This window comes from Aromatoleum toluvorans, from assembly GCF_012910905.1.
Lineage (GTDB): Bacteria > Pseudomonadota > Gammaproteobacteria > Burkholderiales > Rhodocyclaceae > Aromatoleum > Aromatoleum toluvorans.
This window is the reverse complement of sequence record NZ_WTVN01000008.1, coordinates 1-109,657: the sequence shown is the minus strand read 5'-3', so window position 1 is coordinate 109,657 and position 109,657 is coordinate 1. Positions and strand designations below refer to the sequence as shown.

The following is a 109,657-nucleotide window of genomic DNA, read 5'->3' as shown; positions in this document are numbered from 1 at the left end:
GCGAGCGTCTGCTTGGAGAGCTTTTCGCCTGCCGCGTTGACGACGACCGGCAGGTGCGCGTAGCCGGGTGTCGGCAGGTGCAGAAGCTGCTGGAGGTGGATCTGGCGGCCGGTCGAGCCGAGGAGGTCGGCGCCGCGCACGATGTCGGTCACGCCGGCGTCCGCGTCGTCGATGACGACCGCGAGCTGGTAGGCGAACTGCCCGTCGCCGCGCAGCATGACGTAGTCGCCGACGTCGCGCGCGAGATCCTCCTCCTGCCGGCCCTGCACGCGGTCGTCGAACACGACGATGCCTTCGGCGCGCACCCGCCACGCGTGCGGCGCCCGACCAGGCGGCAGGCCGTTGCGGCAGGTGCCCGGGTAGATGCGCGAGCCGTCGCGCGCGAGCGCCGAATCGGCCATCTCGCGGCGCGTGCAGGCGCAGGGAAAGACCTGCCCGGCGAGTTTCAGCTGCTCGAATGCGGCGCGGTAGGCGTCGAGGCGGCGGCTCTGCCAGACGATGTCGCCGTCCCACTCGAAGCCGAAGCGTGCCAGCGTCGCGATGATGCCGTCGGCGGCGCCGGGGACGCTGCGCGGCGCGTCGACATCCTCGATGCGCAGCAGCCACAGGCCCCGGCGAGCGCGCGCTTCGAGGTAGCTGCCGACCGCGGCGACGAGCGAGCCGAAGTGCAGCGGCCCGGTCGGGGACGGGGCGAAGCGGCCGATGTACGGGGGAAGTGGCGGGAGCATGAGGGGCGACGGCGGGGCTACGCGTGGCGGCGGAAGTCGGCGAAGCGGGCGGGGTGAAGTCCCGCGTCCCCGAGGTCGTCGGCGAAGGCGGCCGACGCCAGGTAGGCGAGCTCCGTCTCGCGGGGCGTCGTCAGGACGTCGCAGGCGCGCAGTTCGTCGTCCACGCGCCCCGGATGCACGTGCACGAGCGGCCGGGGGCCGCTGCCGGCGAGGAAGGATCGCATCAGCGTACGGAACGGAACGCGCCCGGAAAAATCGTGCAGGCCGGCGAACCCGTCGTTGGCGGGCAGGCCGTGGCGGCGCAGCAGGTGCCGCAGCCCCAGCCCGAGCGAGGAGATCAGCAGCGCCTTCGGCAGCGCCGTGCCACGGCGCACGCAGCGCGCCGGCGGCTCGCAGCAGTCGCGCACCCACACCGGCGTCGACGGGTAGCGCAGCAGCAGCTCCGCGACCAGCTCCTCGCGGATGCCCGGCAGCACGTGCGCGTGCTGATGGCCGTCGATGTAGTCGGGCGGGCCGTTCCACGCGTCCTCGAAGGCATCGAGCTGGGCCCGCAGCTCATCGCGGATCGCCTGGCGCGGCAAGGCACGTGCCAGCGCGCGCGGTAGCAGTCGGCCCATCGGCGGCAGGCGTCCGGCATGCGTGAGGCCGGGGGCGGCGGTCAGCGGCAGGTGGTCCGTGAGCGTCAGGTGCAGGCCCACGTCCGCAGGGTGGCGAGCGGCGGTCTGGCGCAGCAGGCCGGCGCGGCGTTTCCAGTCGGGCAGGGCGGTCATGCAGCTCGTTGCCGACAGGCGGCCGGCGCCGATGAGTTCGGCGATCGCCTCGCTGACGCCCGGTGCGATGCCGTAGTCGTCGGCGCAGACGATGATCGGGCGGGTCGGCCGGCGTTCGGGAGGGGGCTGATCGGTCATGGCCCCCCTTATAGCGGCTCCGCCGTCAACGCGCCAGAGCCTGTTTGCGTTTATCCTGCGAGGCTTACCCGCTTCGCCCACATCATTCGCCGGAATAACGTGTCTCCTTCCAACACCAGCGCTGCCTTGCGTGCCGCCCCGTCTTCCGTTTCCCCGCCGCTGCTGTCGGTCGTGATTCCGCTGTACAACGAAAGCGGCTCGCTCGGGGCACTGCACAGGCGCCTGAAGGCGGCCATCGCGGAGCTGCCGGTGGCGGGGCACGAGTTCGTCTTCGTCGATGACGGCAGCCGCGACACCACCTTCGACGAGGTCGCGGCATTGGCGGTCATCGACCCGGCCATCCGCGCGATCCGCTTCGCACGCAACTTCGGCAAGGAGGCCGCGATGGCCGCTGGGCTGCGCGCCGCGCGCGGCGACATCGTCGTGCTGATGGACGGCGATCTGCAGCATCCGCCCGAGCTGATCCCCGAGATGCTCGCACGCTGGCAGCAGGGGGCGAAGATGGTCACCGCGGTGCGCCGCTCGCGCGAGACCGATCCCTGGCTGCGGCGCCAGCTTTCGCGCGGCTTCTACGGTCTCTTCAAGCGCGTCTCGGAAGTCGCGCTGGAAGAGGGCGGCGGCGACTTCCGCCTCTTCGACCGCGCGGTCGTCGACGCCATCAACAGCCTGCCCGAGCGCACCCGCTTCATGAAGGGCATCACCAGCTGGGTCGGCTTCCGCCAGGAAACGATCGACTTCGAACCCGCCGAGCGTGCCGCCGGCGCTTCCGCGTGGTCGCTGCTGCGCCTGCTGCGCTATGCGATCGACGGCCTGTCGGCCTTCAGCACGCTGCCGCTGCGCGTGTGGTCGATGATCGGCATCGTCATCTCGGGCCTGTCCGTGCTGTACGGCGGCTTTCTTGTCGTGCGCACCGCAGTTTTGGGCATCGACGTCCCGGGCTACGCGTCGATCATCGTCTCCGTGCTGTTCCTGTCGGGCATCCAGCTGATCAGCCTGGGGGTGCTCGGCGAATACGTCGGACGCATCTTCACCGAGGTCAAGCAGCGCCCGCTGTACCTGGTGTCGGAGCGCATCGGATTCGACGAGGCCGCGAAGTGAACGCTCCCGCCCTCACGCCGGACGCGCCGGCCGCATCCGCCGGCCTGCTGTCGCCGCAGCTCGCCTTCCGCCTCGCGCTGCTGGTGTTCGCCGCCCTCGGCGCCTATGTGCTGTTCGCGTTCGACCAGCACGGCATCAGCAACGACGAGGAGGTGCAGCATGTCTACGGCCGCCTCCTGCTCGACTTCTATGCCTCGGGCTTTGCCGACCGCAGCGCCTTCGCGTACAAGAACCTCTACCTGTACGGCGGCCTCTTCGACCTGATCGCGGCCTCGCTCGAGCGCATCGTGCCGATGAACGTGTGGGACCTGCGTCACCTGCTGTCGGCCGGCTTCGGCCTGCTGGGCCTCGCCGGCACCTGGATGCTGGCGCGCCTGCTCAGGGGCGAGGCCGCGGGGCTGGTCGCGCTCGCGCTGCTGGCGCTCACCGGGGCGTGGTCCGGCGCGATGTTCACGCATACCAAGGACGTGCCCTTCGCGGCGACGATGGTGTGGGCGCTGTATTTCACCACGCGCTTCACGATGCGCCTGCCGGCGGTGAAGGCGGGCGATCTCGTCGGACTCGGCGTCGCGATCGGCTGCGCGTTCGGGTTGCGCGTCGGCGCCGTGTTCGCGGTGTTCTACCTCGGCGTCGCGGTTCTCGCCGCGTCGTGGCTGCATGGGCAGGACCTGCGCGCCCGGACCGCCGTGCTGCGCCGCGCCGTGCTCGCGCTGCTGCCCGCGGCGGCGCTTGCGTTCGCGCTCCTGGGCCTGTTCTGGCCGTGGGCGGTGCAGTCGGGCGGCAACCTCGTGAAGGCGATGACGACCTTCTCGCATTTCTCCTTCGAGCTGTACACGATCCTCGACGGCGTCGTGATGAAGAACGGCGACGTGCCCGGCCGCTACCTCTCGAGCTACCTGCTCGTGCGCCTGCCCGAGCTGTTCCTGCTCGGTATCGCGCTCGCGGTGTTGAGCGGATTACGCCAGCTGCCGGACCTGTTCGCGTCGCCCGCGGCGCGCCTGCAGGCACTGCGCTGGCTGCCGGTGACGCTCGCGGCCGGTTTCCCGCTCGCCTATACGCTCGTCGCCGCGCCGCCGCTGTACAACGGCATCCGGCACTTCACCTTCCTGCTGCCGCCGCTGGCGGTGCTCGGCGGAGCAGGGCTCGTCGCGACCGCCATGCGCCTCGCGCCGCGGCCGGCCCTGCGCCTGGTTGCGGCAGGAGCGTGCGTGCTGCTGGCCGTCGCCCATCTCGTCACGCTCGTGCGCCTGCATCCCTACGAATACGTCGCGTACAACGGCTTCACCGGCGGCCTGCGCGGCACCCAGGAGCGCTGGGAGCAGGACTACTGGGGCGACGCGCTGCGCGAGGCGGCCGGGCTCCTGAACGCCCGGGTCGCGGCCGAAGGCGTCGCGCCGCGCACCTGGACCGTCGCCGTGTGCGCGGAGGCGGTGCAAGGTACGGCCTGGCTTGCGCCGGGGCTGGAGGTCACGCGCGACTGGCGTGCGGCCGACTTCTTCCTGTCGCCCACGCACATGGACTGCGACACGGCGATGAAGGGCAGGATCATCGGCGAAGTCTCGCGCGAAGGCGTTCCCCTCGCCGTGGTCCGCGACCGTCGCATGCTCACCGGCGCCGATCGCGAACCGCGCCCGCCGCAATGAACGACACGGATCGTCTCCGGCGCCACGTCGGCCGCTTCCTGCGCTTCGCGGCAGTCGGCGCGGTCGGCACCGTCGCCCACTACGCGCTGCTCCTCGCGCTGGTCGAAGGCGTCGGCGTCGACCCGGTCGCCGGTTCGGTCGCCGGTTTCCTGCTCGGTGCGCTCGTGAATTACACGATGAACCGCGCGCTGGTGTTCCGCTCCGACCGCGCGCACGTCGAGGCGCTGCCGCGCTTTCTCGCGGTCGCCGGCATGGGGCTGTGCTGGAACGCGCTGCTGATGTATCTCTTCGTCGATCTCGTCGGCGTGCATTACCTCGTCGCACAGATCGTCACGACGGGCATCCTGCTCGGCTGGCATTACCTCGGCAACGCGCTGTGGACCTTTCGCAAGCACCCCACAGGCACGCGCACCGGGCAGTAAAATCGCCGTCTCGCAATAACCCGTCGCCCGCGCCTCGTGCGCGCTTGCTCACGCCCCAGATACCGTGCCGCACCTCGAACCCCGGATCGTCTATGTCGACGACTACATCATCGTCGCCGAAAAGCCCGCCGGCCTGCTCTCCGTGCCCGGGCGCGGCGAACACAAGCAGGACTGCCTGATCGCCCGCGTCCAGGCGACCTGGCCGGACGCCCGCATCGTGCATCGGCTGGATTTCGATACCTCGGGGCTGATCGTCCTCGCCCGCGGTGCGGAGATGCATCGCCGCCTGAGCATGGCCTTCGAGAAGCGCCAGGTCGACAAGCGCTACTTCGCGCTCGTGCATGGCCACGTGCTGTCGCAGGACGGCGAGGTCGACCTGCCGCTGATCGTCGACTGGCCGAACCGCCCGCGCCAGATGGTGGATCCGGTGAACGGCCGGCGTGCGTTGACGAACTACCGCGTCATCGAGCGCAGCGGGATGGGCGCGGATGCAGTCTCGCGCGTCGAGCTCGAGCCAGTCACGGGCCGCTCGCATCAGCTGCGCGTGCACATGATGACGATCGGCCACGCGATCCTCGGCGACACGCTGTACGCGCCGCCCGAAAGCGCCGAACGGCACCCCCGGTTGCACCTGCACGCGGCAATGCTTGCGTTCGATCATCCCGAGACGAAGCAGCCGATGAAGTTCGTCAGTCCGGTGCCGTTCTGAGGCTGCCGGAAATGGAAAGGCCCGGCGAACCGGGCCTTTCGGGGTGCGGCGGGAGGGCGCTCAGACGTTGAACAGGAAGTTCAGCACGTCGCCGTCCTTTACGACGTATTCCTTGCCTTCCGCGCGCATCTTGCCGGCTTCCTTTGCGCCCGCTTCACCCTTGTAGGCGATGAAATCGGCGTAGGCGATGGTCTGCGCGCGGATGAAGCCGCGCTCGAAGTCGGTGTGGATCACGCCGGCGGCCTGCGGGGCGGTGTCGCCGACGTGGATCGTCCACGCGCGCACTTCCTTCACGCCCGCGGTGAAGTAGGTCTGCAGGCCCAGCAGCGTGTAGCCGGCGCGGATCAGGCGGTCGAGGCCGGGTTCCTCGAGGCCCATCGACTCGAGGAAGTCCTTCTTGTCGGCGTCGTCGAGGTCGGCGATCTCGGCCTCGATCGCGGCGCACAGCGCGACGACCTCGGCGCCCTCGGCCTTCGCGTGGGTGCGCACGGCGTCGAGGTGCGGGTTGTTGTCGAAGCCGTCCTCGGCGACGTTCGCGGCGTACAGCACGGGCTTCGCGGTGATCAAGCAGAAGGGCTTGAGGCTCGCCCATTCTTCCTTGCTGAGGTCGAGCGCCCGTACCGGCTTCGCCTCGTTGAGCTGGGCGAGGCACTTCTCGAGTACTGCGACGAGGATCTTGGCGTCCTTGTCGCCCGCGGCGGCGGGGCGCTTGTAGCGGTTCACGGCCTTCTCGACGGTGGCCATGTCGGCGAGCGCGAGTTCGGTGTCGATCACTTCGATGTCGCGGATCGGGTCGACGGTGCCGGAGACGTGCACGACGTTGTCGTCGGCGAAGCAGCGGACGACGTGCACGATCGCGTCGGTCTCGCGGATGTTGGCGAGGAACTGGTTGCCCAGGCCTTCACCCTTGGACGCGCCGGCGACGAGGCCGGCAATGTCGACGAACTCGACGATCGCGGGCTGCACCTTCTGCGGCTTGACGATCTCGGACAGCGCCGTGAGGCGCGGATCCGGCACCTCGACGATGCCGACGTTGGGCTCGATCGTGCAGAAGGGGTAGTTGGCTGCTTCGATGCCGGCCTTCGTGAGGGCGTTGAAGAGGGTCGACTTGCCGACGTTGGGCAGGCCGACGATTCCGCATTTGAGGCTCATGAGCGCGATTCGTCCTTGGGTTTCGCCGGCTTCGGCGCGGCCGGGCGGGCATTGAGTCGGGTGCTGGCGGTGTTCCACTCGCCGCGGGCGATCATCGGCCAGGTCGCGAGGGCGCGTTCCATGGCTTCGTCGATCAGGACCTGCTCCTCGCGGCGCGCGGGCTTCAGCACGAAGTTCACGACCTCGTTGCGGTCGCCCGGATGGCCGATGCCGATGCGCAGGCGCCAGTAGTCGTTGGTGCCGAGATGGGCCGAGGTGTCCTTGAGGCCGTTGTGGCCGCCGAGGCCGCCGCCGAATTTCAGGCGCAGCTGGCCGGGGGGGATGTCGAGCTCGTCATGCACGACGAGGATCTCGGCCGGGGTGATGCGGTAGAAACGCGCGAGCGCACCGATGGCCTGGCCCGAGCGGTTCATGAAGGTCTGCGGCATCAAGAGCCAGACGCCGGCGTCGCGCGCATTGGCGACCAGACCGTGGAAACGCGATTCGTAGTTGAAACGTACGCCGAGTGCGTCGGCGAGGCGCTCACAAAACCAAAACCCGGCGTTGTGCCGGGTCTCGGTGTATTCGCCGCCGGGATTGCCGAGGCCGACGATGAGACGCGGTGCGGCGGCGCTCATCGTGTCGGTCCCTGCGTCATCCCGGCGGTGCGGCCCGAGGCGTCAGCCTCAGGCGGCTTCGCCTTCGGTGCCTTCTTCAGCGGCGGCACCCTTGACGGTGACGGCGGTCGCGACGACCGGGTCGCCTTCGCCGTGCACAACCAGCTCGACGCCGGCCGGCAGCGCGAGCTGCGACACGTGGATCGATTCGCCGGCCTGCAGGTTGGCGAGATCGACTGCGACGAACTCCGGCAGGTTGCCCGGCAGGCACTGCACGTCGACTTCGGTGATGGTGTGCGAGATCATGCAGCCGCCGAGCTTGACGGCCGGGCTCGCGTCGCCGTTCACGAAGTGCAGCGGCACCTTGAGGTGGATCTTCTGGCTCGCATCGACGCGCTGGAAGTCCAGGTGCAGGACTTGCTGGCGGAACGGGTGCCATTGGGTGTCACGCAGCAGGACAGCCTGCTTCGCGCCTTCGACGTCGACCGACAGGATCGAGGCGTGGAAGGCTTCCTTGCGCAGCAGGTGGTACAGCTCGTTGTGATCCATCGAGATGGTCTGGACGTCGCCCGAACCGTAGATGATGCCCGGGATCCGGCCGGCGCGACGCAGGCGGCGGCTCGCACCCGTGCCCTGTTCCACGCGCTTGGTGGCCTTGAATTCGATTTGCATTGTGATACTCCTGGTTGAAACGATCCGTCCGCGACCAGACGGATGGGTTGAATCCCCGGCAGCACCGGGGACGAAATTCATTCCATGAACAGCGAGCTGACCGATTCCTCGTTGCTGATGCGCAGCATCGTGTCGGCGAGCAGCGAGGCGACCGAGACCTGGCGGATGCGCGGGCAGGCCTTGGCGTCGTCGCGCAGCGGGATGGTGTCGGTGACGACCAGCTCGTCGAGGTCCGAGTCGGAGATGCGCGACACGGCGGCGCCCGACAGCACAGCGTGGGTGCAGTACGCGAGCACGCGGCGGGCGCCGTGCTCCTTGAGCGCGGTGGCGGCCTTGCACAGCGTGCCGGCGGTGTCGACGATGTCGTCCATGATCACGCAGGTGCGGTCCTTGACCTCGCCGATGATGTTCATCACTTCGGAGACGTTGGCCTTCGGGCGGCGCTTGTCGATGATCGCGAGGTCGCATTCCATGCGCTTCGCGAAGGCGCGGGCGCGCACGACGCCGCCGACGTCGGGCGACACGACCAGCAGGTCGTCGTACTTCTGCTTGTCGAGGTCGGCGAGGAGCACCGGCGCCGCGTAGACGTTGTCGACCGCGATGTCGAAGAAGCCCTGGATCTGGTCGGCGTGCAGGTCCATCGTCAGCAGGCGCTGGACACCGACGGCCTGCAGCATGTTGGCGACGACCTTTGCGGTGATCGGCACGCGCGCCGAACGCGGGCGGCGGTCCTGCCGGGCATAGCCGAAGTAGGGGATGGCGGCGGTGATGCGGCCGGCCGACGCGCGCTTGAGGGCGTCGACGAGGACCACCAGTTCCATCAGGTTTTCGTTCGTCGGCGAGCAGGTCGGCTGCAGGATGAAGACATCCTTGCCGCGCACGTTCTCGAGCAGTTCGACGTTGACCTCGCCATCGGAGAAGCGGCCCACCGTGGCCGAGCCGATGGAAATGCCCAGTCTGCGCACGACATCCGCCGCGAGTTTGGGGTTGGCGTTGCCGGTGAAGACCATCAGGCTGCCGTAGGCCATGTCCGAATCTCCGATGCCGCTAGAATGGCAGGGTAAAAACGACTCGGGCAGGCGCGAGGCCTGCCCGGGTATGTTGGCTGGGGAGGAAGGATTCGAACCCTCGAATGCCGGAATCAAAATCCGGTGCCTTGACCAACTTGGCGACTCCCCAATGAAACCTCTTTCGCCCGCTCAATCGAGCCAGTCGTAGAGCGGATGTCTCGCCAGACTTTTCGCCTTCCATGCCCGCATCGGCGCTGGGCATTTTTCGACGATGTCACTTGCTTCCATCTCGCTGCCAACCTCGGCAAACACGCAGGCGCCTGATCCGGTCATCCGCGCGGGCGCAGACTGCGCCAGCCACTCGATTGCAGCACCGACCGCGGGATACAGATTGCATGCAACTGCCTGCAAATCGTTACGGGTGGTGCTTGCTGCGAAGTCCGTAATTCTGATTGGTTCCGTATCGCGCGTCAACTCCTGCGCGCGGAAAATTTCTGCGGTGGGCACTGTCACGGGCGGGGCGACGACCACATACCAGGCCGGTGGCAAGGGCAGGGCCTGCAGTTCCTCGCCGACGCCCTCGGCAAAGGCGTCGCGCCCGAAGATGAAGAAGGGGACGTCGGCGCCGAGCTGCAGGCCGAGTTGCGCGAGCGCGGCACGGCCCAGGCCGGTGCCCCACAGGCGGTTCAGCGCGATCAGCGTCGTGGCGGCGTCCGAGCTGCCGCCGCCCAGGCCGCCGCCCATCGGCAGCTGCTTGTCGATCGAGATGTCGGCACCGAGGCGGCTGCCGCTCGCCTGTTGCAGGAGCCGGGCCGCACGGACGACGAGATCCTGCGCCTCGGGCACGCCTGCGACCGGGGTCGTGCGGCGCACGGCGCCGTCCTCGCGCAGCGCGAACGTGAGGCTGTCGCCCCAGTCGAGCATGCGGAAGGCGGTCTGCAGCAGGTGGTAGCCGTCGGCGCGGCGGCCGACGACGTGCAGGAAGAGGTTGAGCTTGGCCGGTGCGGGGCAGCGTTCGAGGCGGGTCAGCGGCGGGGTGTCCATTGGTCGATGACGAGCCGGATGCGGGCCTGGCCCCACTCGGCGTCGATGCGGCGCGGCGGGGCGTCGGCTGCGGGGCCGGCGTACTCCATGTAGTCGATGATCCAGCCGGCGTCGGAAATGCGCGCCGGGCGGCCGGCCGCGTCGAGGCTCAGCACGCGTGCGCCGGGGCGCGGGGTGGCCTGCACCCAGTGTTGCAGGCCGTCGATCGGGGCGGGCACGCCGAGGAGGCGGGGCAGGATCGTGTCGGCGTCGTCCGCCCGTTCCGTGCGCCCGTCCGCGGTGAGCAGCATCGCCCCGTGCGGCGTGCGCACGAGCTGGCCGACGATCTGGCCGAGCGGGCTGTAGACGGTCCATTCGTCGGCGGTGGGCGAGTGCGACCAGGTCAGGGCGCCGTTCGCGGCGCGCTCGCCGTCGCTCGCGGAAAGCCGGCCTTCGAGCTCGAAGGCGCTGGCAGTGGGGCGGGGCGCGGCCGTCAGGTTGCGCGCCGCCTGGCTCGCGCAGCCGGCGAGGAGCAGCGTCGCGAGTGCCGCCGTCGCAGCCTGCCGGGCTGCGCGGGAGAGGGGGCGCCTCATTGGCCGCGCAGGCGCTTGACGACCGACTTCAGCGCATCGTTGTCGGGGTTGTTCTTCAGCGCCTCGTCCCAGACGCGCGATGCGTCGGCCGGGCGCTTGAGGTTCCACAGGACTTCGCCGAGGTGGGCGGCGATCTCGGGATCCTGCCGCAGCCCGTAGGCCTTTTCGAGGTGGGCGAGGGCGCCGGTGGGGTCGTTGCGGCGAAAGCGCACCCAGCCCATGCTGTCGAGGATGAAGGGGTCGTCGGGCGTCAGTTCGAGCGCGCGCACGATCAGCGCCTCGGCTTCCTCGAGGCGCACGCCACGGTCGGCGAAGGAGTAGCCCAGCGCATTGTAGGCGTGCGCGAACTCGGGGCGCAGCGCGATCAGCTTGCGCAGCCGCCCTTCCATGACTTCGAGCTTGCCGAGGCTTTCGGCGAGCATCGACGATTCGTACAGCAGGTCGGTGTCGTCCTCGTTGCTGCGCAGGGCGCCGTCGACCAGCTCGAACGCTTCGGCCTCCTTGCCCGCGGTGCGCAGGATCTGGGCCTCGCCCAGCAGCAGGCGCTTGCGGTCGGCCTCGTCGGCGGTCTTGACGTTGTGCAGGTGTTCGCGCGCTTCCGCCACCTTGCCGTCACGCGCGAGGATCGACGCGATGCGCAGCTGCGCGTCGAGATGCTGCGGTCCCGGTTCGACGGCGCGGTACCAGCGCAGGGCCGTGGCGCTGTCCTTGCGCCGCTCGGCGACCTGGCCGAGGTTGATGCGGATGCTGTCGTCGTCGGGATGGCCGGCGTTCAGCGCGCGTTCGAGCTGCGTCGCGGCGGTGTCGTAGTCTTCGAGCTGGGCCGACAGCAGGCCCACTGCGTACATCAGCTCGCGGTCGTCCGGAGCGCCATCGAGGAGCTGGCGGAACTCCTGGCGCGCGGCCTCGAACTGCTTGGTCGACACCAGCGCACGAGCGTGTGCGAGGCGGGCATTCCGGCTGTCGGGGTGGCGTTGCAGGTAGTCCGTGACGATCCGCATCGCTTCCTGCATGGCGCCGGACTGCGAGAGCAGTTGCGCCTTGAACAGGATGGCGGGTTCCCAGTCCGGGCGCATGCGCAGCGCGGTGTCGATCGCGGCGACGGACTCCATCGCGTCGCCGGCGGAAATGGCGGCCTGGGCGCGTGCGAAGTAGGCTTCCGGGTGGCTCGTGTAGGGCTCTGTCAGGCGCATGACGATGCCCTTGACGGCTTCCTTGTCCTGCACGCGGGAAAACGCGCGGTTCAGCCCCATCAGGTGGTTGTCGATGTTTTCCGGCGACTGCGCGAGCAGGCGCGCGAGCTGGGCCTGCACCTGCTCGAGTTGTCCGTCGCCGCCGGCGAGGAGCCCGGCGAGGATGCGGCGCGCTTCCTCGGACGACGGATCGGCTTCGGACCAGATCCGCGCCGCGTCGATCGCGGCCGGCATGTTGCGGGCGTACAGCGCAATTTCCATCGCCCGGCGCGCGATGCGCGGGTCGCGCGTGCGCTGCGCGAGGTCGGCGTAAGCCTGCACGGCGACGCCGATTTCACCGCGGGCGCCGGCGATTTCGGCCAGCAGGAAGGTGTACAGGGTGCGTGCCGTGAGTTCCTGCGCCGGCAGCGTCACTGCTGCCGGCTCCTCCGGGGAGGGCGCAGCAGGTGATGTGGCCGGGAAGGCGAGTGCGACGGCCAGTCCCAGACCGGAGGTGAGCGAGGAGAGGAGGCGATTCATTGGCTTGGCCCAGAGGGAATTGCACGAACTTCAAACCGGCCCTGCGGTCGTGTCTGACGTATGCTGTTGCCGCGGTGCGTCGGTAGTCGTCTTTTAGAAGGCCCGGATGCGGATGCGTTCGCCGGATGTTATGCAGTTTCCTCGTCCGCGGGCAAGGGCGTCGGTTGCGCACCCCGGTATCCGGCCCTGCCCCCATTGCTTTCGAGTGTCGTGAATGCCTGAATTGCCTGAAGTGGAAACGACCTGCCGCGGCATCCGCCCGGCGATCGACGGCCGGATCATGACCGGCGTGCGCGTGCGCAACGGGCGCCTGCGCGTGCCGGTGCCCGCCGACCTCGGCGAGCGCGTGACGGGGGCGCCGCTGCAGGCCGTGAGACGGCGGGCGAAATACCTGCTGCTCGATTTTCCCGCCGGCAGCGTGATCGTGCACCTGGGCATGTCGGGCAGCCTGCGCGTGGTCGCCGCCGACCAGCCGCCGGGGGCGCACGACCACGTCGACCTGCTGTTCGGCGACTGTGCGCTGCGCCTGCGTGATCCGCGGCGCTTCGGGCTCATCGTGTGGCAGCCGGGGGACGCGCTCGCCCACCCCCTGCTCGCGCGCCTCGGCATCGAGCCGCTCGGCGACGAATTCACCGGTCCGTGGCTGCATCGCGCGTTCAAGGGCGTGCGGGCGCCGATCAAGCAGGCGCTGATGGACGGGCATCGTCTCGTCGGCGTCGGCAACATCTATGCGTCCGAGAGCCTGTTCCGCGCGCGCATCCACCCGCTCGCGCCGGCCGGCAGCGTCGGCCCGCGGCGCCTCGCGCGCCTGGTCGAGGCCGTGCGCGAAACGCTGCTGGCGGCGATCGCCGCGGGCGGCAGCACCCTGCGCGACTTCGTCGGCGGCGACGGCAGGAAGGGCTATTTCCAGCAGGAATACTTCGTCTACGGTCGCGAAGGGCTGCCATGCCGCGTGTGCGGCACCGCGGTGCAGCGCGTGGTGTGCGGCCAGCGTTCGACCTTCTTCTGCCCGCGCTGCCAGCGCATGTAATCGGGGTACGGCAGCGGCGATGCGCGCCCGCCGGCCGGCGTTCGTCGGCGCCGGTATGCCGTCGGTCGAGCAGGCGTTTTCACGCATTGGATGGCGCCGGATTCGGCGCTATGCTGACGCGATGTAAAAACCTGTGCGCGACGGCTCCCCCGGGCCCGCGCGAGCGAGACCTTCATGACCCTCGTGGATCAATTTTCCGCCTACAGCCGGTGGCGTGCCGATGCCGCTTCCGCCGTGGGACGCCTGCGGCAGTGGCTGTCGCGCAACGAGCTCGGCGATGTGCAGGGCGACCTGCGGCTGCAGTACGTGCTGGATCGCTTGCGCGATGACAAGCTCACGGTCGCTTTCGTCGCGGAGTTTTCGCGCGGCAAGTCGGAGCTGATCAACGCGATCTTCTTCTCGGGGCACGGCGACCGCGTGCTGCCGTCGAGCGCGGGGCGCACGACGATGTGTCCGACCGAGCTGCAATGGACGGCCGGCGCGCGCGCCGAGATCCGCATGCTGCCGATCCGTACGCGTGCGACGCACGCGAGCGTGAGCGAGCTCAAGCAGTTCCCGGAGGAGTGGATGGTGCTGCGGCTCGACGCGGAGTCGCTCACGGACCTGCAGCAGGCCTTCGCGCGCGTCGGCGAGACCGAGCGGGTCACGACCGAGATGGCGTCGCGCCTCGGGTTCGACATCGACGAGAACGGCGAGAAGGGGCTCAAGCCGGGCGCCGATGGCCTGGTGGAGATCCCGAGCTGGCGCCACGCGGTGATCCAGTTTCCGCATCCGCTGCTCGAGCAGGGGCTGGTCGTGCTCGACACGCCGGGCCTCAACGCGATCGGCGCGGAGCCGGAGCTGACGCTGTCGCTGCTGCCCAACGCCCACGCGGTGCTCTTCGTGCTGGCGGCCGACACCGGCGTCACGCAGAGCGACATGGCGGTGTGGCGCGAATACGTGCAGGGCGGGCAGAGCCGGCGCAAGGGCCGTCTCGTCGTGCTCAACAAGATCGACGGGCTGTGGGACGGGCTGCGCGACGCGCCGCAGATCGACGCGGAGATCGCGCGCCAGGTGCGGTCGGTCGCGGAAACGCTGGAGGTTCCCGAGGCGACGGTGTTCCCGGTGTCGGCGCAGAAGGGGCTGGTGGGCCGCATTTCCGGGGATGCGGCGCTTGTCGAGCGCAGCCGCCTCGGCGAGCTGGAGCGCGCGCTGGCCCAGGACCTGCTGCCCACCAAGCAGGAGATCGTGCGCGACAGCACGCTCACCGAGGTCGACGATCTGGCCCGGCAGACGGCCACGCTGCTGGGGGCGCGGCTGTCGGGGCTGCGCGAGCAGCTGCAGGAGCTGACGGACCTGCGCGGCAAGAACCAGAGCGTCATCGAGTACATGATGCGCAAGATCCGCAGCGAGAAGGCCGAGTTCGAGCAGGGGCTGCAGAAGTATTACGCGGTGCGCAGCGTGTTCTCGACGCTGACGAACAATCTGCTCGCGCACCTCGGCATGGATACGCTGCGCAACGAGACGCGGCGCACGCGCGAAGCGATGATGGAGTCGACCTTCACGAAGGGCCTGCGTCAGGCGATGGAGAGCTTCTTCGCCTCGCTGCGCGGCAATCTGGCGCGCTCGTCCGACGAGATCGCCGAGATCACGCGCATGCTCGACAGCATGTACAAGCGCTTCAGTGTCGAGCACGGGCTGAAGCTCGCCGCGCCCGAGTCCTTTTCGACATTGCGCTACGAGCGCGAGCTCGACCGCCTGGAGTCCGCCTTCAACCGCCAGATCAATTCCGCGCTGGCGCTGGTGACGACCGAGAAGCACGCGCTCACGCAGAAGTTCTTCGAGACCGTGGCGGTCGAGGCGCGGCGGACCTTCGAGGTCGCCAACCGTGACGTCGAGCAGTGGCTGCGCGCGGTGATGTCGCCGCTGGAGACGCAGGTGCGCGAGTATCAGCTGCAGCTGAAGCGCCGCCTGGAAAGCGTCAAGCGCATCCACCAGGCGACCGACACGCTGGAGGAACGCGTCGCGGAGCTGGAGCAGGCCGAGGCGGCGATGCTCCGTCAGCTGGCCGAATTGAAGGACATCACCGAAGGCATCCGTTCGGTGCTGGGGGGGGCGGCCGAAGCGGCAGGCGCACCCGCCGCCGTGCCCGAGGGGTGCGCCGCCTGAGCGGCTGCGCGGCGCACCGCTTGCCGGCGTGAACGAAAAAAGCGGACCCTTGCGGTCCGCTTTTTCGTGAACCCTCCGGCGCCGGCCGGGGGGGTCAGGCCTTCGCGGCGGTCAGGCGCTTGAACTTCTCCATCAGCTGATCCTTGGTCTCGACGACGTCCGGGTTCAGCGGGATACAGTCGACCGGGCACACCTGTTGGCACTGCGGTTCGTCGAAGTGGCCGACGCACTCGGTGCACTTGTTCGGGTCGATCTGGTAGATCTCGTCACCCTGGGAGATCGCGCCATTGGGACATTCCGGCTCGCACACATCGCAATTGATGCATTCGTCCGTAATCATCAGTGCCATCTTTCAATTCCTCGTTTTCACTTCACAGAAACTTTCTGCAGCAGCCGCTGGTAGACCGCGGGCTGCACGAACTTGCTCACATCGCCACCGAGACGGGCGATTTCGCGCACCATCGTGGCCGAGATGAACATATACTCCTCCGCCGGCGTCAGGAACACTGTTTCGACGTCGGGAAAGAGCTTCCGGTTCATTCCGGCCATCTGGAATTCGTACTCGAAGTCCGACACGGCCCGCAGGCCGCGCAGGATCAGGCGCGCGTTCTGGGCGCGCAGGAAATCCATCAGCAGGCCGTCGAAGCCGACGACGTCCACGTTGCCGAACGGCGCGACCACTTCACGCGCGATCTCGACGCGCTCGGCCAGCGTGAAGATCGGGCCCTTGCCGCGGCTCTCGGCGACGGCGACGACCACCCTGTTGAACAGCAGCGACGCACGCCGCACGAGATCCTCGTGCCCGCGCGTGAACGGGTCGAAGGTCCCCGGATAGATCGCCACCCCTTCCTTCATTCCTGCCTCCCATGCAGAAGATGAAAATGCACCTGGCCGGCGCGGCCTGCCTTGACCGTGCTCAATCCTGCCAGTTCTGCCACTGCTGTTTCAGATTCGGCGTAAATCCAGCCGTCCGGCTTCAGTACCCGGCCGAGCCAGGGCTCCAGCCGCTCGACCCAGCCCTTGTTGTAGGGCGGGTCGAGGAACACCACGTCGAACCTGTCGGAGGTGGTTCGCGCGAATTCTAGCGCATCGCCGCGGACGAGCTCTACCTGCGATGCCGGCAGGCTCTCCGCGGCCCGGCGCAGCGCGGCGAAGGCGCGGGCGTCCGACTCGACGATCACGACGCGCTCCGCGCCGCGCGAGGCCGCTTCGAAGCCGATGATGCCGGAGCCGCCGAAGAGGTCGAGGCAGCTCAGGCCGTCGAGATCCTGCCCGAGCCAGTTGAAGAGCGTCTCGCGCACGCGGTCGGGCGTCGGGCGCAGGCCGGGGACGTTGGCGACTTCGATCAGGCGCGAGCGCCACGCGCCGCCGACGATGCGGACCCGGCTCAATTCCCGCGGCCCGCCTTCTTCGCGCCGCCACCGTTGACCGCCGTGTCGCCGTCGCCGCCGGCGACCACGGTGACGAGGTTGGCGGGCTTCACGCGGCGTGCAAAGGCGTCACGCACGGATTCGACCGTGACCGCGGCGACCTTCTTCGGGTAGGTCTCGAGCCAGTCGAGCGGCAGCTGGTAGAACGCGATCATGCCGACGTAGTCGAGGATCTTGCGGTTGGAGTCGAGGCGCAGGCCGAATCCGTTGACGAGGTTGTCGCGCGCGGCCTTCAGTTCGGTGGGGGTCGGCCCCCTGGCGATGAAGTCCTCCAGCACGTCGGTGCTCACCTTCAACGCGTCGTCGGCCTGGCTGCCGCGCGTCTGCAGGCCGATCTCGAACGGGCCGGCGACGCGCAGCGGAAGGAAGTAGCTCGACACGCTGTAGGCGAAGCCGCGCTTCTCGCGCACTTCCTTCATCAGGCGCGACACGAAGCCGCCGCCGCCGAGCACGTAGTTGCCGACGAGCAGCGGGAAGTAGTCCGGGTCGTCGCGGCTCATGCCGGGCATGCCGATGAGGATGTGGGCCTGCGCCGACGGGTGGGCGATGTGCTCGGTGCCGCGCGCGGGCAGTTGCGGCGCGGGAATCGGCGCCGGCGGGGCGCCCGCCGGCAGGCCCTCGGTGAGCTGGCGCGCGATCGCGTCGGCCTCGTCGCGGCTCACGTCGCCGACGATGGTCACGGCCGCGCTGCCGGCCGTGTAGTGCGTGCGGTGGAAGGCCTGCAGCTGTTCGCGCGTGATCGACTGCAGCGACTCGACGGTGGTCGAGCGGCCGTAGGGGTGGCTGCCGTAGATCATCGCCATGAAGCGCCGCGACGCGAGGGTGTCGGGCTGGGTGAGGGATTCCTTCAGGCCGGCGATGGCGCGGGCGCGCTCGCGTTCGAGCACGTCGGCGGGGAAGGTCGGCTTCGCGAGCAGGCGGGCGGCCAGCGCGATCGCGGCGTCGCGCTCGGTCGCGCTCGACAGGGTGCGCACCGACAGCGTCGCCATGTCGGTATCCGCGCCGCCGCCGATGCGTGCGCCGGTATCGGCGATGCGTTCGGCGATCTGCTGTTCGTCGAGGCCTTCGGTGCCGGCGTCGAGCAGGCCGCGCGTGAGGCCGGCGATGCCGCTGCCGCCTTCGGGCTCGTAGGCGCTGCCGGCGGGGAAGGAGATCTGGATGTCGACCAGCGGCAGGGCGTGGCTCTCGACGAAATACACGCGCGCGCCGGTCGCGGCGTCCCAGTGCTTGATGTCGGGGCCGACCGCTGCGGCCGGGAGGCTCGCGAGCGGAATCATCACGGCGGCGAGGGCGAGCAGGGCCCGGAAGGGGCGGCAGTCGGGGCGGAGGCGGCGCAACGCGGTCATGGGCTTCGTCTGCATGTCAGTGCCTCGCTCCCGGGGTAGCTGCGCGCGGCTTCGCGTCGGCGGGCAGCGGCAGCGGATCGAGGCGGGCGCGGGTGAGGGTGTTGTCGGTGAAGTACTTGCGGGCGACGGCCTGCACGTCCTCGGCGGTGACCTTGCGGATGCCTTCGAGGAGCTTGTCGTCGTCGCGCCAGGACAGGCCGGTGGATTCGAGGAAGCCGATCTCCATCGCCTGCCCCATCAGCGAGTCGCGCTTGTACACCTGACCGGCGACGGTCTGCGTCTTGACCCGGCGCAGTTCGTCCTCGGCGACGCCTTCCTTCTGGATGCGTTCGATCTCGGCGCGCAGTGCGGCCTCGACGTCGGCGACCGTCTTGCCGGCGGCCGGGGCGCCGTCGAGGATGAAGAGCTGCGGACCGCGGCCGGTGCCGTCGTAGCCGGCGCCGGCCGACACGGCGACCTTGGTCTCGCGCACGAGGCGGCGCGGCAGGCGGGCGCCGTCGTAGCCGTCGAGGATCGCCGCGAGCACCTTCAGGGCGTGCACGTCGCGGTCGTTGTCGGGGTCGTGCAGCGTCGGCGCGCGCCACGCGAGCGCGATGTAGGGCAGCTCCGCCGGCGCCTTGACGACGGTTTCGCGCGGCCCGAGCTGTTCGGGTTCCGGGGTGATGCGCCGCGGCGGCAGCGCGTGCGACTTGATCGGGCCGTAGTACTTGCGCGCCATCTCGAACACGGCCTTGTGATCGACGTCGCCGACGACGACCAGGCGCGCGTTGCCCGGCGTGTACCAGGTCCGGTGCCACTTGCGCGCGTCTTCCGAGGTCATCGTGTCGAGGTCGGTCATCCAGCCGATGACCGGGCGGCCGTAGGGGTTGGCCTGGAAGGCGGTCGCCATGAGCTGCTCGCTGACCAGCGAGCGCGGCTGGTCGTCGGTGCGCAGGCGGCGCTCTTCCTTCACGACCGCGAGTTCCGGCTTGAAGTTGGCGTCGGTGATCTTCAGGTTACTCATGCGGTCGGCTTCGAGCTGCATCACGTCGGCGAGGCGCGCGGACGGGATCTGCTGGAAGTAGGCCGTGTAGTCCTGCGACGTGAAGGCGTTGTCGCGGCCGCCGATCGCGGCGACGCGCTTGTTGAATTCGCCCGGGCCGACCTTGTCGGTGCCCTTGAACATCATGTGCTCGAGCAGGTGGGCGATGCCGGACACGCCCGCGGGCTCGTCCATCGAGCCGACGCCGTACCACACCATGTGGACGACGGACGGGGCGCGGCGGTCTTCCTTGACGATGATCTTCATGCCGTTCGCAAGCGTGGTCTCGAACGGATTGGCATGCAGCGGGCCGGCCGCGACGGTGAGTGCGGCGGCGAGTAGTGCGGCGCGTGGAAAGGTCTGGCGAAACATGGACATGTCCTGCATCTGGTAGAATTCTCGGCTCACGTCGCCCGCGATCCGGGCATCCGAATCGACGCGAAGCCGCATCTTAGCGTTATTGGCAGTTCGGCGTCCGCCGAAGTTAGAACCTCACCAGAGACCCGAGTGAGCATGTTTGGTTTCCTGAAGAAGTCCCCCAAGCCCGAGCCGGCGGCGCAGCCGCAGGCCGAGGCCGTGCCGTCCGCGACGCCGGACGTGCCCGCAGCAACCCCCGCGCCGACCCCCGCACCCGCCGCCGAGCCGGCGGTGAAGCGCTCCTGGACCGAGCGCCTGAAGGCGGGCCTGTCGCGCACGCGGCAGCAGATCGGCGGCGGGCTGGCGAGCCTGTTCGGCCGGCGCAAGATCGACGAGGACCTGCTCGAGGAGTTGGAGGCGACGCTGCTGATGGCCGATTGCGGCGTCGAGGCGACGCAGCACCTGCTGGACGCGCTGCGCAAGCGCTGGAAGCGTGACAAGCTCGAGACCGCCGACCAGCTGCAGAGCGCGCTCGCGGAAGAGTTGCTGGCGGTGCTGCAGCCGCTCGAGCAGCCGCTCGACGTGTCCGGGCATGCGCCCTACATCATCATGATCGCGGGCGTGAATGGCTCCGGCAAGACGACCTCGATCGGCAAGCTGGCGAAGTATTTCCAGTCGCAGGGCAAGAGCGTGCTGCTGGCGGCCGGCGACACCTTCCGTGCGGCGGCGCGCGAGCAGCTGATGACCTGGGGCGAGCGCAACAACGTCACGGTGATCGCGCAGGAAGGCGGCGACGCCGCGGCGGTGATCTTCGATGCGATCAATGCGGCCAAGGCGCGCGGCATCGACGTCGTGCTCGCGGACACCGCGGGGCGCCTGCCGACGCAGCTGCACCTGATGGAAGAGATTGCCAAGGTGCGCCGCGTGATCGCGAAGGCCGAGCCGTCCGGGCCGCACGAGGTGCTGCTGGTGCTGGACGCGAACATCGGCCAGAACGCGCTCACGCAGGTGAAGGCTTTCGATGCGTCGATCGGCGTCACGGGGCTGGTCGTCACGAAGCTCGACGGCACCGCGAAGGGCGGCGTCGTCGCGGCGATCGCGCGCCAGTATCCGCGTCCGCTGCGCTTCATCGGCGTCGGCGAGGGCATCGACGACCTGCAGCCCTTCAACGCGCGCGAGTTCGTCGAGGCGCTGTTCGAACCCGTCGCAGGAGCCGGCGGCGCGGCATGATCGTCTTCAACGAGGTCGTCAAGCGTTACCCCGGCGGCTACACGGCGCTGGCGGGCGTCAGCTTCGAGATCCGCCACGGCGAGCTGGCGGTGCTGTCGGGCCACTCGGGGGCGGGCAAGAGCACGCTGCTGAAGCTGATCGCCGCGATCGAGCGGCCGACGTCGGGCAGCGTGAGCATCAACGGGCAGGACGTCCCGGCGCTGCGCCCGCGTGCGATTCCCTACCTGCGGCGCAACCTCGGCCTCGTGCTGCAGGAGCACCGCCTGCTGTACGACCGCAGCGTGTACGACAACGTGATGCTGCCGCTGGTGATCGCCGGGCATCCGGCGCGCGATGCGGTGAAGCGCGTCGCGGCGGCGCTCGAGCGCGTCGGGCTGGCGGGGCGCGAGCGCGAGATGCCGGCGGGCCTGTCGGGCGGCGAGCAGCAGCGCGTCGCGATCGCACGCGCGATCGTGAATCGCCCGACCATCCTGATCGCCGACGAGCCGACCGCGCACCTCGACACCGCCTACGCGAACGAGATCGCGAACCTCTTCAAGTCCTTCAACGCCGCGGGAGTCACCGTGCTGGTGTCGACGCACGACGAGCGCCTGTTCGCGCAGCACAGCCCGCGCCGCCTGGTGCTGAGCAAGGGGCTGCTGCAGGGGGTGGGCGCATGAGCGCTTCGCCGGGCCGCCCCAAGGAGCGCTCAGTCCCGCTTGGCGGGACCGCGCTTAGCGCGAGGGTGCACAGATGAGTAACTGGTTCTATCTGCACGGCCGCGCCTTCGCGCAGGCGCTGCGCCGTCTCGCCTCGCAGCCGCTCGGCACGCTGCTGTCCGCGCTGGTCGTGGGCATCGCGCTGTCGCTGCCGGCCGCGGGCTACCTGCTCATCGACAACGTTGCCTCGCTCGCGCGCGGCGTGTCGGGGACGCCGGAGATCAGCGTGTTCATGATGCAGGACGCGTCCGCCGAGGACATCGCCGCGGCCGAAAGGCGCTTGCGGGGGGATGTGCAGCTCGCGGGCTACCGCCACGTCACCAAGGACGAGGCCTTGCACCAGCTCGAAAAGAGCGGGTTGGGCGACGTGCTCGGCGGCCTCGCGGCCAATCCGCTGCCGGATGCCTTCATCGTCACGCCGCGCGGCGAGGATCCCGCGCTGTACGACAGCCTGCATGCGCGTTTCGCCGCCTGGCCGGGCGTCGCCCACGTGCAGCTCGACTCCGCGTGGGTGAAGCGCCTGCATGCGCTGCTGGGGCTGGGCCGTTCGGCGGTGCTGCTGCTCGCGGGCCTGCTGGGTTTCGCGCTGGTGATCGTCACCTTCAACACGATCCGCCTGCAGATCCTCACACAGCGCCACGAGATCGACGTGAGCCGGCTGCTGGGCGCGACCGATCCCTTCATCCGCCGTCCGTTCTACTGGTTCGGCAGCCTGCAGGGGCTGCTCGGCGGTTGCGTGGCGCTCGCGACCGTGTGGGCGACCGTGCAGGCGCTGGGCCGTCCGGTCGCGAGTCTCGCGGAAACCTACGGCGCGGTGTTCGCGCTGAGCGGCCCGGGCTTGCCCGAGAGCGCGGCGATCCTCGGCTTCGCGGCCTTCCTCGGCTGGCTCGGCAGCGCGATCTCGGTGCGCCGGCACCTGGCTGAACGTCTGCGCTGAACTGCTGGCGGGTGTCCGGGGGCCGCGTGCCGGGGCCTGCCTCCCGGCGGGCAGGCGCTCGCGGCCTTCGGCTTCCCGCGCCGCGACGGCCCCTCAGGGCTGCGGTCCCCGCTATAATCCCCGGCCCCAATGTTGGGGGTAAATCTTTCATCGGACTCGCCCATGAATGCGCCGGAACTGCGTTCGCCCATCGTCGGCAATCGCGTCGAACTGAACATCTTCACGACGCTGACCTGCAACCTGAAGTGCTCGTACTGCTCGATCGCGGTCGGCGATGTCGTCGGCTCGCAGGGCAAGGCCGAGTATTCGCTCGATACGCTGGATGCCTTCGTCGCGACGCACCTCGCCGACAAGGAGATCTACGTGACCTTCTACGGCGGCGAGCCGACGCTCAACATCCCCTTCATCGTCGGGCTGATGGAGCGCCACCCGACCTGGCGCTTCCAGTTGCAGACCAACGGCACGCTGCTGCACCGCCTGCCCGACGCGGTGCTGGCGAAGCTGTCGAACGTGCTGGTGTCGGTCGACGGCGCCGAGCACACGACCGACCACTACCGCGGGCGCGGCGTGTATCGCAAGGTCACGTCCAACATCGAGAAGATCCGCTCCAGGCTCGGCGGCAAGCTGACGGCGCGCGTAACCTGGGGGCACGAGGACATCAGCTTCGAGGAGCTCGACAGCCTGCTGCCGACCTTCGACTACGTGTACTGGCAGTTCGCGCAGGCGCACGGTTTCTATCGTCCCGAACACATGCGCCGCAAGAAGGAGGCGCTGGTGCAGCTGATCGACAAGTTCTTCGCCGTCGACGGCCTGTATCCGTTCATCCCGCTGATGGGCACGGTGCGCAACAAGGTGCTGCCGTCGCGGGCGCGCGAAACCTGCAGCGGGCAGACGCAGTGCCGCTCGTCCACGCACATCCTCAACATCCTGCCGGACGGGCGCATCTTCCCGTGCCCCGACCTCACCCATCTGCCCGAGCTGCAGAGCGGCGACCTGAACGCCAACTGGCTCAAGCCGAGCCCGCTGCAGCCCGCTCCGGAAATGCCCTGCGAGGGCTGCGAGGCCTTGTCGTTCTGCCGCCGCAACTGCATGAAGAACCTGTACGTCGGCTACGTGCTGGACGATGCGCCCTACCGCGAGCGGGTGGTCGAGCCGATCTGCGAGCTGGTGAAGTTCATGGGGGCGGAGATCGACCGGCGCGACCCGCACGCGTGGTACGCGCGGGCGTCCTTGCCGGTGCGGCGCGAGATTTCGGACTGCGAGATCTACGAGTACGTCGAGGTGATGCCCTGAGGCCTAGACCGGCGGCCTGTCGAGCACTTCGCGCACGATCTGCGCGAGATCCTCGATCGCGTAGGGCTTGCTGATCATGCGGAACTCGCCGGGGATCGCCTCGTGTTCCTGAAGCGCGTTGCCGGTGTAGCCGGATGTGTACAGCAGCTTCAGGTCCGGTCGCAGCTGCCGCGCGCGGCGGGCGATCTCGGGGCCGTTCATGCCGCCGGGCAGGACGACGTCGGTGAATAGCAGGTCGATGCCGGGATCCTGGGCAAGGAGCGCGAGCGCCGTCCTGCCTTCGGCGGCCTGCAGGATGCGGTAGCCCAGCGCGTCGAGCACGCGGCACACGAGTTCGCGCACGTTGTCCTCGTCCTCGACGACGAGGATGGTTTCGCTGCCGGTCGCCTCGGGGCGCGGCGAGCGCGGGGCGTCGCAAGGGCGTGCGCCCGCCGGGCGGGCGATGACCGGCAGGAAGAGCTTGATCGTGGTGCCGGTCCCCGGTTCGCTGTAGATCTTCACGTGGCCGCCCGACTGGTTCACGAAGCCATGCACCATCGCCAGGCCGAGGCCGCTGCCCTTGCCGGTTTCCTTGGTCGTGAAGAAGGGGTCGAAGGCGCGCCGGACCACGTCCGCCGTCATCCCGCAGCCGGTATCCGACACGGCGAGCATGACGTAGGCGCCGGGTTTGACGTCGCCCTCCAGAGTGGCGTAGTGCTCGTCCAGGCTCACGGCGTCGGTCTCGATGGTCAGGGTGCCGCCCGCGGGCATCGCGTCGCGCGCGTTGACCGCGAGGTTGAGCAGCGCCGCTTCGAGCTGGGGCACGTCCGCGAGGGCCGGCGGCAGATCCGTGATGGCATGGACCTTGATGTTGATGTGTGCGCCGAGGCTGCGCTGCAGCAGGCTGACCATGCCCGCGATCAGGTCGTTGAGATTCAGCGGGACCGGGGCGAGGCGCTGCTTGCGCGAGAAGGCGAGGAGTCGGCGATTGAGCTCGGCGCCCCGCCAGGCAGCGTCCAGCGCGCCCTTGACGAGCTCGGTCGCCCCGGCGTCGTCCCGCAGGCGGCGCGCCAGCAGCTGCAGGTTGCCCATCACGACCGTCAGCAGGTTGTTGAAGTCGTGGGCGATGCCGCCGGTGAGCTGTCCGACCGCTTCCATTTTCTGCGCCTGGTGCAAGGCCCGCTCGGCGGCGGCACGGTCCTGCATTTCCGACTTGAGGGCGCGATTGGCCTCTTCCAGTTCCGCGGTGCGTTCCTGCACGCGCAGTTCCAACTCGTCGTGGGCCTTGCGCAGGGCGTCCTGTGCCGCCCGGCGGTCGGTGATGTCGCGGATCGCGGCCGAAACCAGCACGCTGTCCCCCGCGCCCAGGGGGCTCAGGCTGATCTCGACCGGCACCTGCGAGCCGTCCTTCCTCTGGCCGGCGAGATCCAGGGCGGAACCCATCGGCCGCAGGGCGGGCGTGCCGATGTAGCGGTCGCGCTTGCCGACATGGCCGTTCCGGAGCTGCTGCGGGACCAGCAGCTCGATCGGCTGGCCGATGAGCTCCTCGCGCGCGTAGCCGAACAGCCGCTCCGTCTGCGCGTTCACGAGGATGATGCGGCCGCCATGATCGACGACGACGATCGCATCGGGGGCCGCTTCGATGAGCTGGCGCGCGTGCTCCTCCATCGCCCGGCTGCGGGCGAGTTCTTCCTCGAGGCGGGCAATTTCCGCTGCGTGCGACGTGCCGGATCCTTCCATCGGGCGCCCCTCTGCGGCTGTACGGGACTGCGGGCGCTTCGCGCCGGCACCCCTGCACCGTCGTCGATATTCGGGGGTTACCTGCTGTTGATCGAGTGTCGCGCCGATCGGTTCCCCGGTCCGCGTGCCGCGCTGACGGGCGTGCTCGCCGAGGCCGCCGCGTCGCGAGAGGAGCGTCGTGCGCGGGCGTGCGACTGGTCAGGGCCGCCCGCGTGTCCTATCAATGAATCTCGGCCTGCCCGTGTGCGGGTGGTGGCTGTGGCAAGGGAGGGGGCGGATTCACGAGGTGGGCGGCCGGCCGGCCCCTGCCACGGGAGCGTGGATCGAGCTGGGGGCATCGATCATGTTCGACAAGGAGCGATTCATCCATGACTGTACGCAAGCCGTGGCCGCAGGGCCCGCGGCGGTGCGCGAACTGGTGGCCGAGGCAGTGTCGGACGGCGCGGCGGTCATGCGCGCACTCGGCGAACCGGTGCACGCGGGCATCAATGCGCTGCACCGTTCGCCGGATCTCACGATCATCAACTTCGTGTGGGCGCCGTGCATGAGCCTGATGCCGCACGACCACCACATGTTCTCGGTGGTCGGGATCTATGCGGGGCGGGAGGACAACATCTTCTGGCGCCGGAAGGAGGGCGGCATCGAGGCGGTCGGCGCGACCTCGCTGGGGGCGGGGGATGTCACCGCGCTCGAGCGTGACGCGATTCATTCGGTGCTCAACCCGATCGGCAGGATGACCTGCGCGATCCACGTGTATGGCGGCGACTTCTTCGCCCCGCCGCAGCAGCGCAGCCTGTGGGACCACGAAACGCTGGCCGAAGCGCCCTGGGAGGTGGGGAAGGTGAAGGCGCTCTTCGAGCAGGCGGAGGCCCGTTTCAACGCCTGGCAGCCGTGACGCGAAGGCGGACCCGGGCGGGCCGCGGCGTGCGAGAATCGCGCCCCCGTCCGCACGAGTCGCCGCCATGAGCCAGGTCCAGCACACCGTCACCCATCTTGTCGTCCACAAGCTCCACCGCTCGGGCGAAAGCCCGGCGAGCGCGGAACTGCGCGAGGCCGCCTGTCGCGTCGATGACGCCGCCGTACGCATGGTCGAGCGCCTGTGCAGCCACTACGCCGACCGCAGCAGCAAGGGCTACGGGCGCTTCGAGGAGGACGAGGCGGAGTTCCCGCTGCCGCGCCTCGTGCGCGAGCACGTCGTCGACAAGAGCCTCGACTTCGCCGCGCTGTCGCACCGGATGATGGACGTGCTGCGTCTGTGCGCGGACGCGGAGGGCGCCGAGGTCTCGGGTCATGCCGTGATCGCACGCATCGTCGAGGGCGCGACCGATTGCCTGTGGATCGCGGTGGTCGGCGAGGCGGTCGGCAGCGCCGTCACCGGCGCGCTCGACATCGTCGATTGTATGCACCTCGATTTTGCCGCGCTGCCCGCGGCCGGGCGCATCGACCTCACCGGCTGGCAGCGCGGCGACGAACGCTACATCAGCTTCCTCAAGGGGCGCGGCGACGTCGCGCCGTGGTTCAAGCGCTTCCTCGGTTGCAGCGACGTCGTGATCGCGCTGAAGGAAACGAAGAAGCTCGTGCAGCGCCTGTCGGACTTCGCCGAGACGCAGCGCCTGGAGCCGCCCGCGCGCGATGCGATGCTCGAACGCGCGCACGGCTACCTCGACGAACTGGGCGAGGCGGGCGCGCCGCTCGCGCTCGACGAGATCGCGCGCAAGGTGTGGCCCGAGCAGCCGGAACGCCTCGATGCGGCCCTCACGGCGGGCGAGGCGCCGCTCGCCGGCGGCTTCGTCCCGGACCGCCGCGCGATCCGCCCGCTGGTCCGCTTCCGCGCCGCCGGCGAGCAGTGGAAGCTCGAGTTCGACCGCGCGAGCCTGCATTCGGGCGCCGTGCACTACGACCGCGCGAGCGACACGCTGGTGCTGTCGGGCCTGCCGGACTACCTGAAGCGCATGCTGCAGGAGGAATGAGCCGCGGGTCCGGCGTTCAGCTCGCGTCGTCCGAGCCGTGCGTCTCCGCGAAGCGGCGCTCGAGTTCGAGCCGCAGCGCCTTGCGCGCCTCGGCGGCGGCGAAGCGCTGCTTTTCCTTCGGGCTGAAGGGGCGCAGCGTCGGTACCGCGACCGGCTTGCCGTCGTCGTCGACGGCGACCATCGTGAAGAAGCAGCTGTTCGCGTGCCGCACTTCCTGCGTGCGGATGTTTTCCGCCAGCACCTTGATGCCGATTTCCATCGACGACTTGCCGGTGTAATTCACGCTGGCGAGAAAGGTCACCAGCTCGCCGACCATGATCGGCTGGCGGAACATCACCTGATCGACCGACAGCGTGACGACATAGCGGGCAGCATAGCGGCTCGCGCAGGCGTACGCGACCTGATCGAGCAGCCTGAGCACGGCGCCGCCGTGCACCTTGCCGGAGAAGTTCGCCATGTCCGGCGTCATCAGCACCGTCATCGTGAGTTGGTGTGCGGGAAGATCCATCGGAGCTCTCGTTGCGGGGATTGGTGAAGGTGCCCTGTCGGCAGGGTCTGTTGCCCGGTTCCGGGCTGTGGGAATTCTGATGGCTTCTGCCGCACGGGGCAAATCATGGCCCCTGCCCGCCGCCGCGTGCGGGGGCAAGGTCCGCAGCGAATCAGGCGCGCAGCGCCCGGATCACCAGAACTTCCACCACCATTTCTTCTTCTTCATCGTCGTCTTCACTTCCTCGGACCATTCCGAATAGCCCTGCAGATTGGTGTTGCGCGCGAAATGGTTGCCGAAGCGCTTGTCGCTTTCGTTGATGTGCTTCGTGAGCCAGACCTGCAGGAAGTGCAGCAGCTCGAAGCTGATCGAGGCCTGGCCGTTGTCGAGCTTGTCCTGAAGGGCCTGCACCTGCGAGATCAGGTCCTCGTGCTGCTGCTTGTGCAGTTCGAAGCCGGGGTAGTGGGAGACGCGCATCAGGCTCTCTTCGAGCAGGAAGTGCGTGCGCGTGTATTCGGCCAGCTGGTCGAGGATCTCGCGACAGACCTGGCTGCCCTTGTGGTCGCGGATCGCGGCATGGAGCTGGTTGAGCAGGTCGACCAGGGTGCGGTGCTGCTCGTCGATTTCCTGAATGCCGACGTTGAAGCTGTCGGACCATTCGAACAGGACTACGCTCATGGATGTTCTCCCGAGGGCTTTGGAATTGTCTTGCGGCACCGGCGATTCGCCGCGACGTGCCATGCAGGTAGCGGATTTCGGTCGCGGCGATTATGCGCTGCGGAAGAGGGGCTTGTCATTCCGCATGCCCACGACATCGGTGCGCGGCGCCTGCCGCCCGGGGCCCGGCACGCGAAAGTCCGTTGGGCGCGACGCGACGCCCCTTCTCCGGCTATGCTTCGGTCTGAACGTCCCGACGCATGGTCCACCTTCCCCGCATGACTTTCCGCATCGCCATCAACGGTTACGGCCGCATCGGCCGCTGTTTCCTCCGCGCCCTGCACGAATCGCCGCTGCGCCAGTCGCTTTCGATCGTCGCCATCAACGAGCCGGCAGACCTCGAGAGCATGGCCTACCTCACCCGCTTCGACTCGACCCACGGCGGCTTTCCGGGCACGGTCGGCATTCGCGACGGCTGCCTGCATGTCGATGACCAGAACATCGCGGTGACCCATGCGGCGACGCCGGACGGCGTGGATTGGCGGGCCTTCGGACCGGACCTGCTCGTCGAGGCCTCGGGGCGCTACCGTTTCCGCCATGAGCTCGAAGCCTTCCTCGCCGCCGGCTGTCCGCGCCTGCTGCTGTCGCATCCCGGCCACAGTGCCGCGGACGTCGATCGCACCGTCGTGTTCGGCATGAACCACGAGGCGCTCGACGGCAGCGAACGCATCGTGTCGGCCGCCTCCTGCACGACCAACGCCGTCGTGCCCATCCTCGCGCTCCTCGAGCAGGCTTTCGGCATCGAGCACGCGCTGACGACGACGCTGCATTCGGTGATGAACGACCAGCCGGTGATCGACGGCTACCACGCGACCGACCTGCGCATGACCCGCTCGGCGATGCAGTCGATGATCCCGGTGCAGACGGGGCTGGCGAAAGGCGTCGTCCGCCTGCTGCCGGAGCTGGAAGGGAGGATCGCGGCGAAGGCGATCCGCGTGCCGGTGCCCAACGTGTCGGCGATCGACCTGACGGTGACGCTCCGGCGCAATGCCACGGTCGAAACGATCAACCGCCTGCTGCGGCGTGTCGCCGAGGAAGACCGCCACGGCGTGCTCGCGTACTCGGACGGTCCGCATGCGTCGGTGGATTTCAACCACAACGGCTTCTCGGCGATCGTCGACGGCAGCCAGACGCGTGCGAGCGGCGAACGCCTCGTGAACCTGCTGCTGTGGTTCGACAACGAATGGGCCTTCTCGCGCCGCATGCTGGATGTCGCGGCGTTCTGGGCGAAGCGGCTGGGGCGCTGAGCGCCATCGCACGGAGCGCCCGAATGTCGCCCCCGGCGCAAACCGTGTCCCCGGTTCCGCCCGCAGCAGACGGTGTCTGGTGGCGCGGGGTCTCCATGGCGACGCTGCGCGCCGACCTGCTCGCGGGGCTGCTCGGTGCGCTGCTGGTGCTGCCGCAGGGGGTGGCCTTCGCCCGCCTCGCGGGGATGCCGCCGGTGTACGGGATCTACTCCGCGATCGTGCCGTGTGTCGTCGCGGCGCTCTTCGGTTCGAGCCGCCACGTCGTGTCCGGGCCGACGAACGCGAACTCGCTCGCACTGTTCGCGATGCTGTCGCCGCTCGCCCTGCCGGGGAGCCCCGACTACATCCGCCTCGTCCTCACCGCGACCCTGATGGTCGGTGTGATCCAGTTTCTCGTCGCGCGCTTCCGTCTCGGCGCGCTGGCGAACTTCATCGCCCCCTCGGTGCTGATCGGCTTCATGTCGGGCGCGGCCTGCCTGATCGCCTACCACGCGGCGCTCGACCTGTGGCATCTGGTCCTGCGCGACGGCGGGACGCCGTGGGGGGCTCATTGGGGTGAACTCGCGGTCGCGCTGACCACCGTCACGACCACCGCCGTCGTCGCGCGCCTGCGGCCGCGCTGGCCGGCGATGCTGGCGGGGCTTGCCGCGGGCTACGCGCTGGCCGCGGTGTGGCAGCGGCACTCCGGCGAATCCTTCGTGCACCTGCAGGCGATCGCCTCGGTGCTGCCACCGTTCAGCCTGCCCGACTTCTCGCCGGCGACGCTCGCGCAGCTCTCGGGCATCGCGCTGTCGCTCACGATCGTCGCGCTCGGGCAATCGGTGTCGATTGCCAAGGCGGTGGCGGAGCGCTCGGGCCAGACCATCGACGTGAACCGCGAATTCCTCGGGCAGGGCCTCTCCAACATCGCCGGCAGCTTCTTCTCGTCCTACCTTTCCTGCGGCTCGCTCAATCGTTCGATGCCGAACTACGAGGCCGGCGCGCGCACGCCGCTTGCGGCGGTGTTTTCGAGCGTCCTGCTGCTGCTGGTGCTGGTGGGCGCGAGCGCCGATCTTCTCGCCGGCATCCCGATGGCGGCGATCGCCGCGCTGCTGCTGTACGTCGCCTGGACGCTGATCAACATCCCGAAGATCCGCGAGACCGTGCGCTTCAGCCGCCAGGAGGCGGTGTGCCTGGGCGCGACCTGGATGGCCACGCTGCTCATCCCGATCGAGTTCGCGGTGCTGATCGGCGTCGGCCTGTCGCTGGTGTTCTACCTGTACCAGACCTCGCGCCCGGTGATGCGCGTGCTCGTGCCGCACGGCCCGGCACGCCACTTCACCCCCATCGAGGACATCGCCGATCCGGTCGGCGAGTGCCCGCAGTTGAAGCTCGTGCGCATGGAAGGCGACGTGTATTTCGGCGCCGCGCAGTACGTCGGCGACATGCTGACGCACTACCGCGAGCGCTTCCCCGGCCAGAAGCACCTGCTGGTGATGGCCAAGAGCATGAACTTCGTCGACCTCGCCGGCGCGCGGCTGTGGTCGCAGGAATTCCGCCTGCGGCAGGAAGCGGGCGGGTCGCTGCAGTTCCACCGGCCGCGGGCGCGGGTCGTGAATGCCTGGCGGCGCAGCGGCCTCTACGAGCAGCTGGACCGCAAGCACATCTTCGACAGCAAGTCGGATGCGCTCGCGGCCGTCGTGCCGACCCTGGACCCGGCCATGTGCGCCCGCTGCACTAGGCGCATCTTCCTCGAATGCGCCGCGATGCCCGCGCCGCCGTCCGGAAAGGCGTGAGGCCGAGCACGCTCCCGGACCGGCCTCACTGCCGGTGGAGATCGTGGGTGACGAAGCGCTCGTGGTGCGGCGGCAGTTCCAGCCATTCCTTGTGGGCAAGGCTCGCACGGATGTCGTCGAGGCCGCTCGCCCAGTGGTCGCGCATCGTCTGCGGGCCGAACTCGTAATCCTTCGCGAGCCCGTCCCATTCCTTTTCCTGGTAGATCAGGTGGATCACGCTCACCTGCCGCCCGCAGGCCCACTGGTCTGCGCGGGTGCACCAGTGGTCGGACAGCCGGGTGTCCTGCGGGACGTACTTCAGCAGCTCGCGCACGATGTTGCGCAGCTCCTGCTCGCGCGCCATCAGGTCGGTGATCGCACGCGTGCGGCTCGAATACTGGATGTCCTTCTGGCGCTCCTGCGCGTCCCAGATATTCGTCGGCACCATCCCGAGTGCGCTCCACAGATCGACCTGGAAGGCCAGCGTGTCGTGGCGCGGCTCGTCGGCGAGCACGTGCCCCAGCGGCGTGTTCGACACCAGCCCGCCGTCCCAGTAGTACTCGCCGTCGATCTCGACCGGCGGAAAACCCGGGGGCAGGGCGCCCGACGCCATGAAATGCTCGAGCCGCAAGCGCCCCTTCCAGGGGCCGACGGTGTTGTCGAAATACTCGAAGTTGCCGGTGCGGACATTCACGGCGCCGACCGACACGCGCGGGCTGCCGGCATTGATGCGCTCGAGGTCAACGAGCTGCGCCAGCGTCGTGCGCAGCGGCGAGATGTCGTAGTAGCTCGCTTCCGCCGGCGGCAGGCTCACGGACAGCCAGGGCGGCGGCAGCCGCGGCTTGAAGAAACCCTCCTGCCCTTCGACCACGCCGCGCCACGCCGTGACGGCGTTGAACATGCGCCGCGCCTCGTCGCCGAGCTGTCCGACCCAGGACTGCATGACCGCGGCAAGCGGCTGGGCGATGGCCGGCCGACACACGGTCTCCCAGAAGGTGCGCAGGTTGGCGACCCGCTGCGCGGGCGGACTGCCGGCGATCAGCGCGGTGTTGATCGCGCCGATCGAGATCCCGGCCAGCCAGTCCGGTTCGATCCCGCCATCATTCAGCCCCTGATACACCCCCGCCTGATAGGCGCCCAACGCGCCGCCGCCCTGGAGGACCAGGGCGATCGTCCGGAAAGGCGGCCTGGGGCGTCTCATGCGTTCGGTGTCGCGGGTGCGGAGGCGCGGCCCGGCTCAGTGCATGACCCAGCCGTGCGTCAGCAGGAAGGATTGCCCGGTGAAGGCTGCGCTCGGGAACGCGGACAGGAACAGCACGGTGCTCGCGACATCGTCGAGCGTCGTGAACTCGCCATCCACGGTCTCTCCGAGCATCACCTTGCGGACGACCTCCTCCTCGCTGATGCCCAGATCGCGCGCCTGTTCCGGGATCTGCTTGTCGACCAGCGGCGTGCGCACGAAGCTCGGGCACACCACGTACGAGCGCACGCCATGCTCGGCGCCTTCCTTCGCCACGACACGCGCGAGGCCCAGCAGGCCGTGCTTTGCCGTCACGTAGGCGCATTTCAGCGGCGAGGCCGTGTGCGAATGCACCGAGCCGGTGTAGATCACCACGCCGCCGCGCTTGCCGCGATACATGTGCCGAAGCGCCGCACGGGTCGTCAGGAAGGCGCCGTCGAGATGGATGGCAAGGATCTTCCGCCAGTCCGCGAGCTTGAACTCGACGATCGGATCGACGATCTGGATGCCCGCATTCGACACCAGCACATCCACGCTGCCGTGCTTCGCCGCGATGCCGTCGATGGCCTCATCGACCGCCGCCTCGTCGGCGACATCCATCGCCACCCCGACCGCCCGGCCGCCCGCCGCGACGATCGCCTGTGCGACCTGTTCGGCCCCCGCAAGATTGATATCCGCCACCGCAACCATCGCGCCGGCCTGCGCCAGCTTCTCCGCGATCGCCCTGCCGATGCCGCTTCCCGCCCCGGTGACCACGGCCACCTTCCCGTCCATTTCCCGAGCCATGCTCCACGCTCCTTCGCATGCGGCGCAACGGTCCCTACGGAAAAAGTCTGGGTGACCCGATCGGCGAAATCAAGATTCACGGGCACGGGGCGCAGACCCGGGGCATTCCGTTGCCTGCGGTCGAGCGACCGGGCCGGACGGTTGACAGCGACCCCGTCCGGCGACATAGTTGCGTTTGTTAACAGTTAATTAAGATAACTATAGCGCCGGATGCAAGGAATTTTCAGGTCCTACCTGTCGGTCTATCGGCCCCTGATCCAGGCGCTGAACCAGCTGCTCCATCCCTACGAGCTGTCCTATTCGCTGTGGCAGGTGATGCTCTATCTGCACGAGCATGCCCAAGCCTCGTTGGTCGAGATTTCCCATTACTACGGGATCGAGAAGCCCGGCGTGACCCGCCGCGTGCAGCGCCTGGAGGAGCTGGGGTACCTCACCTGCCTTCCGGGCCACAACCGGCGCGAGAAGTCGCTGGCCCTGACGGCGCAGGGAGAGCGCGTCTATGCGGAGTGCCGCGAGCAGATCACGGCGCTGGAAGGGCGCGTCACCGCCGGAATCGCGCCGGATCCGCTGGAACAGAGCGTCACCGTCTTCCGTCAGCTACTCGACAACCTCAAATAACTTTTTCCCCATGCAATCCGCACCTCTCTGGACCCGGAATTTCCTGATCGTCTCGGGCGTCAACTTTTTCCTGTGCCTGGTCTTCTACATGCTGATCGTGGTGGTCGGCGCCTATGCCATCGAGGCATACCAGTCATCGCTGAGCGAAGCCGGACTCGTCGCCGGCATTTTCGTCATCGGCACCCTGCTGGGGCGACTGATCATCGGCCAGCTCATCGATAGCCTCGGCCGGAAAAGGACCATGATCGTCGGCATGGTTGTGTTTGCGCTGACCACGTGCCTGTATTTCCTCAGCCACTCCGTCGAGACGCTGATTGTGGTGCGTTTCCTGCACGGACTGGCGCTGGGCGTGGGCAGCACCGCGGCCGGTACGGCCGTGGCGCACATCATCCCGCCGGATCGCAAGGCCGAAGGCATCGGCCACTACAGCCTCAGCACGACCCTGGCCTCGGCCATCGGCCCCTTCCTCGGGCTGTGGCTGCTGCAGCACGCCGACTTCACCTGGATCTTCGCGTCCTGCCTGGTGATCGCGGTCCTCGGCCTGCTCGCCGCCACCGGGCTGGAGGTGCCCGAGATCGATCCGTCGCACAAGGAAATCCGCGGCCTGGAATTCTCGTTCGGCCGGCTGCTCGAGGCCAAGGCGATTCCGGTCGCAGCGGTCACCTTCCTCGGCGGATTGTGCTACGCGAGCGTGCTGGCCTTCATCAATGTCTATGCCGCCGAACTCGATCTCGTCACCGCCGCGAGTTTCTTCTTCATCGTGTATTCGGTGGTGGTGTTGTGTTCGCGCCCGGTGACCGGTCGGCTGATGGACCGCAAGGGGTCCAGCGTGGTGGTCTATCCATGCTGCGTGCTCCTCGCGGCCGGCCTGATCCTGCTGGCCAATGCGCACACCGGGACGGCGCTGCTGGCGGCGGCGGCACTGATCGGCCTGGGATTCGGCAACCTGCAGTCGGCGCTCTATGCGGTAGCCGTCAAGGTGGTGGCCCCCCATCGCATGGGCCTCGCGACCTCGACTTTCTTCATCTTCATGGATGGCAGCCTGGGCTTCGGCCCTTACCTGCTCGGCCTGACGATCTCGCGCATGGGCTACCGCAACCTGTACTGGAGCATGGCCGCACTCGCCGTCCTGTGCATCGGGGCGTTCTACCTGCTGCACGGCCGACACGCGGCGCGGCTGCGCGCTGCGCCGGCGGGAAACTGAGTCTTTGGTGCGAGGGGGAGCGGGCTGTGATCGGCCGTGCGCCCGGGCCAGCTCGGTAGGCCCTCGAACGTGAAAAAGCCGCTGAACCTTGCGATTCAGCGGCTTTCGGAAACTTGGTGGTGATGGGCAGAATCGAACTGCCGACCTACGGGTTATGAATCCGTCGCTCTAACCGTCTGAGCTACATCACCGCGCGAGCCTGCTAATATAGCGGTTTGCGAAACCGCGCGTCAACACGCTTCAATGAAGAAACTGTATATCCGCACCTTCGGGTGCCAGATGAACGAGTACGACTCCGACAAGATGGCGGATGTGCTCGGGGCGACCGAGGAACTGGTCAAGACCGACAAGCCCGAAGAGGCGGACGTGATCCTCTTCAACACCTGCTCGGTGCGCGAGAAGGCGCAGGAGCGGGTGTTCCACGACCTCGGGCGGGTGAAGCATCTGAAACAGGCGAATCCGAACCTCATCATCGGCGTGGGCGGCTGTGTCGCGAGCCAGGAAGGGGCGGCGATCGTCGCGCGCGCGCCCTATGTCGACGTCGTGTTCGGGCCGCAGACCCTGCACCGCCTGCCGCAACTGATCGCCGAGCGGCGCTACAGCGGTCGTTCGCAGGTCGACATTTCCTTTCCGGAGATCGAGAAGTTCGACAACCTGCCGCCGGCGCGGGTCGAGGGGGCGAGCGCCTTCGTCTCGATCATGGAAGGCTGCTCGAAGTACTGCACCTACTGCGTCGTGCCCTATACGCGCGGCGAGGAGGTGTCGCGTCCGCTCGATGACGTGCTGACCGAGATCGCGGGACTCGCCGACCAGGGGGTCAAGGAGGTGACGCTGCTCGGCCAGAATGTCAACGCATGGCGCGGGCCGATCACGCGGCAGGGCGGCGAGTTGGGCGATTTCGCCTTCCTGCTCGAATGCGTCGCCGAGATTCCCGGCATCGAGCGCATGCGCTACACGACTTCGCACCCGCGTGAGATGACGCCGCGGATGTTCGACGTCTACGCGAACATCCCGAAGCTCGTCAGTCACCTGCACCTGCCGGTGCAGTCGGGATCGGACCGCATTCTCGCGGCGATGAAGCGTGGCTATTCGGTGCTCGAGTTCAAGTCGGTCGTGCGCAAGCTGCGCGCGGCGCGGCCGGATCTGTCGCTGTCGTCGGACTTCATCGTCGGCTTCCCGGGCGAGACCGAGGAGGATTTCGAGAAGACGATGAAGCTGATCGAGGAGGTCGGTTTCGATGCGTCCTTCAGCTTCGTCTTCAGCCCGCGCCCCGGGACGCCGGCCGCGGACCTGGAAGACCCGGTGCCGCAGGAGACCAAGCTGCGCTGGCTCGCGCGCCTGCAGAAGCGCATCGACGAGCAGGCGCAGGCGATCAGCCAGGCGATGGTCGGGCGCGTCGAGCGCGTGCTCGTCGAAGGCCGTTCGCGCAAGGACGAGAACGAGCTGGCGGCGCGCACCGCGAACAACCGCGTGGTGAATTTCCTCGGCAATCCGCGCCTGATCGGGCAGTTTGTCGACCTGACCATCACCGCCGCGTTGCCGCACAGCCTGCGCGGCGAAATCGTGACCAGAGAGGTCTGAATGGGGCGACCCACGGAAGTGGTACTGGAGCCGCTGGACAACCAGCGGCTCGCGAACCTGTGCGGCGCGCTCGACGAGAACCTGCGCCAGATCGAGACCGCCTATGACGTGACCATCGCGCGTCGCGGCGAGCGCTTCCTGCTGCAGGGGCAGGCGGCCGAGGTGGCGCTTGCGGCCAAGGCGCTGCGCGAGTTCTACGAGCAGGCGCACGAGCACCTCACCGTCGATGACATCCAGCTCGGCCTGATCGAGGTTGCCAACCGCCGCAAGTCCGACCACGCGGCGCCGGCGCTGATGACGCGCAAGACCGAGCTGCACGGCCGCACGCCGCGCCAGGTCGAATACCTGAAGAACATCCAGGCGCACGACATCACCTTCGGCATCGGCCCGGCGGGTACCGGCAAGACCTACCTCGCGGTTGCCAGCGCGGTCGATGCCTTCGAGCGCCAGCTCGTCGAGCGCATCATCCTGACGCGCCCGGCGGTCGAGGCGGGCGAGCGCCTGGGCTTCCTGCCCGGCGACCTCGCGCAGAAGGTCGACCCCTACCTGCGCCCGCTCTACGACGCGCTCTACGACCTGATGGGCTTCGACCGCGTCGCCAAGCTCTTCGAGCGCGGCAGCATCGAGATCGCGCCGCTCGCCTTCATGCGCGGGCGCACGCTCAACCACGCCTTCATCATCCTCGACGAGGCGCAGAACACGACGCCCGAGCAGATGAAGATGTTCCTCACCCGCATCGGTATCGGCGCGAAGGCGGTCGTCACCGGCGACCTCACGCAGATCGACCTGCCGCGCGGGCATCGCAGCGGACTGCTGGAAGCGCGCGAAGTCCTCGCGTCGGTGCGCGGCATCGCCTTCACCGAGTTCCAGAAGGAGGACGTGGTGCGCCATCCGCTCGTCGCGCGCATCGTCGAGGCCTACGACAACCAGGCGACGCGCGCCGCGACCCAGGCCGCGCTCGCGGCGAAGAAGGAGCAGGGGTGATGATCGACTCCCCGCCGCAACTCGCGCTCACGATCCAGAAGGCGATCGGCAAGGCCAATCGCGAGAGCGCGCCATCCTCGACCGACATCCGCCGCTGGGCGCAGGCCGCGCTGCAGGCGGGCGATGCCGAAGTCACGGTGCGCCTGGTCGGGGCGACCGAGGGGCGCGAGCTCAACCGTGACTTTCGCGGCAAGGACTACGCGACCAACGTGCTGACCTTCGTCTATGACGAGGGCGAGGACCTGCGCGGTGGCACCGACGCGCCGCTCACCGGCGACCTCGTGCTGTGCGTCCCGGTCGTCGTGCGCGAGGCGGCCGAGCAGGGCAAGCCGCTGGCCGCGCATTTCGCGCATCTCATCGTGCACGGCATGCTGCACCTGCAGGGTTACGACCACGAGGACAGCGACGAAGCCGAGGAAATGGAGGCGCTGGAAACGCGGATTCTCGCCGAACTGGGCTATCCTGATCCCTACGCCGAACGATCCGCCTGACCCGCCCGACCGATTCTTCCGACATATGGACCCTGCCTCACCCCGACCTAGTCTGTTCGAACGCCTCTCCGCGCTGCTCTCGCGCGAACCCGAGGACCGCGAAGAACTGCTGACCCTGCTGCACGCGGCCTGCGAACGCGATCTGCTCGATGCCGATGCGCTGGCGATCATCGAGGGCGCGCTGGAAATGTCCGAAATGCAGGTCGGCGACGTGATGATCCCGCGCGCGCAGATGGACATCATCCGCCTCGATGCTCCCCTCGATGAGATCGCCGCGCACGTCGTCGACACCGGCCATTCGCGTTTCCCGGTCGGTAACAGCAAGGACGACATCGTCGGCATCTTCCTCGCGAAGGACCTGCTGCGCTACTACGCGGGGCGCGATTTCGACATCAACGCGCTGCTGCGCCCGGCGGTGTTCGTGCCGGAGTCGAAGCGCCTCAACGTCCTGCTGCGCGAGTTCCGCGTCAGCCGCAACCACATGGCGATCGTCGTCGACGAATACGGCAGCGTTGCCGGCCTCGTCACGATCGAGGACGTGCTCGAGCAGATCGTCGGCGACATCGAGGACGAGTTCGACCAGCTCGAGCCCAGCGACAACATCCAGCTCGACGCCGACGGCCGCTACCGTGTCCGTGCGATCACCGAAATCGGCGAGTTCAACGCGGCCTTCGGCGCCGATTTCAGCGATGCCGAGGTCGATACCGTGGGGGGGCTGCTGATCCGCCAACTCGGCCGCCTGCCGCGGCGCGGCGAAGTCGTGATGCTGGGGAATCTGAGGGTGACGGCGCTGCGCGTCGATGGCCGGCGAGTGCACACCCTGCTGGTGCAGCCGGCAATCGGAACGGCCGCGGCGTGACCGTCCTCGTGCAGGAGTCGGGTGCCGTACGGGCGTACGGGCGGATGCGCGGCCTCATCGCGGCGATGCTGGCCGGTGGTGCATCGGTGTTCGCCTTTGCCCCCTTCGAGGTTTTCCCGCTGACGGTCGCGAGCCTGGCGATACTGGCATTCCTCGCCGCGCGGGAGTCGCGCGCGCGCAGTGGATTCGCGCTCGGTTTTGCCTGGGGGCTGGGTGCCTTCCTCGCTGGCGTGTCCTGGCTCTACGTCGCCTTGAACCGCTACGGCGGCATGCCGATGCCGCTCGCCGCGCTCGCGATCCTGCTCTTCTGCGCCTACCTCGCGCTGTTTCCCGCCGCCGTCGGTGCGCTCTTCGCCCGGTTCGGCCGCGGGGGCGTGTGGCTGCGTGCGCTCTTCTTCGCCGGACTGTGGGTCGGCACGGAACTGCTGCGCGGCTGGCTGTTCACCGGTTTCCCGTGGCTCGCGCTCGGTTACTCGCAGACGCCGCCCAGCCCGCTCGCCGGCTATCTCCCCGTGCTGGGCGTGTATGGCGTCGGCGGGCTGGTCGCCCTGATCGCGGCGCGCGTCGCGCTCACGCCCTGGCGCAACCTGCGCGCGGCCGCGGCGACGCTGGTGGCGGTCGCGGCCCTGTCCGCCCTCGGCTACGGTCTCGGGCGCGTTGCGTGGACCTCGCCGACCGGCAAGCCGGTGGACGTCGCGCTGATCCAGACCAACATCGAGCAGGGCCTCAAGTGGCGCCCCGAGCTGCTCTCGAACTGGCTGGAAAGCAACGCACGCCTCGCGCGCGAGCATCCCGCGGACCTCGTCGTGCTGCCCGAGACGACGCTGCCGCTCCTCGCCGACCGCCTGCCCGATGGCTACCTCGAAGAGCTCGCCGCGCCGGTCGCGGCGCACGGGGGCGACCTCGTGTTCGGCGTGTTCCTGCGCGATGCGCGCGGCGCGATCTACAACGCCGCGCTGAGCCTGGGGGCTTCGCCGTCGCAGGCATACGCGAAACAGCACCTCGTGCCCTTCGGCGAATACTCGCCGCCGCTTTTCGGCTGGTTCTACGAGTTCGCCCGCATCCCGATGTCGGACCAGACGCGCGGTGCGCCCGACCAGTCGCCGCTGCGCCTCGGCGGGCAGCGCGTCGCGGTCAATATCTGCTACGAGGATCTCTTCGGCCGCGAGCTGATCCACAGCCTGCCCGAGGCGACGCTGATGCTGAACCTGTCGAACCTCGCGTGGTACGGCGACTCCCTCGCCCAGCCGCAGCACCTGCAGATCGCGCGCGTGCGGGCGCTGGAAACGGGTCGGCCGATGCTGCGCTCGACCAACACCGGCATGACGGCACTCGTCCAGCCCGACGGCCGCGTGGCCGGCGTGCTGCCCGAGTTCCAGGAGGGAGTGCTGAAAATTGCGGTGCAGGGCCATGAAGGGCTCACGCCCTATGCACGCTGGGGCGATGCGGCCGCCGCGCTGCTGGCGCTGGTCGCCGTCCTTGCGGGGGCCGTTCGCCGGGCGGGGCGTCCGTAGGGCGGGATGAAATCCCGCCCTGCGTCATTCGGTCGCTTCCCCGTGGCATTTCGCCGCGCGCCTGCAAATTTCCGGCGGGTAATTTCGCCCCTCGGGCGAATGCCAGTAAAATCCACCCTTTGCGTTCGCCGCGCGACGCACTTGTCGTCGCCCCTAGTTGTCGAGAGACCATGTCCCTGCAAAAACCCACCTTCCAGCAAGTCATCCTGACGCTCCAGCAATTCTGGGGCGATCGTGGCTGCGTGCTGCTGCAGCCCTACGACCTCGAAGTCGGCGCCGGCACCTCGCACACCGCGACCTTCCTGCGCGCGATCGGCCCCGAGCCGTGGAACGCCGCCTACGTCCAGCCCTCGCGCCGCCCCAAGGACGGCCGCTACGGCGAGAACCCCAACCGCCTGCAGCACTACTACCAGTTCCAGGTCGTGCTGAAGCCCTCGCCGCTCAACTTCCAGGAGCTCTACCTCGACTCGCTGCGCGCGCTCGGCATCGACACCAACGCCCATGACGTGCGTTTCGTCGAGGACGACTGGGAAAACCCCACGCTCGGCGCCTGGGGCCTCGGCTGGGAAGTGTGGCTCGACGGCATGGAAGTCACGCAGTTCACCTACTTCCAGCAGGTCGGCGGCCTCGACTGCAAGCCCGTGCTCGGCGAAATCACCTACGGCCTCGAGCGCCTCGCGATGTATCTGCAAGGCGTCGAGAACGTCTATGACCTCGTCTGGGCGGTCTATCCGGACGGCCGCAAAGTCACCTACGGCGACGTCTATCACCAGAACGAAGTCGAACAATCGACGTACAACTTCGAGCACGCGAACGTCGACTTCTTCTTCTCGCTCTTCGGCAACTACGAATCCGAAGCCAAGCGCCTGATCGAACTCGGCCTCGCGCTGCCGGCCTACGAGATGGTGCTGAAGGCCGGGCACAGCTTCAACATGCTCGACGCGCGCGGTGCGATCTCCGTCACCGAGCGCGCCGCCTACATCGGCCGCATCCGCAACCTGTCGCGCGCCGTCGCGCAGGCCTACTACGACTCCCGCGAGAGCCTGGGCTTCCCGATGCTCAACACCGCTGCAAACAAGACGGAGGCCGCATGATGAACGCCTCCCTGCTCGTTGAACTGCTGACCGAAGAACTCCCGCCCAAGGCCCTGCCGCGCCTGGGCGAAACCTTCGCCGCGAAGATCTTCGACGGCCTCAAGGCCCGTGACCTCGTTGCCGAGGACCAGGGCTTCCGCTGGTTCGCCGCCCCGCGCCGCATCGCGATCACCGTCCCGCACGTGCGTGCTGCCGCGCCCGCGCGCGAAGTCACCGAGAAGATCATGCCGGTGCAGGTCGCCCTCGACGCCGAAGGCCGTCCGACCCCCGCGCTGCTGAAGAAGCTCGAAGCCAAGGGCATCGCGGCCGATGCCGTCGCAAGCTTCGAACGCCGCATGGACGGCAAGGCCGAAGCGCTGTTCTACACGCGTAACGAAGCCGGCGCCGCGCTCGATGCCGTGCTCGCCGGGATCGTCCAGGACGCCGTCAAGGCGCTGCCGATCCCCAAACTGATGCGCTGGGGCGCGGGCGACGCGCAGTTCGTGCGCCCCGTGCATAAGCTCTCGATGCTGCACGGCGAACGCGTCGTCCCGGGCCGCGTGCTCGACCTCGACTCCGACCGCGTCACGCGCGGCCACCGCTTCATGAGCCGCGGCGACATCGCGCTCGCGACCGCCGAAGCCTACGAGCCGACGCTGCTCGCCGAAGGCAAGGTGATCCCCGACTTCGCCGAGCGCCGCGCCGACATCGAACGCCAGCTCGTCGCGACCGCCGCCGAGCAGGGCGCGAGCCTCGGTGAATACGCCGACCTGCTGGATGAGGTCGCCGCGCTCGTCGAGCATCCGACCGTCTACGTCGGCGAATTCGAAGCCGAATTCCTCGCCGTGCCGCAGGAATGCCTGATCCTGACGATGCGCGCGAACCAGAAGTACTTCCCGCTCTTCGACGGCGCCGGCAAGCTGCTGAACCGCTTCCTGATCGTGTCGAACATGCGCATCGCCGACGCGTCGAACATCATCACCGGCAATCAGCGCGTCGTGCGCCCGCGCCTGTCGGACGCGCGCTTCTTCTTCGAGCAGGACCGCAAGCACACGCTCGAAAGCCGCCTGCCGCGCCTCGGCCCGGTCGTCTACCACAACAAGCTCGGCAGCCAGCTCGAGCGCGTCGAGCGCCTCGAGCGTCTCGCCAGCCGCATCGCGACCCGCTTGCACGGCGATGCGACCGCCGCTGCCCGCGCCGCGCGCCTCGCGAAGGCCGATCTCGTCACCGACATGGTCGGCGAGTTCCCCGAGCTGCAGGGCATCATGGGCCGCTACTATGCGCTCAACGACAAGGAAGGCGAAGTCGTCGCCGACGCGATCCAGTCGCACTACCAGCCGCGCTTCGCCGGCGATGCGCTGCCCGCGGGCAACGTCGCCTGCGCCGTCGCGCTCGCCGACAAGCTCGACGCGCTCGTGGGCTTCTTCGGCATCGGCCAGCTTCCGACCGGCGACAAGGACCCCTTCGGCCTGCGCCGCGCCGCCCTCGGCGTGCTGCGCATCCTGATCGAGACGCCGCTGCCGCTCGACCTCGCCGAGCTCGTCGATGATGCCGCCGCGGGCTTCAAGCCGGGCCTCCTCACTGCACAGGGCTTCGAAGCGCAACTCCTCGACTTCATGTTCGAGCGCCTGAAGAACCTGCTGCGCGACGCGGGCCACACGGTCGACGTCATCGACGCGGTGCTCGCGCTGCGCCCGACGCGCATGGACCTCGTCCCCGCCAAGCTCGACGCCGTGCGCACCTTCCGCGCGCTGCCGGAAGCCGAAGCGCTCGCCGCCGCCAACAAGCGCATCGTCAACATCCTCAAGAAGGTCGAAGGCGAACTCCCCGAGCCCGACGTCGCGCTGCTGCAGGAAGACGCCGAGAAGGCGCTCTTCCACCGCGTCGTCGAAGTCGCGCCGCTGGTGCGCTCGCACATGGCGAACGAGGACTACACCGACGCGCTATGCGTGCTCGCCGGCCTGCGCGCGGAAGTCGATACCTTCTTCGACGACGTGATGGTGATGGCCGAAGAGCCGCTGACACGCCAGAACCGCCTCGCGCTGCTGCGCCAGCTCGCCGGCCTGATGAACCAGGTCGCCGACCTGTCGCGTCTGTCCGCCGCCTGACGAGAGCCGTGCCATGCCGAACAAGCTGATCATCCTGGACCGTGACGGCGTCATCAATTACGACTCCGACCAGTTCATCAAGTCGCCCGACGAGTGGAAGCCCCTGCCCGGTTCGCTCGAAGCGATCGCGCGCCTCAACCAGTGGGGCTGGCGCGTCGTCGTCGCGTCGAACCAGTCGGGCGTCGGGCGCGGCCTCTTCGGCATGGACACCCTCAACGCGATCAACGAGAAGATGGTGAAAAGCCTCGCCCAGGTCGGCGGCCGGCTCGACGCGATCTTCTTCTGCCCGCATTCGGCCGATTCGACCTGCGACTGCCGCAAGCCCAAACCGGGCCTGTTCCTGCAGATCGCGGAGCGCTTCAACGTGAGCCTCGATCGCGTGCCGGCGGTCGGCGACAGCCTGCGCGACCTGCAGGCCGGCGCCGCGGTCGGCTGCAAGCCCTACCTGGTCCTCACCGGCAAGGGCATGAAGACGCGCGACGATCCCGCGCTGCCCGAAGGCACGCTCATCTACCCCGATCTCGCGGCCGTCGTCGCCGATCTCACCGCCTGAAGGATATCGTGGTCGTCCTGCGCTCCCTGCTGTTTGCCGTCATCCTTGCGATCTTCACACCGCCGTTCGCACTGGGCGGCATCCTCGCCTACCCCCTGTCGCCGCGCACGCGTCATCGCATCGTCACGGCGTGGGCGCCGCTGATGATGTGGTTCATCCCGCGCATCCTGGGCATCCGCTACAAGGTCATCGGGCGCGAGAACATCCCCTCCGTGCCGTCCGTGATCCTCTCCAAGCACCAGTCCGCGTGGGAGACGATGGCGCTGCAGGTGATCTTCCCGCCGCTGTGTTTCGTCCTCAAGCGCGAACTCCTCAAGGTGCCCTTCTTCGGCTGGGGCCTCGCGGCGATTCCTGGCATCGCGATCGACCGCGCCGCCGGCAAGGATGCGCTCGCCCAGGTCGTCGAGCAGGGCAGCGCCCGCCTGTCGGAAGGGTACTGGGTCGCCGTGTTTCCGGAAGGCACCCGCACCGCGCCCGGCGCGAAACGCCGCTACAAGGCGGGCGGGGCGGCGCTCGCGCAGCAGGCAGGTGCGCCGGTCGTACCCGTGGCGCATAATGCCGGGGAATTCTGGGGGCGCAATGCGTTCCTCAAGTACCCGGGCGAGATCACCGTCAGCATCGGTCCGGTGATCGACTCGACCGGGCTGGATGCCGCAGAGGTGAATCGCCGCTCCGCAGCATGGATCGAAGGCGAGATGCACCGCCTGTTCCCGCACCACTACCGGCGCGGAGACAATGCGGCGGGCCCGGTTTCAGGCGGGGTCGAAGAAGCGGACTGAGTCCCGCGCTTGCGGGGTGTGCCAGCCAGGCGTTGGCGGACTGGGCAGGGAGCGAACAGTGGGAGGGGCGGACAGGATGCAGGTGATGGATCGCCGCGGCAAGCCTTCGCCGGACGCTGCCGTACCGCAGAAGCGCGGCGCCACCGGACACTTCCGCCTGATGCGCTACTTCACGCTGGCCAGTCTTGCCGCGTTCGTGATCGTGGGTGTCGTGCTGTATTTCCTACAACGCGCCGAGGTCGTCTTCTTTTCGCAGGTCCAGCACGAGCAGGGCGACTTCTTCGCCCGGGCGCAGACCGACCTCGCCGCAAGGCAGGATCAGGCGGCCCGTGCGAGCCTGATTTCCCTGCACGAGGCCGGCCACGTCACGCTGACGCGCGTGGTCAGCAACGTACTGTGGGAGTCCCACATCGCGCCTTTCGTCGCACGGGCGCAAGCCATTTCCGCCGCACCCTGCCGCAGCCTGCCAGCGGCCGACCCGGGTGCGACGGGCCCCGATCCGCGCCGCGCCTGTTTTGCGGAACTCGGCCGCACGATCATGGGATTGCCCGGCTTCGCCGAGCTCGACGCCGAGGCCTACGCGACCATGCGGTCGAGCAGCGTCTTCAAGATCAAGGTCTTCGATCTGCGCGGCGTCACGATCTATTCGTCGGAGCACGCCCAGATCGGCGAGGACAAGGCCGACAACAGGGGCTGGAAGAGCGCCGTGGCGGGCACGCCGGCGAGCGAGATGACGCACCGCGAGCGCTTCAGCGCTTTCGAGGGCGTGGTCGAGAACCGTGACCTGATCTCGAGTTACATCCCCGTGCGCGAGCGGGGCAGCGACCGTGTCATCGGCGTGTTCGAGATCTACTCCGACGTCACCTCCTTCCTCGAGCGCATCAGGAACGTGTCGCTAGAAGTCGGCGAGCTCGCGTCGGCAAATCAGGATGCGCTGGAAAATGCCATGACCGAGAACCAGCGCAAGGTCAGCGACAGTTCGGATTTCTTCCTGTTCATCGTCAGCGGCACGCTCGCGGGGCTTTACGCCGTGTTGCTGGGGATCGTGCGCATCGGGCAGCGCATCATCGATTCGCAGGCAGATGCCCAGGAGCGCGCGATGGAGCGCGAGGAGCGCTGGCATCACGAGAAGATGGCCGCGCTTGCGACGATGGCCGCGAACGTATCCCACGAGGTCGGCAACCCGCTGGCGACGATATCGATGCTCGCGCAGGAAATGCAGCTGCACAAGAGCAGGAGGGGGTGCGACGTCTGCCAGCCGGCGCAGATCCTCGAGCAGACTCGGCGCATCGCCGGGATGACGCGGCAGATCTCGGAGTTCGCTGCGGCACGACGCGAATCGCGCGAGCTCGTTGACATCAACCAGATGGTCAAGGCCGTGCTCGACTTCCTCGGCTTCGACCGAAGGTTCCGGGCAATCCGGCTCGAGCTCAAGGCCGGCGAGGAACTGCCCGCACTCTCGGTGATTCCGGACTATCTCAACGAAGTGCTGATGAACCTGCTGCAGGCCTGCACCGAATGCCCTTCCGGGCCGGGCGGGAAGGGCGGCGTCATCGTGGTCGAAACGATGGCCGGCGGCGGGGAAATCCTGATCCGTATCACCAGCGAGTGCAAGGCCTATCCTGGCGTATGCAGGGAGCACGCGCGCTTCGAGGACAGTCGTTTCGACGTCGTGAGAAGGCGTGTCCGGAGCATGGGTGGCCGTGTCACGCGCGAGCGTGCGTATTACGAGATCGCCCTGCCGGCCGAAGTGCCGCCCGTGTCCGCTTCGTGATCCGCCGCTGGCCGACACGCGGGCCGTATCCGGTTTCGGCGGCGATACCCTAAAATTTCGTTTTTCGTCTTTGAATCGGGCCGTCAGGCGCACTCGCGCCGGCTGACCCTGAGGAAAAATATCTATGTCGTCTGCCCTGGGCATCGAAGAAGCCCGCAGCTACATGCACCGGCTGCTCAATGCCATGCACCAGATGGATGGCTCCGACCTGTTCATCTCGGTGGATTTCCCGCCGAGCGTGAAGGCGCACGGCACGATGAAGGCGCTCAGCCAACAGCGCCTGACCCCCGACATCACCCGTTCGCTCGCGCTGAGCCTGATGAACGACCGCCAGCGCGCCGAGTTCGAGGCCGAGATGGAGTGCAACTTCGCGATCTCGATTCCCGGCGTGTGCCGCTTCCGCGTGAATGTCTTCGTCCAGCAGCAGCATGTCGGCATGGTCATCCGCACCATCGCCTCCGAAATCCCCAATCTGGCCAAGCTCGGCCTGCCCGAGGTGCTCAAGGACATCATCATGACCAAGCGCGGCCTCGTGCTGGTCGTGGGCGGCACGGGATCCGGCAAATCGACGACGTTGGCGGCGATGATCGATCACCGCAACAGTACCGCGCCGGGCCACATCATCACGGTCGAGGATCCGGTCGAATACGTGCACCGCAACAAGCAGTGCCTCGTCACGCACCGCGAGGTCGGCGTCGATACGCACTCCTGGGAACACGCGCTGAAGAACACGCTGCGCCAGGCGCCCGACGTGATCCTGATCGGCGAGATCCGCGACCGCGAGACGATGGAGCACGCGATCGCCTTCGCCGAAACCGGCCACCTGTGCCTCGGCACCCTGCACGCGAACAACGCCAACCAGACCATCGACCGGATCGTGAATTTCTTCCCCGAGGAGCGTCGCAACCAGCTGCTGATGGACCTGTCGTCCAACCTGCGCGCGATCGTGTCGCAGCGCCTGATCCGCACCGAGGACGGCAAGGGGCGAAAGGCGGCGATCGAGATCCTGCTCAACACGCCGACGATCTCGGAGATGATCTTCAAGGGGCAGTTCCAGTCGATCAAGGAGATCATGGCCAAGTCGCGCGAACTGGGCATGTGCACGTTCGACCAGGCGCTGTTCGACCTCTACGACGCCGGTTTCATCAGCTACGAGGAAGCGATCCGCAATGCCGACTCGACGAACGAGTTGCGCCTCCAGATCAAGCTGAAGGCCGAGCGCGGGCAGCCGAAGACCACCGCGGCGACCGAGCTGAGCCTGTCGATCGAGGAGGAGCAGGAAGAGGACGAGGAGTCCGAGGGCGCCGCCGGGTCGCCGGCAACCAGCAACGTGGCGACCAAATAGTGCCCCCTCGCTGAAGGGACGGGCAGGGCTTCGACGGGGCTCAGCCCGAACCGTTTTGGGGGGGCAGTCACCGGCGTCCGCTGCCCGGAAAGCAAAGAAGCCCCGCGGATTTCTCCGCGGGGCTTCCCGTTGCCGCGCCGCCCTCGCGGGGTCGGCGGCGGCGATTCGATCAGGCAGCGATCAGGCAGCCTTCTTCGGCGCGGCCTTGGCGCTGGCGCTCACGGCCTTGACGGTGGCGTTGGTCGCGGCAGCGACGTTCGCTTCGGCGATCTCGGCAACCTGCTTGGCGGCCTTGCTGACGCTGTCGTAGGCGCTGTTGGCGGCGGCGATGGCCGACTTGACGGCGGCAACGGCGACGTCCGAGCCGGCCGGGGCCGACTTGGCAGCCTTGTCGAGGGCGGCAGCCAGGGTCTTGTTCAGTTCGGCGATCTGGACTTCGACCAGCTTCGACACTTCTTCCTGGCCCTGCGAAGCGATCTCATAGACGCTGCGGTTGTAGGCCACGGCCTTCTCGACCAGCGGCTGAACCAGCGAAGCCTGCAGGCCCAGGAACTCCTGGGCGTCCTTGGCGCCGAGCAGGGCCTTGGAGTTGGCCAGACCGTCTTCGAGGATCGAACGGGCGGTGTTCAGGTTCAGGGCGGCGAAACGCTCGGCGCTGGCGAACGCGTTGTTGGCCAGGGTCAGCAGGGTTTCGACGTTGGCCTTGTTGGCGGCTGCGAACTGCTCGGGGGTAGCAAACATATTCATCTCCAGATGATGACGGTTACGGTGGATAGTTTGCTTCGCAACCGCGATGTGCATGGTGCGTCGCAACATATACTTGATTATAGGTCCGATCTACCTCGTGTCAACCGCAACTTGTGCGCCGCACAAGAAATTTTTCACGACGTACTCGTAAACCTGTAGTTACGCTATTCCCCTGTTTTTATTTGGTTTCACTTTGAAACAAATGACAACGGGGAGGTTCGCAGCCTGTGCCAATGGCATCAATGGCGCCTTGCAGCATGCGCTGCGAAGATTACGCGAAAATTACACGGGGAGGAAACGCCGCCACAGAATTGTGGCGGCGCAAAACGCATCAGCGATGCTTGAAGACGGGCTTGCGCTTCTCGACGAAGGCGGCCATGCCTTCCTTCTGGTCGTCGAGGCCGAAGGCCGAGTGGAAGGTGCGGCGTTCGAACAGCAGGCCTTCGTTGAGGCTGCTTTCGAAGGCGCGATTGACCGATTCCTTGATCATCATGACCACCGGCAGCGAGAAGCCGGCGATAACCGTGGCCGCTTCGATGGCTTCGTCCACCAGGCGCTCGGCCGGCACGACGCGCGCGACCAGGCCGGCGCGCTCGGCTTCGGTGGCGTCGATCATGCGTGCGGTGAGGCACATGTCCATGGCCTTCGCCTTGCCGATCGCGCGCGGCAGCCGCTGGGTGCCGCCGGCGCCGGGCAGAACGCCGAGCTTGATCTCGGGCTGACCGAATTTCGCGGTGTCGGCCGCGAAGATCATGTCGCACATCATCGCGAGCTCGCATCCGCCGCCCAGCGCGAAGCCGGCAACGGCCGCGATGATGGGCTTGCGGCAGGTCTTCAGGCGCTCCCAGTTGCGCGTGATGTAGTCGCCCTTGTAGGCGTCCATGTGCGAGTAGCTCGCCATCGCGCCGATGTCGGCGCCGGCCGCGAAGGCCTTTTCCGATCCCGTGATGACGATCGCGCCGATGTTCTCGTCGTTCTCGAACCCGCCCAGCGCGTGGCCGACTTCATCGATCAGTTGGTCGTTGAGGGCGTTCAGCGCCTTGGGGCGGTTGAGGGTGATGAGCCCGACCCGTCCGCGCGTCTCGACGATGATGTTGTTGTACTCCATGCACTCTCCTCCGTGTCAGGTAAACGGTTAGTTGGTCTTCTCGGTGCCGGCATTCTTGGGCTGGATCACCGCACGCACGCGCCCGTCACCGGTCGTGCGGGTTTCGGTCTTGCCGGGCGGGGTCGTGACGAGATAGTTCTCGCTCAGCGAGTCGTATTCGATATAGGGGCCACGCACCTCGTCGGCGCCGGACTTGACGTGCGCCTGGTTGAACAGGCGGGCGCGCTCGGCACGGCTGTCGTACTCGATGCGCTCGGCCTCGCCCTCGACGTACTCGTTGCTGCCTTCGCGTTTCTGGCGGAAGGTTGCGAGGCGCTTGTCGCTGCCGGTCGCCACGCCCGACTGAAAACCGTCGGCGCCCTGGGTCACGACGATCTTGGTTCCCGTGATGACGAGCGTACCCTGGGTCAGCACGGCGTCGCCTTCGAACACGTGCACCTTGTTGCGATCGTCGACGGTGACGCGGTTCGCTTCGATGTTGACGGGCTGGTTGCGGTCGGCCCGTTCGGCGAGTGCCGGCAGCGAGACCAGGGTGAGGGCGAGTGCCAGCGCGGCGGAGTGGGAGGTGCGCATCAGGGTGAGTTCCGGTTGGAGCGCGGGATGTTCACGCGCGCGTTGCCGATGAGTTCCAGGGTGCCGAAGATGTTGTCGGACTTCATGCCGTTGCCGTGGGCCGTGCTGGCGCCCTGCGTGATTACGACGGGGTCGTTGGTTTCGGCGCGTTCGTCGTCGGGCCAGACGGTGAGCGATGCGGATGACATGGTCATTTCCGGGCGGTCCGGGGCCGCGCTGCGCCGGGCGCGCACGTCGCCCTTGAGATGCACTTCGTCACCCCGCCGGAGCACTTCGCCCTGTGCGGCGTTGAGGTACAGCTCGCGCCCGTTGACTTCGTAGCGCAGGCGCGGAAGGTCGAGTGCCGTGACGTCCGTCTGCGGGTAGTGCGTGATCTTGTCCGCCAGCAGCTCGTAGTGCTGGCGGCCGGTGTGGTCGAAAGCGATGAGCCGGGTCTGCTCGGCGACGAAATCCGGGGCCGTGCGTGCCTCCGCCGACAGGCGGGCGTCCGAATCGGTCGTGACGCGCTCCAGCCAGAGCGAGGCGCCGGCCACGATGATCAGCCCGACCAGGGGGTAGAGTTGCTGGACGGACGGTTTCACGGCCGGGGTGTCGAGACGCGCAAAACGCGGGCGGGAAGGCGGACGGAGCGGCGATTGCGCATCAGATCACCTTCGCCAGCATGAGGTCGTGGGTCGTCAGCGCGCCCGCCAGTGCCCCTTGCGCATCGACCACCAGCAGCTGGCTGATGCGCTGGCGTTCCATCATCTCCGCGGCGGCGACCGCGAGGGCGTCGGGGCCGATGCTGCGGGGATTGCGCGTCATCACTTCGGCGATCGTCGCGCTGCGCGCGTCGCAGCCGCGCTCCAGCGCCCGGCGCAGGTCGCCATCGGTGAAGATGCCGATCGGGCGGCCGTCGGCGGCGACGATGGCCGTCATGCCCATGCCGCCGCGCGACATCTCGAGCAGTGCCGTCATCATCGAAGCGGTTTCGGCGATCTGCGGTACGCGTCCGCTCGGGCGCATCACGTCGCTGACGTGGGTGAGGAGGCGGCGGCCGAGGCTGCCGCCGGGGTGCGAACGGGCGAAGTCGTCGGCGCCGAAGCCGCGGGCATCGAGCAACGCCACCGCGAGTGCGTCGCCGAGCGCCAGGGCGGCGGTCGTGCTGGCGGTCGGGGCGAGGTTCAGCGGACAGGCTTCCTCGGCGACGGCAGCGTCCAGATGCACGTCGGCCTCCCGTGCGAGCGGCGAGTCGGGCCGGCCGGTGATCGAAACGAGCTTGGCGCCCTGGCGCTTGACCAGCGGCACGATGGTCAGCACTTCCTCGCTCGCGCCCGAGTTCGACAGCGCGATCACGATGTCTTCCGGCGTGATCATGCCGAGGTCGCCGTGCGCGGCCTCGGCCGCGTGCACGAAGTAGGCGGGCGTGCCGGTGCTCGCGAGCGTCGCCGCGAGCTTGCGGCCGATGTGCCCCGACTTGCCGATGCCGGTGACGATGACGCGGCCGCGGCGCTGCAGGATCAGGTCCACCGCCTGCTCGAACTCGCTGCCGAGACGGTCTGCCAGCGCCGTGACCGCGTCGGCCTCGATGCGCAGCACGCGCCGCGCGAGCGCGATGGCGCCGGCTTCGCGAGCGGATTTGGGCTGGGGTGGGTTCATGGTGTTCGGAACGGTTACACTTTCTTTTGTAGATCGCGTTGCGCGACGCTGCAGCGCACCAAGGCGGACGAGTATACCCGAACCGGGTCCGCCGAACCCGATGCACAATGCAGAGCCCATGCCCAATACCCTGGAGTTGGTTCTCCTGCTGCTTGCCGCGGCGGTCGTCACGGTGGCGATCTTCCGCAGCCTCAACCTGCCGCCCGTGCTCGGCTACTTGCTGGTCGGTGCGGGGGTCGGGCCGCATGCGCTGAAACTCGTGCCGGCCTCGGATGGCGCGAGCCATCTTGCCGAATTCGGCGTCGTGTTCCTGATGTTCTCGATCGGGCTCGAGTTCTCGTTGCCGCGCCTGGTGGCCATGAAGCGGACGGTGTTCGGGCTCGGCGCCGCCCAGGTGCTCGGATGCATTGCGCTGGTGATGCCGGTGGGGCGTCTCTTCGGCCTCGACTGGGGAGCGGGGCTCGCGCTGGGCAGCACGCTGGCGATGTCTTCGACCGCGATCCTGTCGAAGCTGCTTTCCGATCGCATGGAGCTCGACAGCAAGCACGGGCGCGAGACCATGGGCGTGCTGCTGTTCCAGGACATCGCCGTCGTGCCCCTGCTGATCCTGATCCCGGCCTTGTCGCAGCCGGCCGATGCGCTGGCGGAGACGCTCGCGATCGCGGCGCTGAAGGCCGTCGCGCTGCTGGTTCTGGTGCTCGGTTTCGGCCAGCGGCTGATGCGCGCGTGGTTCACGGTGGTGGCGCGGCGCCGCTCGGGCGAACTCTTCATGCTCAACGTGCTGCTGATCACGCTCGGGCTGGCGTGGCTGTCGCAGCTGGTCGGCCTGTCGCTCGCGCTCGGTGCCTTTCTCGCCGGCATGCTGATCTCGGAGACGGAGTTCCGCTACCAGGTCGAGGAGGACATCAAGCCTTTCCGCGACGTGCTGCTGGGCCTGTTCTTCGTCACGGTCGGCATGTTCCTCGATGCGCATGTGATCGCGGAGCATCTGTTTGCGGTGCTGGGCATGGTGGTTGCGCTGCTGGTCGTGAAATGCGCGATCGTGTTCGCGGCTTCGCGCGCGTTCGGCGCGTCGGCGGGGACGGCGCTGCGCACCGGCCTGTGGCTGTGTGCCGGCGGGGAGTTCGGCTTCGTGCTGGTGTCGCAGATCGACGGCCTCGGCCTGATGCCGCCGGCGCTGCTGCAGACCACGGTCGCGGCGCTGGTCGTGTCGATGCTGCTCGCGCCGCTGGTGGTGCAGGTGAGCGACCGCATCGTGATGCGCTTCGTCGCCTCCGAATGGCTGCTGCGCTCGATGGAGCTGACCCGCGTCGCGGCGCAGTCGATGAACACCAGCAAGCACATCATCATCTGCGGCTACGGCCGCAGCGGACAGTACATGGCGCGTTTCCTGGAGCAGGAAAGCGTCAGCTATGTCGCGCTGGATCTCGATCCCGAGCGCGTACGCGAGGCCACCGCGGCCGGTGACACGGTGGTCTATGGCGACGCATCGCGCCACGAGACGCTGATGGCGGCGGGAATCATGCGCGCGAGCGCGCTGGTGATCGCTTTCGGCGAGGTCGAGGCGGCCGTGCGCGTGCTGCATCGCGCACTCGCGCTGCGGCCGGATCTGCCCGTCGTCACGCGTGCCGCCGACGAGAAGGACATGGACCGCCTGGCGCAGGCGGGCGCCGCCGAAGTCGTGCCGGAAGCCTTCGAGGGCAGCATCATGCTCGCGTCGCATGCGCTCGCGCTGATCGGGGTGCCGCTCAATCGCGTCGTGCGGCGCATCCGCGACGTGCGCAACCAGCGCTACGCGCTCATGCGCGGATTCTTCCATGGCACCACGGACGCGGCCGATGGTCCCGAGGCGCGCCAGGTGCGGCTGCATCCCGTGACGCTCCCGGCCGGCGCGCATGCGGTCGGCCGTACCTTGGGGGCGATGGCGCTCGATGAGTTCGGGGTGAGCGTTTCGGCGGTGCGCCGGCGCAACATCCGCGGCCTCGCGCCCGGTGCGGATACGCTGATGGAGGCCGGCGACGTGGTCGTGCTGATGGGCGTGCCCGCGGGCCTCGATCAGGCCGAAGGGCGGCTGCTGCGGGGAAAATGAGGCGCGGCGACGCCGAGCCCGGAAATGTGCCGACGTGCTGTGGTGTTTGCAACAGTGTGTTCGTATATTCGTTCCAGATCCGGGCGGGCGTGGTGGCCGTCTGGCGCGGCCTGTCTGCTAAAATGGCCAGCTTTGACGATCCCCGAGGGGCGGCGACTTGGTTTCCGAAACCGACAATCTGCTGGTGAGCGTGAAGGATGTCCGCTTTGCCTATGGCGAGCGCGAGATCCTGCGCGGCATCGACCTTAAGGTGCCACGGGGCAAGGTCGTTGCGATCATGGGCGGTAGCGGCTGCGGCAAGACCACGCTGCTGCGGCTGATCGGCGGACAGCTGCGCGCGACGGGCGGCACCGTCGAGGTCGCCGGCCGCAACGTCGCATCCCTGACGACGTCCGAGCTGTACGAGATGCGCCGGCGCATGGGCATGCTGTTCCAGTTCGGGGCGTTGTTCACCGACATGTCCGTGTTCGACAACGTGGCCTTCCCGTTGCGCGAGCATACGGAGCTGCCGTTCGGCCTGATCCGCGACATGGTGCTGATGAAGCTCAATGCGGTCGGGCTGCGCGGCGCGGCCGACCTCATGCCGGCGGAGCTGTCGGGCGGCATGGCGCGCCGCGTCGCGCTGGCCCGCGCGATCGCGCTCGATCCGATGCTGATCATGTACGACGAGCCCTTCGCCGGTCTCGACCCCATCTCGCTCGGCGTCATCGGCCAGCTCATCCGCAAGCTCAACGACGCGCTCGGCGCGACGACGATCATGGTGACGCACGACATCATGGAGTCGCTGCAGATCGTCGATTACATCTATTTCATCTCCGAAGGCCGTGTCGTCGCGGAAGGGACGCCCGACGAACTGCGCGCCTCGCAGGATCCCTGGGTGTACCAGTTCATCCACGCCGAGGCCGACGGCCCCGTGCCCTTCCACTACCCGGCGGCGGCGCTGGACGAGAGCCTCATCGGCGGGAGGGGCGCATGAACGGCCTCCTGAACGTCATCCGCCGTCTCGGTGCAATGGTGGTCGAAGGCGTGTGGCGGATCGGTTTCGCCGCGCGTTTCTTCATGCTGCTGCTGCGCCATTCGGGGCAGTCGCTGATGCGCATCCACCTGACGGTGCGCGAGATCTACTTCAGCGGCGTGCTGTCGCTGCTGATCATCGTCGTCTCCGGCCTCTTCGTCGGCATGGTGCTCGGCCTGCAGGGCTACGAGACGCTGCAGCGCTACGGTTCGGGCGATGCGCTCGGCGTGCTCGTCTCGCTGTCGCTGACGCGCGAGCTCGGGCCCGTCGTCGCCGGGCTCCTTTTCGCCAGCCGCGCCGGCCTCGCGGTGACTGCGGAGATCGGCCTGATGAAGACCACCGAGCAGCTCGACGCGATGGACATGATGGCGGTTAACCCCATCGCCCGCGTCGTCGCGCCGCGTTTCTGGGGCGGCGTGATCTCGATGCCGCTGCTGGCCGCGCTGTTTTCCGCGATGGGCGTGTTCGGCGGCTGGCTGATCGGCGTCGTCTTCATCGGTGTCGATGACGGTGCGTTCTGGTCGCAGATGCAGGCGGCCGTGGATTTCCGCTTCGACATCATGAACGGCGTGCTCAAGAGCTTCGTGTTCGGCGCCACGGTGGCGCTGATCGCCGTGTTCGAAGGTTACGACTGCACGCCGACCGCCGAAGGGCTGTCGCGCGCGATCACCCGCACCGTCGTCACGTCCGCGCTGGCCATCCTGGCGCTCGATTTCGTGCTTACATCTCTTATGTTCCGAGGGCAGTCATGAGGCGTACAACGCTCGACCTGTGGGTCGGTTTCTTCGTCGTCATCGGCATGGCCGCGCTGATGTTCCTCGCGTTCAAGGTCGGCAACCTGGGCGCCGCCAACGCCGGCGAAACCTATGTCGTGAGCGGGCAGTTCGACAACATCGGCGGGCTGAAGGCGAGGGCGCCGGTCAAGAGCGCCGGCGTCGTCGTGGGGCGGGTCAGCGACATCCGCTTCGATACCAAGAGCTACCGCGCCGTCGTGACGCTCACGCTCGATGCGCGCTACCAGTTCCCGCGCGACACGATCGCGACCATCCTGACCTCCGGCCTCCTGGGCGAGCAGTACGTCGGGCTCGAGCCGGGGGGCGACGAGGCGATGCTGAAGACCGGCGACAAGCTGCAGATCACCCAGTCGGCGGTCGTCCTGGAGAAGCTTATCGGCCAGTTCATGTTCGACAAGGCCGCCGAAGGCTCGGCGCCCGCGAACTGATCCCGCCGTACGCGATCTGAATCTCGCCATGAAAAAAAATATCACTTCCAGGTTTGCGCAGGCGCTCGCCCTCGGGGGGGCCGTCGTCGCGCTTGCCGGCTGTACGGTGCGCTTCGCCAATCCGGACGATCCGCTCGAAAGCTACAACCGTGCGATGTTCACCTTCAACGAGAAGGTGGACGAGGTTGCCATCCAGCCGGTGGCCAAGGCCTACGACAAGGTCACGCCGCTGCCGGTACGCACCGGCGTCGGCAATTTCTTCGGCAACGTCGGCGACGTGTGGATCGGCGGCAACAACCTGTTGCAGGGCAAATTCACGGATGGCCTGAGCGACCTGCTACGCTTCGCCCTCAACTCGACGGTCGGCATCCTCGGGCTCTTCGACGTGGCGAGCGAGCTCAATCTGTCCAAGCATGACGAGGATTTCGGCCAGACGCTGGGCTGGTGGGGCGTGGGCGAAGGCGCTTACTTCGTCGTGCCGTTCTTCGGCCCGCGCACCATCCGCGACGCGGTGGTCCTGCCGATCGACCTGTATGGCGACAACGTGTGGGGCATCGACGACATCGCGACGCGCAACAGCCTGACGGCGCTGCGCCTCGTGCATGTGCGCGCCAACCTGCTCGGCATCGACAAGACGCTCGAAGAAGGGACGCTGGACAAGTATTCGTATGCGCGCGACTTCTACCTGCAGCAGCGCCGCTACCGCGTCTTCGACGGCAATCCGCCACTCGATGAGCTCGATTTCAACGGCGCCGGGCAGCACGATGATGATGCCGGCCGGCTCGTGAAGGCCGGCAGGCAGTAAGTTTATGACGGACGACAGGGGCGGTGAGCCCCGGCGTCCCCGAGGAGTGATGATGAAGAAGTTCCTGCTTTCCCTGTGTCTGATGTTCTCGGTGTTGCCGGCGCTGGCGGCCGAAACGGCCAAGGCGCCCGATGCGCTCGTGCGCGAAGTCAGCGACGACGTCCTGGCCATCGTGCGTCAGGACAAGGCGATCCAGTCCGGCGACACCCGCCGCGTGATCACTCTGGTCGAGGAGAAGGTCCTCCCGCACTTCAACTTCCGCCGCATGACGATGCTGGCGGTGGGCAAGGACTGGCGCCAGGCGAGCCCGGAGCAGCAGGGCAAGCTCGTCGACGCCTTCCGCACGCTGCTCGTCCGGACCTATTCCAACGCGCTGACGCAATACCGCGACCAGAGCATCGGCTACAAGCCGGCGAAATTCGGCGACGCCGACGCCTCGGTGCGTGTGCAGACCGAGGTCCGCCAGGCCGGCGCGCAGCCGATCAACATCGACTACGCGCTGGAGAAGACGACGGACGGGTGGAAAGTGTACGACGTGGTCGTGGCCGGCGTGAGCCTCGTCACCAACTACCGCGGCACCTTCGCGCAGGAGATCCGCACCGGCGGCGTCGATGGCCTGATCAAGTCGCTGGAGCAGAAGAACCGCGATCTCGCTGCGCCGGCCCATTCATGAGCGCGGTTTCGGGCAAGATCCTCGCCATCGCGGGCGAGCTGACGATGGCGACTGCTGCGCAGTGGATCGAACGCGGCCGCGTACAGGCGCGCGCCGAGGACCTGGTGGTCGACCTGTCCGGTGTCACGGCGGCGGATTCGTCCGCGCTCGCGCTGCTGTTCGACTGGATACGCGTCGCGCGCGAGAACGGACACGTCGTCCGCCAGGCCGGGATGCCGACGGGAATGCGCAGTCTCGCGACACTCTACGGTGTCGACGAACTGTTGCCCGCCGAAGCCTGATCCGTTGCCGTCGATGACTGTTCCGGCAATACGGATCACATCCGCGACCAAGCGTTACGGGTCCCTGCAGGCGCTCGCCGGCGTCGACCTCGAAGTCGCGCAGGGCGAGTTCTTCGGCCTGCTCGGACCGAACGGGGCCGGCAAGACGACGCTCATCTCTGCCCTTTCGGGCCTCGTGCGGCCGGATGGCGGCACCTTCGAGATCATGGGTTTCAACGTCGTCTCGGACTACCGCAATGCCCGGCGCAACCTCGGCGTCGTGCCGCAGGAACTGGTCTTCGACCCGTTCTTCTCGGTGCGCGAGCTACTGCGCATCCAGTCCGGCTACTTCGGCATCCGCAACAACGACGACTGGATCGACGAGATCCTCGCGAGCCTCGACCTGACCGCGAAGGCAGGGGCGAACATGCGCATGCTCTCGGGCGGCATGAAGCGTCGCGTGCTCGTCGCCCAGGCCCTCGTGCATCGTCCGCCGGTGATCGTGCTCGACGAGCCGACCGCGGGTGTCGACGTCGAATTGCGCCAGGGACTGTGGCAGTTCATCCGCAAGCTCAACCGCGACGGCCATACGATCGTGCTGACGACGCACTACCTCGAAGAGGCCGAGACGCTGTGCGGCCGCATTGCAATGCTCAAATCCGGCAGGGTCGTCGCGCTGGATACGACCGAGAACCTGCTGCGCCGCTTCGCCAGCCACGCGCTCAGCGTTCGCCTGGAGCGGCCCGAGGCGGCGGCGGCGCTCGGCGGGACGGTCACGGCCGGCGGCTGGGCCGATTTCCCGCTCGACCGCTATGAGGACCTCGAGCCGCTGCTCGCGCGCCTGCGCGAGGCTGGTGTGCGGATTCTCGAATTGCGCATGGGCGAGGCGGACCTCGAGCGCGTGTTCGTGGAGGTCATGAATGGTGCATGATGCGCTGACCGGCTTCCGCACCCTGCTGTACAAGGAAGTGCTGCGCTTCTGGAAGGTGGGTTTCCAGACGGTCGGCGCGCCGGTCCTCAACGCGCTGCTGTACCTGCTGATCTTCTCGCACGTGCTCGACCGGCACGTCACCGTCTATGGCGAGGTTGCCTACACGGCCTTCCTCGTGCCGGGCCTCGTGATGATGTCGCTGCTGCAGAACGCGTTCGCGAACAGCTCCTCGTCGCTGATCCAGAGCAAGATCACCGGCAACATCATCTTCGTGCTGCTGCCGCCGCTGTCTTACCGCGAGTTCTACGCGGCCTACGTGATCGCCTCGGTGCTGCGCGGATTGTTCGTCGGCATGGGCGTGCTGCTGGTGTCGCTGCCCTTCGTCGACCTGCCGATCGCCGCGCCCGGCTGGATCTTCGCCTTCGGGCTGATGGGCGGCGCGATCCTCGGCTCGCTGGGCGTGATCGCAGGCATCTGGGCGGACAAGTTCGACCAGCTCGCAGGTTTCCAGAACTTCCTGATCATGCCGCTGACGATGCTCTCCGGCGTGTTCTACTCGATCCGTTCGCTGCCGGATTTCTGGCAGAAGGTCTCGCACATCAATCCGTTTTTCTTCATGATCGACGGTTTCCGCTACGGCTTCTTCGGCCAGTCCGACGTCTCGCCGTGGCTGAGCCTTGCGGTCGTGGGCATCTGTTTCGTGTTCCTCGCAGTGCTGACCCTGGCGATGCTCGCCCGGGGCTACAAGCTGCGGGCTTGAGGGTAGTCAAAATGTTTGAAGCAGCAGAAATCAAGCGTCTCATCGAGCAGGGCATGCCCTGCGAATTCGTCGAGATCCAGGGGGATGACGGGGTGCATTTCACCGGCATCGTCGTCAGCGCCGAATTCGAGGGCAAGCTCAAGGTGCGCCAGCACCAGGCGGTGTATGCGACGCTCGGCAAGCTCATGGGCAACGAGATCCACGCCCTGCAGCTGCAGACCTTCACTCCGGCGAAATGGGCCGAAGTCCGCACCGACCTGGGTTTCTGAGCGGGGCGCGATGGACAAGCTTCTGATCGAAGGCGGCGCCCGCCTCACCGGCGAGACCGCCATTTCCGGTGCGAAGAACGCGGCGCTGCCCATCCTGTGTGCGGCGCTGCTGACGCGCGAGCCGGTCACGTTCACGAACGTGCCGCAGCTGAACGACATCGGCACGCTGCTGAAACTCCTCGCGCAGATGGGCGTGAAGGTCAGCCGCGGCAGCGGCGACGACGCCGGCACCGTGACGCTCGACGCCTCGGCGCTCGACAACCCGGTCGCGACCTACGAGATGGTCAAGACCATGCGTGCGTCGATCCTCGTACTGGGTCCGCTGGTGGCGCGCTGCGGCGAGGCCAAGGTGAGCCTGCCCGGCGGTTGCGCGATCGGCGCGCGACCGGTGGATCAGCACATCAAGGGCCTGCAGGCGATGGGTGCGCAGGTTGCCGTGGAACACGGTTACGTCCATGCGAAGGTCCCGCGCCTCCAGGGCGCGCGCCTCTTCACCGACATGGTCACCGTCACCGGGACCGAAAACCTGATGATGGCCGCCTGCCTCGCCGACGGTGAGACCATCATCGAGAACGCTGCGCGCGAGCCCGAGGTGGTCGATCTGGCGAACTGCCTCGTCGCGATGGGCGCGCGCATCTCGGGGGCCGGCACCGACGTGATCCGCATCCGCGGCGTCGAGCGCCTGTCGGGCGCGACCCACCGCATCATGCCGGACCGCATCGAGACCGGCACCTATCTGTGCGCCGCAGCGGCGACGGGCGGCGAGATCCGCCTCACGCGCACCTCGTCGGCGTATCTCGATATCGTCATAGACAAGCTGATGGACGCCGGTTGCGACGTCGTGAGCGAGCGCGATGCGATCCGCCTGAAGGCGCCCCGGCGCCTCACTTCCGTGAGCCTCCGCACCTCGCCGTACCCGGCCTTCCCGACCGACATGCAGGCGCAGTTCATGGCGATCAATGCGGTCGCGAATGGTGCCGCGGTGATCCGCGAGACGATCTTCGAGAACCGCTTCATGCACGCGGTCGAGCTCCAGCGCCTCGGTGCCGACATTCGCATCGACGGCAACACCGCGATGGTGCAGGGCGTCGAGCGGCTGCAGGGAGCAACCGTGATGGCGACCGACCTGCGTGCGTCCGCGAGCCTGGTGATCGCGGGCCTCGTCGCCGAGGGTGAGACCGTCATCGAGCGCATCTACCACCTTGACCGCGGCTACGAGCGACTCGAGCAGAAGCTCGCCGACCTCGGTGCGCGGGTACGGCGACTCGCCTGAGCAACGCGGGCGCCGGCCTTTCCGCCGGTGCCCGCAGCGATCACAGGTCGAAGCGCCCCGAAGCCTCGGGCTGCCAGGTCACCGCGAGCACCTCGAGCCTGATCGGGCGCTGCTCGGCGTTCACCCACTCGATCGTCTGGCCCACGGACAAGCCCAGCAGGGCGCTGCCGGCCGGCGTGAAGACCGACACCTTGCCCGCATCGGGCGCAGCGTCACCCGGATAGACCAGCGTCAGCTCGTGCTCCTGGCCACCCGACAGCTCGCGGAAGCGGGCGCGGCTGTTCATCGTGATCACGTCCTTCGGCATGTCCTGGGGCTCGCGCACATCCGCGCGCGCGAGCTCGTCGCGCAGGCCGTTCAGGTCGCTGCGATTGCGGGCGGCCGGCGCGGCCAGCAGCCCCTCCAGGCGTTCGAGGTCCTGCGACGAGATCACGATGTCCGGTTTCATGATGTTTTCGACTCCCTGCTTCGGGCAAAAAGTAAAAAAGGCCGAACCGCAGCGCGGTCCAGCCAGCGCATGAAGGCTAACAGAAGGGCGGGCAGGTTACAATGTCAGTCCGATTTTTCCCGAGGCACCCTGTGTCCAGCATCACCCTTGCCCTTTCCAAGGGCCGCATCTTCGAGGAAACGCTGCCGCTGCTCGCGGCGGCCGGCATCACGCCGACCGACAACCCCGAGACCTCGCGCAAGCTCATCATCGGCACCAATCGCCCGGACGTGCGCCTCGTGATCGTGCGCGCGACCGACACGCCGACCTATGTGCAGTACGGCGCGGCCGACCTTGGCATTGCCGGCAAGGACGTGCTGCTCGAGCATGGCGGGGCAGGGCTGTACCAGCCGCTGGACCTCAACATCGCGAAGTGCCGCCTGTGCGTCGCGACGCAGAAGGGCTTCGACTACGCGGCGGCGACGCGGCCCGGCGGGCGCATCCGCGTCGCGACGAAGTACATCAATAGCGCGAAGGCGCACTTCGCCGCGAAGGGCGTGCATGTCGACCTGATCAAGCTGTACGGCTCGATGGAACTCGCCCCGCTGGTCGGCCTGGCCGACGCGATCGTCGACCTCGTCTCGAGCGGCAACACGCTGCGCGCGAACAACCTCGAGGAGGTCGAGGAGATCATGCAGATCAGCTCGCGGCTGGTCGTGAACCAGGCCTCGCTGAAGCTGAAGCGCGAACTCCTCCAGCCGGTGCTGGACGCCTTTGCCGGAGCCGTGAAATGAGCGATTCGGGCCGCAGGATCCGCCGCCTCGACGCGCGCGATCCCGACTTCCTGTCGACGCTGGATGCACTCCTCGCCTTCGAGGGGAGTGCCGATGCGCGCATCGATGCGGCCGTCACCGAGATCCTCGGCGCGGTGCGCACCACCGGCGATCCCGCGGTCATCGAATACACGCGCCGCTTCGACCGCCTCGACGTGAAGTCGATGGCCGAGCTCGAATTGCCCAGGTCGGAGCTGAGGGCCGCCCTCGACAGCCTCACGGTCGAGCAGCGCGAGGCCCTGCGCATTGCCGCCGACCGCGTGCGCATCTACCACGAGCGCCAGCGCGCCGAATCCTGGGATTACGTCGAGGCCGACGGCACGCGCCTCGGCCAGAAAGTCACGCCGCTCGATCGCGTCGGCCTGTACGTGCCGGGCGGGCGGGCGTCCTACCCCAGCTCGGTGCTGATGAACGCCGTGCCGGCCAAGGTCGCGGGCGTCGGCGAGCTGATCATGGTCGTGCCGACCCCGAACGGCGAGAAAAATCCGCTCGTGCTCGCCGCTGCGGCGATCACCGGCGTCGACCGCGTGTTCACGATCGGCGGCGCGCAGGCTGTCGCCGCGCTCGCCTACGGCACGCAGACCCTGCCGCAGGTCGACAAGATCGTCGGCCCCGGCAACGCCTATGTCGCCGAGGCCAAACGCCGCGTGTTCGGCACGGTCGGCATCGACATGGTCGCGGGCCCCTCCGAAGTGCTCGTGATCTCGGACGGTAGCGGCCACGCGGACTGGGTCGCGATGGACCTCTTCGCGCAGGCCGAGCACGACGAACTCGCGCAGTCCATCCTGCTGTGCACCGATGCCGCCTTCCTCGACGCGGTCGAGGCGTCGATCGAGCGCCTGCTGCCGACGATGCCGCGCCGCGAGACCATCGCCGCGTCGCTCGCGAACCGCGGTGCGCTGATCCACGTCGCGAGCCTGGAGCAGGCCTGCGCGATCGCGAACCGCATCGCCCCCGAACACCTGGAGCTGTCGCTCGACGAACCCGAACCGTGGATCGACCGCATCCGCCATGCCGGCGCGATCTTCGTCGGCCACTGGGCGGTCGAGGCGCTGGGCGACTATTGTGCCGGCCCCAACCACGTGCTGCCGACGATGCGCAGCGCGCGCTTCTCGTCGCCGCTGGGCGTGTACGATTTCCAGAAGCGCACCAGCATCATCCAGATCTCGGAAGCGGGAGCGCAGACGCTGGGGCGCATCGCCTCGACGCTCGCGCACGGCGAAGGCCTGCAGGCGCACGCACGCTCCGCGGAGATGCGGCTGCACAAGTGAGCCGCCCGCGCCGCGGGCGCGCGCCGGGAATCAAGGAAGGGCGTCCCGACGGGGCGCCCTTGCCGCGTTTACGCGAGGATCTCGCGCAGCGCCCCGATCAGCGCGCCGCACTGCTCGTCCGTGCCGACGGTGATGCGCAGGAACTGCTCGATGCGCGGCTGGCGGAAGTGGCGCACGATGATCGCGCGCTGGCGCAGTTCGGCCGCGAGCTCGCCGGCGTCGCGCGTGGGGTGCGTCGCGAACACGAAGTTCGCCGCCGAGGGCAGCACCTCGAAGCCGAGCGATGCGAGGTCCGCGACGAGTTGGCTGCGCGTGCGCATCACCGCCTGGCGCGTGCGCTCGAAGTACTCCTCGTCCTCGATCGCCGCGACCGCACCGACGATCGCCAGCCGATCCAGCGGATAGGAGTTGAAACTGTCCTTCACCCGCACCAGTGCCTCGACGAGGTCCGCGTGGCCGACGGCAAAGCCCACGCGCAGCCCGGCGAGCGAGCGCGACTTGGAGAAGGTCTGCACGACCAGCAGGTTTGGATAGCGCGCCGTGAGCGGAATCGCCGACTCGCCGCCGAAATCGACATAAGCCTCGTCGATGACGACCACGCACTGCGGGTTGCCCGCGACGATGCGCTCGATCTCGGCGAGCGGCAGCAGGCGCCCGGTCGGGGCATTGGGGTTCGGGAAGATGATGCCGCCCGCCGTGTTGCCGTCCATGGGCAGGTAGTCTTCGGGGCGGATCGCGAGGTTCTCGTCGAGCGCCACCGTCTCGAACCCGATCCCGTACAGGCCGCAATACACCGGATAGAAGCTGTACGAGATGTCGGGGAAGCGCAGCGGCCGATCATGCTTCAGCAGTGCCAGAAAGGCGTGCGCCAGCACCTCGTCGGAACCGTTGCCGACGAAGACCTCCTTCGTCGTGACGCCGTGGCGCGTGGCGATGGCGGCACGCAGGCGCTCCGAGGTCGGGTCGGGGTAGAGGCGCAGCGCGTCCGACGCCTCGGCCCGGATCGCCTCGATCGCCTTCGGCGAGGGGCCGTACGGATGCTCGTTGGTGTTGAGCTTGACCAGGTTGGCGATCTTGGGCTGTTCGCCCGGGACATAGGGGGTCAGGCCGTGGACAACGGCGCTCCAGTATTGGCTCATCGGCGGATCGGGTTGCAGGGTTGTAGGAGTCCCGGGGGGAGTCCGTTTCGCGGCGGACCGCATGCGGCACCCTCGCGGCCGGCATTGCGGCGGGACAGTCAGGCGATGGTATCATGCCCGAGAGTGGCGCCCGAACGCGCCCGGATCCCTTATTCTCAAGCTGAATCCCATGCGGCAAGCCGAAGTAACTCGCGACACCCTGGAAACCCGGATCACCGTCCGCATCGACCTGGACGGCAGCGGCAAGGCCAGTCTCGCCACGGGCGTGCCCTTCTTTGACCACATGCTCGACCAGATCGCCCGCCACGGCGCGATCGATCTCGACATCAAGGCCGAAGGCGACACCCATATCGACGACCACCACACCGTCGAGGATGTCGGCATCACGCTGGGGCAGGCCTTTGCGAAGGCGCTCGGCGACAAGAAAGGCATCTTCCGCTACGGCCACGCCTACGTGCCGCTCGACGAGGCGCTGTCGCGCGTCGTCGTCGACTTCTCCGGCCGCCCCGGCCTGCACTATTTCGTGAATTACACGCGTGCGCGCATCGGCAACTTCGACGTCGATCTCGCGCGCGAATTCTTCCAGGGCTTCGTCAATCATGCCGGCGTGACCGTGCATGTCGACAACCTGCGCGGCGACAACGCCCATCACCAGTGCGAAACCATTTTCAAGGCCTTCGGTCGTGCGTTGCGCATGGCGGCCCAGCGCGACGAGCGCGCCGCCGGCGTGATCCCGTCGACCAAGGGCGCCCTCTGAGTTTCCGCCAAGCCTTCCGATTTTTCCTGCGAGCGATTCCGCGATGAGCGACGTAGCCATCATCGACTACGGCATGGGCAACCTGCGTTCGGTTGCCAAGGCGGTCGAACATGTTGCCCCCGGCAAAACAGTCGTCGTGACCTCCGACCCGTCGGTCGTTGCCGCCGCCGGGCGTGTGGTGTTCCCGGGGCAGGGCGCAATGCCCGACTGCATGCGCGAACTGGAGCTGCGCGGCCTGCGCCGCGCCGTGCTCGCGGCCGCCGCGTCCAAGCCTTTCCTCGGCATCTGCATCGGCCAGCAGATGCTCTTCGGCCACAGCGAGGAAGGCGACGTGCCCGGACTGGGCATCCTGCCCGGGAAGGTCATCCGCTTTCCCGACGCGAAGATGGTCGCCGCCGACGGTTCGCGCCTGAAGGTGCCGCACATGGGCTGGAACGGCGTGCAGCAGCACGTCCCGCATCCGCTGTGGGAGGGCATCCCCGACGGCGAGCGCTTCTATTTCGTGCATAGCTATTTCGTGCAGCCCGACGAGCAGTCGCTGGTTGCGGCCGAAACCGCTTACGGTTTGATGTTTACCAGTGCAGTCGCGCGGGATAACATCTTCGCGGTTCAGTTCCATCCCGAAAAGAGTGCGCAGGCGGGCCTGCGGATGCTTGCAAATTTCATCTCCTGGGCTCCCTGACGAGCGCCGTCGAGACTCCGTCCGTCGGCTCCTTTCCACACCTGAAATGCAACTCTTCCCCGTATGCTGCTGATTCCCGCTATCGATCTGAAGGACGGCTAGTGCGTGCGCCTCAAGCAGGGCGAAATGGACGACGCCACGGTGTTCTCCGAGCAACCGGCCGCGATGGCGCGGCACTGGATCGACCTCGGTGCGCGCCGTCTGCACCTCGTAGACCTCAATGGCGCCTTTGCCGGCAAGCCCAAGAACGGCGCTGCGATCCGTGCGATCGTCGATGAGGTCGGCGACGATATCCCCGTCCAGCTGGGCGGCGGCATCCGCGACCTCGACACGATCGAGCACTACCTCGACAACGGCATCTCGTACATCATCATCGGCACGGCCGCGGTGAAGAACCCCGGCTTCCTGCACGATGCGTGCGGCGCCTTTCCGGGGCACATCATCGTCGGCCTCGATGCCAAGGACGGCAAGGTCGCCGTCGACGGCTGGTCGAAGATGACCGGCCACGACGTCGTCGACCTCGCGAAGAAGTACGAGGACTACGGCGTCGAAGGCGTGATCTATACCGATATCGGCCGCGACGGCATGCTTTCCGGTGTGAACATCGAGGCTACCGTGCGTCTGGCGCAGGCGCTGCGTATCCCGGTCATCGCCAGTGGCGGCATCGCTTCGCTCGCCGACATCGACGCGCTGTGCGCGGTCGAATCGGAAGGCGTCACCGGCGCGATCACCGGCCGCGCGATCTACGAAGGCACGCTCGACTTCGCCGCCGCGCAGGCACGCGCGGACGAGCTCAACGGCGAAACTGCATGATGCTGGCCAAGCGCATCATCCCCTGCCTGGATGTGAATGCCGGGCGTGTCGTGAAGGGCGTCAATTTCGTCGAACTGCGCGACGCCGGCGATCCGGTCGAGATCGCCCGCCGCTACGACGAGCAGGGCGCCGACGAGATCACCTTCCTCGACATTACCGCGAGCTCCGACGCGCGCGACACGATCATCCATGTGGTCGAGCAGGTCGCCGAGCAGGTCTTCATTCCGCTGACGGTGGGCGGCGGCGTGCGCACGGTCGAGGATGTCCGTCGCCTGCTCAATGCAGGCGCCGACAAGGTCAGCATCAACACCGCTGCGGTGAACAACCCGCAGGTCGTCGCCGATGCGGCCGGCAAGGTCGGCAGCCAGTGCATCGTCGTCGCGATCGACGCGAAGCAGACCGCGCCCGGCAAGTGGGAAGTGTTCACCCACGGCGGTCGCAACAACACCGGGCTCGACGCGATCGAGTGGGCGAAGAAGGTCGCCGCCCTCGGCGCAGGCGAGATCCTGCTCACGAGCATGGACCGTGACGGGACGAAGATCGGTTTCGATCTCGCGCTCACGCGCGCGGTGTCGGATGCGGTGCCGATCCCCGTGATCGCCAGCGGCGGTGTCGGCACGCTGGAGCATCTCGCCGAGGGCGTCTCCGAAGGACGCGCGGATGCGGTACTCGCCGCGAGCATCTTCCATTTCGGCCAGCACACGGTGCGTGAAGCGAAGGAGCTGATGCGCGCCCGCGGCATCGAGGTACGACTGTGAGCACCACCAATTCCGCCCGCTGGCTCAACGACATCCGCTGGGACGATCAGGGCCTCGTGCCCGTGATCGCGCAGGAAGCCGCGACCGGCGACGTGCTGATGTTCGCATGGATGAACCGTGAAGCGCTGCAGCGCACCGCCGAGACGGGCGAGGCGATCTACTGGTCGCGGTCGCGCCGCAAGCTGTGGCACAAGGGCGAGGAATCCGGGCACGTGCAGAAGGTGCACGAAATCCGCATCGATTGTGACAACGATGTGGTATTGCTCAAGGTCGAGCAGATCGGCGGAATCGCCTGCCATACCGGGCGCCACACCTGCTTTTTCCAGCGCCACCTGGCCGAGGGCTCGTGGGAAGCCGTCGAGCCGGTACTCAAGGATCCCAAGGATATCTATAAATGATCGACATCGAAGTCCTGCATCGCGTCGCCGCGACCCTGGCCGAGCGCAAGAAGGCCGATCCCGATTCTTCCTACGTCTCCAGCCTGTACTCCAAGGGCACCGACGCGATCTGCAAGAAGGTCGCCGAGGAGGCCGCCGAGACCATCATGGCGGCCAAGGACAAGGATATGCTGCACATCGTCTGGGAAGTGACCGACCTGTGGTTCCATTCGATGGTGCTGCTGGCGCACTTCGGCCTGTCGGTCGACGACGTGCTGGCTGAATTCCGGCGCCGCGAAGGTGTCTCAGGGATTGACGAGAAGAAGTCCCGCACGACGGCCTGAGGTGAAGATGAGCGACTGCATTTTCTGCCGGATCGCCGCCGGCGAGATCCCGGCGAAGAAGCTGTACGAGGACGAGCACGTGCTCGCGTTTCACGACATCAATCCGGTTGCGCCGGTGCATTTCCTCGTGATCCCGAAGCTGCATGTTCCGTCGATGGGCGAGCTGGGGGCCGAGCACGTCGAGCTCATGGGGCGGGTGATGACCACCGCAGCCCGTCTTGCGCGCGAAAACGGCTGCGGCGAAGGTTACCGCACGATCATCAACACCGGCAGGGTGGGGCGGCAGGAGGTGTATCATCTGCACGTTCATATCCTGGGTGGCCCGGAAGTGCTTCCGGCCATGTTGAAGCGTTAAGGAGAGCAGTATGGGTTCATTCAGTATCTGGCACTGGCTGATCGTTCTGGTGATCGTCGTGCTGGTGTTCGGTACCAAGAAGCTGCGCAACATCGGCCAGGATCTGGGCGGCGCGGTGAAGGGCTTCAAGGACGGCATGAAGGAGTCGGAAAAATCCGACGATGCGCAGCAGAAGATCGGCGGCGACACCATCGACGTCCAGGCGCGGGAAAAGACCGACAAGCTGCATTCCTGAGCCCGCCCGGGCGATGTCGGCAACGAGGGGCGCGGCGGCTTTGCGCCCCTTCGTTTTGATGCCGCCGCCGTGTGTGCGACCAGGCTCGTACAGGCTCCAACATCATGTTCGATTTCGGTTTTTCTGAACTCATCGTCATCGCGGTGGTGGCGCTCGTCGTCGTCGGTCCCGAGCGCCTGCCCAAGGTCGCTCGCACCGCAGGCCACCTCCTCGGGCGACTCCAGCGCTACGTCAGCGACGTCAAGTCGGATATCCAGCGCGAAATGCAGCTCGAAGACCTGAAAAAATTGCAGCAGCAGGTCGAGCAGCAGGCGCGCGAGCTCGAGTCGTCGATGCGCAGCCAGGCCCAGAGCGTCGAGGCGGATCTGGAGAAAACCGTGGCGGAAGCGAAAAGCGGCCTTTCCGGCGACACGGCTGCGGCGGCGTCCGGGACGACACCCGCGCCGGTCGTGGAGGCCCCGCCGCCGGTGGTCGTCACCATCCTTGGCGCCGAGGCCGCTTCGGCGGATGGCGCGGCGGAGCCGCAGGTGGATAGCCGCCAACTCGAACTCGGACTCGGGCCGGCTTCCGCGCCGGCCGCCGCCCCGACCACGGACAAGGCCACGGACAAAGCATGAGCACCGCGCAGGAAACCTTCATCTCGCACCTCGTCGAGCTGCGTGACCGCCTCCTGCGTGCGATGCTGGCGGTCCTCGTCGTGTTCCTGTGCCTGATGCCGTGGGCGAGCGATGTGTACGACCTCCTCGCGCAACCGATGATGAGGACGCTCCCGCAGGGCACACACATGATCGCTACCGGCGTCGTGACGCCGTTCTTCGTTCCGGTCAAGGTGACGATGCTGGCGGCTTTCGTGATCGCGCTGCCGGTCGTGCTGTATCAGGCCTGGGCCTTCGTCGCGCCCGGCCTGTACGCCCACGAACGGCGTCTCGGACTGCCGCTCGTGCTCGGCAGCACGATCCTGTTCCTGCTCGGAGTGGCCTTCTGCTACTTCTTCGTGTTCGGGACGGTCTTCAAGTTCATCGCGCAGTTCGCGCCCAAGAGCATCACGCCGGCGCCGGACATCGAGCAGTACCTGTCCTTCGTGATGACGATGTTCCTCGCGTTCGGCCTGACCTTCGAGGTGCCCGTGGCGGTGATCCTGCTCGTGAAGACCGGCGTCGTCAGCATCGCGAAGCTGGTCGAGGCGCGCCCCTATGTAATCGTCGGCGCCTTCATCGTCGCGGCCGTGATCACGCCGCCTGACGTGGTGTCCCAGCTCCTGCTCGCCGTGCCGATGTGCCTGCTGTACGAGGCGGGCATCATCATTGCCCGCTTGATCAGCAAGGACCGGGAAAGCAGCACGGACGAGGCTCTCGAGCGCATCGAGAGCAAGTAAGGAAGCCCGCCCCGGGGCGCCGTGTTCAGCGCTCCGCGACGGGCGCGGGGCGGCGCCCGATCTCGACCTGCAGATCGACTTCGGCGTTGGCCCGACGCACCCGGAAGTTCGCGCTGTGCCCGGGCATCAGGCCCGCCACCATTTCCAGCATCCCCTTGGGGTCGTGCACCGGCTTGCCCGCAACGCCGACGAGGATGTCGCCCGGGCGGATGCCGGCGCGTTCGGCGGGGCTGTCGCGCAGCACGCCGGCGATGAGCGCGCCCTCGGTGCCCGTGAAGCCGAAGGATTCCGCGAGTTCCGGCGTGATCTCCTGGATCTCGACGCCGATCCAGCCGCGCGTGACCTGCCCGGTCGAGACGATCTGCTCCAGCACGTTGCGCGCGATGGACACCGGGATCGCGAAGCCGATCCCCAGGGAGCCTCCCGAGCGTGAATAGATCGCCGTGTTGATGCCCACCAGGTTGCCCTGGCTGTCGACCAGCGCGCCGCCGGAGTTGCCGGGATTGATCGCCGCGTCGGTCTGGATGTAGTTCTCGAAGGTGTTGATGCCGAGCTGGCTGCGCCCGAGGGCCGAGACGATGCCCATCGTGACCGTCTGCCCGACGCCGAAGGGGTTGCCGATCGCGAGGACCACGTCGCCGACCTGCAGCACTTCCTGCTGGGCGAAAGTGATTGCCGGCAGCTTGCCGTTGCCCTGCAGCCGGAGCACCGCGAGGTCGGTTTCCGGGTCGCGGCCGACGAGGCGCGCCGGAAACTTGCGGCCGTCGTTGAGTGCGACCTCGATCTCGTCTGCGCCTTCGATGACGTGGTTGTTGGTCAGGATGAATCCGTCCGGGCTGGCGATGACGCCCGATCCCAGGCCGGATGCGCGTTGCGAGGGCGCCTTTTCCTGCCGGTCACCGAAGAAATGGCGGAAGATGGGATCGTCGAGCAGCGGGTGGCGCTGGCGGGCGACATCCTTGGCAGTATAGATATGGACCACGGCCGGCATCGAGCGCTTGGCTGCGTCGGCGTAGGAGTTCGGTCCCGGAGCCGCCGTCGCGGGGTCGCCACCGGGCGCCTCGAAGATGGAAACCACGGCGGCGGGTGCCGCGCCCTTGAACCATTCCGGCTTCAGCGTGTTCAGTACAAACAGCACCGCGACGCTCACGGTCACGGCCTGCGCGAAGATCAGCCAGAGGCGGCGCATAATGTTGCTCGAATTGGGCGGGCTGTGTGTGTCGTGCTCGCCGTGAGGCCAGGAAATCAGGAGTGGGGACCGTATGCAACTCGCCGAACTGCAAGCTCATCTGGATGAACTGCTGGAAGTCCCACGGTTCCGGGATTATTCCCCAAACGGCTTGCAAGTGGAAGGACGGGCCGAGGTGCTCCGCGTGCTGTGCGGTGTGACGGCGAGCCAGGCGCTGCTCGATCGCGCCGTCGCCGAAGGCGTCGATGCCATCATCGTGCATCACGGCTGGTTCTGGCGCGGCGAGGATGGCCGCATCACGGGGATTCGCAAGCGGCGCATCGCGACGCTGCTGAGGAATGACATCAGCCTGCTCGCTTATCATCTGCCGCTCGATGCCCACCCGCAGCTCGGTAACAACGCGCAGCTTGCGGCCGTTGTGGGCTGGGTGGGCGAGGGGCGATTCGGTGAACAGGATCTCGGGTGGATCGGCCGGCCCGAGCGGCCGGGCACTGCCGAACAGGTTGCGCGTTCGCTCGCCGCCCGGCTCGGGCGCGAACCGCTGCTGGTGGGTGAAGGGGGGCGGGCCGTGAGCCGCGTCGCGTGGTGTACGGGAGGCGCGCAAGGCTACTTCGAGCAGGCTATCGCGGCCGGGGCCGATCTCTACGTGTCGGGCGAGATTTCCGAACAGACGGTGCACCTCGCGCGCGAATCGGGCGTTCCATACATCGCGGCGGGGCACCACGCGACGGAGCGCTACGGCATCCACGCGCTGGCGCAATACCTCGGGCAGACCCTCGGTATCGACGCGCAGTTTGTCGACCTCGACAACCCGGTTTAGGCGGGGGAGGCCGGGGTCGCACGTGCCTTCTCAGGCGGGCTGGGGAGGGACGGCAACGGCCGAATCGCCGCTTGCGGGCGAGGGCGTCTCTGCTTGTGGCCGATACGTGCCCAGCTGGTCTTCGAGAATCGCCGCGAGCAGCAGGATCTCGTCGATCACGCTGAGCGGGAAGCCTTCGCGCGTGCCGTCGCGGTTGTCGCGCAGGAGATGCTCGAGATAGGCCTGGCAGTCGCGCGTGCCCCACGTCTCTTGCACGTTCCGGGCCAGGTGCTCCATCTGCTCGATCGAATTCCGGGCCTGGCGTGCCTCGTCGAAGCTGTCCCAGGTGACCGCCTTGACGTTGAAGGTCTTGTTGAGTTGCATTGCCAGCGCGTCGAACTCCTCGCGCAGGTCGGCGGTCCGATAGACCTCCATGAGCTTGAGCCACGGCGTGACGGCCCGCTTCGGATTCGATGCGATGAACTCGGCGAGCGTGTCCGCCGCACCGCGGATGCGCCCGAAGCCCATCATGATCTCGGCGAGTTCGATGGCGGATTCGTGTTCCTCTGCGGTTTCCTCGATCGCGGCAGGGGCGGCGGGCGTATGCGCGGCTACGGACGCAGCTGGTATGACGGCGGCGATCGGCGCGATAGGGGCGATCGAAATGGGTTGCGCGAATATGTCGTCCGCCATCTCCCATTCCGGTGATGCATGCGTGGCAATGACATTCGCCGGCGTCGGCAGGATCTGCGGCTGTCGGGCGAAGTCGGCTTCGGTCGTGGTATCGGGCGCCGGTTCGATGCGCCGGGTCGGCGGGGGGGCGGCCGCTTTTTTTGCAACGGGAAGGGACGTGCGCTTCGATTCCGGTTCGCTCCGCGGGAGCGACCCTTGGCGGCGCTTGCGGATCCAGGCGAGCGCACCGGCAAGTGCCAGAGACACGAACCCGATCGTCAGGGTGCCGCGTTTCCAGCCTTCCGCGACGCTGTGGTCGGGCTCGAGCGGCTTCGGCGGCGGCGGTGCGTCGACGATCACTGGATCGGCGGACGACGTCGCCGCGGAGGGCTGTGACTGCTTGTACTCCGCGAACATGCGCGATTGCACGGCTTCGAGCTGGCGGATGCGCTCGTTGAGTTCGAGCTGCGCGACAATCGTGCGGTCGATTGCCATGATCACGGATTGCTCGCGGCGCAGTTGCTCGCGCTGGGCGTCGGTGGTCGAGTCGATGCGTGCGAGGCTGCCGAGTTGGATGCTCAGGCGCAGGCCGGCGCCCGGTGTCCCGGATTCGCCGCCGCCGAGTTCCAGGCGATCCTGGCGGGGCGATCCCTTTGGGGCGGAGCGACTGCTGGGGGTGGCCGCCTCACGTGCCGTCGACGGCGCGGCGGTGGTGTCGGCCGGGGGCGTGGTCCGGCGGTAGTCACGCGGACGCCGCGGCGGTTCCTGCGCAACGGCGCTCTCGCTCACCGTGTCGGGGCGGGAAGTGGCTCCATCGTTGGCAGTTTCGCCTGCTACGGCAGTGGTGTCGGGGAATGCGAGCAGGACGGTGTATTCGCGGCGCAGGCGGCTGTCGCAGTTGTCCTCGATGGCGAAACTGACGGCCGGCTCGAAGCTCGGGAGCCGGTGAGAGAGCACGAGCCGCGATTCCGGGTCGCGTCCGGCCACGTCGAGGCGCGCATTCCGCAGCCGCGGTACCCCGTTCGGGGTCGAGGCGGCTGTGAGGCGCAGGCATTCACCGAGCCGTGACGCGCTACCCTGGAGAATGGAAATCTCGATCCTGAGCGGTTCGCCGATCTTCGACACCGACACCGGTTCGCCCAGAACGACCGCGCCGGACGTCGTCGGTGCGAGCGCCAGCAGGGCCGTGAGGAGTAGGGATGCGGAATCCCCGGGGGTCAGGCGCTGCTGTGTCGTCATCGTCTGCTCATGCGCTGGCAAAGGCAGGGCGCAAATCCGTATCTTGTATCAAATCGTTGCGGCGCATTGTAACGAATTTGCATTGTCGTTGCGTGTTGTTCCGTGAAATCAAAGGATTTGTTGCGGTGCGAAATGACGTTCGGTAATTGTCGGCGGCGCGCCAGGGCGATGGTCCCGATGGCGGGCAGGCGCGGGTTTCCCTCTCCTGCGGAAAGGACGTCGATTCGCGGTAACATTCAGCTTTCCATACGTTGCCGTACGTCTCATGCCGCTCTCTCCTCCGAAGTGCGCACGTAGTCCCGCGCATCTGCGACAGATCACGGTCGAAGGTTTTCGCCGCGACGACGGTCTGCTGGAGCTCGAGGCCTGCCTGCGCGACACAAAGGCCGTCGATTACCCGCTTGCGTCGGGCGTCCGCCGCGCGGGCGATCCCGTGCACGAGATGCGCGTGCGCATCACGATCGATGCGGCGTTCAACATCGTCGATGCCGAGGCGTGTTCGGACCGCGTTCCGTACGCCGGCGAATGCGACACGATCGGGCCGGCGTACGGGCGGCTCGTCGGACTGAACCTGATCCGCGGCTTTCGTCGCAATGTCGGGGAGATGTTCGCCGACGTGCGGGGTTGCTCGCACGTGACCGAACTGCTGATGAGCCTCCCGACGGCAGCCGTGCAGACCTTCGCGACTTTCCGGCGCGACAACGAGGACAGTGCGGAGAAGCCGTTCCAGCTCGACAAGTGCCACGCGCTCGAGAGTTCGCGCGAAACGGTGCGCCGTTACTACCCCAAGTGGTACCGCAAGCCCGCGGCCGACGCGTAACCACGGCGTGCCCGGCGGTTGACAGACTTGCGCGGGACTCGCGATTCTGCACTGCGCAATTGCGGTTATAATCCAAAGATCTTGCGACCTTCGGGCCCGTTCGGGGTCGGGGTCGAGAGGTCGGGCCGGGCGACACACGGCCGGTCGGGAGCGGTATGCGTCGGTCGAGGGAGACGGCGTATGTCGTGGAGCGATGCTCCGAAGCGTCCCATCAACCTGTTTGCGGCGCCCCTGGCGTCGCGGCTTCGATCGAAGGGCAATCATGAAGATTCATGAGTATCAGGCAAAAGAACTACTAAGGAAGTATGGCGTCGTGACGCCGCGCGGTTTCCACACCGTGTCGGTCGATGGTGCGGTGAAGGCAGCCGAGGAACTCGGCGGCAAGGTTTGGGTCGTGAAGGCGCAGATCCACGCCGGCGGCCGCGGCAAGGGCGGTGGCGTGAAGCTCGCGCGCTCGCTGGACGAAGTGCGCCAGTACGCGAACGAGATCCTCGGCATGCAGCTGATCACGCACCAGACCGGTCCGGAAGGCCAGAAAGTGCGCAACCTGCTGATCGAGGAAGGCGCCGACATCAAAAAAGAATACTACGTTGCTGCGCTGACCGACCGCGCCACGCAGAAGGTCGCGATGATGGCCTCCTCCGAAGGCGGCATGGACATCGAGGAAGTCGCGCACAGCACCCCCGAGAAGATCCTGAAGGAATTCGTCGATCCGCTGGTCGGCCTGACCGACAAGCAGGCCGAGAACCTCGCGCGCGGCATCGGCGTGCCGGAGGCCTCCGTCGCGAAGGCAGTGGACACGCTGAAGCGCCTGTACACCTGCTACATGGAAACCGATGCCTCGCTGGCGGAAATCAACCCGCTGATCCTCGAAGGCAACGGCAACATCAAGGCGCTCGACGCCAAGTTCAACTTCGACTCGAACGCCCTCTACCGTCACCCGGAAATCGTCGATTTCCGTGACTTCGACGAGGAAGACGCGGACGAGATCGAGGCATCGAAGTTCGACCTCGCCTACATCTCGCTCGACGGCAACATCGGCTGCCTGGTGAACGGCGCCGGTCTGGCGATGGCCACGATGGACACGATCAAGCTGTTCGGCGCCGAGCCGGCCAACTTCCTTGACGTCGGCGGCGGCGCGACGACCGAGAAGGTCACCGAGGCGTTCAAGATCATGCTCAAGAACCCCAAGGTCAAGGGCATCCTCGTGAACATCTTCGGCGGCATCATGAAGTGCGACACCATCGCCACCGGCGTGGTCGCTGCTGCCAAGGAAGTCAATCTCTCCGTCCCGCTCGTGGTGCGCATGAAGGGCACCAACGAAGACCTCGGCAAGAAGATCCTCGCCGAGTCGGGCCTGCCGATCATCTCCGCCGACACGATGGCGGAAGCTGCGACCAAGATCGTCGCGGCGGTCAAGTAAGGAGAGTTTGAATGTCCATCCTGATCAACAAAGACACCAAGGTCATCACCCAGGGCATCACGGGCAAGACCGGTCAGTTCCACACCGAGAAGTGCCAGGAATACGCGAACGGCAAGAACTGCTTCGTTGCCGGCGTGAATCCGAAGAAGGCGGGCGAGAAGATCTTCGACATCCCCATCTACGCTTCGGTGAAGGAAGCCGCCGCCGAGACCGGCGCGACCGTGTCCGTGATCTACGTGCCGCCGGCAGGTGCCGCCGACGCGATCTGGGAAGCCTGCGAGGCCAACCTGGATCTGGCGATCTGCATCACCGAAGGCATCCCGGTCCGCGACATGCTGGTGGTGCGCAACAAGATGAAGGAAAAGGTTGCCAAGGGCGGCAAGGAAACCCTGCTGCTGGGACCGAACTGCCCGGGACTCATCACGCCGGACGAGATCAAGATCGGCATCATGCCGGGTCACATCCACCGCAAGGGCCGCATCGGCGTCGTGTCGCGTTCGGGCACGCTGACCTATGAAGCCGTCGCGCAGCTGACCGAAATCGGTCTGGGCCAGTCTTCCGCGGTCGGTATCGGCGGCGACCCGATCAACGGCCTGAAGCACATCGACGTGATGCGCATGTTTAACGACGATCCGGACACCGACGCGGTGATCATGATCGGCGAGATCGGCGGTCCGGACGAGGCGGAAGCCGCGCAGTGGTGCAAGGCCAACATGAAGAAGCCGATCGTCGGCTTCATCGCCGGCGTGACCGCGCCGGCCGGCAAGCGCATGGGCCACGCCGGTGCGCTGATCTCGGGTGGTGCCGACACCGCCGACGCCAAGCTCGCCATCATGGAAGAGTGCGGCTTCAAGGTGACGCGCAACCCCTCCGAGATGGGCAAGCTGCTGAAGGCGATGCTGTAAGCGTCGTTCCTTTCGCTGCACCGAAAAGCGCCGGCGAGTCCGGCGCTTTTTTTTGCGTGCGGCGCCTTCAGCGCGCTGCAAGCACCAGATCGAAGCGGGCGGCCAGTGCGCCGCCTGAGGCGGTCGCGCGATCGGCGACGGCATCGACCGTCAGCGCCTCGCGTTCGGGCGGCGCGTAGCCGTTGCCTTCGCGGTTGTTGCCGCGGAAATACATCTGCGTGACGAATTCCGGGCGTCCCGGCTGAGCGATGCGGAAATGCACGTGTGGCGGTCGCGAGCCATAGTTTCCGGGCATGATGGTCAGGAAGTCGTAGCGGCCTTCCGCGTCGGTCATCACGCGGCCATAGCCTTGGAACGCCGGGTCGCGGGTGGACGGATTGACGCCGGGATGGCGGTAGCGCCCCTTCGCGTCGGCCTGCCAGATTTCGACCGCCGCGTCGACGATGGGGCGGCCGTTGGTGTCGCGCAGGACGCCGCCGAGGCGCAGGCGTTGGCCGGTGGTGGCGAGCTTGCCCGAACCGGTGAGCCGTGTCAGGTCGCCGTCGATGTCACCGTCCCAGTCGAGCGGGTAGAAGGGGCCCAAGTCGTCGGTTGGCGTCGGCCGCAGCGTTGCCGCGTGGCCGACGAGCGGCACGAGAAGACCCGCCGAAAGCGACAGCAGCGGCAGGCTGGCGAGCCAGCGGGTGACCTGGCGACGCATCGGGTTGCGCTTCGCCGCAATTGGATCCATGGTTGTCTCCGATCGGGATTTTGCAGATTTCGAGGGCGCGTGTGCGAGCGAGTTCCGCTGCGGCCGCGGCGCAAGCCGCTCCGGGTGACAGTCCCGTACAGCGAACAGGGCCGAGCGCGGTATGATGACCTCCGACTGGAGCCGTGCGCCGATTCCCAGGCTGCCCGCCAGTATGCACTTCGGAATTGCCCGGCCCTTCGGCGCATGCGTCGATGAACGTCGAATTCAGGAGACGAGGAGTGCAAATGTTCGTCTTGCGGGTGCCATTCGGCAGTCCCCGACAGGAGCCGGCAGATGAAAAACGGCCGCATTGAAGTGCGCTCCCCCGCCGACGAGGCGCGTTTTCGCATGCTGTTCGAGGACGCACGTCATGCGATCGTGCTCATCGAGAACGGCCGCTTCGTCGCTGCCAACCGCGCGGCACTGGAACTCCTGCGCGTCGACAGCCTCGACCGGCTCCTCGGTCGCAGCCCCGCCGATATCTCGCCGCCCTTCCAGGCCGACGGTGCGTCTTCGGCTGCGCGGACCGAGGAGATGTCACGCCGGGCGCTGGCCGACGGCGGGGGGCGCTTCGAGTGGGAGCACCTGCGCGGCGACGGCACGCTCGTCGCGGTGGATGTCCTCGTCACCGTGATCCGCGATGGCGAGCGCGCGCTGCTGCATTCGGTGCTTACCGACGTCACCGCGCAGAAACAGGCGCAGCGGGAACTGGCGCAGTACCGCGAGCGGCTGGAAGCCCTCGTTGCCGAGCGTACGGCCGAACTGGCCGCGGTCAGCGCCTCGCTGCGCGAAGCCAACGCCGAGCAGCAGGCGATCCTCGATACGGCCACCTCGGGTATCGCGCTGATCAAGGAGCGCGTGCTGGTCCGCTGCAACCGGCGTCTGCACGAGATGTTCGGTTGGCCGTCGGGTGGGCTCGTCGGCCAGCGCACTGTTGTCTGGTATCCCGACGAGGCAGCGCACGCGGCGGGCGGCGACCCGGTGTATGCCGCGATCTGGCGCGGCGAATCACACCGGCGCGAGCAGCAGCTCATGCGGCGCGACGGCACGCTGTTCTGGGCACGGCTGACCGGCACCGCAGTGGATCCGGCGGACCGCGCCAAGGGCTCCGTGTGGGTGATCGACGACATCTCCGCCGAGCGTGATGCGATCGAGCGGATGGAGAGCGCCCGCGCGCTCGCCGAGGACGCCGCGCGCATCAAGTCGGATTTCCTCGCCAACATGAGCCACGAGATCCGCACGCCGATGAATGCCATCATCGGCATGACCTATCTTGCCCTGCGCACGCAGCTCGATGCGCGCCAGCGCGACTACCTGGAGAAGATCCGGGCATCGAGCCAGCACCTGCTCGGCATCATCAACGACGTGCTCGATTTCTCCAAGATCGAGGCCGGCAAGCTGGTCATCGAGCGCATCGATTTCGACCTCGAGAAGACGGTCGCGGACGTCGGCGCCCAGATCGTCGAGAAGACCAATGCGAAGGGGCTCGAACTGGTCATCGACGTGGCGGCGGACGTGCCCGGGCGGCTGGTCGGCGATCCCCTGCGCATCAGCCAGATCCTGCTCAACTACGCCAACAACGCGGTCAAGTTCACCGACCGGGGCGAGATCGTCATGCGCATCCGGCGCGAGCAGGTCGAGGAGGGCGACGTCATCCTGCGCTTCGAGGTGCGCGACACCGGCATCGGCATCGACGACGAGCTGCGCGACCGTCTGTTCCGCAGCTTCGAGCAGGCGGATACGTCGACGACGCGCAAGTACGGCGGCACCGGACTGGGGCTCGCGATCAACAAACGGCTCGCCCGCATGATGGGCGGCAGCGTCGGCGTCGACAGCCGGCCCGGTGCCGGCTCCACCTTCTGGTTCACCTGCCGCCTCGGCATCGGCCGCAGCGAGGGCCATCTGCTCATGCCGGCCCCGGACCTGCGCGGGCTGCGCGCCCTGGTTGCCGACGACAACCGCAGCTCGCGCGAGGTGCTCGCCGAGATGATGCGCGGCATGACTTTTCACGTGCACGCGGTCGATTGCGGGCAGACGGCCGTTGCCGCAGTCGAGCGTGCGGCGCGCGGCGGCGAGCCCTACGACATCGTCCTCCTCGACTGGCAGATGCCCGGGCTCGACGGCGTGGCCGCCGCGCGTGCGATCGGTGAACTGGGCCTGTCGCGGCTGCCCGTGCGCATCGTCGTCACGGCGTACGGGCGCGAGGACGTCGCGCGCACCGCCGTGGGGGGCTGCGTCGATGACGTGCTGCTGAAGCCGGTCACCGCATCGGCGCTGTTCGACACCGCGATCCGTCTGCTCGACGGTGCCCGACGCCCCGCCCGGCCGCCGGCTGCCGCTGGCGAAACCCCGGCCGATCTCGCCGCCATCCGCGGAGCCCGCCTGCTGCTCGTCGAGGACAATGATCTCAACCAGGAAGTCGCGAGCGAGCTCCTCCGCGCTGCGGGCTTTCGCGTCGACATCGCCTCGAACGGCGCGGAAGCGGTGCGATGCGTGCAGCAGGGCGGCTACGATCTCGTCCTGATGGACATGCAGATGCCGGTGATGGACGGCGTGGCCGCGACGCGCGAGATCCGCAGGATGCCTGCCGGCGCCGCCCTGCCCATCGTCGCGATGACCGCCAATGCGATGGCGGGCGACCGTGACCGGTGCATTGCGGCGGGGATGAACGATCACATCGCCAAACCCATCGACCCCGAGCGGCTGTGGGCGGCGCTGGTGCGCTGGATTACGCCGCAGGGGAATGCCGTGACGGCAGGCACGCCCCGCGGATCGGCCGCCGCTCCGGGCGCAGTCCTGGCGCGGCTCGGGCAGGTTCCCGGCCTCGATCCCGATCTCGGCGTGCGGCGCCTGATGGGGAAGGAGGATTTCTACCTCTCGCTGCTGCGCAAGTTCGTCGCCGGTTACGGCGATTTCACGTTGCGTCTGGATGCGGCCATCGTCGCCGGCGACCATGCTGCGGCCGAGCGGCTCGCGCACTCGCTGAAAGGGCTCGCCGGGCAGATCGGGGCCGTGGCCATTCAGGAAGCCGCGGCGGAACTCGAGCGGTGCCTTCGCGAGGGGGTGTCGCCGGCCGTGCTCGACGAGGCTCGTGCCCGTGCCGCGCGCGCGCTTGCGGATCTGCTGGGGGCGCTGTCGACGGAGCTGCCGGCGCCGGACGCGGCGACGCAGTAGCGCCCTGTGGACGCCGCATGCTTGCCAGCGGAACCCTGCGTCCCGGCTGCGCCTGCTATGCTCGCACTTTTCGCAGCCTTCGGCGCTGCGTTTCCGTCCGGTTTGCCACGATGAAGAAATCCCTTGTTTTCCTCGCCCTCTGCCTTGCCGCCTTTGCTGCCCCCGCGTTCGCCACGCCCGGAGAAGTGCCCGAAGGCGGCACCCTGCGCGAGATGCCGATGCAGGGGCTTGGCGCCGGTTCGCGCCTGCTTGGCGACTTTCGCGGCAAGCCGCTGATCATCAACGTGTGGGCGAGCTACTGCCCGCCCTGCCTCGCCGAGATGGGTTCGCTGGAGCGCCTGTCGAAGCGCTACGGCAAGCAGTTCAACGTGATCGGGATCTCGATCGACGACTACCCCGAGCGCGCACAGGCCTTCCTGACCCAGGCGAAGACGAGCTTCCCGCACTTCATCGACCGCCAGCTCGCGCTCGAGAACATGCTCGGCGCCAACCGCATCCCGCTCACCGTGCTGGTCGATGCCGACGGAAAGGTGCTGCACAAGGTGTTCGGCGCCAAGGAATGGGACAGCCCTGAAACCGTCGAGGCGATCCGCAAGGCCTTTGGTTTGCGCATGTAGTTTTCGCCGTGTGTCCGGCCGGGGATGTTGCGCGGGAGGAACGTTTTCCTGCCGAATTTGAGCGCAGAACATTACAGGATTGTTTCCGCTGGTAAAATCGCGCCTGACTTCATAAGGCCACCCGGCAAAACAATCCCATGTTCTCCCGCTTCATGCCCCGTGAGGGACAGTTCTTCACCCTTTTCAACTCCCACGCAGACGAGATCGTGGCCGGCGCGAACGCCTTGGTCGTGCTGATGAAGGCGGTCGGAAAGGACGTGACGGCAGCGGCCAAGGCCACCGCCGACATCGACGAGATCGAGACCCGCGCGGACAAGCTGAACCACGACGTCATGGCGCTGATGCACTCCACGTTCATCACGCCGCTCGACCGCGACGAGATCCACCAGCTGATCTCGCACATGGACGACGTGCTCGACACGATCCAGGACGTCGCCGAAACGGTCTCGCTGTACGACATCGTGGAAGTCACCGAGGAAGCCCAGCGCATCGCCGAGCTCTCGCTCTCCTGCGCCGAGAGCGTGCGCGCCGCGGTCGTGCTGCTGTCGAACATGGACAACGGCCGCGAGATCCTGCGCATCTGCCACGAGATCGACGGTTTCGAATCCGATGCCGACCGCGTGCTGCGCAAGGCGCTGTCGCAGCTCTTCCGCGAGGAGCCCGACGTGCGCGTGGTGCTGAAGATGAAGGGCGTGTACGAGCTGCTCGAATCGGTCACCGACCGCTGCAAGGACGTCGCCAAGATTCTCGAGTCCGTCGTGCTCGAAAACTCCTGACCCGCGATCTCCCGGAAAAACAACATGGCAACTATGGAGATCGGGCTCGCCACGGTGATGTTCCTCGTGGTGCTGGCCCTGCTGTTCGACTTCATGAACGGCTTCCACGATGCGGCGAACTCGATCGCGACGGTCGTCTCGACCGGCGTGCTCAAGCCGCAGCATGCGGTCGCGTTCGCGGCTTTCTTCAACATCGTCGCGATCTTTATCTTCCAGCTGAAGGTCGCGACCACCATCGGCAAGGGCACCATCGACCCGGCGGTCGTCGACCACGTCGTCGTGTTCGGCGCCCTCGTCGGCGCGATCGCGTGGAACGTGATCACCTGGTATTACGGCATCCCGTCGAGCTCCTCGCACGCGCTGATCGGCGGCCTCGTCGGCGCCGCGGTCGCCAAGGGCGGCTTCGGTTCGCTGCTCGCGGCCGGCCTGATCAAGACCGTCGCCTTCATCCTCGTGTCGCCGCTGCTGGGCTTCCTGCTCGGATCGATCCTGATGGTGACGGTGTCCTGGGTCTGCTTCCGCACCTCGCAGCGCAAGGTCGACAAGTGGTTCCGCCGCCTGCAGCTCCTGTCGGCCTCGCTCTACAGCCTGGGCCACGGCGGCAACGACGCGCAGAAGACCATCGGCATCATCTGGATGCTCCTGATCGCCGCGGGCATCAGCCAGAGCACGGACCCGGTGCCGACCTGGGTGATCGTCACGTGCTACCTCGCCATCGGCCTCGGCACGATGTTCGGGGGCTGGCGCATCGTCAAGACCATGGGGCAGCGCATCACCAAGCTCAAGCCGGTGGGTGGCTTCTGTGCCGAGACGGGAGGCGCGATGACGCTGTTCCTCGCCACCGCGCTGGGCATCCCCGTATCGACCACCCACACCATCACCGGCGCCATCGTCGGCGTCGGCTCCTCGCGCAAGGTCTCGGCCGTGCGCTGGGGGGTGGCCGGCAGCATCGTCTGGGCGTGGATCCTCACCATTCCGTGCAGCGCGCTCATCGCCGGTGGCGCCTGGTACGTCGGCCGCATGATCCTCTGACGAGGTGCGTCGGCCGGGCGCGTACGCGCGACCCCGCCAGCTCCGAAATCCGCCCCTCGTCCGTGGAGTCCCCGGCCGGGGGCGGAGGCCTTCCCGCCGTGCTTCGCTGGGAGTCCGTCACGAAAAACTGCTAGAATCGCGAGCTACGCGTATTCCGCCCCTTTTTTCGCTGACCGATTCAAACCGGAGTTTTTTCAAATGGCTATCGAACGCACCCTGTCCATCATCAAGCCCGACGCCGTCGCCAAGAACGTGATCGGCAAGATCTACCAGCGCTTCGAGGATGCGGGGCTGAAGATCGTCGCCTCGAAGATGGTGCATCTGTCCGAGCGCGAGGCCGGCCAGTTCTACGCCGTGCACAAGGAGCGCCCCTTCTTCAAGGATCTGGTGTCCTTCATGGTCTCCGGTCCGGTGATGATCCAGGTCCTGGAAGGCGAGAACGCCATCGCCAAGAACCGTGACCTGATGGGCGCCACCGATCCGAAGAAGGCTGCGCCGGGCACCATCCGCGCCGATTTTGCGGATTCCATCGACGCAAACGCTGTCCACGGTTCGGATGCTCCGGAAACCGCCGCGGTCGAAGTCGCGTTCTTCTTCCCGGGAATGAACGTTTACGCCCGCTAAGCCTCTCAGGGCTGCGCCCGCGCATCGGCCCGCGCACTTCCGTGCGTCGCGGGCCGATTGCATTTTGAGGGCGGCACAGGAAACACATGGAAACACCGGTCAATCTGCTCGATTTCGACGTCGATGGTCTCGTCGCCTGGTTTGCAGCGCGCGGCGAGAAGCCCTTCCGCGCGCGCCAGGTGATGCGCTGGATGCACCGTTTCGGCGAAACCGACTTCGACAACATGACCGACGTCGCGAAGAGCCTGCGCGCGAAGCTTGCCCAGGAGGTGTGCATCCGTCCGCCGCAGGCCATTCGTGACACCGTCTCGGAAGACGGCACGCGCAAGTGGCTGCTCGACGTGGGCAACGCGAACGCGGTCGAGGCCGTGTTCATCCCCGAGACCAATCGCGGCACCCTGTGCATCTCGTCGCAGGCCGGATGCGCGCTCGACTGTGCGTTCTGCTCGACCGGCAAGCAGGGCTTCAACCGCAACCTCACGGCGGCCGAGATCATCGGCCAGCTGTGGCTCGCGAATAAGCTGCTCGGCGGCACCGCTACGCCGGCCGGCGCCAAGGATGCCGAAGGCGAGCCCGACAACGGCCGCGTCATCAGCAACGTCGTGATGATGGGCATGGGCGAGCCGCTCGCGAACTTCGACAACGTCGTCACCGCGCTGCGCCTGATGCTCGACGACCACGCCTACGGCCTGTCGCGCCGCCGCGTCACCGTGTCGACCTCGGGCATCGTGCCGGCCATGGACCGCCTGCGCGACGAATGTCCGGTCGCGCTCGCCGTGTCACTGCATGCGCCCGACGACGCGCTGCGCGACCGCCTTGTGCCGATCAACCAGAAGTACCCGCTGCGCGAACTGATGGCAGCCTGCCGGCGCTACCTGGAACGTGCCCCGCGCGATTTCGTGACCTTCGAATACGTCATGCTCGACGGCGTCAATGACTCCGACGCGCATGCGCGCGCGCTCGTCGCGCTGGTACGCGACGTCCCGTGCAAGTTCAACCTGATCCCGTTCAACCCGTTCCCGAACTCCGGTTTCGGCCGCTCGCAGCCCGAACGCATACGCCGATTTGCCGGTATCCTGCTCGACGCGGGCATCGTGACGACGACCCGCAAGACGCGCGGCGACGACGTCAATGCCGCCTGCGGCCAGTTGGCGGGGCAGGTCCAGGACCGTACGCGCCGCACCGTTCGCCTGACCAAATCGATGGAGGATCGTGCATGACCCGGCTCTTCGCGACGCTGTCGCTTCCGTTGTTCGTGCTGGCACTCGCCGGCTGCAACGCCACCATGAACACCGCGGGTACGCCGCTCGCGGATCGTCCGGTGGCGGACACGCCGGTATCGGGCAAGGGCGAGGCGACCGCCAAGGTGCACGTCGAGCTGGGCGCGGCCTACCTGCAACTCGGCAACTACACCGTTGCGCTCGACGAAGCGCGCGTGGCGCTGCAGAGCCAGTACAACTACGCGCCGGCCTATCACCTCATGGGCCTCGTGTACATGGCGATCGACGACACCAACCTTGCGCGCGAGAATTTCGGGCGCGCGCTCGAAATCGCGCCGAACGACCCGGAATTCAACAACAGTTACGGCTGGTTCCAATGCACCACCGGTAACGTGCAGGACGGACTGGCCCGGCTCTCCGCCTCGGCACGCAATCCGTACTACCGCACGCCGACGCGGCCCTACACGAACGCCGGCCTGTGCCATCTGCGCCAGGGCAACGACGCCGCGGCGGAAGAGGAATTCCGCCGCGCCGTGCAGCTCGACCCCGCGAACCACGCGGCGATCTACCAGCTTGCCGGCATTGCGTACCGGCGTGGCGCCTACGGCACCGCGAACACCCTGCTCGTCGATCTGCACCAGCAGGGCGAACCGACGCCACAATCGGTGTGGCTGGGGCTGCGCACCGCACGCCGTCTGGGCAACCGTGACGCCGAAGCGAGCTATGCGGCTCAGCTGCGCGGCCGCTTTGCCGACAGCCCCGAATACCAGTCGATGATCCAGGGAAATTACGAGTGACAGAAGTGCATCTGGACCAGCAGGGTGCGGCGATTTCCGACGCTGCCGCGATGGGCGCGCAACTTCGCCAGTTGCGCGAGGCCCGCGGTGAAACCGCGAGCGACGTGGCGCACTCCCTCAAGCTGACCAGCCGACAGGTCGAGGCGATGGAGGCGGGGCGTCTCGACCTCCTGCCCGGCGCGGCCTTCGCCCGCGGCTTCCTGCGCAACTACGCCCGCTATCTCGGCGTCGAGCCGGCAACGGTGCTCGCAGCCTTCGAGGCCGACGTCAAGGTACGTGTGGTCGAGCTCGCGCCGGTGTCGAACGCCGTGGGGGTCATGCCCAGCGGCAGCGGAAAGCGCGCGATGCAGGTGCCCGTCGGGCTGATCGCTGGCGTATTGCTGCTCGCCGTGCTGGTTGGCTGGTATTTCGATTGGTTCCGCATGCCCGCCGAGCAAGCGGAGGTCGCCGAACACGTCGTCGGACCCGCGACGCAGGAGCTGCCGTCCGTGACCAGTGCCGCCGCGGCTCCGCAGGGGCAGGTGTCGGAATCGGCGCTCGCCGCGAGTGGCGTCGTGCCGTCGCAGCCGGTCCCTGCGACTACGGCACCCGAGTCCGTGCCCGCCGGCACCGCTGGCGCCGCGAGCGCAGCAACCCCCACGACGGTCGCCGTCCCCGAGGCTCCCGCGGTTGCGCAAGCCGCGCCGCCCACGGCTACGGCGATGCCCCAGGCCGCCGCGGCCGTTCCCGCGGGAGCGCCGCCTGCCGAGGGTGTCGAGCACATCGTGTTCCGCTTCGAGGGCGAGTCCTGGATCGAGGTGCGCGACGCGCGCGGCGGCATCGTCTATTCCGGCATCAACGGCGCCGGCACCACGCGCACGGTGCAGGGCAAGCCGCCTTTTGCGCTCGTCGTCGGCAATGCAAAGCAGGTGTCGATCGACTATCGCGGCAAACCGTACGACCTGAAGCCCTTCGTACGCGTCAGTGTCGCGAGATTCACCCTGGAGTGAGCTGAATTGGCAACAACCGCTTCCCTCGATCATTCCGCTGGCGCGCTGCCGCGTCACAGGACGCGCCTGGTGCGCGTCGGCCGGGTCCTGATCGGCTCGGACGCGCCGGTCGTCGTGCAATCGATGACCAACACCGACACCGCCGACGTGCTCGGCACCGCGATGCAGATCGCCGAGCTCGCCCGTGCAGGCTCGGAGCTGGTGCGCATCACGGTCAATAACGAGGCCGCGGCGAAGGCCGTGCCGCACATCCGCGACCGTCTGCTCGCGCTGAACATGGATGTCCCGCTGGTCGGCGATTTCCACTACAACGGCCACAAGCTGCTCGCCGATCATCCCGCCTGCGCCGAGGCGCTCGCGAAGCTGCGCATCAACCCCGGCAACGTCGGCGCGGGTGTCAAGCGCGACCCGCAGTTCGCCGCCATCGTCGAGATCGCCTGCAAGTATGACAAGCCGGTGCGCATCGGCGTGAACTGGGGCAGCCTCGACCAGTCCGTGCTCGCCCGCGTGATGGACGAGAACGCCCGCCTGGCCGAGCCGCGCGACGCCGGCGCGGTGATGCGCGAAGCGCTCGTCGTATCCGCCCTCGAATCCGCGGCCAAGGCCGAGGAATACGGCCTCGGCGGCGACCGCATCATCCTGTCGGCGAAAGTGTCGAGCGTGCAGGATCTCATCGCCGTGTATCGCGAGATGGCGCGCCGCTGCGAGTATCCGCTGCACCTCGGCCTGACCGAGGCGGGCATGGGTTCCAAGGGCATCGTCGCCTCGACCGCCGCGCTCGCGGTGCTGTTGCAGGAAGGCATCGGCGACACGATCCGCATCTCGCTGACGCCCGAACCCAACGGCAGCCGCACCCAGGAAGTCGTCGTCGCGCAGGAGATCCTGCAGACCATGGGCCTGCGCGCCTTCACGCCGATGGTCACGGCCTGCCCCGGCTGCGGCCGCACCACCAGCACCTTCTTCCAGGAGCTCGCGTCGACGATCCAGACTTACGTGCGCGAGCAGATGCCCGCGTGGCGCGAGCAGTACGACGGCGTCGAGAACATGACGCTCGCCGTCATGGGCTGCGTCGTCAACGGTCCCGGCGAGAGCAAGCACGCCGACATCGGCATCTCGCTCCCCGGCACCGGCGAGACCCCCGCCGCGCCGGTGTTCGTCGACGGCGAAAAAACCGTTACGCTGCGCGGCGACAACATCGCCGCCGAGTTCATTGCGATCATCGACAACTACGTCGCGACCAAATACACGAGAAAGGCGGCCTGAACCGTCCAGCCATGACTGAAAAGAAACCTGTAATGCAGACCCTGCAGGCCGTGCGCGGGATGAACGACATCCTGCCCGACGACGCCGAGGCCTGGGAACACTTCGAAGACATCGTGCGCGACTGGCTGCGTAGCTACGGTTACCGCCCGATCCGCATGCCCATCGTCGAGCCGACGCCGCTGTTCAAGCGCGCGATCGGCGAAGTCACGGACATCGTCGAGAAGGAGATGTACTCCTTCGAGGACTCGCTCAACGGCGAGCTCCTGACGCTGCGCCCCGAGGGTACCGCCTCCTGTGTGCGTGCCGCGATCCAGCACAAGATGCTCGCGACCGGCGCCCAGCGCCTGTACTACCACGGGCCGATGTTCCGTCACGAGCGCCCGCAGAAGGGGCGCTACCGCCAGTTCCACCAGATCGGCGTCGAAGCGCTGGGTTTCGACGGTCCCGACGTCGACGCCGAGCACATCCTGATGTGCGCCCGTCTGTGGGAAGACCTCGGCCTCGAGGACGTCAAGCTCGAACTTAATTCGCTCGGCTCCACTGAGGAGCGGGCCCGTCATCGCGCCGAGCTGGTCGCCTACCTCTCCGCGCACGAGGATCGCCTCGACGAGGACAGCAAGCGCCGGCTGCACACCAACCCGCTGCGCATCCTCGACACCAAGAACCTCGACCTGCACGAGATCGTCGAGGCGGCACCGCGCCTGACGGATTTCCTCGGTGAGGAATCGCTCAAGCATTTCGAAGGCGTGCAGGCCCTGCTCAAGGATGCCGGCATACCTTACCGGATCAACCACCGGCTCGTGCGCGGCCTCGACTACTACAACCGTACCGTTTTCGAATGGGTCACGACGCGCCTCGGCGCGCAGGGCACCGTCTGCGCGGGCGGCCGCTATGACGGCCTGATCGAGCAGCTCGGCGGCAAGCCCGCGCCCGCGGCCGGTTTCGCGATGGGCGTCGAACGCCTGCTTGCCCTGTGGCGCGAGGGTGGTGGCGAGATCGAACGTGCCCTTCCCGACGTGTATGTCGTTCATCTGGGCGATCAGGCCCAACTCCTCGCCTTCCGCGCCGCCGAAGCCTTGCGCGGCTACGGTTTCGCGGTGCTCGCCCATTGCGGTGGCGGCAGCTTCAAGTCGCAGATGAAGAAAGCCGATGCCAGCGGCGCCCAGCTCGCCGTGATCATCGGCGAAGACGAGGCGGCGGCCGGCGAAGTCGGCCTCAAGCCCTTGCGCGGCCCCGGCGGCCAGCAACGTGTGGCACTCGAAGCGCTCGGCGACGCCGTCGCCGAATGCCTATTTACTGAGGAAGAGGAAAACGATGGCAGTGTATGACCTCGAAGAGCAGGAACAGATTTCCGAACTGAAGGCCTGGTGGGTCCAGTACGGCAAGCTCGTGACCGCGATCGCCGTGGCTGCCGCGCTGGCCTCGGTGGGCTGGCAGGGCTTCCGGTACTACAAGAACCGGCAGGCCGGCGATGCCGGAGCGCTGTACTTCGTGCTGCAGCAGGCCGCCATGCAGGGTGACGCACAGAAGACGCGCGAGGCCGCGGGCCAGATCATTGAGAAGTTCCCGTCGACCGCCTACGCCGAAATGGCCGCGCTGACCTCGTCCGGTGTGCTGGTCGAGAAGGGGGATGCGAAGAGCGCCCGGGCGCAGCTCGAGTGGCTGCTCGCCAAGGGCAGCGACCCCGCGCTGAAGGACATCGCGCGCCTGCGTCTCGCTGCGCTGCTGCTCGACGAAGGTGCGTTCGACCAGGCGCTCGCGCAACTCACCAACGCCCCGGCGCCGGCGCTGAAGGCCCGTTTCGAAGACCTGCGCGGCGACGTGCTGGCGGCGAGCGGCAAGCCTGCCGAGGCGCGCAGCGCGTACCAGGCCGCGCTCGATGCGCTGTCCGGCGACGATGGCGAGGGCGGCGACACGCTGCGCGAAGTCATTCACGTCAAGCAGCAGGCTCTGGAGGGCTGAGCAATGAAGCGATCGATCACTGTGCTTGCGCTCGCGGGTTCGCTGGCGCTGCTCGCGGGCTGCTCCTCGCTCAATCCGTTTGCCGAATCGGGTCCCAAGCCGGCCAAGCTCGCGGACTTCAAGCCCTCCGCCGAACTGCGCCCGCTGTGGCAGGCGCGCATCGGCAAGTCCGGCGCCTATGTCTTTCAGCCCGCCGTCGTCGGCGAGGACGTCTATGCGGCTGCGCTTGATGGCGATGTCGCGCGCTTCAAGGATGGCAAGGCCGCGTGGAAGATCAGCGTCGGCAAGCGCCTCTCTGCCGGTGTCGGCAGCAATGGCAAGCTGGTCGTCGTAGCCACCACGGGCGGCGAGGTCGTCGCGCTCGACGCGGCGAACGGCGCCGAGCGCTGGCGTGCCGCGGTCGGCGCCGAGGTGCTCGCCGCGCCCGCGGTGGGCGATGCCATCGTCGTCGCGCGTACCTCCGACAGCCGCCTGATCGGCCTCGATGCGACCAATGGCACGCGCCGCTGGACCTTCCAGCGGTCGACGCCGCCGCTGTCGCTGCGCAGCTTCGCGGGTGTCACGCTGGAAGGCCCCGCGGCCGTCGCCGGTTATCCGGGCGGCAAGCTCGTCGCCGTGAGCCTCGCGAACGGCGGCCAGCTCTGGGAGCTGACCGTCGCCACGCCGAAGGGCGCGACCGAACTCGAGCGCGTCGCCGACATTGCCGGCACGCCGGTTGTCGGGCGCAAGGACCTGTGCGCCGTGTCCTACCAGGGACGCGCCGCGTGCTTCGATTCGACCAACGGCAACGCGCTGTGGTCGCGCGACTTCTCCAGCAGCGTCGGCCTGGATCGCGACAGCCGTTTTGTCGTGATCACCGACGACAACGACGCCGTTCAGGCGCTCGACGGTGCGAGCGGTGCGAACGTGTGGAAGCAGGACGCGCTGCCGCGTCGCGGGCTGTCGCGCCCGCTGATCGTTGGTGATTTCGTTGCGGTCGGGGATGTCGAGGGCTATGTTCATCTCTTGAGCCGCGAGACCGGCGCCTTTGCCGCGCGCACCCGTGCCGACAGCAGCGGCGTGGCGGCCGATCCGCGCCGTTTCGGGCGTGACGGCCTTGTCGTTCAGACGCGCGACGGCGGCATTTATGTCTATGAGGCCCGCTGAGCGGGAATGAGCGCTTGAAACCCACCATCGTCCTCGTCGGTCGCCCCAACGTCGGCAAATCGACGCTGTTCAACCGGCTCACGCGCACGCGCGACGCCCTGGTCGCAGACCAGCCCGGCCTCACGCGCGACCGCCACTACGGTATCGGCCGCGTCGGTGATCGCGACTACCTGGTCGTCGACACCGCCGGCTTCGACCCGGTCGCGAAGGCCGGCATCATGCACGAGATGGCGCGGCAGGCCGAACAGGCGATCGCCGAAGCGGACGTGCTGCTGTTCCTCGTGGACGGTCGCGCCGGCCTGACGCCGCACGACGAGCAGATCGCCGCACGGCTGCGCCGCGCCGGCCGCCCCGTGCACCTGGTCGTGAACAAGGCCGAAGGCATGGAGCGCAGCATCGTTGCCGCCGACTTCCATGCACTGGGTCTCGGTGCGCCGCTACCGGTGTCGGCGGCACACGGCGACGGTGTCAAGCAGCTCGTCGACCTCGTGCTCGCCGACTTCCCGCTCGACGAGGAGCCGGAGGAAGCGGCCGCCCACAGCCCGCGCATCGCGATCGTCGGCCGTCCCAACGTTGGCAAGTCTACCCTCGTGAACAGCCTGCTCGGCGAAGAGCGCGTCATCGCGTTCGACATGCCGGGCACCACCCGCGACGCGATCGCGATCCCGTTCGAGCGCGAGGGCCGCCACTACACGCTGATCGATACCGCCGGCCTGCGCCGCCGCGGCAAGGTCTTCGAGGCGATCGAGAAGTTCTCCGTCATCAAGACGCTGCAGGCGATCGAGCAGTGCAACGTCGTCGTGCTCGTGCTCGATGCGTCGCAGGACATCTCCGACCAGGACGCCCACATCGCCGGCTTCATCCTCGACTCGGGGCGCGCGCTGGTCGTCGCGGTCAACAAGTGGGACAGCATCGACGACTACCGCCGCGAACTGGTCAAGCGTGCGATCGAGCACAAGCTCGGCTTCCTGTCGTTTGCGCGGTTCCATCACATCTCGGCACTGAAGGGCGCGGGCGTTGCCGCAGTCATGAAGTCCGTCGATGCCGCCTACGCGGCGGCGATGGTGAACCTGTCGACGCCGCGCCTGACCCGCACCCTGCAGGCCGCGCTCACGAAACAGGCGCCCCCGCGCAGCGGCATGTTCCGGCCGAAGATGCGCTACGCCCACCAGGGCGGCAACAACCCGCCGATCGTCGTGATCCACGGTGCCGCGCTCGACCAGGTGCCGGCGTCCTACGTGCGCTTTCTGGAACGCACCTTCATGGACGCGTTCAAATTGCAGGGCACGCCGTTGCGGATACAATTCCGAACCTCGCACAATCCGTACATCGGAAAAGAATAACGCCAACTCCACGCCGGGATGGATTGTCTGTACAAATGTGGCAGTGCAGCATGAAATCCTTTACATTCACACAATAATACGCAGCCTCGAGGTTTGAAAATGAGCAATAAAGGGCAACTTCTACAAGACCCGTTCCTGAACACCCTGCGCAGGGAGCATGTCCCCGTGGCGATCTATCTGGTCAACGGCATCAAGCTGCAGGGCCAGATCGAATCCTTCGACCAGTACGTCGTGCTGCTGAAGAACACCGTCACCCAGATGGTGTACAAGCACGCGATTTCGACGGTTGTGCCCGCACGTCCGGTCAACATCCAGCAACAGGACTCGGGTGACGGCAATAGCTGATTCCCGGCGGCGCCTCATGGACGCCAAATCCCTCCATGTTTGAGCGCCCCGATGCCGGGGAGCGCGCGGTACTCGTCCAGCTCGACCTGAACCAGGGCGCGCTGGACGAGCGCCTTTCCGAACTCAAGCTGCTCGCGATCAGTGCCGGGGCAAGCGTGGAGGCCGTCGTCGGCGGCCGGCGGGCGCGACCCGATCCGGCGCTCTTCGCCGGGCGCGGCAAGGTCGACGAGATCGCCGAGGTCCTGCGTTTCCATGGCGCAGACTTCGTCATCTTCAACCATGCGCTTTCGCCCGCGCAGCAGCGCAACCTCGAACGCGCGCTGCAGTGCCGCGTCGTCGACCGCACGGCCCTGATCCTCGACATCTTCGCGCAGCGGGCGCGGAGCCATGAGGGCAAGCTGCAGGTCGAGCTCGCGCAGCTCGACCACCTGTCGACGCGCCTCGTGCGCGGCTGGACCCACCTCGAACGGCAGAAGGGCGGCATCGGCCTGCGCGGACCGGGCGAAACCCAGCTCGAGACCGACCGGCGGCTGCTCGGCAAGCGCGTCAAGGTGCTCAGGGAGCGCCTCGCGCAGATCGAGAAGCAGCGCCGGGTGCGCCGCCGAGGCCGCGAAGGGCGCGACGTGCTGTCGGTGTCGCTCGTCGGCTACACCAACGCCGGCAAATCGACGCTGTTCAACGCGCTGACGAAGGCCGGCGCCTATGCGGCCGACCAGCTCTTCGCGACGCTGGACACGACCTCGCGCCGCCTCTTTGTCGGCGAGGGCTGCAACGTGGTCCTGTCCGACACCGTGGGCTTCATCCGCGACCTGCCGCACGCGCTCGTCGCGGCCTTCCACGCGACGCTCGAGGAAACCGCGAATGCGGACCTGCTGCTGCACGTCGTCGACTCGGCGAGCGAGGACCGCGAGGCACAGATCGAGGCGGTCAACGCGGTGCTGACCGAGATCGGGGCGGGTGGCGTGCCGCAGATCATGGTCATGAACAAGATCGACCTGACGCGGGCCGAGGCCGGGGTCCAGCAGGACGAGTATGGTAAGATCGTGCGCGTTTTCTTGAGCGCCAGGACTGGCGAAGGGCTTGGGTTGCTGCGTGAGGCCCTCGCCGAGGCCGCGCGCAGCGCAACGACGGACGCTCCGGGCGTTCCGGTCGGGATCGCGCCCGATTTCACCGACAAAGATCAAATTCAAACGTGATTACAGGCGTTCTAATGTCTCTCAACGATCCACGCTGGGGTAACAACAGCCAGGGGAATGGCGACGACAAGCGCGGCGACGACAGGCGGGGCGGCAACCAGGGGCCCCCCGACCTCGAGGATCTGTGGCGCGATTTCAATCAGCGGCTGTCGGGCATGCTCGGTGGCAAGCGGGGCGGGCGCGGTGGCGGCGAAGGCGGCGGCCCGCAGTTCCCGCAACTGTCGTTCCGGCAGTTCGGCGGCGGCATCGGCGCGCTGATCGCGCTGATTCTCGTCGTGTGGCTGGCGAGCGGCTTCTACATCGTCGACGCCAACCAGCGCGGTGTCGTGCTGCGCTTCGGCAAGTACATCGAGACGACCGAGCCGGGTCTGCGCTGGCGCCTGCCGGCTCCGATCGAGAGCAATGAGGTCGTGGACCTAACCGGTGTCCGCACGGTCGAGGTCGGCTATCGCGGTTCCGAGCGCAACAAGGTGCTGCGCGAAGCGCTGATGCTCACCGACGACGAAAACATCATCAACATCCAGTTCGCCGTCCAGTACGTGCTCGTCAGCCCCGAGAAGTACCTGTTCAACAACCGCCAACCGGATGAATCCGTGATGCAGGCGGCCGAATCCGCCATGCGCGAGATCGTCGGCAAGAGCAAGATGGACTTCGTGCTGTACGAGGGCCGTGAGCAGATGGCCGCGAACGCGCATGAGACGATCCAGAAGATCCTCGATCGCTACGACACGGGCATCCAGGTCAGCCGCGTGACGATGCAGAACGCGCAGCCGCCCGAGCAGGTCCAGGCTGCGTTCGACGACGCCGTGAAGGCGGGGCAGGATCGCGAGCGCCTGCGCAACGAAGGCGAGGCCTATGCCAACGACGTCATCCCGCGCGCCCGCGGCACCGCTTCGCGCCTGATCGAGGAAGCCAACGCCTACCGCGCCCGGGTGGTTGCGAATGCCGAGGGTGAGGCCGGACGTTTCAGCCAGGTGCTGACCGAATACCGGCGCGCGCCCGAGGTGACGCGCGAGCGCTTGTATCTCGAAACGATGCAGCAGGTGATGTCGAAGACCAGCAAGGTCATGGTCGATGCAAAGGGTAATGGCAATCTGCTGTTCATGCCCCTCGACAAGCTGATGCAGGCCGCAGGCGCGCAAGGCTCGCATGATGCCGCCCCCGCGCCGACGACGTCCGGCCCTGCCACTCCGGCACCAGCGCCGCGTGCCGAAAGTTCGATGGATTCACGCAGCCGCGACCTGATGGCGCGCGACCGCGAACGGGGAGAGCGTTGATGCGTGACAGGATGTCGATTATTGCCGGTGCGCTGCTGTTGCTGGCGGCGCTCGCCTCGATGACGCTGTTCACCGTCGACCAGCGCCAGTTTGCCGTCGTGTTCCAGCTCGGTGAGGTCAAGGACGTCATCGAGAAGCCCGGTCTGAATTTCAAGTGGCCGATGATCCAGAACGTGCGCTATTTCGACCGCCGCATCCTCACGATGGATACGCCGGAGCCGGAGCGCTTCATCACCGCCGAGAAGAAGAACGTTCTCGTCGACCACTTCGTGAAGTGGCGCATCGTCGATCCGCAGCTCTACTACGTATCCGTCGCCGGCGACGAGGCGCGCGCGCGCACGCGCCTGCTGCAGACGGTGAACGCCGGTCTGCGCGAGGAGTTCGGCCGCCGCACCGTGCATGACGTGGTGTCCGGTGCGCGCGACCAGATCATGGAGGACATGCGTACCCGCGCCGACCAGGATGCGCGCAAGATCGGCGTGCAGATCCTCGACGTGCGTCTGAAGCGCGTCGACCTGCCGCTCGAGGTGTCCGAGTCGGTGTATCGCCGCATGGAGGCGGAGCGCAAGCGCGTCGCGAACGAGCTGCGCTCCGAGGGCGGGGCGATCGCGGAGAAGATCCGCGCCGACGCCGACCGGCAGCGCGAGGTCATCATCGCCGAGGCCTACCGCGATGCGCAGCAGGCCAAGGGCGCGGGCGACGCCAAGGCGACCGCGACCTACGCCCAGGCCTACAGTCAGAACGCCGAGTTCTATTCGTTCTATCGCAGCCTCGAAGCCTACCGCGAGAGCTTCTCGAACAAGAGCGACGTGATGGTCGTCGATCCGAGTTCGGAGTTCTTCAGGTTCATGAAGGATTCGGGTGGGGGCAAGAAGAACTGAGCTCATGACCAACAAGCTGCTGATGGCCTTCGCACTCATGTTGGTGATCGAAGGCATCCTGCCCTTTGTCGCGCCAGCTGCCTGGCGCGAAACTTTTTTGCGGCTCGCGCACATGGCGGACGGTCAGATCCGTTTCATCGGACTGACCTCGATGCTGATCGGCGTCGTGCTGCTTGTCGTGTTTTCCTGAGCAAAATCATGCGCTGGGTACTTCCCGATCACATCCAGGACGCTTTGCCGTCCGAGGCCGAAAAGCTGGAGCGCCTGCGCCGGCGCCTGCTCGACGCCTTCCGCAGCCACGGCTACCAGCTGGTCGTGCCGCCGCTGCTCGAATATCTCGATTCGCTGACGACCGGTGCGGGCCAGGACCTCAAGCTGCGTACCTTCAAGCTGGTCGACCAGCTGTCGGGCAAGACGATGGGGGTGCGCGCCGACATGACGCCGCAGGTTGCGCGCATCGACGCGCACCTGTTGAACCGCAAGGGCGTGTCGCGCCTGTGTTACTGCGGCAGCGTCCTGCACGCGCTGCCGTCCACGCTGACTGCCACGCGCGAGCCGCTGCAGCTCGGCGCGGAGCTCTATGGCCACGCGGGGATCGATGCGGACATCGAGATCGTGCGCCTGCTGTCCGAGGTGATGCGCCTCGCCGAAGTGCCCGCGAGCCGCATCGATCTGGGCCACGTCGGCCTGTTCCGCGTGCTCGCCGCGCGTGCCGGGATGGTGCCCGGACGCGAGGAGGAGCTCTTCGATCTGCTGCAGGCGAAGGATGTGCCGGGGCTGCGCGAGCTGCTCGCGGACGTCGCCGAGCCGGCACGCTCGGCCTTGCTGGCCTTGCCGACCCTGTATGGCGGACCGGAAGTGCTCGTCGAGGCACGCCGCTGCCTGCCCGACGACGCCGAGATTCGTGCCGCGCTCGACGACCTTGGCACGCTTGCGACCACGCTGGCCGACCTGCCGATCAGCTTCGATCTCGCCGACCTGCGTGGCTACCATTACCACAAGGGGGTGGTGTTCGCGGCCTACGGCAGCGGCTCGCCGGCGGCGCTCGCGCTGGGCGGACGCTACGACCTCATCGGCGAGGCATTCGGGCGCGGCCGGCCGGCGACCGGCTTCAGCCTCGATCTGCGCGAGCTGGCGCTGCACCTGCCCGACGCGGCGGGGGCGGGCGCGATCCTCGCGCCGGCCGCGGGCGATGCCGCGTTGGCGGAGGCGGTCGCAGGATTGCGCGCACAGGGCGAGGTGGTGATGACCGCCCTGCCGGGACATGATGGAAGCTGGAAGGAAGCCGGTTGCGACCGGCAACTGATCGAGCGCGATGGCCGCTGGACGGTCGAAGCGCTTCAGGGAGATTGAAGTAATGTCAAAGAACGTAGTGGTTGTAGGCACCCAGTGGGGCGACGAGGGCAAGGGCAAGATCGTCGACTGGCTCACCGATCACGCCAGGGGCGTGGTGCGCTTCCAGGGTGGCCACAATGCCGGCCATACGCTGGTGGTCGGGGCCAACGAATACAAGCTGAACCTCGTGCCCTCGGGCATCGTGCGCGAGGGCGTGGCCTGCTACATCGGCAATGGCGTGGTGCTCGACGTGCACCATCTGCTGTCCGAGATCCGCACGCTGGAGGCCGGCGGCATCAAGGTGCGCGAGCGCCTGCGCATCAGCCCGGGCTGCCCGCTGATCCTCGGCTACCATTCCGCGCTCGACCGTGCGCGCGAGGCGGCCAAGAGCGCCGGCGACAAGATCGGCACGACCGGCAAGGGCATCGGCCCGACCTACGAGGACAAGGTCGCGCGCCGCGCGCTGCGCGTGTATGACCTCTTCGACCGCGAGCGCTTCGCCGAGAAGCTGCGCGCGAACCTCGAATACCACAACTTCGTGCTGACGCAGCACCTGGGCGCGGACGCCGTGGAATTCCAGCCGGTGTTCGACCAGGCGATGGCCGATGCCGCGGAAATCCTGCCGATGGTCGCGGACGTTTCGGCGGAGCTGTACGAGGTGAACAAGTCCGGCGGCAGCCTGCTGTTCGAAGGCGCGCAGGGCACGCTGCTCGACATCGACCACGGCACCTATCCGTTCGTGACCTCCAGCAACTGCGTCGCGGGCCAGGCGGCGGCGGGGGCGGGTGTCGGCCCGGGGCGTCTGCACTACGTGCTGGGCATCACCAAGGCCTACTGCACGCGCGTCGGCGGCGGCCCCTTCCCGACCGAGCTCGACATCGAGGCGGCGGGTACGCCGGGGCACCAGATGTCGACCAAGGGACGCGAGTTCGGCACCGTGACGGGGCGCAAGCGCCGCTGCGGGTGGCTGGATCTGGCCGCGCTGAAGCGCTCGCTGATTATCAACGGCGTGACCGGCCTGTGCATCACCAAGCTCGACGTGCTCGACGGCCTGTCGGAGCTGAAGCTGTGCACGGGCTACCTGCTCGACGGCAAGCGCATCGACCTGCTGCCGATGGGGGCCGAGGAAGTGAAGCGCTGCGAGCCGATCTACGAGACGATGCCCGGCTGGAGTGGCACGACCTTCGGCGCGCAGAGCTGGGACGCACTGCCGCAGGAGGCGCGTGCCTACCTGCACCGCGTCGAGGAGATCTGCGAGATTCCGATCGACGTGATCTCGACCGGTCCCGAGCGCGACGAGACCATCCTGCGTCGCCATCCGTTCGGCGTCTGAGCGCGCTTGATCGGCACCGCAGCACCTGCTGATGACGCCGGGGCGGACCGCCCCGGTGGTCTGCCCCACGGGCAGCGCGTGGGTGCGGGGGGAGGGGCGTGCGGCGTCTCCCGCAAGCCGGGCAGGATCTGCAGCACGAAGTCGGGCGCCGAAAAGACAAAAGCCGGTCGAACGACCGGCTTTTGCTTGGATTTGGTGCCCAGAAGAGGACTCGAACCTCCACGCCTCGCGGCGCTAGTACCTGAAACTAGTGCGTCTACCAATTCCGCCATCTGGGCAAGAGCAGGCATTATAGCGGCAACTTCGTCGTCGGCCAAGCGGAATGGCTATGCACGGGTTGGTACGCTGCCGGCTTCGCATCGGGGCCGATGCCGCGAAAGAGCAACAAAAAAGCCGACACAAGGTCGGCTTTTCCGTAGAACTGGTGCCCAGAAGAGGACTCGAACCTCCACGCCTCGCAGCGCTAGTACCTGAAACTAGTGCGTCTACCAATTCCGCCATCTGGGCAAGAGCCGCGCATTATAAGCGGCAGAATTTGAATGTCAACGAGTACAACAATGAAAAAAGAAAAAGTGAAAACAAGCGCGCAGACCGCGCAGCGCGCCCCGAGCGAACGCGAGCCGAGCGCGATCCGGCGTGCCGACCCCTTCTTCGAGCGCGAATCCGCGCAGTACGATAACCCCCTGCCGAGCCGCGAGTACGTCGAGCAGGCGCTTGCCGAGCACGGCGTGCCGATGAGCTTCGCGCAGCTGTGTGCCGCGCTCGACGTGCAGGACGAGGAGTCGGGGCTGTTCGAGCGGCGCCTGCGCGCGATGCAGCGCGACGGGCAGCTGATGCGCAACCGCCGCGATGCCTATCTGCTGCCGGACAAGGCGGACCTGATCCGCGGGCGCGTGTCGGGGCATGCCGACGGCTACGGCTTCGTGATCCGCGACGACGGGCATCCGGACATCTTCCTCGGGCCGAAGGAAATGCGCGAGGTGTTGCACGGCGACCGCGTGATCGTGCGCATCACCGGAGTCGATCGCCGCGGCCGCCCGGAAGGGAAGGTCGTCGAGGTGCTGGAGCGCGCGAATACGCGCATCGTCGGCCGCGTGCTGAACGAGCACGGCGTGCAGGTGGTCGTACCGGAGAATCGGCGCATCGCGCAGGACATCCTCGTGGCGCCGGGGGGCAAGAAGGCCCGGCCGGGGCAGGTCGTCACCATCGAGCTGATCGAGCAGCCGACCAAGTTTGCGCAGCCCATCGGGCGCGTGATCGAGGTGCTGGGCAACTACGCGGATCCGGGAATGGAAATCGAGATCGCGCTGCGCAAGCACGAGCTGCCTTTCGAGTTCTCGTCCGAGGCGAAGGCCGAGACGCGCAAGCTGCCCGCGAAGGTGCGCAAGAAGGACTGGATTGGGCGTGAGGACATCACGCAGCTGCCGCTGGTGACGATCGACGGCGAGACGGCGAAGGACTTCGACGATGCGGTGTTCTGCGAGCGCCAGGGGCGCGGCTACCGGCTCGTCGTGGCGATCGCCGATGTGTCGCACTACGTGCAGCCGGGGTCGGCGCTCGACGACGAGGCGCAGGAGCGCGGCAACTCGGTGTATTTCCCGCGCCGCGTGATCCCGATGTTGCCGGAGAAGCTGAGCAACGGGCTGTGCTCGCTGAACCCGCAGGTCGAGCGCCTGTGCATGGTGTGCGACATGAGCATCGGCCCGACCGGGGCGATCAAGGCCTACCGCTTCTACCCGGCGGTGATGTTCTCGCACGCGCGCCTGACCTACACGCAGGTCGCGGCGGCCCTGTACGACAAGGATGCGGCGGCGCTCGAGGTGGTCGGGGAACTGCTGCCCCATCTGGAGAACCTCGACAAGCTCTTCCGCGTGCTGCTGAAGGCGCGCGCCAAGCGCGGCGCGATCGACTTCGAGACCACCGAGACGCGCATGATCTTCGACGCCGACGGCAAGATCGAGCGCATCGTCCCCGAGGTGCGCAACGACGCGCACCGCCTGATCGAGGAGTGCATGCTCGCGGCCAACGTGTGCGCGTCGGAGTTCCTGCAGGAGCGCGAGCATCCGGCGCTCTATCGCGTGCATGAGGGGCCGACGCCCGAGAAGCTCGAGAAACTGCGCGGGTTTCTCGCGGAGTTCGGCCTTGGCGTCGGCGGCGGCGACGAGCCGAAGGCGGGCGATTACGCGAAGTTGCTGGAGAAGGTGAAGGACCGGCCGGATGCGCAGCTGCTGCAGACGGTGATGCTGCGTTCGCTGCGCCAGGCGGTGTACAGCCCCGACAACGTCGGCCACTTCGGGCTCGCGTACGAGGCCTATACGCACTTCACGTCGCCGATCCGGCGCTACCCGGACCTGCTGGTGCATCGCTCGATCAAGGCGGCGCTGGAGAACCGCACCTACGAGGCGGGCGACTGGGACGACATCGGCCTGCACTGCTCCTCGACCGAGCGCCGCGCGGACGATGCGACGCGCGACGTGGTGGCGTGGCTGAAGTGCTACTACATGCAGGACAAGGTGGGCGCGGAATTCACCGGCAGCGTGTCGGCGGTGGTACCCTTCGGCCTCTTCGTCGCCCTCGACGACATCTTCATCGAAGGGCTGGTCCATATCTCGGACCTCGGCAGCGACTATTTCCACTTCGACGAGACGCGCCACGAGCTCGCGGGCGAGCGCACCGGTGTGCGCCACCGCCTGTCGGACCGCGTGCGCGTGCAGGTGGTGCGGGTCGATCTGGAGACGACCAAGATCGATTTCCGCCTGATCGAAGGCGCGTCGCGTCCGACGGAGCGGGTCGGCAAGACCGCGAAGGACAAGGCCCCCAAGGCGCCGGAGCGGGCCGCCGAGGCCGTCGCAGTGACGGCGAATCCGGGAGCGGCGAAATCGGCCGGAAAGGCCGCCGTTGTAAAGGCGCCGGACGGGGCGAAGAAGCGGGCCAAGGCGACACCTGCGGCCGAGCCGGCGAAGGCGAAGAAGGTCGGGAAGCCGGTGAAATCCGCGAAGACCGACAAGACCGCGAAGGCCCCGACCGCGAAGACGAAGAAGGCCGCAGTGGCCGCTGCGGCCGCAACGAACAGTGAAACCGCAACATCCACCAGGAAAACGAAACGCCGTGGCTGACAAACCTTCAAACCGTTCCCGCCCGCAGCATGCGGGCAACGCCGACGCGCCGGGTGGGCGCGCAGAGTCGCGCCTGATCTACGGCTTCCATGCCGTGCTGGGGAAGCTGCGCCGCGATCCCGAGGCGGTGTTCGAGCTGTACCTGTCGTCGAGCCGCAGCGATGCGCGGGCGAAGGATGTCGTGCGGCTCGCCGAGTCGCAGAAGGTGCGCATGATCCAGGCCGAGGCGGATCGCCTCGACGGTATGGTCGGCACGCGCCGCCATCAGGGCGTGGTCGCGCGCGTCGATGCGCGCAGCCGCGACATCAAGCTCGCCGACGTGCTCGACGTGCTGGAGGAGAATGCGCTGATCCTGGTGCTCGACGGCGTGCAGGATCCGCACAATCTCGGCGCGTGCCTGCGCGTCGCGGATGCAGCCGGCGCGCATGCGGTGGTCGCGCCCAAGGACCGCGCGGTGGGCCTGAACGCGACCGCGGTGAAGGTGGCGAGCGGGGCGGCCGATTCGGTGCCCTACATCACCGTGACCAACCTCGCGCGTGCCCTGCGCGAGATGCAGGAGGCCGGCGTGTGGGTGGTCGGCGCGGCGGGCGAGGCCGAGAAGTCGCTGTACGAGATCGACCAGAAGGGGCCGGTCGCGTGGGTGCTGGGGGCCGAGGGCGAGGGCCTGCGCCGGCTCACGCGCGAGACCTGCGACGAGCTGGCGAAGATTCCGATGCTGGGCACGGTCGAGAGCCTCAACGTGTCGGTCGCGAGCGGTATCTGCCTGTTCGAGGCGCGGCGCCAGCGCGGCGGTTGAGGCGGCACGCGGTCGGCGTGGTCGCCAGCTGCGTGTCGGCGCGAATCTTGCGAGAATGTGCTCATGCTTCGCGTACTCGTCATCGATGAATCCAGGGCCCGGGCGGCGGAAATCTGCGCCGGGCTGGCGCTCGCCGGCCATCAGGTGGCCGCGGTGCTGGCGTCGTCCGCCGATCTGACGGCGCAGATCGAGGCGATCCGGCCCGACGTGATCCTGATCGAGACCGATGCGCCGTCGCGCGACACGCTGGAGAACCTGGCGGTGATGAACGCCGCGATGCCGCGCCCGGTGATCATCTTCGCGCACGAAGGTGACCAGGACACGATCCGCGCGGCGGTGAAGGCGGGCGTGTCGACCTACGTCGTCGATGGGCTCGATCCGCAACGCCTGAAGCCGGTCATCGACGTCGCGGTGGCGAGCTTCGAGGAGCACCAGGCCGTGCGTGCGGAGCTTGCCGCGGCGACGAAGAAGCTGTCCGAACGCAAGCTGATCGAGCGCGCGAAGGGAGTGCTGATGAAGTCGCGCGGCATGGACGAGGCCGAAGCGTACGCGGCGCTGCGCAAGCTCGCGATGGAGCGCGCGAAGCCGATGGCGGCGGTCGCGCAGGACCTGCTCGACATGGCGAAGTACCTGCTCTGATGTCTTCCGGGGGCGCCGCGATGGTGCACCCCGCCCCCAGAACGCACTGCAACGGTGCGAAGCGGCCCGCGTTGACGCGCGTCAACGAGGCGCGTCGCGGCGGCCAAATTCATGATTTTCGCGACCCTCGCTTCATGCCGGGGGCGATGTCCGCTTCCTGATTCGCCCGATTCGGCGGCCTGACCGATCCGGGAAGATGGCTGCGGACCGGTCGTCCGGCCGGTCCTTCCATCGATGAACGAGGAGGCAGCCCATGCAGTGGATCGATCCCGCGTATTGCGACATCCGTCTTGGTTTTGAAGTGACGGCCTACGTCTACGTGCGCTGACGGCGGGGCGGCCCGGCGCCGCCCTTGTCGCGCGAAGGAGTGTTGCGCATGAACGAGTCGAACCGGCTGCCTGCCGAGGACCGTTTCAGCCTCAATCCGATGTACCTCTTCCGCTGGGAGCCGACGCAGGACGCCCATGTCCTGCTCTACCCGGAAGGCATCGTGAAGCTGAACCGCACGGCGGCCGACATCATCGAGCACTGCGACGGCCGCAGCGGCGCTGCGATCGTGGCGGCGCTGCAGGCCCGTTATCCCGGCGACGACGATACGGTCGCGACGGGCGTCTACAAGTTTCTGGAGGTGTTCCGTGCCAAAGGATGGATCCGTCGTCAGGCTTGACGGGCAGGGCAAGCCGCTGTGGCTGGTGCTCGAGCTCACGTACGAGTGCCCGCTGAAGTGCCCGTGGTGCAGCAATCCGGTCGACTATGCGCGCCGCAAGGGCGAGGAGCTGACGACCGACGAATGGAAGCGGGTGTTGCGCGAGGGGCGCGAGCTGGGGGCGCTGCAGCTCGGCTTCACCGGCGGCGAGCCGCTGCTGCGTGACGATATCGAGGAACTGGTCGCGGATGCGACCGCGCTCGGCTACTACACGAACCTGATCACGTCCGGCGTCGGCCTCTCCGAGGCGCGGCTCGTGAAGCTGAAGGAAGCGGGCCTGAAGCAGATCCAGCTGTCGCTGCAGTCGAGCGAGCGCGAGCTCACGGACCGGCTGGTCGGGGCGCGCGTGCACGACCTGAAGCTGGACGTGGCGCGCCGGATCAAGGCGCACGGCTTCCCGATGGTGCTGAACGTGCCGGTGTTCCGCCACAACATCGACCAGGTCGCGGACATCCTCGAACTGGCGGCCGACCTCGGCGTCGATTACCTCGAGTTCGCGAACCTGCAGTACTACAACTGGGCGCTGCTGAACCGCGACGAGCTGATGCCGACGCGCTCGCAGATCGAGGCGGCCGAGCACGCGGTGCAGCAGATGCGCGAGCGCGTGGGCGACCGCATGACGATCTACTTCGTGATCCCCGACTATTACGAGGGGCGGCCGAAGGCGTGCATGAACGGCTGGGGCGCGATCCACCTGACGATCGGCCCGGACGGCGCGGCGATGCCTTGCCAGGAGGCGCGCGCGATCGAGGGGCTGGATTTCCCGACGGTGCGCGAGAAGAGTCTCGACTGGCTGTGGAACGAGTCGCCGACTTTCCGCAAGTTCCGCGGCGACGAGTGGATGCGCGAACCGTGCCGCTCGTGCGACGACAAGGAGACGGATTTCGGCGGCTGCCGGTGCCAGGCCTTCCTGCTCACCGGCGACGCGGCGAACACCGATCCGGCCTGTTCGCGGTCGCCGCACCATCACCTGATCGGCGACGCGGTCGAGCGTGCGCATGCGCCGGGGCGCACCGTCGTGCCGCTGGTGATGCGCACCGCAGGCAATGCGCGGCTGCAGCGGTCGGGAGAGGGCGATCATGCTTAGGGTGTTCGATTCGTCGCTGGTGACGGTGCTGCTGGGCGCCGCCCTGACGGCGGTGCTTGCCGTCCTCGTGCGCATCGCGGGCTGAAGGAGCGGGCGATGGAGAGCGTGCTGTTCGAGGTCGTCGCGCGCTGGCTGCATTTTCTCGGGGCGCTGGTGTGGATCGGGCACAACTACGCGACCGCGGTGACGCGGCCGCGTTACGTGCCGCTCGTTGCGGCCGACCTGTCGGACCCGGAGAGCCCGCGCCAGCGCGTGCTACTGCAGCGCGAGCACGGCGCCTTCCGCTACGCCTCGTTGCTGACCTGGGCGAGCGGTGCGCTGATCCTGTGGCAGCGCGGCTGGCTGGGCGACGCGCTGAGCCTGCACGGCGCGCTCGCGCCGCTCGGGCTGGGGATGTGGATCGCGACGCTGATGGTGGCGAACCTGTGGTTCGTGCTGTGGCCGCACCAGCAGCGCGTGCTGGGCTTCGTGCCGGCGCCGATCGACGAGCGCCTGCGGGCGTCGCGCGTGACCTTCCTGTCGGCGCGCGTGAATACGATGCTGTCGATCCCGGTGCTGTTCTTCATGGGGGCCGGGGCCCATGGCGTCGCCCTCTTTGGCTGAGGCGGCGGTGCTGCGGAACGTGTCGGGTTTCAGCTTTTCCGCCGCGGCGGGGCCCTTGCCGGACGAGGTCGCGGCGGACGTTGCGGCGGCGTGCCGTGCGGGTCGGGGCTCCGTCCTGAGCCTGCCGTTCACGTCGCCGGCCTTCCGCGCTCTGCAGGAAGAGACCGAGGCCTGCCTGCGCCGCCTGCTCGCTATCCCGGACCGGTTTCGCGTGCTGTTCCTCGCCGGCGGCGCGAGCGCGCAGTTTGCGCTGCTGCCGCTGAACCTGCTCGGCACGGCGCGGCAGGCGAGCTACGTCGACGGCGGCCATTGGTCGCGCCGCGCGATCGCGGAGGCGAGGCGCTACGCCGAAGTGTCGATCGCGGTGCAGGCCTCCGGCCGCATTCCGGATGTCGGCGAGTGGCGGGTCGATCCGCGCGCCGCGTACTGCCACGTCACGAGCAACGAAACCGCGGACGGCCTGCAGTTCCGCGAGCTTCCCGTGCTGCCGGTGCCGCTCGTCGCGGACATGACCTCGGACCTGCTGATGCGGCCGCTCGACTTCGCGCGCTTGTCGCTGGTGTATGCGGGGGCGCAGAAGACGATCGGCACGCCGGGGCTGACGCTCGTGATCGTCGATGAGCGGCTGCTGGGCCGGGCACGGCCCGAGACGCCGCGCGTGATGGACTACGCGGCGCAGGCCGCCGCCGACTCGCGGCTGTGCACGCCGCCGGTGTTCCCGATCTTCGTCGCGCATCGCATGCTGCACTGGATCGAGGCGCGCGGGGGCGTCGCGGTGATGGCCGAGGCGGCCCGCCGGCGCAGCGACGCGGTGTATGCGGCGCTCGCGGAAGGCGCGGGCACGTATGTGATGCCTGTCGATCGCGCCTCTCGCTCGCACGTCAATCCCTGCTTCCGGCTCGCCGACGAGGCGCAGACCGCGCTGTGCCTGCAGGCGGCCGAAGCGGCCGGGCTCCACGACCTGCGCGGACACCCGGACGTCGGCGGCGTGCGCGTGAGCCTTTACAACGGCGTCGCCGACGCCGCCGTCGACGCGCTCGTCGCCTTCCTGAGGGCCTTCGCGCGCCGGCACGGCCTCCGGGCGGCGTGATGCCGATGGGCGTACCGCCGCTGACGCCGCGCGCGCTGCGCACCCGCTGGGCGGTGGCGCGGCTTGAGCGCATCGCGCGGCGTACGGACGATGGGGGCGACGCGGTGGGGCCATTCGGTCCGGTCAGCGCGATGGGGCTGCGCTTTGCCTCTCCGGTCGGCCTGGCCGCGGGGTTCGACCGGCGCGGGCGGCTGCTCGGCGATGCGCAGCGTCTCGGGCTCGGTGCGGTGGAGATCGGCACGCTCGCGCGGGCGGACGGATGTCCTGTGCTCCCGCGGCGGGCTGCGGGCGGCGTGCGGTGCGGCGTCAGCATCGGCAGGCCGCGCCACGTCGGCTGGGACGACGCGGAACACGCCTGTCTGCGGGTGCTGCGCGCCGCCCACGCCGGCGCGGATTACGTGACGCTTAACCCCGGCCGCGACTGTCCGTCGCCGGCGCGTTTCGCGGACCTGGCCGGCGCGGCGGTGCAGCTGCGCGACCGGCTCGCGCGGCATCGTCGGCGGCCGCTTCCGCTGGTGGCCAAGCTGCCGTCGCGCTGGTTCGACGGTGACGCAGCGTCCCTGATCGCCGTCGCCGACGTGTTTGTCGCGGCGGGCGTCGATGGCCTGCTCGTGTCGACCGAAGGCCACGACGCGCGGCGCAATGCCTGCGCGACGCTGCGCGTGCTGTCGGCGGCCATCGACCCGCGGGTCTGCCTGATCAGCGTCGGCGGCATCGATTCGCTCGACGAAGCCGAGGCGCGGCTCGCCGCGGGCGCGACGCTCGTGCAGGTTCATCGCGCGCTACTGGCTCACGATTCCTGGCTGCTGCGGGCCTTGCGGCGCCACGCACCCGGCCGCTGAGCGGCGCGCAAGTGGTGCGGCGGGGCGATCTTGTGCACTGCAATAGTGCGGTCGCTACGCTGAGACCATCTTGTCCGGATAGCCCGGAATCTCCCTAAGTGACTGTCAATAAACGCTTCTCGCCCGTTTGTGAAGCCTTGGCACACGACCTGCTAAAGATGGCTTGAGTCGGATCAACGGCGGTTCGACAGCAGATTGACCGGTCCCGGTGCGGGGCTGTGCAAACTACGGACAACGGCGTCCATCCCCGCAGGAATCCTTCTGCGGCGGTGTGCGCCGTTTTTGTTTTTCTGGCCTGCAGGGAGATGAAGATGAGTGCGTTCGATGACAACGGTGTCACGCGGCGGGAATTCATGCGGCGGACGATGGCGCTTTCGGGGGCGGCGATGATGGGGTCTGCGGG

The 109,657-nt window shown here is 67.7% G+C and carries 112 protein-coding genes, 4 tRNA genes and 2 pseudogenes (1 of these 118 cut by a window edge); 83 read left to right on the top strand and 35 right to left on the bottom strand.

The window, feature by feature from the left end; genetic code table 11:
• Together gluQRS and GPA22_RS07635 are read right to left on the bottom strand one after the other, a co-directional pair.
• On the bottom strand, window positions 1-728 hold the 5' portion of the coding sequence (gluQRS, locus tag GPA22_RS07640; protein WP_169255492.1) for a tRNA glutamyl-Q(34) synthetase GluQRS. Its footprint begins 199 nt before the window's first position; 728 of the gene's 927 nt are visible here — the first part of the coding sequence; the start codon lies at window positions 726-728; its stop codon lies beyond the left edge, outside the window.
• A 17-nt stretch (window positions 729-745) separates the two neighbouring features.
• Window positions 746-1,636: a ChbG/HpnK family deacetylase gene (locus GPA22_RS07635; protein WP_169255491.1), complete on the bottom strand. Its 891-nt coding sequence runs from the start codon at window positions 1,634-1,636 to the stop codon at window positions 746-748.
• A gap of 99 nt (window positions 1,637-1,735) precedes the next feature.
• On the opposite strand from GPA22_RS07635, the gene GPA22_RS07630 reads away from it, so the two are divergent.
• The 4 genes from GPA22_RS07630 to GPA22_RS07615 all read left to right on the top strand — a co-directional run bounded on the left by GPA22_RS07630 (window position 1,736) and on the right by GPA22_RS07615 (window position 5,508).
• Window positions 1,736-2,734 carry a glycosyltransferase family 2 protein gene (locus GPA22_RS07630; RefSeq protein WP_343035981.1) on the top strand — a complete coding sequence of 333 codons (999 nt, stop codon included), beginning with the start codon at window positions 1,736-1,738 and terminating at the stop codon, window positions 2,732-2,734.
• On the top strand, window positions 2,731-4,377 hold the full coding sequence (locus GPA22_RS07625; RefSeq protein ID WP_169255490.1) for a glycosyltransferase family 39 protein: 1,647 nt from the start codon (window positions 2,731-2,733) through the stop codon (window positions 4,375-4,377). Before GPA22_RS07630 ends, GPA22_RS07625 begins: the two co-directional genes overlap by 4 nt.
• A complete protein-coding gene (locus tag GPA22_RS07620) occupies window positions 4,374-4,799 on the top strand; it encodes a GtrA family protein (RefSeq protein ID WP_169255489.1) in 426 nt (141 codons plus the stop codon). The genes GPA22_RS07625 and GPA22_RS07620 overlap by 4 nt, the downstream gene beginning before the upstream one ends.
• Before the next feature lie 64 nt (window positions 4,800-4,863).
• Window positions 4,864-5,508: a pseudouridine synthase gene (locus GPA22_RS07615; protein WP_169255488.1), complete on the top strand. Its 645-nt coding sequence runs from the start codon at window positions 4,864-4,866 to the stop codon at window positions 5,506-5,508.
• 60 nt (window positions 5,509-5,568) lie between these two features.
• Here the strand turns inward: GPA22_RS07615 and ychF are convergent, their stop codons facing one another.
• The 8 genes from ychF to GPA22_RS07575 all read right to left on the bottom strand — a co-directional run bounded on the left by ychF (window position 5,569) and on the right by GPA22_RS07575 (window position 12,266).
• Entirely contained in the window at window positions 5,569-6,660 is a 1,092-nt protein-coding gene (gene ychF / locus GPA22_RS07610) for a redox-regulated ATPase YchF (RefSeq protein ID WP_169255487.1), read from the bottom strand.
• The gene (pth, locus tag GPA22_RS07605; protein ID WP_169255486.1) at window positions 6,657-7,277 is read right to left on the bottom strand and encodes an aminoacyl-tRNA hydrolase; all 621 of its coding nucleotides are present in this window, start codon (window positions 7,275-7,277) and stop codon (window positions 6,657-6,659) included. The genes ychF and pth overlap by 4 nt, the downstream gene beginning before the upstream one ends.
• Window positions 7,278-7,325: 48 nt before the next feature.
• Window positions 7,326-7,928, bottom strand: coding sequence for a 50S ribosomal protein L25/general stress protein Ctc (locus GPA22_RS07600; RefSeq protein WP_169255485.1), 603 nt, complete (start codon window positions 7,926-7,928; stop codon window positions 7,326-7,328).
• Between the two features lie 77 nt (window positions 7,929-8,005).
• Complete coding sequence (locus tag GPA22_RS07595) at window positions 8,006-8,956, bottom strand: ribose-phosphate pyrophosphokinase (RefSeq protein WP_169255484.1); 951 nt, start codon at window positions 8,954-8,956, stop codon at window positions 8,006-8,008.
• A gap of 74 nt (window positions 8,957-9,030) precedes the next feature.
• Window positions 9,031-9,107: transfer RNA gene (locus GPA22_RS07590), tRNA-Gln, on the bottom strand.
• A gap of 20 nt (window positions 9,108-9,127) precedes the next feature.
• The gene (gene ispE, locus GPA22_RS07585) at window positions 9,128-9,982 is read right to left on the bottom strand and encodes a 4-(cytidine 5'-diphospho)-2-C-methyl-D-erythritol kinase (RefSeq protein WP_169255483.1); all 855 of its coding nucleotides are present in this window, start codon (window positions 9,980-9,982) and stop codon (window positions 9,128-9,130) included.
• Window positions 9,964-10,554 carry an outer membrane lipoprotein LolB gene (locus tag GPA22_RS07580; RefSeq protein ID WP_169255482.1) on the bottom strand — a complete coding sequence of 197 codons (591 nt, stop codon included), beginning with the start codon at window positions 10,552-10,554 and terminating at the stop codon, window positions 9,964-9,966. Before GPA22_RS07580 ends, ispE begins: the two co-directional genes overlap by 19 nt.
• Window positions 10,551-12,266, bottom strand: coding sequence for a tetratricopeptide repeat protein (locus GPA22_RS07575; RefSeq protein ID WP_169255481.1), 1,716 nt, complete (start codon window positions 12,264-12,266; stop codon window positions 10,551-10,553). The genes GPA22_RS07580 and GPA22_RS07575 overlap by 4 nt, the downstream gene beginning before the upstream one ends.
• 214 nt (window positions 12,267-12,480) lie before the next feature.
• Here GPA22_RS07575 and mutM point away from each other — a divergent pair, with 214 nt between their 5' ends.
• On the top strand, window positions 12,481-13,296 hold the full coding sequence (mutM, locus tag GPA22_RS07570) for a bifunctional DNA-formamidopyrimidine glycosylase/DNA-(apurinic or apyrimidinic site) lyase (RefSeq protein WP_169255480.1): 816 nt from the start codon (window positions 12,481-12,483) through the stop codon (window positions 13,294-13,296).
• A 174-nt stretch (window positions 13,297-13,470) separates the two neighbouring features.
• Window positions 13,471-15,444: a dynamin family protein gene (locus GPA22_RS07565; protein WP_169255479.1), complete on the top strand. Its 1,974-nt coding sequence runs from the start codon at window positions 13,471-13,473 to the stop codon at window positions 15,442-15,444.
• A 94-nt stretch (window positions 15,445-15,538) separates the two neighbouring features.
• On the opposite strand, the gene GPA22_RS07560 is transcribed toward GPA22_RS07565, so the two are convergent.
• From GPA22_RS07560 to GPA22_RS07540, 5 genes are read right to left on the bottom strand one after another with little or no spacing between them, the layout of a single operon-like run.
• Window positions 15,539-15,793, bottom strand: coding sequence for a YfhL family 4Fe-4S dicluster ferredoxin (locus tag GPA22_RS07560; RefSeq protein WP_169255478.1), 255 nt, complete (start codon window positions 15,791-15,793; stop codon window positions 15,539-15,541).
• Window positions 15,794-15,810: 17 nt separating this feature from the next.
• Window positions 15,811-16,299 carry a pantetheine-phosphate adenylyltransferase gene (gene coaD / locus GPA22_RS07555; RefSeq protein WP_169255477.1) on the bottom strand — a complete coding sequence of 163 codons (489 nt, stop codon included), beginning with the start codon at window positions 16,297-16,299 and terminating at the stop codon, window positions 15,811-15,813.
• Window positions 16,296-16,835: a 16S rRNA (guanine(966)-N(2))-methyltransferase RsmD gene (gene rsmD, locus GPA22_RS07550; RefSeq protein WP_169255476.1), complete on the bottom strand. Its 540-nt coding sequence runs from the start codon at window positions 16,833-16,835 to the stop codon at window positions 16,296-16,298. Before rsmD ends, coaD begins: the two co-directional genes overlap by 4 nt.
• On the bottom strand, window positions 16,832-18,235 hold the full coding sequence (locus tag GPA22_RS07545) for a M16 family metallopeptidase (RefSeq protein ID WP_211168991.1): 1,404 nt from the start codon (window positions 18,233-18,235) through the stop codon (window positions 16,832-16,834). The genes rsmD and GPA22_RS07545 overlap by 4 nt, the downstream gene beginning before the upstream one ends.
• Before the next feature lies 1 nt (window position 18,236).
• Window positions 18,237-19,613 carry a M16 family metallopeptidase gene (locus tag GPA22_RS07540; protein WP_169255521.1) on the bottom strand — a complete coding sequence of 459 codons (1,377 nt, stop codon included), beginning with the start codon at window positions 19,611-19,613 and terminating at the stop codon, window positions 18,237-18,239.
• Window positions 19,614-19,754: 141 nt separating this feature from the next.
• On the opposite strand from GPA22_RS07540, the gene ftsY reads away from it, so the two are divergent.
• The 4 genes from ftsY to GPA22_RS07520 all read left to right on the top strand — a co-directional run bounded on the left by ftsY (window position 19,755) and on the right by GPA22_RS07520 (window position 23,756).
• A complete protein-coding gene (gene ftsY / locus GPA22_RS07535) occupies window positions 19,755-20,828 on the top strand; it encodes a signal recognition particle-docking protein FtsY (protein ID WP_169255520.1) in 1,074 nt (357 codons plus the stop codon).
• Window positions 20,825-21,487, top strand: coding sequence for a cell division ATP-binding protein FtsE (locus GPA22_RS07530; protein ID WP_169255475.1), 663 nt, complete (start codon window positions 20,825-20,827; stop codon window positions 21,485-21,487). The genes ftsY and GPA22_RS07530 overlap by 4 nt, the downstream gene beginning before the upstream one ends.
• A 73-nt stretch (window positions 21,488-21,560) precedes the next feature.
• Complete coding sequence (gene ftsX / locus GPA22_RS07525; protein WP_169255474.1) at window positions 21,561-22,463, top strand: permease-like cell division protein FtsX; 903 nt, start codon at window positions 21,561-21,563, stop codon at window positions 22,461-22,463.
• Between the two features lie 162 nt (window positions 22,464-22,625).
• A complete protein-coding gene (locus GPA22_RS07520) occupies window positions 22,626-23,756 on the top strand; it encodes a radical SAM/SPASM domain-containing protein (RefSeq protein ID WP_169255473.1) in 1,131 nt (376 codons plus the stop codon).
• A gap of 3 nt (window positions 23,757-23,759) precedes the next feature.
• Here GPA22_RS07520 and GPA22_RS07515 read toward each other — a convergent pair whose 3' ends face one another.
• Window positions 23,760-25,475 carry a PAS domain S-box protein gene (locus GPA22_RS07515; RefSeq protein WP_169255472.1) on the bottom strand — a complete coding sequence of 572 codons (1,716 nt, stop codon included), beginning with the start codon at window positions 25,473-25,475 and terminating at the stop codon, window positions 23,760-23,762.
• A gap of 223 nt (window positions 25,476-25,698) precedes the next feature.
• Here GPA22_RS07515 and GPA22_RS07510 point away from each other — a divergent pair, with 223 nt between their 5' ends.
• Window positions 25,699-26,370: a hypothetical protein gene (locus GPA22_RS07510; RefSeq protein ID WP_246264162.1), complete on the top strand. Its 672-nt coding sequence runs from the start codon at window positions 25,699-25,701 to the stop codon at window positions 26,368-26,370.
• 67 nt (window positions 26,371-26,437) lie between these two features.
• On the top strand, window positions 26,438-27,445 hold the full coding sequence (locus GPA22_RS07505; RefSeq protein WP_169255471.1) for a nucleoid-associated protein: 1,008 nt from the start codon (window positions 26,438-26,440) through the stop codon (window positions 27,443-27,445).
• 16 nt (window positions 27,446-27,461) lie between these two features.
• On the opposite strand, the gene GPA22_RS07500 is transcribed toward GPA22_RS07505, so the two are convergent.
• Together GPA22_RS07500 and GPA22_RS07495 are read right to left on the bottom strand one after the other, a co-directional pair.
• On the bottom strand, window positions 27,462-27,953 hold the full coding sequence (locus GPA22_RS07500) for an acyl-CoA thioesterase (RefSeq protein ID WP_169255470.1): 492 nt from the start codon (window positions 27,951-27,953) through the stop codon (window positions 27,462-27,464).
• A gap of 171 nt (window positions 27,954-28,124) precedes the next feature.
• Window positions 28,125-28,610 carry a bacteriohemerythrin gene (locus GPA22_RS07495; RefSeq protein WP_169255469.1) on the bottom strand — a complete coding sequence of 162 codons (486 nt, stop codon included), beginning with the start codon at window positions 28,608-28,610 and terminating at the stop codon, window positions 28,125-28,127.
• Window positions 28,611-28,849: 239 nt separating this feature from the next.
• Here GPA22_RS07495 and GPA22_RS07490 point away from each other — a divergent pair, with 239 nt between their 5' ends.
• Both GPA22_RS07490 and GPA22_RS07485 read left to right on the top strand, forming a co-directional pair.
• The gene (locus GPA22_RS07490) at window positions 28,850-29,896 is read left to right on the top strand and encodes a type I glyceraldehyde-3-phosphate dehydrogenase (RefSeq protein ID WP_246264160.1); all 1,047 of its coding nucleotides are present in this window, start codon (window positions 28,850-28,852) and stop codon (window positions 29,894-29,896) included.
• A 95-nt stretch (window positions 29,897-29,991) separates the two neighbouring features.
• Window positions 29,992-31,671 (top strand): SulP family inorganic anion transporter, encoded by a 1,680-nt coding sequence (locus GPA22_RS07485; protein WP_211168990.1) that lies wholly within the window; start codon window positions 29,992-29,994, stop codon window positions 31,669-31,671.
• Window positions 31,672-31,696: 25 nt separating this feature from the next.
• Here GPA22_RS07485 and GPA22_RS07480 read toward each other — a convergent pair whose 3' ends face one another.
• Both GPA22_RS07480 and GPA22_RS07475 read right to left on the bottom strand, forming a co-directional pair.
• Window positions 31,697-32,851, bottom strand: a complete 1,155-nt coding sequence (locus tag GPA22_RS07480) for a DUF3734 domain-containing protein (protein WP_169255467.1) — start codon at window positions 32,849-32,851, stop codon at window positions 31,697-31,699.
• A gap of 36 nt (window positions 32,852-32,887) precedes the next feature.
• Window positions 32,888-33,676 carry a 3-hydroxybutyrate dehydrogenase gene (locus GPA22_RS07475; protein WP_169255466.1) on the bottom strand — a complete coding sequence of 263 codons (789 nt, stop codon included), beginning with the start codon at window positions 33,674-33,676 and terminating at the stop codon, window positions 32,888-32,890.
• Window positions 33,677-33,886: 210 nt separating this feature from the next.
• On the opposite strand from GPA22_RS07475, the gene GPA22_RS07470 reads away from it, so the two are divergent.
• A complete protein-coding gene (locus tag GPA22_RS07470; protein WP_169255465.1) occupies window positions 33,887-34,294 on the top strand; it encodes a MarR family winged helix-turn-helix transcriptional regulator in 408 nt (135 codons plus the stop codon).
• A 10-nt stretch (window positions 34,295-34,304) separates the two neighbouring features.
• The gene (locus GPA22_RS07465; protein WP_169255464.1) at window positions 34,305-35,498 is read left to right on the top strand and encodes an MFS transporter; all 1,194 of its coding nucleotides are present in this window, start codon (window positions 34,305-34,307) and stop codon (window positions 35,496-35,498) included.
• A 114-nt stretch (window positions 35,499-35,612) separates the two neighbouring features.
• Here the strand turns inward: GPA22_RS07465 and GPA22_RS07460 are convergent.
• Window positions 35,613-35,689 (bottom strand) — tRNA-Met (locus tag GPA22_RS07460).
• Between the two features lie 52 nt (window positions 35,690-35,741).
• On the opposite strand from GPA22_RS07460, the gene miaB reads away from it, so the two are divergent.
• From miaB to GPA22_RS07405, 11 genes are all read left to right on the top strand, one after another.
• Window positions 35,742-37,079, top strand: coding sequence for a tRNA (N6-isopentenyl adenosine(37)-C2)-methylthiotransferase MiaB (gene miaB, locus GPA22_RS07455; protein WP_169255463.1), 1,338 nt, complete (start codon window positions 35,742-35,744; stop codon window positions 37,077-37,079).
• Window positions 37,080-38,063, top strand: coding sequence for a PhoH family protein (locus GPA22_RS07450; RefSeq protein ID WP_169255462.1), 984 nt, complete (start codon window positions 37,080-37,082; stop codon window positions 38,061-38,063).
• Window positions 38,063-38,554: an rRNA maturation RNase YbeY gene (gene ybeY, locus GPA22_RS07445; RefSeq protein WP_169255461.1), complete on the top strand. Its 492-nt coding sequence runs from the start codon at window positions 38,063-38,065 to the stop codon at window positions 38,552-38,554. Before GPA22_RS07450 ends, ybeY begins: the two co-directional genes overlap by 1 nt.
• A gap of 25 nt (window positions 38,555-38,579) precedes the next feature.
• Complete coding sequence (locus GPA22_RS07440) at window positions 38,580-39,413, top strand: CorC family transporter (protein ID WP_169255460.1); 834 nt, start codon at window positions 38,580-38,582, stop codon at window positions 39,411-39,413.
• Window positions 39,414-39,457: 44 nt separating this feature from the next.
• Complete coding sequence (lnt, locus tag GPA22_RS07435; RefSeq protein WP_169255517.1) at window positions 39,458-40,927, top strand: apolipoprotein N-acyltransferase; 1,470 nt, start codon at window positions 39,458-39,460, stop codon at window positions 40,925-40,927.
• Window positions 40,928-41,097: 170 nt separating this feature from the next.
• Window positions 41,098-42,021, top strand: coding sequence for a glycine--tRNA ligase subunit alpha (glyQ, locus tag GPA22_RS07430; protein ID WP_169255459.1), 924 nt, complete (start codon window positions 41,098-41,100; stop codon window positions 42,019-42,021).
• On the top strand, window positions 42,018-44,108 hold the full coding sequence (gene glyS / locus GPA22_RS07425) for a glycine--tRNA ligase subunit beta (protein WP_169255458.1): 2,091 nt from the start codon (window positions 42,018-42,020) through the stop codon (window positions 44,106-44,108). Before glyQ ends, glyS begins: the two co-directional genes overlap by 4 nt.
• 13 nt (window positions 44,109-44,121) lie before the next feature.
• A complete protein-coding gene (gmhB, locus tag GPA22_RS07420; protein ID WP_169255457.1) occupies window positions 44,122-44,661 on the top strand; it encodes a D-glycero-beta-D-manno-heptose 1,7-bisphosphate 7-phosphatase in 540 nt (179 codons plus the stop codon).
• 8 nt (window positions 44,662-44,669) lie between these two features.
• On the top strand, window positions 44,670-45,440 hold the full coding sequence (locus GPA22_RS07415) for a 1-acyl-sn-glycerol-3-phosphate acyltransferase (protein WP_169255456.1): 771 nt from the start codon (window positions 44,670-44,672) through the stop codon (window positions 45,438-45,440).
• An 85-nt stretch (window positions 45,441-45,525) separates the two neighbouring features.
• The gene (locus GPA22_RS07410) at window positions 45,526-47,214 is read left to right on the top strand and encodes a sensor histidine kinase (protein ID WP_246264158.1); all 1,689 of its coding nucleotides are present in this window, start codon (window positions 45,526-45,528) and stop codon (window positions 47,212-47,214) included.
• Window positions 47,215-47,338: 124 nt separating this feature from the next.
• On the top strand, window positions 47,339-48,559 hold the full coding sequence (locus GPA22_RS07405) for a PilT/PilU family type 4a pilus ATPase (protein WP_169255454.1): 1,221 nt from the start codon (window positions 47,339-47,341) through the stop codon (window positions 48,557-48,559).
• A gap of 180 nt (window positions 48,560-48,739) precedes the next feature.
• Here the strand turns inward: GPA22_RS07405 and GPA22_RS07400 are convergent, their stop codons facing one another.
• The 5 genes from GPA22_RS07400 to GPA22_RS07380 form a co-directional block, all read right to left on the bottom strand.
• Window positions 48,740-49,306: a phasin family protein gene (locus GPA22_RS07400; RefSeq protein ID WP_169255453.1), complete on the bottom strand. Its 567-nt coding sequence runs from the start codon at window positions 49,304-49,306 to the stop codon at window positions 48,740-48,742.
• A gap of 331 nt (window positions 49,307-49,637) precedes the next feature.
• Entirely contained in the window at window positions 49,638-50,414 is a 777-nt protein-coding gene (locus GPA22_RS07395; protein WP_169255452.1) for an enoyl-CoA hydratase, read from the bottom strand.
• 27 nt (window positions 50,415-50,441) lie between these two features.
• Window positions 50,442-50,987, bottom strand: a complete 546-nt coding sequence (gene lptA, locus GPA22_RS07390; protein ID WP_169255451.1) for a lipopolysaccharide transport periplasmic protein LptA — start codon at window positions 50,985-50,987, stop codon at window positions 50,442-50,444.
• Window positions 50,987-51,568, bottom strand: a complete 582-nt coding sequence (gene lptC / locus GPA22_RS07385; protein WP_169255450.1) for an LPS export ABC transporter periplasmic protein LptC — start codon at window positions 51,566-51,568, stop codon at window positions 50,987-50,989. Before lptC ends, lptA begins: the two co-directional genes overlap by 1 nt.
• A gap of 61 nt (window positions 51,569-51,629) precedes the next feature.
• Window positions 51,630-52,625, bottom strand: a complete 996-nt coding sequence (locus GPA22_RS07380; RefSeq protein ID WP_169255449.1) for a KpsF/GutQ family sugar-phosphate isomerase — start codon at window positions 52,623-52,625, stop codon at window positions 51,630-51,632.
• A gap of 118 nt (window positions 52,626-52,743) precedes the next feature.
• On the opposite strand from GPA22_RS07380, the gene GPA22_RS07375 reads away from it, so the two are divergent.
• The 8 genes and pseudogenes from GPA22_RS07375 to GPA22_RS23085 all read left to right on the top strand — a co-directional run.
• Window positions 52,744-54,714: a monovalent cation:proton antiporter family protein gene (locus GPA22_RS07375; protein WP_169255448.1), complete on the top strand. Its 1,971-nt coding sequence runs from the start codon at window positions 52,744-52,746 to the stop codon at window positions 54,712-54,714.
• A 157-nt stretch (window positions 54,715-54,871) separates the two neighbouring features.
• Window positions 54,872-55,690 (top strand): ABC transporter ATP-binding protein, encoded by an 819-nt coding sequence (locus tag GPA22_RS07370; protein ID WP_169255447.1) that lies wholly within the window; start codon window positions 54,872-54,874, stop codon window positions 55,688-55,690.
• Window positions 55,687-56,481, top strand: a complete 795-nt coding sequence (mlaE, locus tag GPA22_RS07365) for a lipid asymmetry maintenance ABC transporter permease subunit MlaE (protein ID WP_169255446.1) — start codon at window positions 55,687-55,689, stop codon at window positions 56,479-56,481. The genes GPA22_RS07370 and mlaE overlap by 4 nt, the downstream gene beginning before the upstream one ends.
• Window positions 56,478-56,951: an outer membrane lipid asymmetry maintenance protein MlaD gene (gene mlaD, locus GPA22_RS07360; protein WP_169255445.1), complete on the top strand. Its 474-nt coding sequence runs from the start codon at window positions 56,478-56,480 to the stop codon at window positions 56,949-56,951. The genes mlaE and mlaD overlap by 4 nt, the downstream gene beginning before the upstream one ends.
• Window positions 56,952-56,979: 28 nt before the next feature.
• Window positions 56,980-57,756 carry an MlaA family lipoprotein gene (locus GPA22_RS07355; protein WP_169255444.1) on the top strand — a complete coding sequence of 259 codons (777 nt, stop codon included), beginning with the start codon at window positions 56,980-56,982 and terminating at the stop codon, window positions 57,754-57,756.
• 52 nt (window positions 57,757-57,808) lie between these two features.
• On the top strand, window positions 57,809-58,429 hold the full coding sequence (locus tag GPA22_RS07350; RefSeq protein WP_169255443.1) for an MlaC/ttg2D family ABC transporter substrate-binding protein: 621 nt from the start codon (window positions 57,809-57,811) through the stop codon (window positions 58,427-58,429).
• Entirely contained in the window at window positions 58,426-58,710 is a 285-nt protein-coding gene (locus GPA22_RS07345) for an STAS domain-containing protein (RefSeq protein ID WP_169255442.1), read from the top strand. The genes GPA22_RS07350 and GPA22_RS07345 overlap by 4 nt, the downstream gene beginning before the upstream one ends.
• Window positions 58,711-58,723: 13 nt before the next feature.
• Window positions 58,724-59,152 (top strand): annotated as a pseudogene (locus GPA22_RS23085) (ATP-binding cassette domain-containing protein); the annotation flags it as partial.
• Window positions 59,153-59,398: 246 nt separating this feature from the next.
• Here the strand turns inward: GPA22_RS23085 and GPA22_RS23080 are convergent.
• Window positions 59,399-59,641 (bottom strand): annotated as a pseudogene (locus GPA22_RS23080) (hypothetical protein); the annotation flags it as partial.
• On the opposite strand from GPA22_RS23080, the gene GPA22_RS07335 reads away from it, so the two are divergent.
• Genes GPA22_RS07335 through murA form a run of 3 tightly spaced genes read left to right on the top strand, consistent with a single transcriptional unit; the run spans window position 59,610 to window position 61,922 of the window.
• Window positions 59,610-60,380 carry an ABC transporter permease gene (locus GPA22_RS07335; RefSeq protein WP_169255440.1) on the top strand — a complete coding sequence of 257 codons (771 nt, stop codon included), beginning with the start codon at window positions 59,610-59,612 and terminating at the stop codon, window positions 60,378-60,380. The pseudogene GPA22_RS23080 and the gene GPA22_RS07335 overlap by 32 nt on opposite strands.
• An 11-nt stretch (window positions 60,381-60,391) precedes the next feature.
• Window positions 60,392-60,649 carry a BolA family protein gene (locus GPA22_RS07330; RefSeq protein ID WP_121430728.1) on the top strand — a complete coding sequence of 86 codons (258 nt, stop codon included), beginning with the start codon at window positions 60,392-60,394 and terminating at the stop codon, window positions 60,647-60,649.
• 10 nt (window positions 60,650-60,659) lie between these two features.
• Window positions 60,660-61,922: a UDP-N-acetylglucosamine 1-carboxyvinyltransferase gene (gene murA / locus GPA22_RS07325; RefSeq protein WP_169255439.1), complete on the top strand. Its 1,263-nt coding sequence runs from the start codon at window positions 60,660-60,662 to the stop codon at window positions 61,920-61,922.
• Window positions 61,923-61,962: 40 nt separating this feature from the next.
• On the opposite strand, the gene rnk is transcribed toward murA, so the two are convergent.
• Window positions 61,963-62,370 (bottom strand): nucleoside diphosphate kinase regulator, encoded by a 408-nt coding sequence (gene rnk, locus GPA22_RS07320; protein ID WP_169255438.1) that lies wholly within the window; start codon window positions 62,368-62,370, stop codon window positions 61,963-61,965.
• A gap of 131 nt (window positions 62,371-62,501) precedes the next feature.
• Between rnk and hisG the strand changes: the two genes are divergently transcribed.
• Both hisG and hisD read left to right on the top strand, forming a co-directional pair.
• On the top strand, window positions 62,502-63,143 hold the full coding sequence (gene hisG / locus GPA22_RS07315) for an ATP phosphoribosyltransferase (protein ID WP_121427486.1): 642 nt from the start codon (window positions 62,502-62,504) through the stop codon (window positions 63,141-63,143).
• Window positions 63,140-64,453, top strand: coding sequence for a histidinol dehydrogenase (hisD, locus tag GPA22_RS07310; RefSeq protein WP_169255437.1), 1,314 nt, complete (start codon window positions 63,140-63,142; stop codon window positions 64,451-64,453). The genes hisG and hisD overlap by 4 nt, the downstream gene beginning before the upstream one ends.
• A 68-nt stretch (window positions 64,454-64,521) precedes the next feature.
• On the opposite strand, the gene hisC is transcribed toward hisD, so the two are convergent.
• Window positions 64,522-65,592 (bottom strand): histidinol-phosphate transaminase, encoded by a 1,071-nt coding sequence (gene hisC, locus GPA22_RS07305; RefSeq protein ID WP_169255436.1) that lies wholly within the window; start codon window positions 65,590-65,592, stop codon window positions 64,522-64,524.
• 169 nt (window positions 65,593-65,761) lie between these two features.
• Between hisC and hisB the strand changes: the two genes are divergently transcribed.
• From hisB to tatC, 10 genes are all read left to right on the top strand, one after another.
• The gene (gene hisB, locus GPA22_RS07300) at window positions 65,762-66,349 is read left to right on the top strand and encodes an imidazoleglycerol-phosphate dehydratase HisB (protein ID WP_169255435.1); all 588 of its coding nucleotides are present in this window, start codon (window positions 65,762-65,764) and stop codon (window positions 66,347-66,349) included.
• Window positions 66,350-66,392: 43 nt separating this feature from the next.
• Window positions 66,393-67,031, top strand: a complete 639-nt coding sequence (gene hisH, locus GPA22_RS07295; RefSeq protein WP_169255434.1) for an imidazole glycerol phosphate synthase subunit HisH — start codon at window positions 66,393-66,395, stop codon at window positions 67,029-67,031.
• 105 nt (window positions 67,032-67,136) lie between these two features.
• Entirely contained in the window at window positions 67,137-67,844 is a 708-nt protein-coding gene (locus tag GPA22_RS07290; RefSeq protein WP_343035974.1) for a 1-(5-phosphoribosyl)-5-[(5-phosphoribosylamino)methylideneamino] imidazole-4-carboxamide isomerase, read from the top strand.
• Window positions 67,844-68,602, top strand: coding sequence for an imidazole glycerol phosphate synthase subunit HisF (gene hisF / locus GPA22_RS07285; protein ID WP_169255516.1), 759 nt, complete (start codon window positions 67,844-67,846; stop codon window positions 68,600-68,602). The genes GPA22_RS07290 and hisF overlap by 1 nt, the downstream gene beginning before the upstream one ends.
• Window positions 68,599-69,000, top strand: coding sequence for a phosphoribosyl-AMP cyclohydrolase (gene hisI / locus GPA22_RS07280; RefSeq protein WP_169255433.1), 402 nt, complete (start codon window positions 68,599-68,601; stop codon window positions 68,998-69,000). The genes hisF and hisI overlap by 4 nt, the downstream gene beginning before the upstream one ends.
• Window positions 68,997-69,323, top strand: coding sequence for a phosphoribosyl-ATP diphosphatase (locus GPA22_RS07275; RefSeq protein WP_169255432.1), 327 nt, complete (start codon window positions 68,997-68,999; stop codon window positions 69,321-69,323). The genes hisI and GPA22_RS07275 overlap by 4 nt, the downstream gene beginning before the upstream one ends.
• Window positions 69,324-69,330: 7 nt before the next feature.
• Window positions 69,331-69,678 carry a histidine triad nucleotide-binding protein gene (locus tag GPA22_RS07270; RefSeq protein ID WP_169255431.1) on the top strand — a complete coding sequence of 116 codons (348 nt, stop codon included), beginning with the start codon at window positions 69,331-69,333 and terminating at the stop codon, window positions 69,676-69,678.
• A 10-nt stretch (window positions 69,679-69,688) separates the two neighbouring features.
• Window positions 69,689-69,913, top strand: a complete 225-nt coding sequence (tatA, locus tag GPA22_RS07265) for a Sec-independent protein translocase subunit TatA (protein WP_169255430.1) — start codon at window positions 69,689-69,691, stop codon at window positions 69,911-69,913.
• 104 nt (window positions 69,914-70,017) lie between these two features.
• Window positions 70,018-70,530, top strand: a complete 513-nt coding sequence (tatB, locus tag GPA22_RS07260; RefSeq protein ID WP_169255429.1) for a Sec-independent protein translocase protein TatB — start codon at window positions 70,018-70,020, stop codon at window positions 70,528-70,530.
• Window positions 70,527-71,288: a twin-arginine translocase subunit TatC gene (tatC, locus tag GPA22_RS07255; protein ID WP_169255428.1), complete on the top strand. Its 762-nt coding sequence runs from the start codon at window positions 70,527-70,529 to the stop codon at window positions 71,286-71,288. The genes tatB and tatC overlap by 4 nt, the downstream gene beginning before the upstream one ends.
• Before the next feature lie 25 nt (window positions 71,289-71,313).
• Here the strand turns inward: tatC and GPA22_RS07250 are convergent, their stop codons facing one another.
• The gene (locus GPA22_RS07250) at window positions 71,314-72,477 is read right to left on the bottom strand and encodes a Do family serine endopeptidase (protein WP_169255427.1); all 1,164 of its coding nucleotides are present in this window, start codon (window positions 72,475-72,477) and stop codon (window positions 71,314-71,316) included.
• A gap of 73 nt (window positions 72,478-72,550) precedes the next feature.
• Here GPA22_RS07250 and GPA22_RS07245 point away from each other — a divergent pair, with 73 nt between their 5' ends.
• Window positions 72,551-73,297, top strand: coding sequence for a Nif3-like dinuclear metal center hexameric protein (locus tag GPA22_RS07245; protein WP_169255426.1), 747 nt, complete (start codon window positions 72,551-72,553; stop codon window positions 73,295-73,297).
• Between the two features lie 30 nt (window positions 73,298-73,327).
• Here GPA22_RS07245 and GPA22_RS07240 read toward each other — a convergent pair whose 3' ends face one another.
• Together GPA22_RS07240 and GPA22_RS07235 are read right to left on the bottom strand one after the other, a co-directional pair.
• A complete protein-coding gene (locus tag GPA22_RS07240; RefSeq protein ID WP_169255425.1) occupies window positions 73,328-75,187 on the bottom strand; it encodes a type IV pilus assembly protein FimV in 1,860 nt (619 codons plus the stop codon).
• Window positions 75,184-75,423, bottom strand: coding sequence for a hypothetical protein (locus GPA22_RS07235; RefSeq protein ID WP_169255424.1), 240 nt, complete (start codon window positions 75,421-75,423; stop codon window positions 75,184-75,186). The genes GPA22_RS07240 and GPA22_RS07235 overlap by 4 nt, the downstream gene beginning before the upstream one ends.
• Window positions 75,424-75,452: 29 nt before the next feature.
• Here GPA22_RS07235 and GPA22_RS07230 point away from each other — a divergent pair, with 29 nt between their 5' ends.
• From GPA22_RS07230 to sucD, 3 genes are all read left to right on the top strand, one after another.
• The gene (locus tag GPA22_RS07230) at window positions 75,453-76,007 is read left to right on the top strand and encodes a DUF2889 domain-containing protein (RefSeq protein WP_169255423.1); all 555 of its coding nucleotides are present in this window, start codon (window positions 75,453-75,455) and stop codon (window positions 76,005-76,007) included.
• Between the two features lie 262 nt (window positions 76,008-76,269).
• Window positions 76,270-77,430 (top strand): ADP-forming succinate--CoA ligase subunit beta, encoded by a 1,161-nt coding sequence (sucC, locus tag GPA22_RS07225; RefSeq protein ID WP_169255422.1) that lies wholly within the window; start codon window positions 76,270-76,272, stop codon window positions 77,428-77,430.
• An 11-nt stretch (window positions 77,431-77,441) separates the two neighbouring features.
• Window positions 77,442-78,335 (top strand): succinate--CoA ligase subunit alpha, encoded by an 894-nt coding sequence (sucD, locus tag GPA22_RS07220; protein ID WP_015434419.1) that lies wholly within the window; start codon window positions 77,442-77,444, stop codon window positions 78,333-78,335.
• A gap of 67 nt (window positions 78,336-78,402) precedes the next feature.
• On the opposite strand, the gene GPA22_RS07215 is transcribed toward sucD, so the two are convergent.
• On the bottom strand, window positions 78,403-79,065 hold the full coding sequence (locus GPA22_RS07215; protein ID WP_169255421.1) for a dioxygenase family protein: 663 nt from the start codon (window positions 79,063-79,065) through the stop codon (window positions 78,403-78,405).
• 294 nt (window positions 79,066-79,359) lie between these two features.
• Between GPA22_RS07215 and GPA22_RS07210 the strand changes: the two genes are divergently transcribed.
• The 20 genes from GPA22_RS07210 (at window position 79,360) to GPA22_RS07115 (ending at window position 100,375) form a co-directional block, all read left to right on the top strand.
• A complete protein-coding gene (locus GPA22_RS07210) occupies window positions 79,360-82,239 on the top strand; it encodes a response regulator (protein WP_169255420.1) in 2,880 nt (959 codons plus the stop codon).
• Between the two features lie 110 nt (window positions 82,240-82,349).
• On the top strand, window positions 82,350-82,856 hold the full coding sequence (locus GPA22_RS07205; RefSeq protein WP_169255419.1) for a TlpA family protein disulfide reductase: 507 nt from the start codon (window positions 82,350-82,352) through the stop codon (window positions 82,854-82,856).
• A 137-nt stretch (window positions 82,857-82,993) separates the two neighbouring features.
• The gene (locus tag GPA22_RS07200) at window positions 82,994-83,632 is read left to right on the top strand and encodes a DUF47 domain-containing protein (RefSeq protein ID WP_169255418.1); all 639 of its coding nucleotides are present in this window, start codon (window positions 82,994-82,996) and stop codon (window positions 83,630-83,632) included.
• Between the two features lie 24 nt (window positions 83,633-83,656).
• A complete protein-coding gene (locus GPA22_RS07195) occupies window positions 83,657-84,664 on the top strand; it encodes an inorganic phosphate transporter (RefSeq protein WP_169255417.1) in 1,008 nt (335 codons plus the stop codon).
• Between the two features lie 198 nt (window positions 84,665-84,862).
• On the top strand, window positions 84,863-85,288 hold the full coding sequence (gene ndk, locus GPA22_RS07190; RefSeq protein WP_169130704.1) for a nucleoside-diphosphate kinase: 426 nt from the start codon (window positions 84,863-84,865) through the stop codon (window positions 85,286-85,288).
• A gap of 86 nt (window positions 85,289-85,374) precedes the next feature.
• Window positions 85,375-86,508 carry a dual-specificity RNA methyltransferase RlmN gene (gene rlmN, locus GPA22_RS07185; RefSeq protein WP_169255416.1) on the top strand — a complete coding sequence of 378 codons (1,134 nt, stop codon included), beginning with the start codon at window positions 85,375-85,377 and terminating at the stop codon, window positions 86,506-86,508.
• A complete protein-coding gene (gene pilW / locus GPA22_RS07180; protein WP_169255415.1) occupies window positions 86,505-87,305 on the top strand; it encodes a type IV pilus biogenesis/stability protein PilW in 801 nt (266 codons plus the stop codon). The genes rlmN and pilW overlap by 4 nt, the downstream gene beginning before the upstream one ends.
• Complete coding sequence (locus GPA22_RS07175; protein WP_169255414.1) at window positions 87,302-88,294, top strand: RodZ domain-containing protein; 993 nt, start codon at window positions 87,302-87,304, stop codon at window positions 88,292-88,294. Before pilW ends, GPA22_RS07175 begins: the two co-directional genes overlap by 4 nt.
• 6 nt (window positions 88,295-88,300) lie before the next feature.
• Window positions 88,301-89,557: a flavodoxin-dependent (E)-4-hydroxy-3-methylbut-2-enyl-diphosphate synthase gene (gene ispG, locus GPA22_RS07170; RefSeq protein ID WP_169255413.1), complete on the top strand. Its 1,257-nt coding sequence runs from the start codon at window positions 88,301-88,303 to the stop codon at window positions 89,555-89,557.
• Between the two features lie 32 nt (window positions 89,558-89,589).
• Complete coding sequence (hisS, locus tag GPA22_RS07165) at window positions 89,590-90,885, top strand: histidine--tRNA ligase (RefSeq protein WP_246264156.1); 1,296 nt, start codon at window positions 89,590-89,592, stop codon at window positions 90,883-90,885.
• On the top strand, window positions 90,872-91,519 hold the full coding sequence (locus tag GPA22_RS07160) for a tetratricopeptide repeat protein (RefSeq protein ID WP_169255411.1): 648 nt from the start codon (window positions 90,872-90,874) through the stop codon (window positions 91,517-91,519). The genes hisS and GPA22_RS07160 overlap by 14 nt, the downstream gene beginning before the upstream one ends.
• Window positions 91,520-91,522: 3 nt before the next feature.
• Complete coding sequence (gene bamB, locus GPA22_RS07155; protein ID WP_169255410.1) at window positions 91,523-92,665, top strand: outer membrane protein assembly factor BamB; 1,143 nt, start codon at window positions 91,523-91,525, stop codon at window positions 92,663-92,665.
• Between the two features lie 14 nt (window positions 92,666-92,679).
• On the top strand, window positions 92,680-94,008 hold the full coding sequence (gene der, locus GPA22_RS07150) for a ribosome biogenesis GTPase Der (RefSeq protein ID WP_169255409.1): 1,329 nt from the start codon (window positions 92,680-92,682) through the stop codon (window positions 94,006-94,008).
• A gap of 99 nt (window positions 94,009-94,107) precedes the next feature.
• Entirely contained in the window at window positions 94,108-94,353 is a 246-nt protein-coding gene (hfq, locus tag GPA22_RS07145) for an RNA chaperone Hfq (RefSeq protein ID WP_026295813.1), read from the top strand.
• A 35-nt stretch (window positions 94,354-94,388) separates the two neighbouring features.
• Window positions 94,389-95,549: a ribosome rescue GTPase HflX gene (gene hflX / locus GPA22_RS07140; protein WP_169255408.1), complete on the top strand. Its 1,161-nt coding sequence runs from the start codon at window positions 94,389-94,391 to the stop codon at window positions 95,547-95,549.
• Window positions 95,550-95,563: 14 nt separating this feature from the next.
• Window positions 95,564-96,826, top strand: coding sequence for an FtsH protease activity modulator HflK (gene hflK, locus GPA22_RS07135; protein WP_169255407.1), 1,263 nt, complete (start codon window positions 95,564-95,566; stop codon window positions 96,824-96,826).
• Window positions 96,826-97,707 carry a protease modulator HflC gene (gene hflC / locus GPA22_RS07130; RefSeq protein WP_169255406.1) on the top strand — a complete coding sequence of 294 codons (882 nt, stop codon included), beginning with the start codon at window positions 96,826-96,828 and terminating at the stop codon, window positions 97,705-97,707. The genes hflK and hflC overlap by 1 nt, the downstream gene beginning before the upstream one ends.
• 4 nt (window positions 97,708-97,711) lie before the next feature.
• Window positions 97,712-97,897, top strand: coding sequence for a DUF2065 domain-containing protein (locus tag GPA22_RS07125; protein WP_121427519.1), 186 nt, complete (start codon window positions 97,712-97,714; stop codon window positions 97,895-97,897).
• Window positions 97,898-97,905: 8 nt separating this feature from the next.
• The gene (locus tag GPA22_RS07120) at window positions 97,906-99,060 is read left to right on the top strand and encodes an ATP phosphoribosyltransferase regulatory subunit (protein WP_169255405.1); all 1,155 of its coding nucleotides are present in this window, start codon (window positions 97,906-97,908) and stop codon (window positions 99,058-99,060) included.
• A gap of 4 nt (window positions 99,061-99,064) precedes the next feature.
• Window positions 99,065-100,375 carry an adenylosuccinate synthase gene (locus GPA22_RS07115; RefSeq protein WP_169255404.1) on the top strand — a complete coding sequence of 437 codons (1,311 nt, stop codon included), beginning with the start codon at window positions 99,065-99,067 and terminating at the stop codon, window positions 100,373-100,375.
• A gap of 193 nt (window positions 100,376-100,568) precedes the next feature.
• Here GPA22_RS07115 and GPA22_RS07110 read toward each other — a convergent pair.
• Both GPA22_RS07110 and GPA22_RS07105 read right to left on the bottom strand, forming a co-directional pair.
• Window positions 100,569-100,653: transfer RNA gene (locus GPA22_RS07110), tRNA-Leu, on the bottom strand.
• Window positions 100,654-100,797: 144 nt separating this feature from the next.
• A tRNA-Leu gene (locus GPA22_RS07105) sits at window positions 100,798-100,882 on the bottom strand.
• Between the two features lie 50 nt (window positions 100,883-100,932).
• Here GPA22_RS07105 and rnr point away from each other — a divergent pair.
• From rnr to GPA22_RS07060, 9 genes are all read left to right on the top strand, one after another.
• A complete protein-coding gene (rnr, locus tag GPA22_RS07100; protein WP_246264154.1) occupies window positions 100,933-103,491 on the top strand; it encodes a ribonuclease R in 2,559 nt (852 codons plus the stop codon).
• A 73-nt stretch (window positions 103,492-103,564) separates the two neighbouring features.
• On the top strand, window positions 103,565-104,287 hold the full coding sequence (gene rlmB, locus GPA22_RS07095; protein WP_169255515.1) for a 23S rRNA (guanosine(2251)-2'-O)-methyltransferase RlmB: 723 nt from the start codon (window positions 103,565-103,567) through the stop codon (window positions 104,285-104,287).
• 63 nt (window positions 104,288-104,350) lie between these two features.
• Window positions 104,351-104,926, top strand: a complete 576-nt coding sequence (locus GPA22_RS07090) for an ANTAR domain-containing response regulator (protein ID WP_169255403.1) — start codon at window positions 104,351-104,353, stop codon at window positions 104,924-104,926.
• Between the two features lie 253 nt (window positions 104,927-105,179).
• Window positions 105,180-105,254 (top strand): pyrroloquinoline quinone precursor peptide PqqA, encoded by a 75-nt coding sequence (gene pqqA, locus GPA22_RS23075; RefSeq protein ID WP_083903151.1) that lies wholly within the window; start codon window positions 105,180-105,182, stop codon window positions 105,252-105,254.
• Between the two features lie 48 nt (window positions 105,255-105,302).
• On the top strand, window positions 105,303-105,593 hold the full coding sequence (pqqD, locus tag GPA22_RS07080) for a pyrroloquinoline quinone biosynthesis peptide chaperone PqqD (RefSeq protein WP_169255402.1): 291 nt from the start codon (window positions 105,303-105,305) through the stop codon (window positions 105,591-105,593).
• Window positions 105,562-106,719, top strand: a complete 1,158-nt coding sequence (gene pqqE / locus GPA22_RS07075) for a pyrroloquinoline quinone biosynthesis protein PqqE (protein WP_169255401.1) — start codon at window positions 105,562-105,564, stop codon at window positions 106,717-106,719. Before pqqD ends, pqqE begins: the two co-directional genes overlap by 32 nt.
• Window positions 106,720-106,815: 96 nt before the next feature.
• Window positions 106,816-107,322, top strand: coding sequence for a hypothetical protein (locus GPA22_RS07070; protein ID WP_169255400.1), 507 nt, complete (start codon window positions 106,816-106,818; stop codon window positions 107,320-107,322).
• Between the two features lie 7 nt (window positions 107,323-107,329).
• Window positions 107,330-108,412 carry a 3-phosphoserine/phosphohydroxythreonine transaminase gene (serC, locus tag GPA22_RS07065; RefSeq protein WP_343035971.1) on the top strand — a complete coding sequence of 361 codons (1,083 nt, stop codon included), beginning with the start codon at window positions 107,330-107,332 and terminating at the stop codon, window positions 108,410-108,412.
• A complete protein-coding gene (locus tag GPA22_RS07060; RefSeq protein ID WP_169255398.1) occupies window positions 108,412-109,254 on the top strand; it encodes a dihydroorotate dehydrogenase in 843 nt (280 codons plus the stop codon). Before serC ends, GPA22_RS07060 begins: the two co-directional genes overlap by 1 nt.
• The last annotated feature ends 403 nt before the right edge of the window (window positions 109,255-109,657 follow it).

What these genes read in the sequence shown, in the direction of transcription:
- hisS (WP_246264156.1), top strand. Translation starts at nt 89,590, where the DNA reads ATGCAGACCCTGCAGGCCGTGCGCGGGATGAACGACATCCTGCCCGAC.
- rnr (WP_246264154.1), top strand. Translation starts at nt 100,933, where the DNA reads ATGAAAAAAGAAAAAGTGAAAACAAGCGCGCAGACCGCGCAGCGCGCC.
- GPA22_RS07565 (WP_169255479.1), top strand. Translation starts at nt 13,471, where the DNA reads ATGACCCTCGTGGATCAATTTTCCGCCTACAGCCGGTGGCGTGCCGAT.
- GPA22_RS07355 (WP_169255444.1), top strand. Translation starts at nt 56,980, where the DNA reads ATGAAAAAAAATATCACTTCCAGGTTTGCGCAGGCGCTCGCCCTCGGG.
- GPA22_RS07210 (WP_169255420.1), top strand. Translation starts at nt 79,360, where the DNA reads ATGAAAAACGGCCGCATTGAAGTGCGCTCCCCCGCCGACGAGGCGCGT.
- mlaE (WP_169255446.1), top strand. Translation starts at nt 55,687, where the DNA reads ATGAACGGCCTCCTGAACGTCATCCGCCGTCTCGGTGCAATGGTGGTC.
- tatC (WP_169255428.1), top strand. Translation starts at nt 70,527, where the DNA reads ATGAGCACCGCGCAGGAAACCTTCATCTCGCACCTCGTCGAGCTGCGT.
- hisF (WP_169255516.1), top strand. Translation starts at nt 67,844, where the DNA reads ATGCTGGCCAAGCGCATCATCCCCTGCCTGGATGTGAATGCCGGGCGT.
- GPA22_RS07495 (WP_169255469.1), bottom strand. Translation starts at nt 28,610, where the DNA reads ATGAGCGTAGTCCTGTTCGAATGGTCCGACAGCTTCAACGTCGGCATT.
- rnk (WP_169255438.1), bottom strand. Translation starts at nt 62,370, where the DNA reads ATGAAACCGGACATCGTGATCTCGTCGCAGGACCTCGAACGCCTGGAG.
- GPA22_RS07250 (WP_169255427.1), bottom strand. Translation starts at nt 72,477, where the DNA reads ATGCGCCGCCTCTGGCTGATCTTCGCGCAGGCCGTGACCGTGAGCGTC.
- ispE (WP_169255483.1), bottom strand. Translation starts at nt 9,982, where the DNA reads ATGGACACCCCGCCGCTGACCCGCCTCGAACGCTGCCCCGCACCGGCC.
- sucC (WP_169255422.1), top strand. Translation starts at nt 76,270, where the DNA reads ATGAAGATTCATGAGTATCAGGCAAAAGAACTACTAAGGAAGTATGGC.
- lnt (WP_169255517.1), top strand. Translation starts at nt 39,458, where the DNA reads ATGCGCGGCCTCATCGCGGCGATGCTGGCCGGTGGTGCATCGGTGTTC.
- pth (WP_169255486.1), bottom strand. Translation starts at nt 7,277, where the DNA reads ATGAGCGCCGCCGCACCGCGTCTCATCGTCGGCCTCGGCAATCCCGGC.
- pilW (WP_169255415.1), top strand. Translation starts at nt 86,505, where the DNA reads ATGACCCGGCTCTTCGCGACGCTGTCGCTTCCGTTGTTCGTGCTGGCA.
- GPA22_RS07540 (WP_169255521.1), bottom strand. Translation starts at nt 19,613, where the DNA reads ATGTTTCGCCAGACCTTTCCACGCGCCGCACTACTCGCCGCCGCACTC.
- GPA22_RS07490 (WP_246264160.1), top strand. Translation starts at nt 28,850, where the DNA reads ATGGTCCACCTTCCCCGCATGACTTTCCGCATCGCCATCAACGGTTAC.
- hisC (WP_169255436.1), bottom strand. Translation starts at nt 65,592, where the DNA reads ATGAGCCAATACTGGAGCGCCGTTGTCCACGGCCTGACCCCCTATGTC.
- GPA22_RS07465 (WP_169255464.1), top strand. Translation starts at nt 34,305, where the DNA reads ATGCAATCCGCACCTCTCTGGACCCGGAATTTCCTGATCGTCTCGGGC.
- GPA22_RS07620 (WP_169255489.1), top strand. Translation starts at nt 4,374, where the DNA reads ATGAACGACACGGATCGTCTCCGGCGCCACGTCGGCCGCTTCCTGCGC.
- hisB (WP_169255435.1), top strand. Translation starts at nt 65,762, where the DNA reads ATGCGGCAAGCCGAAGTAACTCGCGACACCCTGGAAACCCGGATCACC.
- GPA22_RS07450 (WP_169255462.1), top strand. Translation starts at nt 37,080, where the DNA reads ATGGGGCGACCCACGGAAGTGGTACTGGAGCCGCTGGACAACCAGCGG.
- GPA22_RS07510 (WP_246264162.1), top strand. Translation starts at nt 25,699, where the DNA reads ATGAATCTCGGCCTGCCCGTGTGCGGGTGGTGGCTGTGGCAAGGGAGG.
- murA (WP_169255439.1), top strand. Translation starts at nt 60,660, where the DNA reads ATGGACAAGCTTCTGATCGAAGGCGGCGCCCGCCTCACCGGCGAGACC.
- pqqD (WP_169255402.1), top strand. Translation starts at nt 105,303, where the DNA reads ATGAACGAGTCGAACCGGCTGCCTGCCGAGGACCGTTTCAGCCTCAAT.
- bamB (WP_169255410.1), top strand. Translation starts at nt 91,523, where the DNA reads ATGAAGCGATCGATCACTGTGCTTGCGCTCGCGGGTTCGCTGGCGCTG.
- glyS (WP_169255458.1), top strand. Translation starts at nt 42,018, where the DNA reads ATGATGAACGCCTCCCTGCTCGTTGAACTGCTGACCGAAGAACTCCCG.
- GPA22_RS07505 (WP_169255471.1), top strand. Translation starts at nt 26,438, where the DNA reads ATGAGCCAGGTCCAGCACACCGTCACCCATCTTGTCGTCCACAAGCTC.
- GPA22_RS07120 (WP_169255405.1), top strand. Translation starts at nt 97,906, where the DNA reads ATGCGCTGGGTACTTCCCGATCACATCCAGGACGCTTTGCCGTCCGAG.
- GPA22_RS07160 (WP_169255411.1), top strand. Translation starts at nt 90,872, where the DNA reads ATGGCAGTGTATGACCTCGAAGAGCAGGAACAGATTTCCGAACTGAAG.
- hflK (WP_169255407.1), top strand. Translation starts at nt 95,564, where the DNA reads ATGTCTCTCAACGATCCACGCTGGGGTAACAACAGCCAGGGGAATGGC.
- GPA22_RS07335 (WP_169255440.1), top strand. Translation starts at nt 59,610, where the DNA reads ATGGTGCATGATGCGCTGACCGGCTTCCGCACCCTGCTGTACAAGGAA.
- GPA22_RS07595 (WP_169255484.1), bottom strand. Translation starts at nt 8,956, where the DNA reads ATGGCCTACGGCAGCCTGATGGTCTTCACCGGCAACGCCAACCCCAAA.
- sucD (WP_015434419.1), top strand. Translation starts at nt 77,442, where the DNA reads ATGTCCATCCTGATCAACAAAGACACCAAGGTCATCACCCAGGGCATC.
- glyQ (WP_169255459.1), top strand. Translation starts at nt 41,098, where the DNA reads ATGTCCCTGCAAAAACCCACCTTCCAGCAAGTCATCCTGACGCTCCAG.
- tatA (WP_169255430.1), top strand. Translation starts at nt 69,689, where the DNA reads ATGGGTTCATTCAGTATCTGGCACTGGCTGATCGTTCTGGTGATCGTC.
- ybeY (WP_169255461.1), top strand. Translation starts at nt 38,063, where the DNA reads ATGATCGACTCCCCGCCGCAACTCGCGCTCACGATCCAGAAGGCGATC.
- GPA22_RS07395 (WP_169255452.1), bottom strand. Translation starts at nt 50,414, where the DNA reads ATGGAGTACAACAACATCATCGTCGAGACGCGCGGACGGGTCGGGCTC.
- lptA (WP_169255451.1), bottom strand. Translation starts at nt 50,987, where the DNA reads ATGCGCACCTCCCACTCCGCCGCGCTGGCACTCGCCCTCACCCTGGTC.
- GPA22_RS07515 (WP_169255472.1), bottom strand. Translation starts at nt 25,475, where the DNA reads ATGGAAGGATCCGGCACGTCGCACGCAGCGGAAATTGCCCGCCTCGAG.
- GPA22_RS07235 (WP_169255424.1), bottom strand. Translation starts at nt 75,423, where the DNA reads ATGTTACCGCGAATCGACGTCCTTTCCGCAGGAGAGGGAAACCCGCGC.
- GPA22_RS07195 (WP_169255417.1), top strand. Translation starts at nt 83,657, where the DNA reads ATGGCAACTATGGAGATCGGGCTCGCCACGGTGATGTTCCTCGTGGTG.
- GPA22_RS07475 (WP_169255466.1), bottom strand. Translation starts at nt 33,676, where the DNA reads ATGGCTCGGGAAATGGACGGGAAGGTGGCCGTGGTCACCGGGGCGGGA.
- hisD (WP_169255437.1), top strand. Translation starts at nt 63,140, where the DNA reads ATGAGCGATTCGGGCCGCAGGATCCGCCGCCTCGACGCGCGCGATCCC.
- GPA22_RS07485 (WP_211168990.1), top strand. Translation starts at nt 29,992, where the DNA reads ATGGCGACGCTGCGCGCCGACCTGCTCGCGGGGCTGCTCGGTGCGCTG.
- miaB (WP_169255463.1), top strand. Translation starts at nt 35,742, where the DNA reads ATGAAGAAACTGTATATCCGCACCTTCGGGTGCCAGATGAACGAGTAC.
- GPA22_RS07125 (WP_121427519.1), top strand. Translation starts at nt 97,712, where the DNA reads ATGACCAACAAGCTGCTGATGGCCTTCGCACTCATGTTGGTGATCGAA.
- GPA22_RS07200 (WP_169255418.1), top strand. Translation starts at nt 82,994, where the DNA reads ATGTTCTCCCGCTTCATGCCCCGTGAGGGACAGTTCTTCACCCTTTTC.
- GPA22_RS07480 (WP_169255467.1), bottom strand. Translation starts at nt 32,851, where the DNA reads ATGAGACGCCCCAGGCCGCCTTTCCGGACGATCGCCCTGGTCCTCCAG.
- hisH (WP_169255434.1), top strand. Translation starts at nt 66,393, where the DNA reads ATGAGCGACGTAGCCATCATCGACTACGGCATGGGCAACCTGCGTTCG.
- GPA22_RS07400 (WP_169255453.1), bottom strand. Translation starts at nt 49,306, where the DNA reads ATGAATATGTTTGCTACCCCCGAGCAGTTCGCAGCCGCCAACAAGGCC.
- GPA22_RS07440 (WP_169255460.1), top strand. Translation starts at nt 38,580, where the DNA reads ATGGACCCTGCCTCACCCCGACCTAGTCTGTTCGAACGCCTCTCCGCG.
- GPA22_RS07375 (WP_169255448.1), top strand. Translation starts at nt 52,744, where the DNA reads ATGCCCAATACCCTGGAGTTGGTTCTCCTGCTGCTTGCCGCGGCGGTC.
- ftsY (WP_169255520.1), top strand. Translation starts at nt 19,755, where the DNA reads ATGTTTGGTTTCCTGAAGAAGTCCCCCAAGCCCGAGCCGGCGGCGCAG.
- GPA22_RS07215 (WP_169255421.1), bottom strand. Translation starts at nt 79,065, where the DNA reads ATGGATCCAATTGCGGCGAAGCGCAACCCGATGCGTCGCCAGGTCACC.
- GPA22_RS07090 (WP_169255403.1), top strand. Translation starts at nt 104,351, where the DNA reads ATGCTTCGCGTACTCGTCATCGATGAATCCAGGGCCCGGGCGGCGGAA.
- GPA22_RS07230 (WP_169255423.1), top strand. Translation starts at nt 75,453, where the DNA reads ATGCCGCTCTCTCCTCCGAAGTGCGCACGTAGTCCCGCGCATCTGCGA.
- GPA22_RS07240 (WP_169255425.1), bottom strand. Translation starts at nt 75,187, where the DNA reads ATGACGACACAGCAGCGCCTGACCCCCGGGGATTCCGCATCCCTACTC.
- GPA22_RS07275 (WP_169255432.1), top strand. Translation starts at nt 68,997, where the DNA reads ATGATCGACATCGAAGTCCTGCATCGCGTCGCCGCGACCCTGGCCGAG.
- GPA22_RS07575 (WP_169255481.1), bottom strand. Translation starts at nt 12,266, where the DNA reads ATGAATCGCCTCCTCTCCTCGCTCACCTCCGGTCTGGGACTGGCCGTC.
- ndk (WP_169130704.1), top strand. Translation starts at nt 84,863, where the DNA reads ATGGCTATCGAACGCACCCTGTCCATCATCAAGCCCGACGCCGTCGCC.
- GPA22_RS07405 (WP_169255454.1), top strand. Translation starts at nt 47,339, where the DNA reads ATGTCGTCTGCCCTGGGCATCGAAGAAGCCCGCAGCTACATGCACCGG.
- GPA22_RS07580 (WP_169255482.1), bottom strand. Translation starts at nt 10,554, where the DNA reads ATGAGGCGCCCCCTCTCCCGCGCAGCCCGGCAGGCTGCGACGGCGGCA.
- gmhB (WP_169255457.1), top strand. Translation starts at nt 44,122, where the DNA reads ATGCCGAACAAGCTGATCATCCTGGACCGTGACGGCGTCATCAATTAC.
- GPA22_RS07635 (WP_169255491.1), bottom strand. Translation starts at nt 1,636, where the DNA reads ATGACCGATCAGCCCCCTCCCGAACGCCGGCCGACCCGCCCGATCATC.
- GPA22_RS07270 (WP_169255431.1), top strand. Translation starts at nt 69,331, where the DNA reads ATGAGCGACTGCATTTTCTGCCGGATCGCCGCCGGCGAGATCCCGGCG.
- ychF (WP_169255487.1), bottom strand. Translation starts at nt 6,660, where the DNA reads ATGAGCCTCAAATGCGGAATCGTCGGCCTGCCCAACGTCGGCAAGTCG.
- GPA22_RS07500 (WP_169255470.1), bottom strand. Translation starts at nt 27,953, where the DNA reads ATGGATCTTCCCGCACACCAACTCACGATGACGGTGCTGATGACGCCG.
- hfq (WP_026295813.1), top strand. Translation starts at nt 94,108, where the DNA reads ATGAGCAATAAAGGGCAACTTCTACAAGACCCGTTCCTGAACACCCTG.
- GPA22_RS07560 (WP_169255478.1), bottom strand. Translation starts at nt 15,793, where the DNA reads ATGGCACTGATGATTACGGACGAATGCATCAATTGCGATGTGTGCGAG.
- mutM (WP_169255480.1), top strand. Translation starts at nt 12,481, where the DNA reads ATGCCTGAATTGCCTGAAGTGGAAACGACCTGCCGCGGCATCCGCCCG.
- coaD (WP_169255477.1), bottom strand. Translation starts at nt 16,299, where the DNA reads ATGAAGGAAGGGGTGGCGATCTATCCGGGGACCTTCGACCCGTTCACG.
- tatB (WP_169255429.1), top strand. Translation starts at nt 70,018, where the DNA reads ATGTTCGATTTCGGTTTTTCTGAACTCATCGTCATCGCGGTGGTGGCG.
- GPA22_RS07115 (WP_169255404.1), top strand. Translation starts at nt 99,065, where the DNA reads ATGTCAAAGAACGTAGTGGTTGTAGGCACCCAGTGGGGCGACGAGGGC.
- hflX (WP_169255408.1), top strand. Translation starts at nt 94,389, where the DNA reads ATGTTTGAGCGCCCCGATGCCGGGGAGCGCGCGGTACTCGTCCAGCTC.
- GPA22_RS07530 (WP_169255475.1), top strand. Translation starts at nt 20,825, where the DNA reads ATGATCGTCTTCAACGAGGTCGTCAAGCGTTACCCCGGCGGCTACACG.
- GPA22_RS07520 (WP_169255473.1), top strand. Translation starts at nt 22,626, where the DNA reads ATGAATGCGCCGGAACTGCGTTCGCCCATCGTCGGCAATCGCGTCGAA.
- GPA22_RS07470 (WP_169255465.1), top strand. Translation starts at nt 33,887, where the DNA reads ATGCAAGGAATTTTCAGGTCCTACCTGTCGGTCTATCGGCCCCTGATC.
- GPA22_RS07070 (WP_169255400.1), top strand. Translation starts at nt 106,816, where the DNA reads ATGGAGAGCGTGCTGTTCGAGGTCGTCGCGCGCTGGCTGCATTTTCTC.
- GPA22_RS07330 (WP_121430728.1), top strand. Translation starts at nt 60,392, where the DNA reads ATGTTTGAAGCAGCAGAAATCAAGCGTCTCATCGAGCAGGGCATGCCC.
- GPA22_RS07245 (WP_169255426.1), top strand. Translation starts at nt 72,551, where the DNA reads ATGCAACTCGCCGAACTGCAAGCTCATCTGGATGAACTGCTGGAAGTC.
- GPA22_RS07205 (WP_169255419.1), top strand. Translation starts at nt 82,350, where the DNA reads ATGAAGAAATCCCTTGTTTTCCTCGCCCTCTGCCTTGCCGCCTTTGCT.
- mlaD (WP_169255445.1), top strand. Translation starts at nt 56,478, where the DNA reads ATGAGGCGTACAACGCTCGACCTGTGGGTCGGTTTCTTCGTCGTCATC.
- rlmN (WP_169255416.1), top strand. Translation starts at nt 85,375, where the DNA reads ATGGAAACACCGGTCAATCTGCTCGATTTCGACGTCGATGGTCTCGTC.
- GPA22_RS07380 (WP_169255449.1), bottom strand. Translation starts at nt 52,625, where the DNA reads ATGAACCCACCCCAGCCCAAATCCGCTCGCGAAGCCGGCGCCATCGCG.
- GPA22_RS07350 (WP_169255443.1), top strand. Translation starts at nt 57,809, where the DNA reads ATGAAGAAGTTCCTGCTTTCCCTGTGTCTGATGTTCTCGGTGTTGCCG.
- GPA22_RS07600 (WP_169255485.1), bottom strand. Translation starts at nt 7,928, where the DNA reads ATGCAAATCGAATTCAAGGCCACCAAGCGCGTGGAACAGGGCACGGGT.
- GPA22_RS07410 (WP_246264158.1), top strand. Translation starts at nt 45,526, where the DNA reads ATGGATCGCCGCGGCAAGCCTTCGCCGGACGCTGCCGTACCGCAGAAG.
- hflC (WP_169255406.1), top strand. Translation starts at nt 96,826, where the DNA reads ATGCGTGACAGGATGTCGATTATTGCCGGTGCGCTGCTGTTGCTGGCG.
- GPA22_RS07345 (WP_169255442.1), top strand. Translation starts at nt 58,426, where the DNA reads ATGAGCGCGGTTTCGGGCAAGATCCTCGCCATCGCGGGCGAGCTGACG.
- ftsX (WP_169255474.1), top strand. Translation starts at nt 21,561, where the DNA reads ATGAGTAACTGGTTCTATCTGCACGGCCGCGCCTTCGCGCAGGCGCTG.
- GPA22_RS07545 (WP_211168991.1), bottom strand. Translation starts at nt 18,235, where the DNA reads ATGCAGACGAAGCCCATGACCGCGTTGCGCCGCCTCCGCCCCGACTGC.
- GPA22_RS07060 (WP_169255398.1), top strand. Translation starts at nt 108,412, where the DNA reads ATGCCGATGGGCGTACCGCCGCTGACGCCGCGCGCGCTGCGCACCCGC.